This window comes from Pseudoduganella rivuli, from assembly GCF_009674485.1.
GTDB classification, from domain to species: domain Bacteria; phylum Pseudomonadota; class Gammaproteobacteria; order Burkholderiales; family Burkholderiaceae_D; genus Rugamonas; species Rugamonas rivuli_B.
Map to the genome: position 1 here is coordinate 114,348 of NZ_WKJJ01000017.1, position 103,651 is coordinate 217,998.

The following is a 103,651-nucleotide window of genomic DNA, read 5'->3' on the forward strand; positions in this document are numbered from 1 at the left end:
CTTGGCCGGCGCGATCGGGATGGCTTTCGCGGTGCGGAAAATCCAGCCCAGCAGCGGCATTTTGAAGATGCGGTGATCCATCACGAAGCGGATCGGGCGCGGGCTGGCGGCGCCGATCACGATCGCATCGACATAGCTGACGTGGTTGCACACCAATACCGCCGGGCCGCTTTCCGGAATGCGGTCGGCATCGACGGTCTTCACGCGGTGGATGGTGTGGATCAGCATCCACGCCAGGAAGCGCATCAGGAATTCCGGCACCAGCGAGAAAATGTAAATCGCCACCACGGCATTCATCAGCGCCGTGGCCAGGAACAGCTGGGGAATCGTGAAGCCCTGTCCCAGCAGCACGATTGCCACGCCGGTGGCGGCCACCATGAACAGCGCGTTCAGGATATTCATCCCGGCGATGGTGCGCGACAGGTGCTCGGGATCGCAGCGGGTCTGGATCAGCGCAAACAGGGGCACGATGAAGAAGCCGCCGAACACGCCGATCATCACCACGTCAAACAGGATGTGCAGCGCGCTGTCTTGCTGGATGAAGGTGTTCCACACGACGGCCGCCGCGTTGGTGTAGCCGACGCTGGAAAAATACAGGTCGGCGCCAAAGACCGTCATGCCGATCGCGCCGAACGGCACCAGGCCGATTTCCACCTTGTGGCCGGACAGGCGCTCGCACAGCAGCGAACCGGTGCCGACACCCAGCGAAAACACCGTCAGCAACAGCACGAAGACGCTGGAGTCGCCATGCAGGTAATCCTTGGCATACACGGGGAATTGCGCCAGCACCACCGCGCCGTAAAACCAGAACCACGAGTTGCCCAGCATCGACAGGAACACGGTGCGGTTGCCGGCCGAATGGCGGATGTTGCGCACCGACTCCGTGACGAAATTCCAGTTGATCTTCAGGCCCGGCGCCGGCGCCGGCGTGTTCGGCACGCCATAGCTGGCCAGCAGGCCGATCACGGCCGTCACCAGCGTGCCGGCCGCCACCAGTTGCAGGCCGATGCCGGGTGTCGCCACCAGCACCGCACCCAGCACCTGGCCCAGCAGGATGCCGACAAAAGTGCCCATCTCGATCATGCCATTGCCGCCCATCAGTTCTTCCGGCTTCAACTGCTGCGGCAGGTACGCATATTTGACGGGACCGAACAAGGTCGAATGCACGCCCATGCCGACCACGCCGAGGATCAGCAGCCACAAGGTATGCGTCATCCAGCCGATGCCGGTCATCGCCATGATCGCCACTTCCAGCCATTTGACGAGGCGCGACAGGCCGGCCTTTTCAAACTTGTCGGCGATCTGGCCTGCGGTGGCGGAAAACACCACGTATGGCAGGATGAACAGGCCGGGAATCAGGTTGGTGATGGTGGAGGCGGACATCGTGGTCCAGCTGGCGGCATCGAAACCCAGCGCCACGACCAGGGCCGTCTTGAACAGGTTGTCATTGAAAGCGCCGAAGAACTGCACCCAGAAAAACGGGGCGAAGCGCCGCTGGGACATCAATGCGAACTGGCTCGGTTTGCTCATAATCTCGTTGGTTTGATTAGGGTAATTGTCGAAATATACACCGCAGGATGTTCTACCGCATTAATGCTTTGAACGCTTCCGGCATCCACGGCCTGGCCGCCAGCAGGAACGTGATCGAGTGCCGCTGGTCATACGGCAGCCGCGCATCGTCCTGGTGCTGCTGCGAAAATTCATCGGCCACCTGCTTCAAGCGTTCCAGCAGCGCCCTGGTGGAACGGGGCGACAGCATGACGCTGACCAGGCGCATCAGCTCGTGGCTGCCGGCAAAGCGCGTATCGAGGTAGTCACCGGATGCCTCTTGCCGGAACCACGTCTGGATCGGGCCATTCGGTATCCAGCTGAACGTCCTCGACACCAGCAGCTTGACCCGGTTGTTCGGCAACAGGGTCAAGAAACCGATGCGGTCCAGCCGCAGCAAATACTTCACGGTCTCCGCCACGCTGATCCGGTACACCGCCGCGATTTCGTCGACGGGGATCTGGTTCAGCGCCGCCACCGCCACCACCAGCAATTTCGTGTCGCCGATGATTTCCTCTTCCTGCGCATAGGTCAACTGGGAAATCAGCTGGGGCGCGTCGGTGGCCGCCTGCGCCAGTTCCGCGAAATCCATGCCGACCACGTCCAGCACCTGCTCCAGCCGCTCCAGCGTAAAACTGCGCTGCGCAAACATGCGCTTGACGCTGGGTTCGGACAAACCAATGCGCTTGCCCAATTCGGCATACGTGATGGCCTTCGCCTTCAGTTGCCGTTTCAGTGCATCAATCATGAGGCTGGTATGGGACATGGTGCCAGTTTTCCCTAATCGGGTATCGAAATTTGATACCGATCATATCATCTGTGTAACCGGTAGCATATTCATTGCGGGGCATGTACTTTAAGACAATGATGCAGGCACTTTCACCACCGGAGATCGATGCCATGAAACGCTTGCCTGTCTTGATATCGTTGCTGTGCTGCACCGCTTTATCCACTTCGCCAGCCCACGCCGCCGCCATGCAAGCGGCGCCCAACAGCGGTTCGCAACTGTCGAACGCATCGGAAGCGCTGTCGGCCGCGGCCGGCATTGTCGTGCTGGGATCGATGTCCGCCATCGCCGCCTCCGGCTATGTGGTGGTGGCCAGCGTGGAAACCGTGGCCGAAGGCGTGGTGGTGGTGCTGAAAGGCGCTTCCACCGGCGTCGAGGCATCCGTCGAACTGAGCGGGGCGGCCGCCGCCGGCATGTCCGACGCAATCGGCAAAGCCGTGACGGTGACCGCCACGTCGACCGGCCATCTGCTGATCATGTCGGGCAAGGTGCTGGCGTTCATCCCGAACGAGACCGGCAAATCGCTGCTGCATCACAGCCGTGTCGGGGCGTAACGTGCGCGCCCGGAACCTGATAGCCGGCGCCGTGCTGGCCTGCATGCTGGCCGGCGCCATGGCCACGGCGCACGCAGGCGCCAGTTGCGAAGACCGTCCGCTGGAACCGCGCAACGTGGTGCAGGCGATGGACCTGGCGCTGCGCACGCGCGAAGCGCTCGACGCCAGCGGCGCGCAGGTGGCGCTGGTGGCGCGCGCCGGGCAGGATTTGTCGGCCTACGGCTTGCGCTATTCGCACATGGCGTTCGTCTGGCGCGACCATCCGAAGGGACGCTGGCTGGTCGTGCATGAATTGAATGGCTGCGGCACCGCCAGTTCCGGCCTGTACGACGAGGGACTGGGCAACTTCTTCCTCGACGACATGTTCCTGTACGAGGCGCAAATCGTCATCCCGTCCGACACCGTGCAGCAGCGCCTCGTGCGAGTGCTGGCCACCGGCACGCCGCGCCGCCTGCACCAGCCGCAGTACAACATGCTGGCGTATGCGTACGGCACGCGTTACCAGAATTCCAACCAGTGGGTGCTGGAAACCCTGGCGGCGGCGGGCGCCGAACCGGGCCAGGTGGAAAACCGCAATGAAGCGCAGGCATGGCTGAAGTCCGCGGGCTTCACGCCCATTACCGTGCATATTCCCGCCCTCACCCGCCTGGGCGCCCGCATGTTCCGCGCCAACGTGGCATTCGATGACCACCCGTTCGACCAGCGCATGGCGGGCCGCATCGATACCGTCACCGTCGATGCCGTGGTGCGCTTCGTGCGCCGCGCGGATCCCGGCGCCAGTCAATTCGTCGTTCGCTGAAGTTTTCCCCTCCTGGAAAGGACCCATCATGGAACAAGGCAATACGCAGCCCACTTTCAACAACGGCGCCGGCGGCGTTCATCCGCCGCCGGTGGATTTCAATGAACGGCTGCGCGAGTGGGTATTCGGCGGCAATGTGGTGGCCAAACTGGGCTTGCTGATCCTGTTCATGGGATTGTGCTTCCTGCTGAAATACCTGGCCGGAAATTATGTGGTCCGCATCGAATACCAGGCCGCCGGCGTGGCGGCCGGCGCCCTGGCGCTGCTGGCGTGGGGCTGGCGCATCCGCCTGGCGCGGCCCGGCATCAGCCTGCCCGTGCAAGGCACGGCATTGTCGCTGCTGATGCTGACCACCTTCGCCGCCTCGAAGAATTACCACTTGATCCCGGACGCCACGGCCATCGCGCTGCTGGCGATCTTCGTCGGCTTCACGTGCCTGCTGGCGGTGCTGCAAGACTCCGTGTGGCTGGCCGTGTTCGGCATCATCGGCGGCTTCGCCACGCCGGTGCTGATGTCGGACGGCAGCGGCAACCACGTGGCGCTGTTCACGTGGTGCGCGATACTCAACGCGGGCATCATCGTCATGGCCGCGCTGAAATCGTGGCGGGTACTCAATGTCCTGGGTTTCCTGTGCACGTTCGTGCTGGCCACGTCGTGGGGCGTGCTCAATTACCAGCCCGCGCATTACCTGACGTCGCAAGGCTTCCTGATCCTGTTCCTGCTGATGTACATTGCCGTCGCCATGTTTTACGCGCGGCAGCAGGCGCCGCGCCTGACGCACTATGTGGACGGCACGCTGGTGTTCGGCGCACCGCTGGCGGCCATGGGCTTGCAATACGGGCTGGTGCAGGACATGCCATTCGGCATGGCGTATTCCGCGCTGGCGCTCGGCGTACTGTACCTGTGCCTGGCCATTTTCGTCATGCGCCGCATGGGAGAACATTGCCGCCTGCTGGGCGAAGCATTCATGGCGCTGGGCATCGTGTCGGCCACGCTGGCGATACCGTATGGTGTGGACGACCGCTGGATGTCCGCCGCGTGGGCGCTGGAAGGCGCAGGCGTGATCTGGACCGGCCTGCGCCAGCGCCGCACGCTGGCATGGTGCTTCGGCTTGCTGGTGCAACTGGCATCGTGGGTATCGTTCCTGCGCGCCGTCAGCGTAATGACCGAGAAGACCATCGCGCAAAGCCACATGTCGATCGGCTTTGCCATCCTGGCCGTTGCGGCATTATTCACCGCGCTGCAATTCCGCACGGCGGACGAACAGACGCTGAAACCGTTCTCCGTGGAGACGGGCCGGAACCTGGCGGAATTGCTGTTGCCAATTGCCGCCGTATGGCTGCTGTCCGGGGCCTGGACGGAAGTGACGGTGCAGTTGGATGCCTACGCGGAATTGAATTGGCTGGTCGCCAGTACCATTGCTATCGCGGCGCTGCTGTACGGGATTTGCCTGCACTGGCAATGGCGTACCGCCGGCTGGCTGGCGCAGGTGGCGCTGGTGCTCGCCAGCGCGGCCTTTATCCTGCTGACCAACCTGGATTGGGCCCGCAACACCGGCTCGTTCGTCGACAGTGCGATCCCCGCCGCGCTGATGCTGGCCATCAGCCTGTCAGTGGTGTGCGAACGCCGCCATGCGGCTGATCCGGACGCGCCCGGCAATGGCGCGATGCTGGCTTTTTCCGGCGTCGCCTGGTTTGTCGTCGCCCTGCCCGCGCTGGCGGCATGGGGCAGCGGCGTGGCCGCTGTAAAGATCCCGTTTGAAACCTTGCCATTCAGCTGGTCGCTGTACCTGATGCTGGTGGCGGCGCTGGCGACCGTGGCCTTGCTGGTGGCGCAGCGCCGCGCGTGGCCCCAACTGGCGTGGCTGTCGGTGCCCGCGTTTGGCGCGCAACTGTTTGCCGGCGGCGCGGCGCTGCTCTGGCTATACCTGTTCGACGAATTGCCCGATGCGGCGCTGTGCGCCGCCGGCGTGATGGCGTGGGTGGCGGCAGGTAACGCACTGGCCTTGTGGCGCCGCAGCGGCTGGATCGCGCAAGGCACGATATCGACCATGCTGCACCTGCAACTGGTGGCCATGCCGCTGCTGATGATCTGGCCCGCGCTGCGGGTCTACCTGTCCGGCATGACCGGGCTGGGAGACGAATGGCGCCTTTATCTGCCCGCATGGGGCACGATGGCCGCCACGGCATGGCTGTTGCACCGCGCCGCGCGCGACGCCTGGCCGCTGCATCCGCTGACGCTGTGGCACCGCCGCATCACCTTGCGCATGGCGGTTGGCTGGTCGCTGCTGGTGGCCGTCGCGTGGAACTTCACTTCCGACGGCAGCATGGCGCCGCTGCCGTATGTGCCGGTGCTGAATCCGCTGGACCTGACCACCGGTTTTGCCGCGCTGCTGGCCATCGCTTACTGGCGCGCGGCGGATCCGGAAGTGAAAGCCCGCTGGGCCCGCCGCATGCAGCTGGCCGGGGCGGCCGGCGCGTGGCTGTGGCTGAACCTGATGCTGCTGCGCAGCGTGTCGCACTACCTGGGCGTCCCCTACACACTGGACGATCTGCTGGCATCCCAGGTCACGCAAGCCACGCTGTCGCTGGCGTGGAGCGGTACGGCGCTGGCGCTGATGCGGCATGCCGCCGTGCGCATCCGTCCCCGCCAGTGGGGTGTGGGCGCAGTCCTGCTGCTGGCCGTGGTGGCCAAGCTGTTCCTGGTGGACCTGCACAGCCGCACGGATTTTGCCACCATCATGGCGTTTATCGGCGTCGGCTTGCTGATGGTGGCGATCGGGTATGCGGCGCCGCTGCCACGGCGCGGCGGCATGGACAACGCCACTGGCAATGGTGCCGCATGAAGCGCAGCGTCATCCTTGCCTGCGCTTGCGCGGTGCTGTGCGCGCCATGGCCCGCATTGGCCGGCGGCGCGGCCGTGCCGGATACCCCGGCCGCCTACGCGTGGTCGCTCCCCGTCACGGCGGCGGACGACAATGGCGTCCACGCGTTGCGGCTGCCGCCGGCCGTGTACCTGCACGCGCAATCGGCCCGGCTGGCGGACATCCGCCTGTTCGACCGGCGCGGCCTGCCGGTGCCCTATGCGCTGCGCCATCCGCCCACCGACACGTACACGGATGCCCGTGAACTGCCGCTGCGCATCTTCCCGCTGTACCGTCAGCCGGGCGCGCCGCCATCGGTATCCACCTCGGCATTGCAGGGCGACTTCAAGCTGGAGCTGCGCACCGACAGCGACGGGCGGCTGCTGTCCGTCACCGGCGGCGGCCCGGCAACGCGCACACCGTCATCGGCGCAAGCGCCGGCGCTGGAGACACTGGTGCTGGACCTGGGCGTGTCCAGCCGCGCCACGCCGCCCACCGTGACGGCGCTGCGCTTTGCGCCACCCAAGGGCAACGCCACCTACACGGCGCAAGTGTGGCTGGAAGCCAGCGACGATCTGCGCGACTGGCGGCCGCTGGGCGCGGCGGACTTGCAATGGCTGTCCGCCACCGATGGCGCCATCCTCGCGTGCGACGTGCTGGCGTTCGAGCCGTCGCAATTCCGCTATGCGCGCCTGACGTGGCGCAACGGCACACCCGCCCTGTTTGCCGGCATCACGGCGCTGTCCGTCAGCCAGCGGCAAAGCGCGCCGGCCATGGACCATGCCGAGCTGACACCGGTGGCGGGCCGCGTGCCGGGCGACCTGGTATATGCGGCGGGCATCGGCATCCCGGCCGAGCGGGCCGGCATGCAATTCGCCACGCCCAATGCCGTGTATGCGGCCATGCTGGGCAGCTACCGCGATACCACACTCGCGCCCGCGGCGGCAGCCGAAGCTCCCGTGCCGCAGCGGCGGCATCATCACCATTTGCGCGGACATTTACACGGACATTTGCACCGCCATCAGCCCTACCGGTATGACGATCCCCCGGCGCAGCCAGCCGCGTTGCCTGCCGATCCGTTCGTGCCGGTCGCCAGCGCCACGTTTTACGACATCACGCAGGATGGCAGGCGCCGGCGCTCTGGCGGCCTGCCCATGCCGGCAACGCAACTGGCGCAATGGGTGGTGCGGCCATACAGCCCGCAATATGCGGCCCTGCCGCTGTCGCAGGCGCCCAAACTGCAACTGTCGTGGACTCCGGCGACGCTGCTGTTCCTCGCCAACGGCAATGGCCCGTACACGCTGGCGTTTGGGCGCGCCGGGGCGCCGATGATGGAACATGACCTGGGTCATGTCGCACCCGGCTACTCGGAGAGGGAATTGCGCGCGCTGCCGCAGGCGGAGGCCGGCGCGGCGCGGCAAACCGTGACCTCGGCCGTCGCCAGCCCGCCGGCCACGGTTGCCGCTGCGGGCCATGCGCCGTTGGCAAACACGACGCTGGCGCCCGGCAAGCCGATTGCGGCGCCGGGCAAATCCATCCCCGGCACCGTGGCCACGCTGTCCGACCACACGCTGCTGTGGGGCGTGCTGCTGGCCGGCGTGGCGGGGCTGGCTTACCTCACGGTGCGTCTGCTGAAACCGCCAGGGGAAAACGGATCGTAAATCAGAACACCCACAACCGGTCCGCCGGCATGTGCAGCCAGTACGTGCCCGCATCGAGCTTGTACTTCGAATATGCGCGCAAGTGCATCTGGCCGGACGCATCGCCAAAGATGCATTCCCAGCGGTCGCCCAGGTACATGCACGTGATCAGCGGCAGCGGCACCGCGTTCGGCGTACTTTCCGCGCGCACCACGACTTCCTCCACGCGGATCACGGTGGCCGGTTCCGCTTCGCCCTTGCCGCGCGCCGTCGCCTGCAGAAGCACACCGTTGACGTCCAGGGTGACGGCGCTGCCGTCGCGGCCCACCACCTTGGCCGGCAAGCGGTTGTTACTGCCCATGAATTCCGCCGTGAACAGCGTGTTCGGCGTTTCATACATGCTTTGCGGATTGCCCTGCTGTTCGATCTTGCCGTTATTGAGCAGCAGGATGCGGTCGGAAATCGCCATCGCTTCGCCCTGGTCGTGCGTCACCATCAGCGCCGACAAGCCCAGGCGCACGATCAGTTCACGCAGGAACGAACGGGCTTCTTCACGCAGCTTGGCGTCCAGGTTGGACAGCGGCTCGTCCAGCAGGATCACTGGCGGGTTGTACACCAGCGCGCGGGCGATCGCCACGCGCTGCTGCTGGCCGCCGGACATCTGGTGGGGGAAGCGCTCGGCCAGGTGTCCCAGGCCCAGTTGCTTCAACACTTCCATCACGCGTTCCTTGATTTCCGTGGCGCCCATCTTGCGCAGCTTCAGGCCATAGGCCACGTTGTCGAACACCGTCTTGTGGGGCCACAGCGCGTACGACTGGAACACCAGGCCCAGGCTGCGCTGTTCGGCCGGCATTTCATAGTTGCGGGAGCCGTCGAACACTACGCGGTCGCCAATGGCGATGGTGCCCAGCTTCGGACTTTCCAGGCCCGCCACGGCGCGCAGCAAGGTGGTCTTGCCGCTGCCCGAAGGGCCCAGCAGGGCCACCACTTCGCCCTTTTGCAGGTGCATCGACACGCCCTTCAGGATCGGGTTGGCGGTCGCGCCGCTGCCATATTCCAGGTGCAGGTCGTTGACAGTCAATTCATTGGTCGTGTTCATGATGTCTCGTTTCATGATGTAGTTGTTCCTTAGTTATGCAGCTTGACGCCAAAGCGCAGCGCGACACCCAGGCCGATGGCCACCAGCGTGATATTGATGAACGACAGCGCCGCCACCAGGTCGGTCGAACCGCCCGCCCACAGCGACACCAGCATGGCGCCGATCACTTCCGTACCGGGCGACAGCAGGTACACGCCGGTCGAGTATTCGCGCTCGAAGATCAGGAACACCATCAGCCACGCGCCCATCAGGCCGAATTTGATCAGCGGCAGCGTGACGTCGCGCGTGACCTGGCCCCGCTTGGCGCCGACCGCGCGCGCCGCTTCTTCCAGTTCCGGGCCCACCTGCAGCAGCGCGGTGGAAATCAGGCGCATGCCGTAGGCCAGCCACACCACCGAATACGCCAGCCACACGGCGAAGATGGTCGAACGCACGGAACGCAGCGCGGGAATGAAGTGTTCGGACATCCACATTGCAATCGCGTTGTCGGAACCCTTGAAGAAACCGTCCAGCCACGAAGGCACGAACAGGAACACCCACAGGAACGCCAGGCCGGCCAGCAGGCCCGGCACGGCGCGCGGCACCAGCACGCTGTAGTCCAGCAGGCGGGTGATGCCATCCGGCTTGCGGTGCATGGCCAGCGCGATGGCGCTGTAGCAGGCCACCGCCATGCCGCCGCCGATCACGCCGATCAGCACCGTGTTGAGGATGGCGCGCATCAGGCCGTGGTTCTCGAAAATATCGCGGAAATGCTGCAACGTCAGCACGTCGGCCAGCTTCACGCCCTCGCCCCAGTACTGCACGAACGAGCGCAGCACGATGCCCGACAGCGGCACGACGATGGTGAACAGCAGCCAGGCGAACAGCACGCCGAAAGCCAGCCATTTCCATTTACCCAGTGGCATGGCCTTGGTGCGTGCGCCCTTGCCCTTGATCGACACGTATTTGTTGGCCGACTTCAGCAGGTGGCGCTGCAGCATCACCAGCGGCAGGGTCACCATCACCAGGCACACGGCGACAGCGGCCATCAGGTGGTACGACGGCGTGCCCAGCTTGTTGGTCAGCTTGTACAGGTAAGTGGCCAGCACCAGGTGGCCTTCCGGGTCGCCCAGCACCAGCACCAGGCCGAAGACTTCAAAGCCGAGGAAGAACACCAGCACGCCGGCATACGACAGCGCCGGCATGATCATCGGCAGCGACACGTTCATCATCACCTGCAGCGGCGAAGCGCCGGCGACGCGGGCCGCCTCCTCCACGTCGGAGCCCAGGCTTTTCAGCGCGGACGAGGCGTACAGGTAGACGTGCGGCACGTGGGTCAGGCCGGCGATGATGACGATGCTGGTGAACGAATAGATGTTCCACGGGATGAAGCCGAGCAAATCCTTGGCCCACGTCGAATAGAAGCCGACCGGGCCCATCGCCACCACGTAACCAAAGCCCATCACCATCGGCGACACGAAAATCGGCACCAGCAGCATCGGCGCGATCCAGCCGCGGCCCGGCAAATCCGTGCGCACCATCAGGAACGCCAGCGCGCCGCCCAGCGGCACGGCAATGACGGTCAGGCCGGTGGCCAGCAGCGCGCCATTCTTGAACGCCATCGTGAAATCGGTGTCTTCAAAGATGAAGCGGTAAGCATCCAGGCTGATTTCCTTGTCCGGCATGAAGAAGGGCGCGGACAGGAAGCTCTGGTAAAAAATCAGGTACAGCGGCAGGAAAATCGCGACGGCGGTCAGCACGACCACCAGTCCGCGCGGCCAGTTCAGTGCGCGGCGGCCATTGCCTGGCAGGGTTAAAGTTTGCATGTTCGGGTCCTCACACGTTAGACGGGCCGGGGAGGCCCGCCATGCGAATTACTTCTTGCCAGCCGTTTCTTTCCACTGCTTCAGGAAAGCCATGCGCTTCTGTGGTCCCAGGAATTGCAGCAGGATCGGATGCACGGGCACCGGACGCACATTGTCCTTGCCGACTTGCTTGATCAGGTCGGCCGACGTGGTCTCGCCCGTCACGTCCTGGCGGATCGCATACAGCTTGGATTCGTTGGCGATCACGGTCTGGCCGCGGTGCGACAGCATGTAGTCCAGCCACAGCTTGGCCGCGTTGACGTTTTTCGCGGCCTTGTTGATGAACACCACGCGCGACATCACCAGCGTGTAATCCTTCGGCAGCATTACGCCGATCGACGGGTCGGTCTTGGCGCGCACCAGCGCGTACGAGCCCAGCACGTTGTAGCCGATCAGGTTTTCACCGGACGAGATCCGTTCCATCATGGTGCCGGTCGACGACTGCACGCGCACGCGCGCGGCGCCGAACGCGTTTTCCAGCTCCAGGAATTTCGGATATTCCTTGGCGTCCTGCGTCATGAACATGAAGCCCACGCCGGATTTTTCGATGTCGTAGGTGGTGACCTTGTCGGCGAACTTCGGCTGCTTGATCAGGTTGACGAAGTCGGCGTGGGTCTGCGGCACTTCCTTGGCATCGACCAGGCGCTTGTTGTAGACGAAGGCGGCCGGCTCGAACGTGGTGCCATACGCCTTGTCATCCCAGATCGCCCACGATGGCAGCTTGGCGCTTTCCGCCGACTTGTATTGCAGCGCATGGCCGTCGGAGGCGAGGCGCATCTGCAAGTCCATGGCGGACGACCACATGACGTCGGCCGTGTTGCCGCCGGCGGCAGCTTCCGAGATGAAGCGGTTGTACACTTCGGTGGAATTCATGTCGTTGTATTCGACCGTGATGCCGGGGAATTGCGCGGAAAAGTCCTTCACCAGCGGCTGCGTGGCCTTGCTGTCGGTGGCGCCATAGATCACCAGCTTGCCTTCTTTTTTCGCGCCATCGATGATTTTTTGATAATCGGCCGGATAGCCGGCAGGCACCTGTGCAAAAGCTACAGACGTGCAGAGGGCGGCCGCAACGGCCAGGGTCGTTTTCAACATGGTGATCTCCGATTATTGGATGTTTGGTTACTTGTGTGTTTCTCAGCGCACCAGGCCGAATTCCCTGGCGCGTTTGCCGTAGTCGTCCACGGCTTTCCTGACATAAACGGTGAGTGCATCGCCTGTCAGGGCAAAGGGGTAAAGTCCGGACGCCGCGCGCAATTGCGCGAATTCCTTGCTGGCCAACATACGTTCGAAGCGCTGGACCCAGGCGTTGTAATCGGCGTCGGCCACCTGCGGTCCCATCCAGACCCCGCGGATCACCGGCCATACCACGTCGATACCCTGCTCTTTCGCCGTCGGCACGCCGGCCAGCGCGCCGGGCAAGCGTTCGTTCGACAGCACGGCCAGCACGCGGGTCTTGTCCGGCGTGGCGTTGAGCGAGGCTTCCGATGCATCGCCCGACACCACTTGCACATAGTTGGCGTGCATCGCGGTGAAGGCTTCGCCGCCGCCTTCCAGCGCCACGAACCGCAGCGCTTTCGGGTCGATGCCGGCCGCGCGCGCCACCAGCGCCATCTTCAGCCAGTCCTGGCTGCCGATGGTGCCGGACACCCCGATCAGCACTTGTTCGGGGTGCTTTTTCAACGCCGTCAGCAAATCGGCCAGCGTCTTGAACGGCGAATCGGCCCGCACCGCGATCATGCCGTAGTCGGCGCCCAGCGCGGCCACCCAGCGCACGTCGGCAGCGGTCGCCTTGCCGAACTTGCCCTGCGCGATGTTGAGCAGCGAACCGCCGGAAAACACCACCAGCGTGTCCGGCTCCGCACGGCGCTGCGACACCAGCTGGTGCCAGGCGACGGCGCCGATGCCGCCCGGTACGTAGCTGATGTGCATGTCCTGCTTGCTGTGCTGGTCGCCATGCGGCATCGCCTGCAAGCCCTTCAGCGCCAGCTTGCACGTCACGTCCATCGCACCGCCCGGCTTGGACGGTACGATGCACTCGGTGCGCTGGCCGGCCCCGCCCTTGGCGCCCGCGCCGGCGCCGGCCAGCGCCCTGGCCGGGGCGGCTGCGGTGGCGGCAAGTGCGATCAGGGCGGTGCGGCGTTGCATGGCTGGGCTCTTTTACTATTGGAAGCTTAGAAGCGGTGCTGGATGCCGCCGATTACGCCGCGCTGGTTGGTGCCGAAACCGGCGTCGTCACGCGACAGGCCCGTCAGCTGGCCATTCTTGGCCTTGGCATACGCGGTGGCCACATACAGGTCAGTGCGCTTGGACAGCGCGTAGCGCACGCGCGCCACGTACATGGTCGGATCGGCATCCTTGCCTGCCGCCACGTTTTTCACGTCGATGTGGTAAATCGCGCCCGTCAGGGTCACGTTCGGCTGCACCTTGTAGGCGACGCCGCCCCACACGGTGGTGGCTTCCACGTCCGCCGTGGCGGCCTTGCCAGCCACGGTCTTGAAGTCGCGCACCACGCCGAACAATTTCCATGCGCCCGTTTCATAGCTGGCGCCCACGTGCCATACCGTGTTTTCATCGCGGTTGCCGGTGGCCGGGACCACGTTGCCGTTGATACGTTCCCACGTCGCCATCAGTCCCAGGCCATTGGCATTATAGGCAACATTGCCGGCGACCTTGCGGCTGTCGGCCGCGCCGGTGGTTTGTTCGCCCAGGCCCACGGTGGCGCCGTATTTCAGGTTGCCGGTGCTGCCCGAGTATTTAATCAGGTTATCGAAACCGGTGGTGAAGCCGTATTTCGAAGGACCGGTGGCCGGGCCGCTGGTGGCCCAGGAATACGATGGCGCGAAGCCCATCGGGTCATAGGAAATCACGGTGTCGTACACGGTCGTGAAGGAGCGGCCCAGCACCAGCTTGCCCCAGCTGCCTTCCAGGCCCACGTTGGCCTGGCGGCGGAACAGCGCCGTATCCATGTTGCCGGTATCGAGCAGGATACCGCCTTCCAGCTGGAAAACGGCTTTCAGGCCGCCACCCAGGTCTTCCGACCCGCGGAAACCCCAGCGCGACGTATTCATGCCGCCGGACACCACTTTCGTCACGCCGCTGCCATTGGCCGCCGCGTGGGATACGTTTTCAACGCCGGCGTCGATCAAACCATACACCTGGACATTGCTTTCTGCGTGGGCCGCACCTGCTGCGAGGGCGAGGATGGCGAGGGACATTGCGGACTTCTTCATGGACGTCTCCTATAGATATAATTGTTTGAAATAATGCTGATAACTAAATATCAGGACTCCACTATAGGTCGCGCTTCCTTTCAATTGCCTTTCAGTGAATCTTTCACTGCAGGCTTTTGCAACAGTCCCAGAAAAAAGTTTTACTTTTCCCTTCCGCGCAACGATGATGCACGCGTGGAGACATCCGGAACAACATCATATGCGTATCCTGCTGGTCGAAGACCATATTGAATTACAGCGATCCCTGGCCAAAGCGCTGCGCGACGCCCACTTGACCGTCGAGTGCGCGGACAATGGCGCCGACGCGGACGCCCTGCTGCATACCCAGGATTATGCGCTAGTGATCCTCGACTTGACGCTGCCGAAAATGGACGGCCTCGAAGTCTTGAAACGCTTGCGCGCACGGGGCGGCGCGCGGGGCAAGACGCCGGTCTTGATCCTGACGGCGCGCGGCGGCCTGGAAGAACGGGTACAGGGACTGAACCTGGGCGCCGACGATTACCTGGCAAAACCGTTCGAACTGGCGGAACTGGAAGCCCGCGTGAAAGCGCAACTGCGGCGCAGCGTCGGCAATGAGGCGGTGGTGCACACCTGCGGCGCATTGCATTTCGACACCGTGAGCCGCATGTTCAGCTACCACGGCAATGCGCTGGCGCTGACGCCGCGCGAACACGCGGTGCTGGAAGCGCTGATTTCCCGCAGCGGCCGCGCCGTGTCGAAGGAAAAGCTGTTCGATGAAGTGTTTGCGCTGGAAGACGACGCCAACCTGGACGCGATCGACCTGTACATCCACCGCGTGCGCAAGAAGCTGGAAAGCACGCAGCCGGGCGCCGCCGCCATTACCACCCTGCGCGGCATCGGCTACCTGCTGCAACCGCGCGACGGCGGCTGATGGACGCCGCGGCGGACAGCGCCGGCTCCGCCCCGCTGGGCAGCCTGCGCACGCAACTGCTGCGCTGGCTGCTGATTCCGCTGATCGTGCTGATGGCGATTAACGCAGTCTCGGTCTACCGCAATGCGCTCGACGCGGCCGACATGGCGTATGACCGCTCGCTGCTGGCGTCCACCCGCGCCCTGGCCGAACGGGTTTCCATCTCCGATGGCAACGTGGTGGTCGACGTGCCCTACGTGGCGCTCGACAGTTTCGAGACCGATACGCTGGGCCGCATCTATTACAAGGTTACCGGGCTGAAAGGCGAAACCGTATCCGGTTTCGGCGACCTGCCGCCTGTGCCGCCCAACGTGCCCCGCTCGGAAGCCTATCCGGCGCTGGTGCGCTTTTACCATGCCGACTACAACGGCCAGCCGGTGCGCATTGCCGCGCTGGTGCAGCCCGTCTATGACGATTCCATGCGCGGCATGGCGCTGATCCAGGTGGCGGAAACCACGGACGCGCGGCGCGGCCTGTCGATCCAGATCCTGCGCGATACGCTGGCATGGCAGGCATGGGTGGTGCTGGCGGCGACGTTGCTGGTGTGGTTCGCCGTGCGGCTGGTGCTGCGCCCCCTGATGCGCCTGCGGGCAGAGGTGGAAATGCGCAGCGCGTCGGACTTGCACGACGTCGATCCGGCGCTGGTGCACCGCGAAGTGCGGCCGCTGGTGGAAGCCATGAATGGTTCGATGTCGCGCATCCGCAGCCTGATCGCGTCGCAGCGGCGCTTCATTGCCGACGCGTCGCACCAGTTGCGCACGCCGCTGACGGTCTTGAAAACGCAGTCGGAAATGGCGCTGCGTGAAATTAACCGCAACGAAGCGCCGCCCGACAAGGAAGCGTTGCGCGCGATGGTGTCCGGCATCGCCGCCACCACGGATGCCGCCGTGCACCTGGCCAACCGCTTGCTGATGCTGGCCCGCATCGAGCACAGCGGCGACGTGGCGCCGGTACCGGTGGGCTTGCGCGAACTGGCGCAAAATGTGGCGCTGCAACTGGCCGTGGCGGCGGTGGGCAAGCAGATCGACCTGGCGCTGGAAGCGGAGCACGAAGCCGTCGTGCGCGGTCAGCCCTTGCTGTTGCAGGAAATGGTCTCCAACCTGGTCGACAATGCGCTGCGCTATACGCCGCCCGGCGGCAGCGTCACCGTGCGCGTGCTGCCTGGCGGCGGCAAGCTGGTGCTGGAAGTGGAAGACAGCGGCGCGGGCATCCCGGAAAGCGAACGGGAACGGGTGTTTTCGCCGTTTTACCGGGCCGCCGCGTCGATGCAGGTGAATCCGGGCGGCGCGGGGCTGGGATTGGCCATCGTGCGCGATATCGCCGTGCTGCATGGCGGCACGGTCTCCTTATCGGAGGGCGCGGGCGGCAAGGGCCTGAAGGTCACCGTCACCTTCCCCGGCTGACCTCCCCTTCCCCACGGGGCCTGGCCCTTTCTCCATGGGGCCTGGCCCCTTTTGTACTATCGTTCGCACGGGGACCGATAGCCGGTATGCCGGTATGCCAACCGGACGCCGTCTTTCCGGGCGTTGCACTATCATCACGCCACCCTGTAATCCGCCCTGCCCACAACGCCCATGTTCCCGAAACTTTCGTTTCGACAATTATCGCTGGGCGTTTTTGTACTGATTGCGGCGCTGCTGGGCGCCACATCCGTGCACGCCCTGCTGACCCTGGACCGCCTTGCCGCACACAGCCGCGAAGCGGGCCGGCACGCGGTCGCGCTGGCGGAACAGGCGCAGCGCCTCAGTGAGCGGGGTGTCGCGATGGAGCGCAGCGCGCGCCAGTTCCTGGTGCTGGACGACCCCGCCTTCCGCGACCGCTACGCCGACGCATGGCGCGACGCGCAGGCGGCGCTGGCGGCCATTGCTGCCGGCATGCCCGGCGCGCAACACGGTGCGCTGGCGGACTGGCGCGCGCGGGGCGAAGCGGTGGCTGCCGTGCTGCAATCCGCGCCCGAACTGCGCAACGGCAAGCGGATCCAGGGCCGCCGTGCCCTGAGCCAGTCGCTGGACCAGGCGCTGTCCGGCCTGCCCGCGCTGAGCCAGTTGCTGGAAGACTCCGTGCGGCACGAAGTCGAACGGCGTAACCAGGCGCTGCTCGATGAACTGGACCAGCGCCGCCGTTTGCTGACCAGCCAGGTCATTATCTCCGTGGCGCTGGCGGCGCTGCTGGCGCTGGGTTTTGGCGCCTGGCTGTCGCGGCCGCTGAAACAGATTGAACAGGCCATCGACCGCCTGGGCGGCAACCGTTATGACGAAGCCATCGCCGTGCAGGGGCCGGGCGACTTGCGCCGGCTCGGCATGCAGCTGGACTGGCTGCGCGTGCGGCTGGCCGAAGTGGAAGCGGACAAGGCGCGCTTTGTCCGCCACGTGTCGCATGAATTGAAAACCCCGCTGGCCGCGCTGGTGGAAGGCGTGTCGCTGCTGGAAGATGAAGTGCCCGGTGCGCTGTCGCCGCAGCAGCGGGAAATTGCCGCCATTCTGCGCCAGAACACGGTGTCGTTGCAGGCGCAAATCGAGGATTTGTTGCGCTTTAACGAAGCGGGTTTCGCCGCGCAGCGGTTGCGGCGCACGATGACGGAGCCGCGCGTGCTGCTGGACAGCGTGCTGGCGGCCCAGCGCCTGCAAAGCCAGGCGCGCGGCGTGCACTGCGTGGTGGAAGGCGATGCGCGCCCGCTGCCATTGGACCGCGAACTGATGTCCGCCGCGCTGGGCAACCTGCTGTCGAACGCATTGCGCTTTTCGCCGCCGGGCGGCGCCGTGCACTTCACACTGTCGGAAGCGCCCGGCATGCTGGCCATCGATTGCCGCGACCAGGGTCCCGGCGTCGCGCCGCAGGATGCCGAACGCATTTTCGAACCGTTTTACCAGGGCGAACGCCAGCCCGCCAGCGCCCGCCGCGGCAACGGCATCGGCCTGTCCATCGTGCGTGAATACGTGCAGGCGCATGGCGGCGCATTGCACCTGATGCCGTCTGCCGGCGGCGCCCATTTTCGAATCGAGTTGCCTTATGACGAATGACTACTTATCTCGCGGCACACCGCCGGCGTTGCCGACGTTGCTACCGTTGTTGCTGCCCTTGCTGCTGTCCGCGCTGCTGGCCGGCTGCGGCATGCCGCTGATGCCGGCGCCCGCCTCCATCGTGCTGCCGCAACCGCCCGCCGACGCGCCGCCGTCCGCCACCTTGATGTTGCCCGACGAAACCGCGCCGCTGCTGGCCTATCACCAGCAGGTACGCCGCATGACGCAGGGTGAATTGCTGCAGGAACTGGCCGCACTGGGCATGCGCCAGCCGACGCCGCGCGTGGCGCTGCAAATGGGCATGTTGCTGCTGTGGACGCGCGGCGCGGGCGACCTGACGCGGGCACAGGCGCAATTCGATACCGTGGCGTCGACGCCGCACCCGCTGGCGCCGCTGGCGTCGCTGCTGTCGGCCCAGTGCCAGGAGCTGCGCCGCCTGGCCGAACATGGCGATAAACTGGCTGCGCAACTGAAGGAAAACCAGCGCAAGACCGATCAATTGACGGAAACGCTGGAAAGCCTGAAAGCCATCGAGCGCAACTTGCCGGCACGGGGAGCAAGCAATGAACGGCAACGATAACAACGACATCAACGCCGGCCCCGGCGCCCCCATCCTGCTGGTCGACGACGACGCCGACTTGCTGCGCCTGCTGTCATTGCGGCTGTCCGCCAATGGCTATGCGGTGACGGCCGTGGCCAGCGCGGAAGCGGCGCTGGCGCAATTGGACATTGCCCTGCCATCGCTGGTGATCAGCGATATCCGCCTGCCCGGCAAGGATGGCATGGCGCTGTTCCAGCACATCCGCACACGCCATCCGGCGCTGCCCGTGATCCTGCTGACGGCGCACGGCACCATCCCCGACGCGGTGGAAGCCACGCGGCTGGGCGCCTTTGCCTATCTCACCAAGCCGTTCGACGCCAAGGTCTTGCTGGAGCGCATCGCGCAAGCCTTGCAACTGAGTGCGCCGCCTCAGCAACAGGGGACGGACAACCAGCAGTGGCGCGAAGAAATCGTCAGCCGCAGCCACACGATGGCGGAACTGCTGGCCGAAGCGCGGCTGGTGGCGGCCTCCGACGCCAGCATCCTGATCAAGGGTGAAAGCGGCACCGGCAAGGAATTGCTGGCGCGCGCCATCCACCGCGCCAGCCGCCGCGCGAAAGCGCCCTTCATCGCCGTCAATTGCGGCGCGATCCCCGAACCCCTGCTGGAATCGGAATTGTTCGGCCACGTGAAAGGCGCGTTCACGGGCGCCGTGGCCGCCCGCGAAGGCCTGGTACAGGCGGCCGACGGCGGCACCCTGTTCCTCGATGAAATCGGCGACATGCCGCTGCTGCTGCAAGTGAAATTGCTGCGCGTGCTGCAGGAACGGGTGGTGCGGCAACTGGGGTCGGACACGGGCAAACCGGTCGACGTGCGCATCCTGTCCGCCACGCACCGCGACCTGGACGCGGCCATGCGGGAAGGCCAGTTCCGCGAAGACTTGTATTACCGCCTGAACGTCATCACGCTGACGTTGCCGCCGCTGTCCGAACGGCGCGAAGACATTGCGTTGCTGGCCACGCGCTTCCTGCAATCGCTGGCGGCCAAATACGGCAAGCAGGTGACGGGCTTCGCACCGGATGCGCTGGAGGCGCTGACGCGCGCGCCGTGGCCCGGCAATGTGCGGCAACTGGTCAACGTGGTGGAACACGTGTGTGCGCTGGCCACGTCGCCGCTGGCGCCGCTGTCGCTGGTGCAGCGCGCGCTGAAAGTGCCTTCGCTGGAAGTGCTCAGCTATACGGAAGCCAAGCAGCGTTTCGAGCGGCAATACCTGGTGCAATTGCTAAAGCTGACCGATGGCAATGTGGCCGACGCGGCCCGCCTGGCCGAGCGCAACCGCACGGAGTTTTACCGGCTGTTGCAGCGCCACGAACTGGATGCGGCGCTGTTCCGGACCGAATCCTGACGGTTGTCGCCCCCGGGCGACAAGCCTAAGTCATTGATTTTCAAAGCATTGCAGGGCTAGCAGCAATAGCCTGTCGCCGCAGCCCGACAAATCCCCGCCCGCCATTCATTCCTCGCATCAACTAAATTAGCTAACCCATTGATTTGTAAAGAAATCAATGAGCTGGCACGCCGTTTGCTGTAAGGAGATCAACGTCACAAGGCGTTCTTGAACAACCTTCTTAATGGAGTAGCGAATATGACGAATACCATTTCCCGCCTGCTGGCCGCCGCCGCCTTCACCGCATTCTCCGCCGCCGCCCTGTCTCCTGCTTACGCCGCCGGCCAGCAGGAAGGCGCCATGGCTGGCGCCGCTGTCGCCACGGCCGACAGCGCACTGAATGCCAAAGTCAAAGCCGCGCTGGCTGACTTCAAAGGCGTTTCGGCCACCACCAGCCAAGGCGTGGTGACCTTGTCGGGCCAGGTCGCCAACACCGATACCGGCACCAAGGCAATCCAGGCTGCCTCCAGCGTGGACGGTGTGAAGGAAGTGAAGAGTGAGTTGACGGTCGCTAAGTGACCTGGTTGGACCGAGTTGTAGATGTACCTCGTAGTAGTAGTGGTATCCCCGCAGTAGCTGTATCCCCGTAGTAAACCTGCTACCCGCAGGTGCAGCACCGTAGTTGAAGTGGCTTTACCCAGCGTAATTTTTTCCGGGCCGCGAGCGATCGCCGCCCGGTTTTTTTTTGCCAATCCATGCCATTCATGCCACGATGGCGTTTTTACAATCAGGAAATATCCATGAAGATCGGCATGCAGACCTGGGGCAGCCACGGCGACATCCGGCCATTCCTCGCTTTGGCGGAAGGATTACAAACCGCAGGGCATGACGTCACACTGGTCATCACCTGCGTCGACAGCGCCGCGTATGCCGGTATCACGTCCGCCGCCGGGGTCCAACTGCGCATTATCGCGTCGCCCGTCATCGCGCCTGACGAGGCCGAACGCATCGGCGCGGCCGCCGTCCGCATGCGCAATCCGATGACGCAGGTGGCGTCGTTGATGGATCACTGCTACTTGCCGGCGGAAGAACCCATGTTTGTCGCAGCCCGGCAATTGAGTACGGAATGCGATGTGCTGATCGGCCATTACTTCCTGCACCCGCTCCATGTCGCGGCCGAACACGCGGGCAAACCTTATGTCAGCATCGTGCTGTCGCATGCCGCCGTGCCCAGCGCCTGCAATTGTCCCGTCAACCATCCATTCGGCCGGGCCGGCAACCGTTTCCTGTGGTGGCTGACGCGCACGGCAATGCAACGCGCGCTGAGCCGCTATTCCAACCGGCTGCGCAAACGCATGAATTTGCCACTGGTGCGCGATGTGGTGAACGAAGTGTGGCTGTCGCGGCGCCTGACCCTGGTCGGCGTCAGCCCGGCCATCTGCGCGCGGCAGCCGGACTGGCCGCAGGCGGTGCAAGTCACCGGCTTCCTCGATATGCCGAACATGCCGCTCGAAGGCGACATCGGCGCTGAACTGGCCGCCTTCCTGGCGGCAGGAGAAGCGCCCGTGTATATGACGACGGGCAGCTGGATGCCGCGCGATATCGCATTGCAAAGCAACACCTTGCAACTGTTCACGCAAGCGGCGCGGCTGGCCGGCTGCCGCGCCATCATCCAGAGCCGCGACGCGCAGGCGTGTGGTTTTACCTCGGACAACAACATCCTGTATATCGGCGCCGCCCCGCACCATGCCGTGTTTCCCCGCTGCCGCGCCGTGGTCCACCATGGCGGCGCGGGCACGACGCAATCGGTCACCTTGGCGGGCATGCCGTCAGTGGTGCTTGCCCATATCAGCGAGCAGGAACACTGGGGCCGCGAATTGCAGCGTCTGGGTTGCGCGGGGAAACCACTGCACGTACGCAGCGTGACGCCCCGAAAGCTGGCGGCGCGCATCACGGAAGTACTGCAATCGCCCTCCATGGCGCAGCAGGCGCAGGCGGTTGCGCGCGCGATGGCGCAGGAAAACGGCGTCGCGGCGGCGGTGCGGATCATCGGTGAAACGTTCGGGCGCGAGGGGCGGCGGATCGCCGCCTGATAAAAAAAGCGGGCCGCAGCCCGCTTTTCATTGGCGCCAACCGCAGGTCAGCTCAGGTTTTCCAGGCGGATCTTGGTGACTTCGCCCAGCACCGTGGACAGCGCTTCCATCTTGGCGATGGCCGCCACGACATTTTTTTCCTGGGTCTGGTGCGTCAGGATCACGATGTCGGTGCGGGTTTCGTTGTCGGCCGGTTCTTTTTGCATCATGGCGTCGATGGAAATCGTCGCATCGGCCAGGATGCGGGTCAGGTCGGCCAGCACGCCAGGCTGGTCCACCACGTTCAGGCGCAGGTAGTAGCTGGTGGTGATTTCCGACATCGGCAGGATCTGGATGTCGGTCAGCGCGTTCGGCTGGAACGCCAGGTGCGGCACGCGGTGTTCCGGATCGGCCGTCGCCAGGCGGGTGATGTCGACCAGGTCGGCAATCACGGCCGAAGCGGTCGGCTCGGCGCCCGCGCCTTTGCCGTAGTACAGCGTGGCGCCGACGGCGTCGCCCTGCACCAGCACCGCGTTCATCGCGCCTTCCACGTTGGCGATCAGGCGTTTGGCCGGAATCAGGGTCGGGTGCACGCGCAACTCGATGCCTTCCACGCCGTTCACGACGGCGCGCTTGGCGATGCCCAGCAGCTTGATGCGGTAGCCCAGTTGCTCGGCATACTGGATGTCCACGGCTTGCAGCTTGGTGATGCCTTCCACGTGCGCCTTGTCGAACTGCACGGGGATACCGAACGCGATCGCCGACATGATGGTGGCTTTGTGGGCGGCGTCGACACCTTCGATGTCGAAGGTCGGATCGGCTTCCGCATAGCCCAGGCGCTGCGCTTCTTTCAGCACGGTGTCGAAGTCCAGGCCCTTGTCGCGCATCTCGGACAGGATGAAGTTGGTGGTGCCGTTGATGATGCCGGCCAGCCACTGGATGCGGTTGGCGGTCAAGCCTTCGCGCAGCGATTTGATGATCGGGATGCCGCCGGCCACGGCCGCTTCGAACGCCACCATCACGCCCTTGGCTTGCGCGGCAGCGAAGATTTCATTGCCGTGCGTGGCCAGCAGCGCCTTGTTGGCCGTCACCACATGCTTGCCATTGGCGATCGCCTGCAAAACCAGCTCGCGCGCAATGCCATAGCCGCCGATCAGTTCGATGACGATATCGATTTCCGGATCGTTGACGATTTCACGCGCGTCGGCCACGACTTTGCATTTGCCGCCGGTCAGCTCGTTGGCGCGTGCAGTGTTCAGGTCGGCAACGGCAATAATTTCAATACCACGGCCTGCGCGGCGGGTAATCTCTTCCTGGTTGCGTGCCAATACGTTGAACGTGCCGGCACCAACGGTGCCAATGCCTAACAAGCCTACTTTGATGGGTTTCATAATGGTGGGTTTCCTTGCAGCGCCGGCCCGGAAGGACAGGCGCTGTGTTAATCAGATTGGGCTGCCGTGGCGCTTGCGGTAGCTTTCCATGAAGCGCGCGATACGTCCGAACGCTTCCGTCATGTCGTCGGTATTCGGCAAGAATACGACGCGGAAGTGGTCGGGCGCAATCCAGTTGAATCCGGTGCCCTGGACGATAAGTACTTTGGTTTCTGCCAGCAGGTCATACGCGAACTGCTGGTCATCCGCGATCGGGTAGATCTTCGGATCAAGACGCGGGAACATGTACAGCGCGGCTTTCGGCTTGACGCAAGTGACGCCCGGGATATCGGTCAGCAGCTGGTAAGCCAGATCGCGTTGCTTCAACAGGCGCCCGCCCGGCCCCACCAGATCCTGTATGCTCTGGTAGCCTCCGAGCGCAGTCTGGATGGCAAACTGGCCCGGCGCGTTGGCGCACAAACGCATCGAAGCCAGCATGTTCAGGCCTTCGATGTAATCCTTGGCGTGGCGTTTCTCGCCCGACACCACCATCCAGCCGGCGCGGTAGCCGCACGAACGGTAGTTTTTCGACAAGCCGTTGAACGTCACGAACAGGATGTCGTCCGCCAGCGAGGCGATCGACGTGTGCTCGTTGCCGTCATACAGCACCTTGTCATAGATTTCATCCGCATAGATGATCAACTGGTGCTGGCGCGCCAGTTCGATAATCTGCAGCAGGATTTCGTCCGGATACAGCGCGCCCGTCGGGTTGTTCGGGTTGATCACGACGATCGCCTTGGTATTCGGCGTGATCTTCTTGCGCATGTCGTCGATGTCCGGATACCAGTCCTGCTGCTCGTCGCACACGTAGTGCACGGGCGTGCCGCCGGACAGGCTGACGGCGGCGGTCCACAACGGGTAATCCGGCGCCGGCACCAGCACTTCATCGCCGGTATTGAGCAGCGCATTCATCGACATCACGATCAATTCGGATGCGCCGTTACCCAGGTAGATATCGTCGATGGCGACACCGGCGATTTTTTTGCCCTGCGTGTAATGCATGACGGCCTTGCGCGGCGCGAACATGCCTTTGGAATCCGTGTAGCCCGCCGCGTTCGGCAGGTTGACCATCATGTCGTGGACGATTTCGTCCGGCGGATCGAAGCCGAATACGGCAAGGTTGCCGATATTGAGCTTCGTGATCTTGTGGCCCTCTTCCTCCATCTGGCGCGCCTTTTCCGGCACGGGACCGCGGATTTCATAGCAAACTTCCGCCAGCTTGTTCGATTTTTGAACCGGTCGCAAAATCTGATCCTAACTTTCTTGGTGGCTTTTGGTGCATCCCGCGCTAGAAAATTCGGTCAGGAGACCGATAAAATTCGCCCGATTGCGATTTCCGTGCGCGTCAATATCACCTGAATGGTGCATTGCGAAAATACCCATTCTGCCGAAAGCGCCCCATTAAATCAACTGCCGGGGGCCCCGGATCACGTGAAAACGTTACAATAGCTATAGAAATCGCGTCCCTTTACGCAAAATTACGCTAATTTACGCTCAGATACACGCTATGAAGCTCCATCCAAGCAGCACCCAGCAATACCAGACCGTGACCGGTTACTTTATTGGCGGGGTCGAAATCAATGCCCAGCCCTTCAATTACAACCTGTATATGTTGCCGGAAGTGGCGCCCCGCCCATGGCCGGTGGAATCGTTCGAGGCGCTGGCCGTCGAGCACTTCGAGTTGCTGGCGGCGGACCAGCCGGACGTCGTGATCCTCGGCACAGGCGAACGCCAGCGCTTCGTGCATCCGCGCCTGACCAATCCGCTGCTGAGCAAGCGCATCGGTGTCGAATGCATGGACACCAACGCCGCTTGCCGTACCTACAATATTTTGATGGGCGAAGGCCGCAGGGTGACCCTGGCGCTGCTGTTCGATAAGAAATAACAACATTTCCAGTGTTGAAATTCAACAATCCGCCCCCACGTGGATAACTGCTGGGTACGCTGCCAGCACAGAAAACAGCGCCATCCCGTTCCAGGAGAACCTCCGTGGCTGACAGCCAAACTGTTGCACCCCTCGCCGACTTTTCCGCCGCGATGACCAGCGGCCAGACCTTCCAGCTGTCGGGCCGCCCCGCGAAATATACGGTGCTGTTCTTTTACCCGAAGGACAATACCCCTGGCTGCACCACCGAGAACATGGCGTTCCGCGATGCGTACGGCCAGTTCCAGGCAGCCGGGGTGGAAATTTATGGCATCAGCCGCGATTCGCTGCGCTCGCACGAAAATTTCAAGGCCAAACTGGGACTGCCGTTTGAACTGATTTCCGACCCCGATGAAACCGTCTGCAATCTCTTCAATGTCATGAAGATGAAGCAAATGTACGGTAAGACTGTCAGGGGCGTTGAGCGCAGCACGTTTATCGTTGACGCTCAAGGCCGATTGGTGAAAGAATGGAGAGGCGTGAAGGTTGCTACTCACGTTGATGAAGTACTGGATTTCGTCAAAAACTAAGCGCTTTGAGTCAAACTAGTTCACCCACCAACTGTACCTCGGTGGCGTATGCCACCTCCCGGTACCCACATCGGGCGTTCCCCGCCCGCGGCAGTCTTGTTTTAACTTTCCGTCAGCATCCACCCCATGCGCCGCTACTTGCGCGGCGTGTCCAATGGGCGGACCCATCAAGTTTATTTTTAGATCGAGATACTGATGCCACTGCCAAAAATGCCAAGCAAGCCAGCTACCCTGTTGCTCGCGAAAGATTATCCGAAGGCCAGCGGCGCCCGTCCCGTGCCTTTGCCCGTGGAAGAAGAGGCGCCACCCGCGCCTAAAAAAGCATCCGTGAAGGCGGTGCCCGTAGCAAAAATTGTTCAGGAAGTACCCGCAGTCAAACCCGTGCGCAAGGCTGCCGCCAAGACGGCCGCCAAGGCCGAGCCGCACGTGCACGTGCCATTAACCGAGGAAATTTCGCCGACGCCGAAAACCAAGGTGAAGTCGCCGCGCGGCAAAACACCGCCGGTCGCGGTGGAGGGCCCGCATCCGGTCAAGCACAAGGAACATGAAGTCGCCATCAAGTCGTCCTCCAGCCGCCACGCGGACCAGGCCGGCCTGACCAAGCTGTTCGTGCTCGACACCAATGTGCTGATGCACGATCCGTCGTCGCTGTTCCGCTTCGAGGAACACGATGTCTACCTGCCAATGATGACATTGGAGGAACTGGACAACCACAAGAAGGGGATGTCCGAGGTGGCCCGCAACGCCCGCCAGGTCTCGCGCACGCTGGACGCGCTGATGGCGGACACGGACGATGACGCCATCGAATCCGGCATCCAGTTGTCCAAACTGGGCAACAAGGATGCGAAAGGCCGCCTGTACTTCCAGACCAAGCTGCACATGGCGGACTTGCCGGAGGGCCTGCCGCAAGGCAAAGCCGACAACCAGATCCTGGCCGTCGTGCGTTCGCTGGAAGCGGACCAGCCGGGCCGCGCGGTGGTGCTGGTGTCGAAAGACATCAACATGCGCATCAAGGCGCGTGCGCTGGCGCTGCCTGCCGAAGATTACTTCAACGACCACGTGCTGGAAGATTCGGACTTGCTGTATTCCGGCATCGTGCAATTGCCGAACGACTTCTGGGAAAAACATGGCAAGGACATGGAATCCTGGCAGGAAAACAAGAATGGCCAGAGCGCGACGTTCTATCGCGTGACCGGTCCGTTCATTCCTTCGCTGCTGGTCAACCAGTTCGTGTTCCTGGAGCCGAACAATGGCGAAGCGCCGTTCTATGGCCAGGTCAAGCAGATCAACGGCAAGACCGCCGTACTGCAAACCCTGCGCGACTACTCGCACAACAAGAACAACGTGTGGGGCGTCACGGCGCGCAACCGCGAACAGAACTTCGCGCTGAACTTGCTGATGAACCCGGAGTGCGACTTCGTCACCCTGCTGGGCCAGGCTGGTACCGGTAAAACCCTGCTGGCATTGGCGGCAGGCCTGGCGCAGGTGCTGGAGACCAAACTGTACAACGAGATCATCGTGACCCGCGTGACGGTGCCGGTCGGCGAAGACATCGGCTTCCTGCCCGGCACGGAGGAAGAAAAAATGTCGCCGTGGATGGGCGCGTTCGACGACAACCTGGAAGTGCTGAACAAGTCCGACGGCGAAGGCGGCGAATGGGGCCGCGCGGCGACGCAGGACTTGATCCGCTCGCGCATCAAGATCAAGTCACTGAACTTCATGCGTGGCCGTACCTTCGTCAACAAGTTCCTCATCATCGACGAGGCGCAAAACCTGACGCCGAAGCAAATGAAGACGCTGGTGACGCGCGCCGGTCCGGGCACCAAGATCCTTTGCCTGGGCAACATCGCGCAGATCGATACGCCATACCTGACGGAAGGTTCCAGCGGCCTGACCTACGTGGTGGACCGCTTCAAGGGCTGGTCGCACAGCGGCCACGTGACCCTGGCGCGCGGCGAACGCTCGCGCCTGGCGGATCACGCATCCGACGTGCTGTAAGTCTTTACCGCTTCACGAAAGCCCCGCGCATCGCAAGGTGCGCGGGGCTTTTTATTTACGCCGGCGCCACAACCTGCGGCCCAACGCCAGCGCAATCGCACCGACCAGCAGCCACGGCAACAGGTAAGCGGCGCCGGTGACGACACTGGAGATGCCGCGCGACAGGTCGCTGCCAAAGTCATCCAGCGCATCGCGCACCGGGGCCCAGAACGACCGCTGGCGGCGCGCGCTGATTTGCACGTCGAGCAAATCCAGGTTCACGCGCTGCAGCAGGTGCGCATTCTGCCCCATCGCTTGCTCCAGTTCCGCCTGCACCTGCGCCAGTTCCTTCGACACCTTCATCAGCGTTTCCAGGTTGTTGCCGGCCCGGTTTTCCAACTCGGACAACTTGCGCTGGTATTGACGCAGCATGTCGAGCTGCTTGTCGCTGTCGCTGATGGCCTTGGCCAAGTCATCGACACGGGTTTCCTGGTGCGCCACATCGCCGCCGCCGGCAGCCATCTTCATCAGCGCGTCGATGCCGGCGGGCCGGGCCCGCACGCGCAGGTGGGCCGACACATCGCGTCCGCTGCTTTGACTCGATTGCAGCAAGGTGCACGTGTTGGCGGTATCGGCCGCGCAGGCGGCCACCAGCCTGGCGGCCAGCGGGCGCACGTTGTTTTCATCGGTGTCGATACTGATCGCGTGTTCGTACGCAAGGAATTTGGCGCGCGCAGCCGCAGCGACTTTCTGCTCCGCGTAAGCCGGCGCTCCCGGCGCCCGCTCCGGCTTGCTGCAGGCCGCCAACGTGAGCGCCAGCGCCAGCAATGGCGCCGTCTGTTTTGTCATGGGCAATTCCGGCAATAAAGATTTGCCAAAATAACACGAACCTGCCTCGGCAGGTAGCCTTTCAATAACCGCCGGCCTGCCATATGAACCATGAACTCCCCAGTGATCGATCGCCCATGTTCTCCAGCCCGGCCGGATGCCGGCATACCAGCCTGTCACACTCCGCAATAAACCTCAATATAACGAAAAACCATACGATAGCGATTGACCTTCCCATGCCAGGAAGGATTACATTGATGCTTTCCCCATTCAAAGGAGCACTACCATGTATGAATTCGACGTACAGGACATGACATGCGGCGGCTGCGCAGCCAGCGTGACGCGCGCCGTGCAACGGATCGATGCGGCGGCCAGGGTCGACGTCGACCTCGCGGCAAAAAAAATCAAAGTCGAATCCAGCCGCACGCTGGACGAAGTGCGCGGCGCGATTGCCGGCGCGGGATTCCCCGTTACCGGTGCGCGCTGACGCCGGCGGCGCCATGCGCCGCTCCAGCACCGCCCACCAGGCTGAGCACACCGAGCGTGCCGATCCGCGCGCCCTGCCAGCCGTCATTCGGTGGCCATGACGGCAAACCCTGGTCCAGTTGTTCTATTAGGGCTATGTTTTACCGGGAGAACGAAGAAACTGCCAGATTGTGCGTGCCACCGTTTCGTCGATTGGTATGCGCGGCTGATTGTACTGCTTCAGGCGCCCCTCCAGCGACTCGGGGGCAGCCTTCATCAAATGATCCATTCTGGGGACAACCAGTTTTTTCGCAATTGGATTAGCGGACGCCAACTCATTTGCATCTGAAACTGGAATCTGGATATCGAACTCGCCGTGTATGACAAGAACCGGAATAGTTAACTTGCCCAGTTCAGTCCGTGGATCAAATGGAAACTGGGAAATCAAATAGTTTTGGACGGCGGGTCGATAAAGCGGATACAGCTCTGTCGACACCGTTGGAACGCGTCGGCCTTGTTCAAGACTCTGCAGGATGGAATCGCTTTCGGCTGCCAACGCGGAAGGAAGTCTATTGGCAAGTTGTCTCCGCAACAGGTTGGAAAAGCGCTGGGAAGTACCCGAAATTGAAACGAATGCCGTTGCATTTGTTCCCATCACAGCCAGCATCCCTACCAAGCTACCTTCACTGTGACCAATGACGATCACTTCGGAAAAGCGCGTATCGTTCTGAAGTTTCGTTATCCAGGCTTTTGCATCACTGACGTAGTCCTCGAAACGCAATTCTTCGAGTCTGGTCATTGGTATGGCACTTTGCCCTACGCCTCGTTTGTCATATCGCAGGCTCGCTATTCCCAGTTTTTCCAGATCTTGAGCGAGAAAGAGAAGTGCATTATTAGTCGCGCCCGGGCTATTACCGTCACGGTCTGTGGGTCCGGAACCGGCAATAATAAGGGCCACCGGCCCCGGCTTTGCCCATCCGGACGGGACAAGGAGCGTGCCAACAAGCTCACCATCGGTGATAGGGATTGTTGCGACCTGCCCAAGTTGGGCGTTTGCACGGAACGATACGAAAAAAAGTACGAGTACTAAGAAAATTAATTTCAGATTCATTGTCCGCTCAAAGGTCTGCCATTCAGTGCATAAATCCGGTGACTTGATGATACAACCCTTCGGCTGCATCAAGAAGTCACCGGAATAACGTCCAGACATCGTTCAGGACGCGGCCCATGCTTCGATCTTGCGTGCCAATTCGGAATCAGCGCTTAGCGCCAGGTGCCTGCATTTGACATCACCTTCGAACGAGATTAACTGGACAGGCCACTTTGACATGGCGCAAAACATGATGTCACCGTGCAGCCCCCAAAACCAACCAGAAAAATAGCCGAATGCCGCGATGCCATTTTTTCGTGTAGAGAGGCCGAGTTGATCCATAGAGGTGATTTGCCGAATTCTGATGCCCGCGATCTCGCGACGCTCGACCACAAGTGTATAAACGCTGTGTTTCACAACAAGCGAGTCCTGAGTCATCTCAACAACATGCCGCCGTATCGTGCTTACTAACACACCGATCAGCCCGAGCACAACAGTACCAACAATTGCCATGGCCACGAGTTTGCTGGCAGCCGTTGCGTCGGGTTTTGTGGGTGCAAAGGAAACGAGAGCAACAGTAAAGAGCAACGGGACGAACATCGTTAATGCCAAGTAAAGCACTTGACGCAATGAAACCGGTATATCACTCCTGCTCACATTAAACCTCCGTTATCAGGCCTGAACGCCAATAGACTCCAAGCAAAGTTGCTTCAGTTCAAACATAATCTCGCGGCGCTGCTTGCGAGGGAATTTAATTAACTTCGCCCGCTCGGCGGCCCCTACCATTGCTTCAAGGTCATCGCCGAGGGAACGCTTCAAGGCTTCAATTGCCAAGTCGCGTCGACCGCTCAGATTCGCTGCCAACGATGCACGCTGGAGGTTTCCGATGCGATCCGTAATAACTTTATCACCTTCACTCATCGTTTCGAGTCCGGCGTAGGTGGTCGAATCCGTAACGCCCCAGATGGCCAGTTGCGAGTATACGCTGACGTATGCCGCAACATTGACCGCAGCGGCGACGTTGACCGCTGCAACGACATAAGTTGCAGCAACAACATAAACAACCGCCAGTGCTACTGCGCCAACGACAAGTTCTCCACCGCCGCCACCGCCCCAATCGCCACCGCCGCCGCCCCAGTCGCCACCACCGCCCCCCCAATCACCACCGCCACCACCGCCACCATCACAGCCCGAGCAATCCTCTTCGTCCGTTGACGGTGGGACAAACGCCTTCTGCGCAGTACCATCCTGCATCAAATCAATAATGCGGTTGATGCGTTGAGAACGCGCGTGAGAGCTTGTGACACCATTCGGGCTGGCATCAAAAATCTTTTTAAATGCCTTGTCAAAGTTCTCTTTGTCCTTCTGGAAGAACTCATAATAATAATTACTGAGTTTGGATTTCGATAACCGCTTCAAAAGCTTTTTAGTCTTCAGCACAGCCATGAAGGAATCGTAATCCGCATTCTTTACGAGCTCGCTGAGGCCGGGATCCACGGTAATCTTGAGTGCGTCCACCAAGGGATCATTGACATTAACGTACTTATCCAAGCCATAGTCGTTCAATACCTTGGCAGGGTCCCGCACCAGTGCTTGGGTAAGCTCCTTTTCCGAACCGAGGCGAGCGAAGAGCGTGGTCAAGGACTGGGTCAAGGCGCGCAGTGGAGGCGGGAATGCTTCGCCGATAGGAAGTGTCAATAACCCGTCTTTAGGGAGGGTCATTGCTCCATTGCTTAAACTTGCTGGCGTGCCAAATGCCTGCGCACTTGTTGACGTGGTGACTACTACAGGAATACCTGCGAGTGCAGCCTTGCCAAGAAACTTCCTACGATCCATCTTGCCTCCGAGTCTTAGTTTGGTTGGGAAATGCGGTCTAACAGATTCTTCATTTCATAGCGGAACATCACGTCCGGATAGAACTCCTGATAGCGTTCGCGAACAAGGCTGCGCGTCTGATCGCATTTATGCAGTCGGGCGCAGGTATCGCACATATGGTCATTTGAGATTAATTCTGGCGGCGGGTTACCACCGTACACTTTCTTAATGATTCCATCCGGACCATCCACGTGGATCCAGATTTTCATGAAATCTTTGGTTTGCGCCTCATAGGCTGCAGCCAAGCCGTTGGTGTCAAGACTTCCAATTCGCATCTCGGGAATGTGTTCATGGGTCAGTCCGCAACACGCAGAAATATTTTTATGCGGAGTAACGACCAGATTGCTGAACAGCTGGCTACATGGACTATTGGGTTTCGTGGAGGCGGATGTTCCACGATCCTTATGCTGCTCGTTGAATTTCATCCACGTGTTGATCTGGTATCGGAATCTTGACTCTCCCAGGGCGTTGAGTGCCGCAAAACGAGGATCAGCAGTGATTTCATTGAAAACCGCACTATCCTCGGCATCTTTTTCCACGGTCAGGAAGCCAAATATTCCTTGGCTCACAGCATCAGTCATTGCATTCAAGACTGCATCAATGCTGACAAACTTTGCATGGTCGCGGCCGGTACTAATATTAATTTCCTTGAGCCCACTCTCACGCAATCGTTTAGCTGTGATCGCCGACTTATTCTTGGATGCGCCCCAATAGCCGTTGGAGACAATCCGCGTACCAAGTCCAAGCTCTGTGGCAACGCGTATGGATTCAAAAAGATCGTCGCCAATCATGACGCATTCGCCGCCGCTAAACACCACGTGTCGCAGCGAACTGAAATTCCGGTGAGCAGTTTTTATGGAGTCAACAATTTCTTCGAGGGTCAGCCGTTCGCGGATATCGGGATTCGAACCAAAGCAACACTGTTCACAAGCGGCGGTACAGCGGTACGTAGGCAGGATGGTGAGTGTTGCAGGCCCTTGCTTTTCAATGCTGATTTGGGTGGAATTTGCCATTGGTATATGTTTTCCAAAAGAAATATTTGCAAAAATTATAAATTTCTCCTTTGACAAAAAAACTATCCAAATGTCACAATTGTCAAATCTATATACTTTCTTAATAACCTTTCTGCACGCGGCGGACCGCGTACTTCACTTGCACTTGAGATGAGAATCGAAGTTTGATGTACCAGACATTGAAACGACCGCCTGCCCTGACGCTCTTTCCGGGCATCACCAGGAACGTTGTGATTCCGTTGGCTGCAAGTGCCGCCGTGACGCTCGTTGCCGACATTACGCGGGGGAAGGTACTACCCGAGAACCTGGTGCTGCTTTATCTGCTGCTGGTTCTATCCATCACCGTGAAAATGGGGCGGGTAGCGGGATTTATTTCTGCATTTGTTTCAGTGCTCTTGTACGATATCGTCCTGGTGCCCCCATACCACTCACTCAGCGTGCACAACAGCCAGCATTTGCTGACATTTATGCTGATTCTGGCCGTATCACTAATTACTAGCCACTTTGTGGAAGGTATCCGCACTCAGCATCGTCTGGCGATGGAACGTGAACAGCAGGCCAACGTCTTGCGCGAAATGTCGTTGGCGCTTGCGGCGGCAACGGACCTCGAGGCCGTTTGCGCCGTCGGCGCCGCCTATGCCGGGCTTATGTTTGCCGGCGTGTCTTCAGTTTACGTAGAAGATGCCTGCGGGCGACTTAAACCTGTATGCCAGTCAAACGGCGATGGCGATCAGCTGGCGGGCACGGTAACCATTGCTGAAACACTGATGGGGGATGGCTCCGCCAGGCATCACCGCCCACTTTACTGCGCTGGAGTTTACTATTTCATGCTTCGCATGCCGGCAGGCACGCGCGGCGTTTTAGTGCTGCTGCCCACTGGGCGCTGCCGTCCCTTGTCGCTTGCTGAAGAACGCTTGGGGCAAATTGCAGCCGAACAGCTGGCCATGGCAATCGAACGTGTCCGTATTTCCGATATGGCCACTAAGAGCAAGTTGGATGCCAAGGTCCAGCGATTCAGAAATTCCTTGTTAAATAGCGTATCGCACGATTTGCGCACCCCGTTGGCGGCCCTCTGTGGCTTGAGCGGCCAGTTGCAGGCGCATGGCGAAACGGCTGGCGGCTTGGCGGAAGCGATTCATCGGGTTGCCCTGCGGCTGGATGGCATGGTCAGTAACCTTCTGGATTTCGCACGTTTCAATCAGGGGCGCATCGAACTTCGGCTTGAATGGCAACTGATCGATGAGGTCTTCGGCAGCGCGATCGCACAGCATCGCGAACATGGCGGCAGGCTACCTATCGATTCAGCGGTGCACGGTAGCACCGCGCTTGTACGATTCGATGCCGTGTTAATCGAGCGGGTCTTATGCAATCTGCTGGAAAATGCGGAGCGCCATGCGAAAGGCGCGACGCGTATCGAGCTTAAGGCGGTCTACCGATGGCGCAAGTTGATTATCCTCTTAAGCGATGACGGCGCCGGGATTGCACCGGATGTAATCGCCATACTCGAGCAGTCGGCAGGCATTCGCAGCGATGCGCAAACCGGCTTAGGGCTGTCTATTTGCAAATCCATTATCGACGCCCATGGCGGCATCTTGCGGATCACGCGCCGGCACGCCGGAGGTACGCGGGTTGCATGCATCATCCGCATCAATGAAACCCCAACATTGGATTTTGATGTGTAATTCTCAAGTTCTGATCATTGAAGATGATCTGGATGTGCGACAGGCTCTGAGTTCGGCATTAGCCGGAGCCGGCTTAACCATTAGCGCTGCAGAAACCGGGACAATGGGGCTGGCTTTACTCCGGGAATGTAGTCCTGACGTCATCTTGGCCGATTTGGGGCTGCCTGACATGGAAGGCAGTGACCTGATTACAGACTTGCGGGCCCGCAGTGCGGCGACGATCATCGTCGTTTCGGCTCGACACCATGAGACCGAAAAGATCGCAGCACTGGATCACGGTGCGGACGATTATCTGACGAAGCCGTTTGGCGTCGGCGAACTGCTCGCGCGCGTACGCGCCCATCTTCGTCGGAAGCAGACCGCGAGGACAAACACGGCAAATGAAGTGACGTTTGGTGAAATCACCGTAGATTTCGCAACGCGGAACGTGTTTCGTTCCGGCCGCCCGGTGCATTTGACGCCGATTGAGCTGAAGTTGCTCTCCATCTTGACAGCAAATGAGGGGCGCGTCCTTACCCACGCTGAAATGCTCAGGCAGGCCTGGGGGCCGGCCTATGAAGAGCGTCCGCAATACCTGCGGATCCATATGGCACATCTGCGACAAAAGCTGGAAGAATCGTCCACGCAGCCCCGCCACTTCCTGACTGAGACAGGTGTCGGCTATCGCTTCAGGCGATAATTCGGGAGCTCAGCCGGGGGTAATGCGTCACTCGCCTTCCGCCAGCGAGCCCAGGATCGGGCAATCGGGCCGCTGGTCGCCGCTGCAACAGGCAGCCAGCGACGCCAGCGTATCGCGCATTTCAGTCAATTCGCGGATGCGGGCATTGAGTTCGTCCACGTGGGCGCCGGCGATGCGTTTGACGTCCGCGCTGGCGCGCTCGCGGTCTTGCCACAGCGCCAGCAAATCCCGTATCTGTTCCAGTGCAAAGCCCAGCTTGCGCGCGCGGCGGATGAAGCGCAGCGTGTGCACGTCATCCGGCCCGTACTTGCGGTAGCCCGCGTCGGAGCGCGACGCCGCCTTCAGCAAGGCGATGCTTTCGTAATAGCGGATCATCTTGGCGCTGACGCCGGACGCCTGTGCCGCCTGGCCGATGTTCATGGCTTTTCCTTGGGAAGGGTGGGTTTCCAGCGCCGCAGCAACAGCGCATTGGCCACCACGCTGACGGAACTGGCCGCCATGGCGGCGCCTGCCACCATCGGGTTCAGCAAGCCGGCCGCCGCCAGCGGGATGCCGGCCAGGTTGTAGACGAACGCCCAGAACAGATTCTGGCGGATCTTGCGCACGGTGCGGCGCGAGATATCGATGGCGCCCGCCACCAGCGCCGGATCGGCGCGCATCAGCGTGATGCCGGCCGCGTGCATGGCGGCGTCGGCGCCGCCGGACATGGCGATGCCGACATCGGCCGCCGCCAGCGCGGGCGCATCGTTGATGCCGTCCCCCACCATCGCCACCACGGCGCCGCCTTCCTTCAGTTCGCCGATGCGGCGCGTCTTGTCGGCGGGCAGCAGCCCCGCTTCCACCACCTGCACCGGCGCCTCCTGCGCCACCAGGGCGGCCGCCCCCGCGTTATCGCCGGTCAGCATGACCGTGGCGATGCCTTGCGCATGCAGCGCGCGGATCGCGCCGGCCGCCGTCGGCTTGACGGGATCGGCAAAGGCCAGCAATCCCAGCAACTCGTGGCGGGCGCTGTCGGCCAGCCACGACACGGTATGCCCGCCCTGCTCCAGCTCGGCGGCGCGCGCGGCCAGCGGCGCCAGCGCAATATGATGTTCCTGCATCAGGCGCGCGCTGCCCAGCAACAGCGGCATGCCTTCCACGCTGGCCGACAGGCCGCGCCCCGGCATCGCCGTCACGCCAACGGCGGCCGGCACGGCGATGCCGCGCTGCGCGGCCGCCTGCACCACGGCGCGCCCCAGCGCATGTTCGCTGCCGCGCTGCATGGCGGCCGCCAGTTGCAGCAGACGCTGGCGCTCGGCGCCATGCGGTTCCAGCGCGGCCAGCACCGGCTTGCCTTCGGTCAGCGTACCGGTCTTGTCGAACACCACGGTGGAAATGCGCTGCGCCAGTTCCAGCGCCTGCATGTCCTTGACCAGGATGCCATGGCGCGCCGCCGCGCCGGTGCCGGCCATGATGGCGGCCGGCGTGGCCAGCCCCAGTGCGCACGGACAGGCAATCACCAGCACCGCCACCGCGTGCATCAGCGCCAGTTCCGGCTCCGCGCCTGTGTACCACCAGCCGCCATAGGTCAGCCCCGCCAGCACCAGCACCACCGGCACGAAGATGGCGCTGACCTTGTCGACCAGCCGCTGCACGGGCGCCTTGGCGCCCTGCGCGTCTTCCACCAGGCGGATAATCCGGGCCAGCACGGTTTCCGCACCGATCGCCGTGGTGCGCACCAGCAGCAAGCCTTCGCCATTGATGGCGCCGCCCGTCACCCGTTCGCCGGGGCCGCGCGGCACCGGCAAGCTCTCGCCCGTGATCAGCGCCTCATCCACGTGACTGTCGCCTTCGAGCACCACGCCGTCGACGGCAATGCGCTCGCCCGGCCGCACCACCACCACGTCGCCCACCGCCACCTGCGCCACCGGCACATCCGTTTCCACGCCGGCGTTGCGCACCCGCGCCATGTCCGGCCGCAGCGCCTGCAGGGCGTGGATGGCGGACAGCGCCTGCCGCTTGGCGCGCGCTTCCAGCCATTTGCCCAGCAAGACCAGCGTGATGACCATCGCGGACGCCTCGAAATACAAGTGGGCATGCGCGTGCGCATAGCCCAGCGCGGTTTCGGCCCGCCATATGTGATAAACGCTGGTGCCGTAGGCGGCGCTGGTGCCCAGCGCCACCAGCAAATCCATGTTGCCGCCGCCGGCCAGCAGCGCGCGAATGCCGGCCTTGTAAAAGCGCGCGCCAAGGATGAATTGCACCGGCGTGGCCAGCAGCAATTGAAGCAACGCCAACGTTTGCGGCGACACCAGCAGGCGATAACCGAACCAGTCCGCCACCATCGGCGCCATCAGCGGCAGCGACAGCAACGCGGACCACAGTACGGCGCCGCCGCCCGCGCCGCGGCGGGCCAGGGAGGCATCCGGCGCGGCGGTTGCCGGGGAAGCTTCCTGCGCGGCCACGCCAAAGCCGGCCTTGTCGAGCGCCGTGCGCATGGCGTCCAGCGCCAGCGGCGCGGTCGATACGACCCGCGCCTGTTCCGTGGCCAGGTTGACGCTGGCGCTGGCCACGCCGGGTACGGCGGCCAGCGCGCGCTCCACCCGCGCCACGCACGACGCGCACGTCATGCCTTCGACGCCGAAGGTCAGCACGTGCGGTGGCGACGCTTGCAATGGATGTTCTGCTTTCAAGGCTTGCTCCTGTGATGCCTGTATCTTTAACCATCCCATGATGGGAAGGTCAAGCGACTTTGTACCACAGTTTCGAGGAGGAAAGCACCGGTGCGCCAGGACGGCGCACCGGGATGTTGCTATGGGGAGTCAGGCGGGGGCAGCCGAGGTCGGCCGATCAGCGGACTTCACAATCCACGGCGTTCGATTTCGCCGGCTTGTTGGCGTCGCTCGACTGCGTGGACGAATTGAACACCGGCGGCGGCGTGAACTTCAGGCCGGGATTTTGCGGCACGATGACCGGTGGCGCCTTGAAGTTTGGGGTGAAGCCGAACTGGCCCGCATTGAAGGTCTGGGAACCTGCCGTGTTGGTCACATTGATCAGGCCGTCCAGCACGTGCACGTACAGCCCGGGCGCCAGGCTCGGCGCCTTGGGCACGTTCAGTTGCGCCATTTGCAGCGGCGCGATCGGCGGGGTGTCACCCAGGCCGGCCGTGCTGGCGTTCAGGTACGCCTGCAACGAAGCCAGCGCCGTATCGTCGCCAGGAATATAGTCGACGATGAAGGTGGTGCCGCGGATACCGATGGTGGCGGCCGGCGTCTTCAACGCAAACTTTTCCTTGTTGCGCTTGCCCAGCAAGCCGCTGACCGAGCGCATGCCGCCCTTCAACAAGTTGAAGCTGGCGCTGTCGCCATCGGGCTTGGCGTTATCGAACGCAAAGTTGTCGATGGTGAGCTGGGACGCCGGCTTCAGCGTGATTTCACTGTTGTCGATGAATTTCACCATGGCATAGGTGTTTTTCTCCGTCACCAGCGTATCACCGCTCTCGACTTCCGATTTCAGCGACAGGATCTTCACCGCGCCGCTGGCCTTCTTGGCCAACAGCGGCCCGCTCAACTGGGTCACCGTGCCGGCCACCTGGGCCGCCATTGCAAACGAGCAGCTGAGCCAGAACGCGATCAGCAGCAGGGCTTTAGTTGCAATACAGTTTTTTGACAGGTTGTTCATTTTTTGTCGTTCCCTTGTCGGCTGATTTGGATTCCTTTGTTTCTTCCTTCGCCGATTTGTCATCCGGCGAGGTCGATGCTGCTGCCGGTCCTTCCGTCGGTGCGGCGGTAGGGACCGGATCCTTCTTGACGACTTCTGTTTGCGCCACCTGCGGCAATACGTCGTTGACCACCGTGATCACCTGCGTGGTTGCCACTGTCACCGGCTTGTTCGGCTCCGAGACGGTTGGCGGCGACAGCACGGCGCACAGGGCTGAATTCGGACTGATGACGCAGATGTCCGTCGCCGGCGGCACCGTCGGGGCCTGCGTCGGCGCCTGGGTAGGCGCTTGCGTCGGGGCCTGGGTCGGTGCTTGCGTCGGCGCCTGGGTAGGGGCTTGCGTCGGCGCCTGGGTAGGCGCTTGCGTTGGCGGTTCCGTCGGCGGCGCTTGCGTCGGCGCCTGGGTCGGCGCTTCGGTTGGTGCTACCGTCGGCGCTACCGTCGGCGCAACAGTCGGCGCTTGCGTCGGTGCGACAGTCGGCGCTACCGTTGGCGCCACGGTCGGCGCCACGGTAGGTGCCTCCGTCGGTGCAACGGTTGGTGCGACAGTCGGCGCAACCGTTGGCGCAACCGTTGGCGCCACGGTCGGCGCTACCGTCGGTGCGACGGTAGGAGCCACTGTCGGGGCCACAGTCGGCGCTTCCGTCGGCGCAACGGTAGGTGCGACGGTTGGCGCAACCGTCGGCGCCACGGTCGGCGCAGTGGTCGGATTGGTATTCATGTCCGAGATCTGCGTCAGCTTGCCCGGCGCGGCCTGCACGGTGGCCGACGTGACGCCGGCAATCGTGGTGCCGGCTGCCAGCTTGATGAAGCCGGAAGTCGATTTCACTTGCGCCGATGCGGCAAAGGTCAGCGCGTCGCTGCCTGACGTGCTGGAACTGGCCGTCAGGTCGATATCGCCGCTGACGGTTTCCACCGTCCCGTCGATGGTCAGCGGGCTGTGCGCCGTAAGGGCAATCTTGCCGCTGTCGGTCTTCACGACACCGGTGCTGTCGACCACGGTGGCGCCATGGTTATTCAGGGTAATCCCGCCGCTATTGCCGTTGGCAACCCTCAGCTTGTAGACCGTCAACTGCCCCGCATGCGCGGTCACCGGATTGCTATCGTAATTGTGGTTGGTGATATTGATCGGGCTGTTGCCGGAAGCCGCCGTGCTTTCCGCGCTCAATTGCGAAACGTGGGTTTCCAGCGCCGTGCCGCTGGCGCCGATACTGCCGGTGGCAGTCATATCCAGCGCGTCGGCAATAATATTGCTGGCGCCCTGCAGGATATTCCCCGTCACCTTCAAGGTCACCTTCCCGCCGTCCGTATACAGGCCGCCGCTGGTCAGCGAGCGGGCATTGGTGAATTCCAGGTTGCCGCCCGACAGGACGCCGGTCAGCGTATCGACATTGTTCGCCTGATTCAGGATCACGTTGCCGCCGAAACCACTCAGTGACAGGTTTTGCACGGTGATCGGCGCAGTCTGCGTCATGCCGCCCGATGTCGGCATGAGGTGCAGGGTCGGCGTATTGGGCAGATTCACCGCCCCGGTCACACTGACACCATTGCCACCACTGATGACGAGGCTTTCGGACGGGCCGGCGCCGCTCAGGTTCAGGGCGCGGATTTCAACACTGCCGCCAGCATAGATGGTCAGGTCTGGCGTGGTGATGGTGCGCAGTTCCGTATCCGACAAACCTGTTACCGTGGCGGCATCCGTCGCGCCACTGCCCAGCACCAGCGAACCGGTGGCAAGCGACGTGATATTGGCGCCACCGGTAGCCTTGATCGAACTGCCGCTGGCCAGGTTGGCATTGGCGGCCAGCAGCGTCAATGTCCCGGTTTGGATCGCACCGCTGTTCTGGAACGCACCGTAAGCATTGATGCCCAGCGTATCAGGCACCGTCACGGCGCCGGTCACGGAGACGCTGTCCGCGAACACCGATACCTGGCTGCCGCTGTAGGAAGGCGTGCCGCTCAAGTCCAGTGCGCCGATCGTGATGCTGCCGCCGGCGTGGCTGTTGGAGATCGACAGGCTGTTGGTGGAAATTTTCTTGATGTCGGCATCGGTCAGCGCCATGCCGCCCTCGCCCGCCGCGGCGCCCGCGCCAATGGCAATGACGGAGGCATCCCGCGCATTGATCGACACGCCGTCAGGCGCAACGATCGCCCCGCCCGAGCCGATGGAAAAACGCCCGGTCTGGGTGATGACGGAGTCCGTGGTCAGTTTGGCATTCACCGCAATGTTGCTGCCGGTCAGGATATTGACCGACCCTGGTACGGTGACAACACCGGCGAAGGTCACGTTGCCGGTCGGCCGCATCACCAGGTCGCCGATGAGATGGCTGGCAGTGGACATGTTCATGTCGTTGAACGTCACGTTGCCGCCCTGCGTGTTCAGGTTCAGGCTGTCCCCCGTCAAGGTTCCCAGTTCCGCCGTATCGACGCCCAGCGTACCGGCGGCGTCGGACGCGCCGGCGCCGATCACCATCGAATTGCCGGACTTCGACGCGATGGTGACGTCGCCCGTTCCGGTATTCGTCGTGGAACCCGTGGCCAGCGCCAGGTTACCCGCCGTGTACGTCACCGCATCGCCTTTGACGGAAGCGCCCGATTGCAGCGTCACCTCATCGCCGTCCAGCGAGACAGAGCCCGCGTGGATGGCGGCCGTTGCCGGCGTATCGGAATTGCCGACCGTGATGGCGGACGTCGCGGTCACGGAAACCGAACCGGATACCGCCGTCAGTGGCTGGCGGATATTGACACCGGACGCACTGATCGTGATGGCATGGCCGTTGTCTGCTGCGAGGCTGACACCGTCGACACCCGCAATGGAGGTCACGTTCAGCGCCCCTGTATTATTGAAGAGGAACGTACCGCTGCTGGCCGAGCCGGCCAGGTTTTGCACGACGTTTTCGTTCGGCAGCGCCACGGTGCCACCGACTGCCAGGAGCCTTGGCGCTTCGATCAAGGCCACCTGCGAAATCATCCCGTCGGACATCAGCGCCAGGGTATCGCTGACTTTCACGCCCGCTTCCAGCGAAACGGACGACCCGGCCAGCAGCACTTTGCTGATGCCCGTCGATGCCAGGTCCAGCGCACTGGTGACGCGCAGTTTGCCGCCGGACTTGTCGCCGATATTGATTTCCGGCGCATTGATGGCGCGCACTTCGTCGGCCGACAGCGCCAGCGCAACGGACTCCGACGTGGGAACCGCGCCCAGCACGACAACCGTATCGGACGACTGCGCCGACAGCTTCACCGTGCTACTCGCCTGCACGGTATTGGCCGTGCTGCCCAGGTCCATGTTATCGGCACGCAGCAGCACATTGTTGGCCTGCACGCCGCCGCCGCTGCCAAACGCGATGTTCGCCGTGCCGCCATAGGCGCCCGCATACACGGTGCCGGCGGAGGTATCGGCTTTGACCTTGGCGTTGAAGCGGATGTCGCCCGCGTTTTCAAAGAACACGGCGCGCACGCTGGAGGACAAATCCACGTCCTGTCCCACCGTGATGCCGCCCGATGCGCCCGCGCTGCCGATATTGATGCCGTACGCCGATACGTGGCCCAGGTCCGAAGGCGTCAGGCCCAGGCTGGAACCGGAACGCGAGGCGCCAATGGCGATCGGACGGCTGGCGGTATAAGGCGTCAGCGACACGGTGGTGTCGCCGGCCGTGCCGCCGCCATCCACGCTGCCTTCGATCGCCATATTGTCGGCAATGAAGGAATACAGGCGGTCCGACGCCGTGGCCGATCCGGTAATCGAGCCCATGCTGCCGATGGCGATACGGCCGCCGGCAACGTCCGCACGCAAGTCGACCGCGCCGGCGCCGACGTTGACGCCGCCCTGGACGGTGATTTGGGCGCCGCTGGCCTTGAAGGCGCCGCCGTTGGTGGCCATCGCCGCATGGACATTGACGGCGCCACTGCCGGTCGCATATTCACCGTAGTTCGCTTGCAGCGTGATGTCGCCGCCCTGCGTGGTGACAGCCGCGCCCACGTTGATCGAGCCGCCAGCCTGCGCCGTCAGCTTGACGCCGGACTGCGCGACATCGATGGCGGAATTGATATCGATATTGCTGCGCGCCTGCAAGGCGATGTCGGACGTGGCCGTGTTCAGCTGCGTCGGATTGACGGTGGTGACGCCGGTCGCCGCGCCGGCATTGAAGGTCTTCACATCGTTCAGCGTATTCGGTCCGGTGTGCGCCGCATCGATGGCGATGCTTTCCGGGTCCAGCAGCCACAGGCCGTTCCTGCCGCCGGCCGCGCGGGTATCGATGCGCGCGCCCGCCACGTCCAGGTAATGGCCGGACGTTTCCACCAGGCCGCCCTGTCCCTGCGCCCCGCCCTGCGCGGAAATGGCGCCATGCACGCGCGTGGCGTCGTCGCCCCAGACGATGACTTTGCCGCCCTGCCCGGCCGCCGCGGTGGCGTCGGCATGGATCGCAGCATCGGCCGACACGAACGCCTGCAGCGCATTCGGCACGGCCGCCCCTTTACCCTGATAGTCGCCGCCAACCAGCACGGTCCCGCCGGCCGCGCCGCTGGCATCGACCCGGGCGTTGCCATTGAGCGCCACCTGCCGGCCCAGCAACTGGATGTCGCCGCCCTGGCCCGCGCTGTTGGTGGCGGACGTCGCGCTGCCCTGCTCCAGCAAGGTCGTGCCCGATGCTTTCAAAACAATCTTGCCGTTCTCGCCCCGTACCGCGCTGTTGGCGTTGACCACGCCGCGCTGGTTGACCAGCGCGCCATAAATGCCGACACGCCCGCCGGACGCCAGCACCTGCCCCAGGTTCAGCGCCTGGTTGGCCGGAGCCGACACCACCACCTGCACCGACGGATCGCCGGAATCGACCAGCTGCACCGAGTGGCCCGCCGCCAGCACGATCTCGCCCTGTGGCGACGTGATGACGCCGCTGTTTTCCACATCCGCCGCGATCAGGTACACATGGCCGCCGTTCGGCGTCACGATGGCGCCCTGGTTGACTACTTTGCCCCCGCCGGTCCCGCTGAAGTTCTTTTTACCCGCCAGGAAATCGCTGTCCTGGATCGACAGCGTGGACGCTACCAGGCCGTTTACGTCGACCCGCGCATCCTTGCCGAACAGGATGCCGTTCGGATTGACGAGATAGACCTTGCCGTTCGATTGCAGCGCGCCCAGGATCTGGCTGGGGTCCTGGCCGACAATGCGGTTCAGCACGCGGCTGTCGCTGCTTTGCTGGATGAAACGCGTGACCTCGTTCGGATTGATGGAAAACGCTTGCCAGTTGATGATGGTGTTCGGCGTGTTCGTAATCGTGAAAACGTTGCCCTGCTGGTTGAACAGGGCCTGGCCAGCCATCACCTGGGGCGCCATCGGATTGGCCTGGGCTGCGCCGTAACAGGCGGCGACCATGACGGCCAGCAGTTTGCGCTTGAGGGTCAGCGGCGGGAAAAACTCTTTCTTCATTCTGTCTCTTCAATCGGTAATGCTGTGCTGTCGGTTAGTTGCAGTACAGTTTCTTCACTGGCTCGTCTTTCTTCACGAGTTCACTGGTCTTCGCGGTGCCGTCTTTCTTGTCTTCCTTGCTGTCGCCGGCTTTCTCGTCCGCCTTGTCCTGCTGCGCGGACGACGACGTGGAAGAAGACGATGCCGTGGACGAGGAGGACGAGGACGACGTCGATGGCGTGGCGAGCGACGCCAGCCTGCGCGTGTCATCCTGGTCTTGCGCGGTATTGACGGTCGCCGCCACGGTATTGATGATGTTCACCGTGGAATTGATGGCCTGCGCCACCGGCTCATTCGGCTGGTTTTGCGATGCTTTCGCCGCCGCTTCTTCCGCCGCTTTCTTTGCCGCCGCTTCCGCCGCCGCCTTGGCTGCCGCCTCTGCCGCCGCCTTGGCCGCAGCCTCCGCTGCCGCCTTGGCGGCCGCTTCCGCCGCGGCCTTCGCCGCAGCTTCTTCCGCAGCCTTCTTCGCCGCCGCTTCGGCCGCCGCCCGTGCAGCGGCTTCCTCCGCAGCAGCCTTCGCGGCGGCTTCTTCTGCCGCGGCCTTGGCGGCTGCTTCCGCCGCGGCTTTCGCTGCCGCTTCCGCCGCCGCTTTCGCCGCGGCCTCTTCCGCGGCCTTGGCCGCCGCTTCCGCCGCCGCCTTGGCTGCCGCTTCCGCCGCCGCCTTGGCTGCCGCCTCTTCCGCCGCTTTCTTGGCTGCCGCTTCCGCCGCCGCCTTGGCCGCCGCTTCTTCCGCTGCCTTCTTGGCGGCCGCTTCCGCTGCCGCCTTGGCCGCGGCTTCCTCCGCCGCAGCTTTGGCCGCCGCGTCCGCCGCCGCTTTCGCCGCTGCTTCTTCCGCCGCTTTCTTCGCTGCAGCCTCCGCCGCCGCCTTGGCTGCCGCTTCCGCCGCCGCTTTGGCCGCCGCATCCGCCGCTGCCTTGGCTGCCGCGTCGGCCGCCGCCTTCGCTGCCGCGTCGGCCGCCGCCACAGTTGCCGGATCGTTAATCACCGGCGTCGCGCCGCCCGCGAACGTAATCGCGGATGATGACACAGTTCCGCTTACCGAGGTTAACGAGACGGGGGTGGTGGCGACGATACTGGTGCCCGGCAGCGCTGTGATGCCACCCGTCGTGGCTGTCGCGCTGATGCTGCCCGACGTGCTTTGCATCGTGCCGGCCAGCGTGATGTCCGTGCCGGCAGTCAGGCCGATATTATTGGCCGCCTGCAGCGACGAACCCGAGCTCATTTCAATCGCGGTGCCGGCCGTCAAGCCAATACTATTAGTCGCCTGCAGCGAGGAACCGGAGTTCAGTTCAATTTCCGTACTGGCCGACAAGGCAATGTTTTGCGCTGAAATCGGGTAATTGATGGCAATCGGGCTGTGCGCCGTCAGCGTCACTGTACCGGCCGGCGCGGACTGCGTGCCCGTGGTGGTGATGCCGCCGGTGTTGTCGACCGACAGGTTGCCGCCCGTTGTTGTCACATTACCCAGCGCCAGCTGGCTGGTATTGCCCGTGACGTTGACCAGCACGATGCCGCCGGTGCCGTTTACGCCGCTGTAGGCCAGCACGTGGTTGGCGCTGTTGGCCAGCGTGACGCCGGTTTGCGAGCTGGTGTCCAGCGCCGCCGTTTGCAGCGCGCCGGTCTGCGTAATGGCGCCGGCCGATGCGGTCAGGCTGATGCCGGTGGAAGCGGTCATCGGTCCCACCGCCAGGTTGCCCGTCATCTGGGTAATCGAGGCCGTGCCCGGAATCGAAATGGTGCCGCTGGTGTGGCTGTAGGGACCATGCACGCCCAGCGTGGACAGGCCGCCAATCGCGCCGCCGCTCATCGTGAATTGCTGCGCCGTCAGCGCGCCGCCACCCGCCACCGCGCCGCCCGTCTGCACATACTTGCCCGCCGCCAGCGTCCCTTCCACATTCAGGGTTCCCGTGGCGACGGTGACGGCGCCGGCCACCGCCGACACGTCGGTCAGTGCCGTACCCAGGGTCAGCGTGCCGCCCGTGACACTGAGCGACTGCCCGGCGGCCGCCGTCAGCGATTGCAGCGTCACGGCGCCGCTGCCGAACGTCACCGTGCCGGATGCGCCAAGCAGGTTGGCGGCCAGCACGTAGTCGTTGACGGGCGCCACACCGTTCAGCCAGTTGGCGGAATCGGTCCACAGGCCGCTGGCCGGTCCGGTCCAGGTTGCCAGCGGCGCTTGCGTGATGGTGCCGGTCAGGTTGGCCGGCAGCGCCGGCACCGCGTAATTGCCCGCATCCGTGCCGGTCAGGCCGACATTGGACACGGCCACCGGCTTGTTGGCGCCGGGAATGGCGGTCAGGTAAGCCGCCGTCACCGTCCCCAGCGCGACGCTGTCGCTGCCGATCACGCCCGAGAGCGTGCCGCCGGACGTGGTGGCCGTGGTTTGCGCGTTGTAGGCGCGGTCCGGCACCTGCAGGTTCGACACCGTCAACGGCGCCGCCGTGATATTGGCCGTCAGCCCGGTCGGCGTTGTCACCGCGTAGTTGGCGGCATCCGTGCCGGTCAGCGCAACGCTGGCGACTGTGACGGTTTTTGCCGTGCCCACGTTCTTATTGGCGAAGCTGGCAGCGACAGTGTCGATCGCCACGCTGTCCGAACCCAGCACGCCGGAAAGGGTACCGCCCGTGGTGGTGGCCACAGTGGTGGCGTCATAAACACGCGACACGCCGGTAATGCCGGTGACCGTCAGCGGCGCCGCCGTGATGTCGGCCGACAGGCCCGCCGGCACGGTCACCGAGTAATTGCCCGCATCGGCGCCGCTCAGCACGATATTGCTGACCGTGACGGTTTTTCCCGTGCCCACGTTCTTGTCCGCAAAGCTGGCCGTGACGGCGCCCTTGGTGACGGTATCGCCACTGAGGATGCCGGACAGCGTGCCGCCGCTGGTGGTGGCCGTGGTGGTGGCGTCATACACGCGGTTGACGCCCGCCATGCCCGTCACCGTCAACGGCGCGGCCGTGATATCGGCCGTCAGGCCGGTCGGTACGGTCACCGAATAATTGCCGCTGTCGGCGCCGGACAGGCCGACGCTGCCGACCGTGACGGTTTTTGCCGTGCCCACGTTTTTATTGGCGAAGCTGGCAGTCACCGTGCCCAGCGCCACGTCATCGGAGCCCAGCACGCCGGACAGCGCGCCGCCCGTCGTGGTGGCGGTGGTGGTCTTGTCATACACGCGCGACACGCCGCTGATGCCGCTGACGGTCAATGGCGCCGCCGTGATATTGGCGGTCAGGCCGGTCGGCACGGTCACCGTGTAATTGCCCGCGTCCGTGCCGCTCAAGCCGATGCCCGATACCGTGATGGATTTCGACGTGCCCACGTTCTTGTCGGCGAAGGCCGCCGTCACCGTTCCCTTGGTAACCGTATCGCCGCTGACGATGCCGGACAAGGCGCCGCCGGTGGTGGTCGCCGTGGTGGTCGCGTCATAGACGCGCGACACGCCCGTCATGCCCGTCACCGTCAGGGCCTTGGCCGTGATGTCGGCCGTCAGGTTCGATGGCTGCGCCAGCGTGTAATTGCCCGCATCCGCGCCGGACAGGCCGGAACTGCTGATGGTGATGGTCTTGCCGGTGCCGACGTTTTTATCGGCGAAGCTGGCTGTTATCGTGCCCACCGAGACCACGTCGTTGGACAGCACGCCCGACAGCGTGCCGCCGCTGACCGTGGCCGACGTGGTGCCGTCGTACGTGCGGCTGGTTGCCAGCAGGCCCGACACCGTCAGCGATGCAGCCGTGATATTGCCGGTCACGCTGGTCGGCAAGGTCAGCGAATAATTGCCGGCGTCGGCGCCCGACAGGGTGATGCCGCTGACCGTGATGGCCTTGGACGTGCCGACATTCTTGCTGGCGAAACTGGCCGTCACCGCGCCCAGCGACACGTCGTCGGAGCTGAGGATGCCGGACAGCGTACCGCCCGTGGTGGTGGCCGCCGTGGTGGCGTCATAGGTGCGCGACACGCCGGACATGCCGCTGACGGTCAGCGGCGCGGCCGTGATGCTGGCGGTCAGCCCGCTTGGCGCGGTCACCGTGTAATTGCCCGCATCCGCGCCGGACAAGCCCACGCTGCTGACCGTGATGGATTTCGACGTGCCGACATTCTTGTCGTCAAACGCAGCGGTGACCGTGCCCTTGGTCACCGTGTCGCCGCTGATGATGCCGGACAGCGTGCCGCCGCTGGTGGTGGCGCTGGTGCCGGCGTCGTAGACTCGGGACACGCCCGTCATCCCGGTCACGGTCAGCGGCGCGGCCGTGATGTCGGCCGTCAGGCCGCTTGGCGCCGTCACCGTGTAATTGCCCGCATCCGTGCCGGACAAGCCCACGCTGCTGACGGTGACGGTTTTCGACGTGCCCACGTTCTTGTCGGCGAACGCCGCCGTCACCGTGCCCACCGACACCACGTCGGAACCCAGTATGCCGGACAGCGTGCCGCCCGTGGTGGTGGCCGTGGTGGTGCGGTCGTAGGTGCGGGAGACGCCCGTCATGCCCGACACGGTCAGGGTCGCGGCAGTAATGGCGCCCGTCACGCCGGTTGGCAGGGTGACCGAGTAATTGCCGGCATCCGTCCCGGCCAGCGTGATGCCGCTGACCGTGACGGATTTCGACGTGCCGACATTTTTATCGGCATAGCTGGCCGTCACCGTGCCGATCGACACGCTGTCCGAACTCAGGATGCCGGACAGCGCCCCCCCGCTGGTGGTGGCGCTGGTCCCTGTGTCATAGGTGCGCGACACGCCCGTCATGCCCGTCACCGTCAGCGGCGCGGCCGTGATATTGGCCGTCAGGCCGGTCGGCGCGGTCACCGTGTAATTGCCCGCATCGGTGCCGGACAGCCCGACACTGGCGACCGTGATGGATTTCGACGTGCCGACATTCTTGTCGGCGAAGCTGGCGGTGGTGCTGCCCAGGGTGACGGTATCCCCGCTGATAATGCCGGACAAGGTGCCGCCCGTGGTGCTGGCGCTGGTGCCCGCATTGTAGGTGCGGGACACGCCCGTCATGCCGGTCACCGTCAACGGCGCGGCGGTAATCGTGCCGGTGGCGCCGGACGTGTTCAGCGTGTAGTTATTGGCGCTGCTGCCGAACAGGTTGGGTTCGACGATGTTCAGCGTCTTGCCGGTGCCGACGTTCTTGTCCGCGAATGAAATGGACGCGACCAGGCTCAGCGTATCGCCATCGACCATGTTGACGAAACTGACATTGGAAGACGATACGGACGTCAGGCGGTCATAAGTCTTGGTGGCGGTCGGCGTGACGGTGCGCCTGGTGATCGACAGCGACGAACCGGTACCGGTGTAACTGATGTCGTACTTGCTCGAATACAGACCAGTCAGGCTGTACGAACTTGCACTGTAGTTGACGGCCGTGCCCCAGCCAAGGGTGCCGGACAGGGACGCCGACGTGTCGCTGCCGGTAAAGCCGCTATACGTGGGCGAACCGGTGAACGATGGCGTGGTGCCGTCGTATACGTGGGTGGCCGTGCCGGACACGTCGACCGTCAGCGCCGTCAGCATGGACTTCAGCAGCGGCGTCGTATAGCCATCGTAATTGCGCCATACCGGGGCGGTGACGAAGGCAAACCCGGTGAAATTGGACGACTGCTTCATTTGCGCGTCCGTCAGTCCGGTGGCGTAGGTATCCGACGTGCCGGCCGCGGTGCTGTTGTAATAGCCGTACGTCACCGGCGAGACCGGGAACTGGCAATCGCAACTGGTGTAGTTGGAAAACGCGCCGACGTTGCTGAAGCCGCTGGCGGAAATCGTCCCGTTGCTGTAGGCGCGGCTGATCGTGCCACCGTTATTGATGCCGGCGAATCCGCCGATATACGCATGGACGCCCGCGCCGGACGTATTGCCCGTCACGTTGCCGGTGGCATAGGCATCGAGGATGTCGCTTTGATTGTCCCCCACCAGGCCGCCGCCATAGGCGCCCGCGCTGACATTGCCGGTAGCGTACACATACTGCAACGTGCCATAGGTATGGCTGCCGGCCAGGCCGCCGACATAGCTGCCGGTGCCGGTCACGGCCCCCGTCGCGTACGACGAGGTAATGTCGCCGGAATTGTCGCCGACCAGGCCGCCCACCAGGCTCGATCCGCTGACGTTGCCGGTGGCATACGCATTCGACAATGCGCCGCCATCGTTCAAGCCGATCAGGCCGCCGGCAGACCCATTGGTGGCCGTCACGGAACCCGTGGCATGCACATCCGAGATATCGACGTTGTTGACGCCGATCAGGCCACCGGCCGCCGCCGTCACATCGCCATACGCGGACACCGCGCCGGTCGCATAGGCATTGCTGATGACTTCCCAGTTCAGGCCCGCCAGGCCGCCCGCATAGGCGGTCTGCCCGATCGCGTAGACCGGGCCGCTGGCGTGCGAATCCGAGATTTCATTATTGTTGTAGCCGACCAGGCCACCCGCATAGGCCGTGCCGTTGTCGGAATCGGCGGTAATCGTGCCGCTGGCCGACGAATTGCTGATGGTGCCCCAGTTATAGCCGGCCAGGCCGCCGGCATAGGCATCGTACGAACTGGCGGAGCTGGTGACATTGACGCTGCTGGTGACATTGCTGACGGTGACGGACGAACCGATAAAGCCGGCCAGTCCGCCGACATAATCGCCCCCCGTCACGTTGCCGGACAACGTCAGGTCATGGACATGGGCCGAACCGCCCAGTTCGCCGAACAGGCCCACCGACGTGCGCGACGGGCGGTTGATGTACAGGCCGGTAATGGACTTGCTGTTGCCGTCAAAGTTGCCCTGGTATGGGTAATCGCTGTTGCCGATCGGGCTGAACCCCTCATACCAGCCCGACGTGCCGCTGGCGTCGATGTTGTTGGCCAGCTTGTAGTGGTACGTGGATTCCAGCAGGGTGCCGACGCCTTGCAGGCCGTACACGTCCGTCAGCAGGTAGGGCGTGCTGGTGGTGCCGTCGCCGCCCAGCACGCGCAGGAATGTCGCGCTGCCGATATCGAAGTCGCCCGCCGACAGCGACGGCAACGATGCGCTGTTCTGCACCCATGCGCCCCGCTCCAGGTACAAGGTGCCCGTCACGTCCAGGCCGGCGGTGACCGTCAGGTTGGTCGGCGCGGACAGCGACAGGCTGCCGCCCCACGTCAGCGCCTGGTTCAGCGTGATATCGCCCGCGTCGCTGTCGTTGTTGACGACAAAGCTCAGCGTATCGGCGGTCACCTTGGTCGTGATACTGGTGACGGGAACCACCATGGTACTGGACGTTTCCGTGCCGGTACCGAGGATCATGGAGTTTTCCGAACGCACTTCGAACGTCGACGCGGTCACCGGGCCGCTCAAGGTCAGCTGGCCGGCCTTGGCGGTCAGCGTGCCGTCGGCCGTGGTGCTGGAAGCACTGCCGAACGTGATGCGCTTGGTGCCCGCCTGCGACGTCGACAGCATGATGTCGCCCGGCACTTTCAGCGAGCCGCTGAGCGTGATGTCATCGTCGCTGTTCAATGTCAGCGTCGAAGGCTGCGCCGTGCCGGAGGTGTAATCGACCGTGCCGGACACGGTGACCGTGCCGCCCGAGCCGGACGTGGTGACCGCCAGTTCGCCCGTGGTGCGCAAGTTCGGTAACATCGACGAGGTCAGCGACAGCGACGTCGGGGTGGCCGTGGCGGCGCCGATTTCCACCGGGCGGCCGCTCGACAGCGCCTGGATATTCAACATGCCGCTGCCGGCATTGATGACGCCGCCAGCCGTCAGCGTGTCGGTGGAAATGCTGATCATGCCGCCGCTGCTGCTGACGGTCGCGCCGGCGTTGACGTCGACGGAATAGCCACTGTCCTGCGTGAACGTGATGTCGCCGCCACTGGTGGCGATGCTGCCCGCGCTGCTGACGACGATGCCCTGCAAGCTCTCGATGGCCACGCTGCCCACGGTGGTCGACACCGGCCCCGCGATGGTCATGACGCCGTCGCTCATCAGCGTAATATCGCCGTCGTCCGACTGGCTGGTGGTGGTGGACTGCGCCTTGGTGACGGACGTCTGGAAGTTGGCGGTAAAGGCGCTGATCGACTTCTTGGCTGTCAGCGACAGCGTGGAAATGTCATTCTGCGAACCCATCAGCGAAATGCTGCCGGTGGACGACGTGGCCGTCACGGTCGGCACCGTAATGGCCGTGCCGCTGTTTTGCGTGATGTCGCCGGTGGCCGACAAGACCAGCGCGGCGCTGGCGTTGCTGCCCGTCAGGTTGGCATTGATGGCCATGGCGCCGCCGCTGGCGGTCAGTGTCAAGGTCGAGGCGCCAGTCCATGACACGGGCGCTGACACCGTCAAGTTGCCGGTGCCGGTGCCCGCCGCATTCACGGTCGTCAGCTCCACGCTGGTGCCGGCGTTGAGCTGGCTGGTCAGCGTGCTGGCCAGGATACTGCTGCTGGTAAATGCGCCGGATTCGGCAAAGACGCCGCCGGACAACTGGACGCTGCCGCTGGCCGCGCTGGCGACGATGTCGATATTGGTCGGGTCCAGCAACAGCTTGCCCCCCTTGCCCCGGGGGGCGGCGGCATCGGCCTTGCCCTGCATGTCGAGGTAGTGGCCCGACGTTTCGATCAGGCCGCCATCGCCGCCCTGGGCGCCGCCGCGTGCCGACAGGCTGCCGTACACCCGCGTGGCGTTATCGCCCCACGCGATGACGCGCCCGCCATCGCCGCTGCCGTTCGCATCGGCGCGCACGGATGCCTGTGCGCCGATATAGGTTTGCTGCGCGTTGGGTACCGACGGGTCTTTACCCTGGGCGCCGCCGCCGACCAGCACCTGGCCGCCGCCGGTTGCACCGCTGGCGTCGACCTGCGCATCGTCCAGCAGGCCGACGCGCTCACCGAGCAAGCGGATGTCGCCACCCTGCCCCGCGCTGTTGACGGCGCTGGTGGTGGAGCCTTTTTCCAGCAAGGTGGTGCCGGAAGCCTTCAGCACGATCTTGCCGTTTTCACCGCGCACCGCGCTGTCCGCACTGACCTTGCCGCGCTGGTTGACCAGCGCGCCGTAGATGCCGACCCGCCCGCCCGAGGCCAGCACCTGCCCCAGGTTCAGCGCCTGGTCGGCGGGCGCTGACACCACCACGTGCACCGAGGGGTCGCTGGAATCGACCAGTTGTACCGTGTGGCCTGCCGCCAGCACCACGTCGCCCTGCGGCGACGTAATCACGCCACTGTTCTCGACGCTGGAACCGACCAGGAACACGCGGCCGCCGCCCGGCGTCGTGATCGCGCCTTCGTTCGACACCTTGCCGGCATTGACCCCGCTGAAGCGGTTGCGCCCTGCCAGGAAATCGGTATCGGACAGCGCCAGCGACGACGCCACCAGGCCATTCACGTCGACGCGCGCATCCTTGCCGAACATGACGCCGTTCGGATTGATCAGGTAGACGTGGCCATTCGATTGCAGCGCGCCGAGGATGCGGCTGGGATCCTGCCCCGTGATGCGGTTCAGGACCCGGCTGTCCGCGTTTTGCTGAATGAAGCGCGTGACTTCATCCGGCGCGATGGAAAAGCTTTGCCAGTTGATGATGGCGTTCGGTGTATTCGTGATGGAAAACACCTTGCCATTTTGCTGGAACGCCGCCTGGCCCGCGACTACTTGCGGCGCCAGGGGATTGGCATACGCCGCCCCATAACAGGCGGCAACCATGACAGCCAGCGCTTTGCGCTTGAGGTACAGCGGACGCCCGGGGGAATTCATCTGGAACCCTGACTAGTAAGCGAGGCCCAATCGCACGTGCAAGCGGTTGGCGCCATTGCGGCCCGTCGCGCCGGCCTGCACCACATGGCCGTAGTCGAGCTGCAGGTTGAAGGAACTGCCCATCAGCACGCGCAGGCCGAGGCCGGTGCTGCCGATCGTGGTGCTGGTCAATTCGCCAGCCAGGGCATGGTTGCGTTTTACGTATGCCATGTCGTAAAAGCCGAGCACACGGCACTGCCAGCGGTCCGAATTGCAGAAATCCGGTGTATAGGCTTCCAGGTTGGCGCCCACGCCGCTGTCGTTGGAAATTTCACGTTCGGCAAACCCGCGCACGGAACCCGCGCCGCCGCCGCCGAACTGTTCGCCGGGAATCAGCGCATCCGCCGTCAACTGCGCATTGACGATGGCGCGCAATTGCCAGTCGCTGGCCAGCGAACGGCCATAGCTGCCCGACAGGCGCAGCGCCGTATAGCGCGCCTTGGCGCCCGCCCGGGCGCGCTCGAAGTCGTCCGAACCGCCCTTGTCGCCGCCAGGAATGTTATGGATCAAGGTGACCGAGCCGCCCAGGTCGGTGCCGTTCTTGGCCCAGTTGGCCACATAGTTGACGGACAGCGGATGCACGGTCACGTCGTTGCCCAGCTGGGTGCCGAGGAACGTCACATTGTTCTTGAACGCCTTGTAATCGAGGCCGTAGATCAGCCGCGATTCCAGGTCGCCCCGCTTGGCCATGTTGTGCGTGTAGCGCGCGCCATAGACGGCGCCCTTGCCGCTGACCGCCAGGCTCAGCACGCCGGCCGTCACCGTGCCTGAATCCACGTTCGAATAGCTGGCGAACAAGTCGATCGCGTCGCCCAGGCTGTACAGCGGAATGTGGTAGCCCAGGCCATACACTTTGACCTGGCTCGGCTTCTCCGCCGTGGTGGTGTACTGCAGGCTGGCCACATGGTCCAGGCCCCACAGGTTGGCATGCTGCAGCACGACGCCGATGTGGGTTTTGCCGGTCGAATCGGTACCGGTATTGTCCACGTTGAGCATGGCTTTCCATGGATTTTCATCCGTCACGTCCAGCGCCGCGTCGACTTCGCCATCTTCTTCGCTGCTTTGCAGCTTCAATGCGATCTTGCGCGCAGGGCTGTCATTGGCCAGCCTCAGGCCCGCCGACACTTTCTTCAAGTCCGGCGTCTTGCCTTCCTGCAGATGGGGCAAGGCGCGCCGCACATTGGCTTCGTCAAAATACTGGTTGCCGCTGACCTTGATGCGGCCGATCTTCGTTTCCACCACTTTCAGCTGCACCACGCCCTTGTCCAGTTCCTGTTCCGGCAACTCGACGGTGACGATGTTGTAGCCGTGCGCGTGATACACGGCTTCCAGCGCTTCCAGCGCGCGCTGCACGTCGCCGAAATCGCGCCGCGGGCCGGCGAATGGCGCCAGCGCGCTGTCGACTTCCGCTTGCGGCAACAGGGTATTGCCGATGACGGTAAACCGCGTGATCTCAAAACGGATCACGCCGTCGTCCGGTTCTGCCGCCCAGGCGGTGCTGACGGCGGCAGCCAGGAGGGAACCTGCAAATAAGCGCGCTAGTTGTCGTTTCATGTATCGGCTCGTGGGGTTGTTCTTGTGCTGTATGGAATTATTACTCAGTAGCGGCCTGTTGCGTCCTGCAAAAGGAAATTTTGCAACTGTATGAGACAAATTCCGTGAAGGCGTAACTTGACGTAGCACAATGGAATGCTATCACAGAAACAACAAATAATGCCTTTTTGAAATAATTTCACGCCACCCGGCAAAGCGCAATCAGGGTTTGGCTTCCGGTAATCCGCTGGCGCCGAATGCGGGTGGTAAGTCAAACCGCATGCCCGGGTTGGCGAACATCTTCGCGGGCTTGGTCTTGTCATCCCTGATGTAGCCGTACTGGCCCGGGTCATATTGAAAGAAGCCCGCCTGGTTGGTCAGCGAAATGCCGCCCTCGCTGACATAGACGTGCAAGCCCGGGTCCAGCGGGCTGGCGGCGGCGCCGTCGGTACCTCCCGTCAGGTATTCAAGAAAAAAAGTTGTGCCACGGATGCCGATGGTCGCACTGGGGGTGTGCAGCGTGAATTTTTCCTTGTTGCGCTTGCCCAGCAAGCCTGTCACCGACCGCATGCCGCCCCGCAGCAGGCGCAAGCCCGCGCTGTCGTCAGCCGGCTTGCCATGCTCGAAGACAAAATGGTCGATCGCCAGCGTGGTAACCGGTTTCAGCACCACTTCGCTGTCGTCGATGAACTTCACCATCGCATAACTGTCCCGCGCGGTGGTCAGCACTTCGCCGCTGGCCACTTCCGATTTCAGCGCCAGTTGACGCACCACGCCATCGGGCCGGCTGGCCGTGGCCGCACCGCTCAGTTGCGTCACCGTGCCGGCCACGGTCGCGCCCTGCGCGGGGATGGCGGCCGCCAGCGCCAGCACCGCCATTGCAAGAGGCCCGCTTGCAATATACTCAGTTGCAATACATCTTGCGGGTTGGCTCTTCTTTCTTGGGTGCGCTGTCCTGCGGTGCCACGCCATCCTTTTTCTCCTCTTTCTTCGATTCGCCCTCCGACTTGCTGCTGTCGGAAGACGAGCTCGACGACGAACTGGCCGTGGCCGCGGCGCCGCCGCCCGTGCCGCCGCCGGTGGCGGTTTGCGCGGGCGTGGTGTCGGCCACGTTATTGACCGTGGTATTGATCAGGTTCACGGCGGTATTGATCGCTTCGCGGACCGGTTCCGCCTCCTTGGTCTGCTGCGCTTTTGCCGCCGCTTCCGCTGCTGCCTTGGCGGCTGCTTCCTCTGCCGCTTTCTTCGCCGCCGCATCGGCCGCCGCCTTGGCCGCCGCGTCAGCCGCTGCCTTGGCCGCCGCTTCTTCCGCCGCTTTCTTGGCCGCCGCTTCGGCTGCCGCCTTGGCCGCCGCTTCCGCCGCTGCCTTGGCCGCCGCTTCTTCCGCCGCCTTGGCCGCTGCTTCGGCTGCTGCCTTGGCTGCGGCCTCTTCCGCTGCCTTGGCTGCCGCTTCGGCCGCTGCTTTCGCCGCGGCTTCTTCAGCTGCCTTGGCCGCCGCTTCGGCTGCCGCTTTCGCCGCGGCTTCTTCGGCGGCTTTCTTCGCGGCCGCTTCCGCTGCCGCCTTCGCGGCGGCTTCCTCGGCGGCTTTCTTCGCGGCCGCTTCGGCTGCCGCTTTCGCGGCGGCTTCCTCGGCAGCTTTCTTCGCGGCGGCTTCCGCCGCGGCCTTGGCGGCAGCTTCTTCCGCAGCCTTTTGCGCCGCTGCATCCGCTGCAGCCTTGGCAGCCGCTTCTTCCGCGGCTTTTTTCGCTGCCGCATCGGCCGCTGCCTTGGCGGCGGCTTCTTCCGCCGCTTTCTTCGCCGCCGCATCGGCTGCCGCTTTCGCCGCGGCTTCGTCGGCGGCGGCTTTGGCCGCTGCCGCCGCCGCCGCATCGACAATGGTCGGACTGGTGCCGCTGGCGAAGATCGAGCTTGCCGCCGTCACGGAACCGGTGACAGTGGTAATAGTCACGCCACCGGGGCTGTTGATGCTGGCGCTGCCGCCCGCCACGATATCGCCGGTGTCGGCGGTCATCGCCACGGAACCCGACGTGCTGGAAATCGAACCATCAAGGGCGATGCCGGTGCCGGCATCCATCGAAATATTATGCACGGCGGACAGCGACGACCCCGACGCCAGCGAAATATTGGTGCTGGCGTCCAGCGCGATGCTGTCGGCATTGATGGCCGCCGACACATTGATCGGGCTGTGCGCCGTCAGGCTGATGGCGCCCGATGGCGCGCTCAGCGCGCCGGTGACGCTGATGCCGCCCGCCCCGGTATTGTCGACGGTGATGCCGCCATTGGTGCTGCTGACCGGGCCCAGCACCAACGCATTGCTGCCGGTGGTATTGACCAGCGAAATACCTCCTGAACTCGTGTTGGTACCGGTATAGGCCTTGATCTGGTTGCCCGTATCGGTCAGCGTGACGCCCGTTTGCGAACTGGTGTTCAGCGAATTGGTCACCAGCGGGCCATTCTGGAAGATGCCGCCGCCTTCCGTCACATCGAGCGTCATGCCGGTCTGCGCCGTCGTGGCTTTCATGACCAGGCTGCCCGTGTTCTGCGAAATCGACAGCGAACCGGGAATCGAGAACGTGCCGCCGCTTTGCGACCAGTTTGTCGTCACGGTCACCGAATTCAGGCCGCTGACCGTGCCGCCGCCCTGGGCGAAGCTGTTGAACGAGACATTGCCGCTGCCGCCCAGCGCACCGCCCACCTGGACGTAGGTCGTGCCATTGAGCGTCCCCACCACGTTGACGGTGCCGCTGCCCAGCGCAAGGCCGGCGATATTCGACGTGTGGCTGGCGCTCGTCCCCAGGGTCAGTGCGCCGCCGCTCATTTGCAGCTTCTGGCCGCCGGTGACGGTCAGCGTATCGAGCGTGACGGAACCGCTGGCCAGCACCACGTCGCCGCTTGCCAGCGGCAGGACGGCGGCGGCCACATTGGCGCCATCCGGCGCGACGCCGCCCGACCAGTTGTTGGCGGTGGTCCAGAGCAGGTCCACGCCGCCCACCCACGTCGACAGCGGCCGCTGCGTGATGTCGGCCGTGACGCCGGTTGGCTGCGTCAGCGTGTAATTCGCCGCATCCGTGCCCGACAGCGCGATGGTGGTCAGGGTCAGCGGCTTGGCCGTGCCGACATTCTTGTCCGCGTAGCTGGCCGTAAAGGCGCCGGCGCTGACCACGTCGCTGCCGATCACGCCTGTCAGCGTGCCGCCGGTGGTGGTGGCGGCCGTCGTGCCGTCGTATTGCCTGGCGACGCCGGTAATGCCCGGCATGGTCAGCGTGGCCGGCGTGATGGCGGCGGTCAAGCCGGTCGGCACCGTCACCGTGTAGTTGGTGGCATCCGTGCCGGTCAGGCTGACGGCACTCACCGTCACCGGCTTGAGCGTGCCGACGTTCTTGTCGGCAAACGAAGCGGTGACGGCGCCCAGCGCCACCGAGTCGCCGCCAAAGGCGCCCGACAAGGTGCCGCCGCTGGTATTGGCGCCGGTGGTGCCGTCGTAGACGCGGGTCAGGCCCGCGATGCCGGACACCGTCAGCGGCGCAGCCGTCACGTTGGCGGTCAGTCCCGTGGGTGGGACCACCGTATAGTTGCCCGCATCGGCTCCCGTCAGCGCCACTTGCGACACGGTGACCGGCTTGGCCGTGCCCACGTTTTTATCCGCGAAGGCGGCTGTCACCGTGCCCATGTTGACCAGTTCGCCTTCGATGACGCCCAGCAGCGAGCCACCCGACGTCGCTACGCTGGTGCCGGCGTTGTAAACGCGGTTGGTGGCCGTCAGGCCGGACACGGTCACCTGCGCCGCCGTGATATCGGCCGTGACATTGGTGGGAATGGTCAGCGTGTAATTGGCGGCATCCGTGCCCGTGATGCTCAGTGCACCGTTCGGGATGGTGATGGCTTTGGCGGTGCCAACGTTTTTATCGGCAAAATTGCCGGTGCCGATCGACGAATTCAGCGTCACGGTATCGCTGCCCAGCACGCCGGACAGCAGCGGTGTGCCGGCCAGCGTGACGGACGTGCCGCCGTTATAGGCGCGCGACGTGCCGGTGATCCCGGTCACCGTCAATCCGGCGGCCGTGATGGCGGCCGTCAGCCCGGTCGGCGGCGTGACCGAGTAATTGCCGGCGTCGGTTCCCGTCAGCGCCACCGACGACACCGTCACGGACTTGCCGGTACCGACGTTCTTGTCCGCGAAGTCGGCACTCACCGTCCCCATCAGCACATTTTCACTGCCCAGGATGCCCGCCAGCGTACCGCCCGTCGTGGTGGCGGCCGTCATGGCGTCATATACGCGGCTGTTGGCCGTCATGCCGCTGACCGTCAGGATGGCGGGCGTAATGTTGGCGGTGAGTCCGGTCGGCATCGTCACGCTGTAGTTGCCGGCATCGGCGCCGCTGGTCGCCACGCCGGACACGGTGACGGTCTTGCCGGTGCCGACATCCTTGCTGTCGAAGTTCGCCGTGACGGCGCCCATGGTCACCACGTCGCTGCCCAGGATGCCGGCCAGCGAACCGCCGCTGGTCGATGCCGACGTCAGCATGTTGTAGGTGCGGCTGCCGGCGGTCAGGCCCGACACCGTCAACGTTGCCTTGCTGATGTCGGCCGTCAGCCCGGTCAGCGCCGACACCGTGTAATTGCCGGCATCGGCGCCCAGCAGCGTGATCACGCTGCCCGGCGCGGTGACTGTCTTGCCGGTTCCGACGTTTTTGTCGGCAAACGACCCGTTGCCCAGCGTGGGGCTGGCGCTGACATCGTCCGTCGTGCTGCCGACCGTGATGATGCCCGACAGCACGGGGGTGCCGGACAGTGTCGCGGTGGTGGTGGTGTCGTAGGTGCGGCTGACGGCGGTCACGCCGCTGGCGGTCAGGGTGGCCGCCGTGACGTTGGCGGTCAGGCCGGTGGGCGCCGAGACACTGTAGTTGCCGCTGTCGGCGCCGGTCAGGGTGAAGGCCGAGCCTGGCAAGGTGATGCCCTTGCCCGTGCCGACATTTTTATCGGTAAAGGTGCCGGTGCCGACGCTGGCGACGCTGACGACGTCGGAGCCGATCTTGCCGGAAATGGATGGCGTGCCGCTCACGGCGGCCGTCGTGGTGGCGTCATACACGCGCGAGACGCCGGACAGGCCGCTGACCGTCAGCGCCGCCGGCGTGATGTCGGCGGTGATGGTCGGCAGGGTCAGCGAGTAATTGCCGGCGTCAGTACCGCCCAGCGAGAAGGCGGAATTGCCGATCGTGATGTTTTTCGCGGTCCCGACATTTTTATTGGCAAACGTGGTGAAGCCGGGCGTGTAGCTGACGGTGACATTGTCGCTGCCGGCCTTGCAGCACAGCGTGGCGGACGACGTGTTGAGGGTGGCGGCCGTGGTGCCGTCGTATACACGGTTCACGCCCAGCAAGCCGCTGACGGTCAGCGGTGCGGCCGTGATGGTGCCGGTGCCCGACGTGCTCGACAGCGTGTAATCGGATGCCGCGGAACCCGTCAGCGAGACACTGGCGCTGAGCGGCTTGGACGCGCCGACATTCTTGTCCGCAAACGACACGGAACCCGACATGGACAGGTTCGATGCGTCGGCCGTGATCACATTGTTGATGGTGAAGGTTGGCGACGCCAGCGACGTGGTCGCGTCATACACTTTGCTGCCGCTGAACACGGCCGTTACCGGACGCTGCGCAATCGTCAGCGACGACGACGCGCCCGTGTAGCTGATGTCGTACTTGGTCGACGACAGGCCGCCCGGCGAATACGTTCCCGCATGCAGCGCGCCGCTGGTGCCCCAGCCCAGCGTGCCGCTCAGGCTGGACGACGAGTCGCCGCTGGTGAAGCCGCTGTATGCCGGCGTCGGGTCAAACGCTTGCGCATTGCCGTCATAGGTTTTACTGATGGTGCCGCCCGTCAGCGTGATCGAGAGCGGCACCAGGAAGTCGCGCAGCATGGCCGTGGTGCTGCCGTCATACAGTTGCCACGTGGTGCTGAAATTGAAGCCAGTGTAATTCGACTGCTGTTTCAGCTGCGCCGTCGTGCGGCCCGTGGCGGCGGGATCGGTTCCCCCGGCGCCACTCTGCTCATTATTCCAGTACAGGCTGGTGGCTGTGCCACTGTTATTCCCGACCGAACCATGCACCTGGGTAAAGCTGCCGGCGCTCAGGGCGCCCGTACTGTACGACGTGCCCAGCGTGCCCGTCGACGTGCCGGCCAGCCCGCCCAGATTCGCATGGGTCGCGCCACTGTCCGTGGAGGAAGCGCTCACACTGCCATTGGCAAAGGTGTCCGTGACGGTGCCGGTGTTATAACCGACCAGTCCCCCCACGTACCCGCCGCCCGTGACACTGCCGGTGGCATACGATTTCGTGACCGAGCCGGCATTGTAGCCAACCAGCCCGCCCGCCACGTCCGCCGCGGTGGTGACAGCCCCGGTGGCAAACGACTTCGTGATGGCGCCGCCGGCGTTATACCCGACCAGCCCGCCGGCCTTGGCCAGGCTGGACGAGCCGGATGCCGTGACGGCGCCGGTCGCGGACGATCCCGTGATCGTGCCCTGGTCAGCCCTGCCGACCAGCCCGCCCACTGCAAAGACGCCGGAAACGGGCACGCTGCTGGTGACGCCGGAAATCACGCCGCCGCTGCTGCCTGTGATATTGCCCACCACGGCGCCGGTCTGCTGTCCGCCCGTGATGGAGCCGCCCGTCATCGCCAGGTTTTTCACGGTGCCGGCGCCCACGAGTCCGAACAGGCCGACCGCATCTTCGCTGGCGCGGCTGATGGTCAATCCCGAGATGGTTTTATTGTTGCCATCGAAAATGCCCGCATAGGCATTGGTGCTGCCGAGCGGTGCAAAACCCTTGCCGGCATTCCAGTTCGACGTGGACGAGGCATCGATGTTATTGGCCAGGATGAAATTGTCCGTGTAGCTGGCCGATCCCGCGCCCTGCAAGCCGTACACGTCCGTGATCTGGTACGGTGACCCGCTGGAACCGTCGCCACCCAGCACGCGGGTGAAACCCGCGCTATCGAGCTTCATCTGCCCCAGGCTCAGCGACGGCAGCGAAGCGGCATTTTGCACCCACTGGCCGTTACCCAGGTAGAGCTGGCCCGTCACCGAGACGGACGACGGCACGATGAACTGGTCTTCCGCCGTCAGGAATAAATGGGCGCCCCAGCTCAGCGGCTGGCTGATGGTGATGTCGCCCGACGCATTATTGCTGCTGACGGTGAAGCTGAGATTATTCGTGACGAAACGCGACATCGACGACGTGGGAATATTCAGCACGCCGGACGTTTCACTGGACGCGCCCAAATCGATGGAATTATTGGAAATAATGCCGACCACGTTGCCGGTGATGTTCTGGTTGATGGTCATCTTCCCGGCGGTCATGACCACGCTGGCGGCGGAGGTCAGCGTACCGTCCACGGTAATGCGGGCATCCGTGGTGTCGGTCGTCGCCAGCACCAGGTTGCCACTGGCCGCGACGCTGCCCAGCACCTTGATGTCGGCATCGCCGCTGGCCACGATGTTCAGCGCGCCGGTTGGATGCGACGTTGTGGTGTTCAGTGCATTGACTTCCACGTCCGGACTGCCGGTGGAGCCGGTATGGGTGAAGGTCAGCGCGCCGGTGGTCGACAGGCGCTGGATTTCCGCTTCGCTGAGCGCCAGCGTATTGGCGGAATCGGCTTCCGTGCCCCCCAGGTGCAGCGCCTGGCTGGTGCTGCGCGCGACGGCGGAAATGCCGCCCGCGCCGGCGCTGACCGTACCCTGCAAATTCATGTTATCGCCTTGCAGGATGATCAGGCCGCCGCCGCTGGAAATGGCCGTGCTGCTGCCCGTCACGATGCCGTTGCCGTAAGCGGACTGCAACGTGATGGCGCCGCCATTGCTGCTCATGTTGCCATTGATGTTCAGCGCGCCGGACGAGCTGCTGGCCTGGATGATGCCGCCGCCCGACGACGTCACCGCGCCCGTGCTGAGCGTCTGCGCGACCAGCAGGACATTGCCGGATGCCGAGGCCGCGACGTTGCCGCTGATGCTGTTCGATGTGTGGTTCAGCGAAATACTGCCGGCCGCGGCCGATGCCGTGACCGATGCGGCCGTGATGGCGGCCGATTGCGAAATCGAACCGCCGGTCGACGTCAGGTTCAACGCGGCATTGCTGCCGGAAACGGCGGCATTGATGGCGATATTGGAATCGGCCAGCAGGGTCAGGCTGTTCGAACTGCTCCACGAGAATGGATACGATACCGTCAGCGTACCGGTGCCGCTGGCGCTGCTGGTGGTCGTCACTGTGATGTTGTTGTTGGCCAGCGCCGCCGTCAGCCGCCCTACGTCCAGTCCACTGCTGGTGCTGGTGCCGCTCTCGGCAAACTGGTTGCTGTTCAATGTCACGTTGCCGAACGATTCATTGTCGATCGTAATACTGGTCGGATCCAGCAACAGCTGGCCGGTTTTACCGAGAGGCGCCCGGGTATCGGCGCTGCCCTGCATGTCGAGATAGTGGCCCGAGGTTTCGATCAGGCCGCCGTCGCCGCCCTGCGCGCCGCCGCGCGCCGACAGGCTGCCGTACACCCGCGTGGCGTTATCGCCCCACGCGATGATGCGCCCGCCGGCTCCCTTGCCCAGCGCGTCGGAACGGACCTGCGCCTGGTCGCCGATATACGTTTGCTGCGCGTTCGGCACCGACGCATCCTTGCCCTGATAACCGCCGCCGATCAAAACCTGGCCGCCGCCGGCGTCGCCGCTGGCGTCGACCTGCGCATCGTCCATCAAGCCGACCCGCTGGCCCAGCAAGCGGATGTCGCCGCCCTGCCCCGCGCTGTTGACGGCGCTGGTGGTGGAGCCTTTTTCCAGCAAGGTGGTGCCGGAAGCCTTCAGCACGATCTTGCCGTTTTCACCCCGCACCGCGCTGTCCGCACTGACCTTGCCGCGCTGGTTGACCAGCGCGCCGTAGATGCCGACCCGCCCGCCCGAGGCCAGCACCTGCCCCAGGTTCAACGCCTGGTCGGCGGGCGCCGACACCACCACGTGCACCGAGGGGTCGCTGGAATCGACCAGTTGTACCGTGTGGCCCGCCGCCAGCACCACGTCGCCCTGCGGCGACGTGATCACGCCACTGTTCTCGACGCTGGAACCGACCAGGAACACGCGGCCGCCGCCCGGCGTCGTGATCGCGCCTTCGTTCGACACCTTGCCGGCATTGACCCCGCTGAAGCGGTTGCGCCCTGCCAGGAAATCTGTATCGGACAGCGCCAGCGACGACGCCACCAGGCCATTCACGTCGACCCGGGCATCCTTGCCGAACATGATGCCATTCGGATTGATCAGGTAGACGTGGCCGTTCGATTGCAGCGCGCCGAGGATGCGGCTGGGATCCTGCCCCGTGATGCGGTTCAGGACCCGGCTGTCCGCGTTTTGCTGAATGAAGCGCGTGATTTCATTGGGCGCGATGGAAAAGCTTTGCCAATTGATGATGGCGTTCGGCGTGTTCGTAATGGAAAACAGGTTGCCACTTTGCTGGAAGCTGGCCTGTCCTGCGATCACTTGCGGGGCGGTGGGATTGGCGTCAGCGGAGGTATAGCAGGCGGCGATCAGGACAGCGAGCACTTTGCGGCGCAGTCCGTGATGGACGGGATGGAGGTTCATCTTGCCTTCCTTATTTGCTGTGGCGGGATCACCAGCGCATGCCGATGCGCACGTGCAGGCGGTTCTTGTCTTCTTGCGGAACGATGCTGGACTTGACCACGCGGCCATAGTCCACTTGCAGGTCGACGTTCTTGTAGATGTTCATGCGTACGCCGACGCCGATACTGCGCACGGTATTGCTGCGCAATTCGCCGGGCAAGTCGCGGTTGCTGCGGAAATAGCCTTTGTCGTAAAACACCAGCGCCCGGCAACGCCAGCGGACGTATTCGCCGCACAACTCCGGCGAATACAGCTCCACGTGCGCGGCCAGGCCACTGTCGCGCGCCAGCGCGCGGTCATTAAAGCCGCGCACCAGCAAACCGCCGCCGGCGCCGCCCGCGCCGAACTGCTCGCCCGGCAACAGCACGTCGCTCGTATATTGGCCCCGCACGCCGGCCCGTACCTGGAAATCGCTGGGGAGTTCGCGCGTCAATTGCGCGGCCAGCCGCAACACGCTGTAATTCGCGCTGGCGCCGGGGCGCAGGCGTGCAATGTCATCCTGGTGGCCGCGCGGTGCGCCGATATTGTGCAGCAAGGTGACAGATCCGCTCACGGTCCCCTCGTCCAAGGTCCAGTTGCCGCTGACATTCACGCTGAGCGGCGTGACCGTCACATCGTTGCCCGGTTCCACTTCCTGCAGCGGACCGTTGGCGCGGTAACCGCGCAGATCCGCGCCCAGGCTGAACCGCGATTCATAACCACCGCCGGACGCCAGCATCTGGTTCCAGCGCACGCCGACCGCCGCCCCTTTACCGGGATTGTCCAGCGGTCCGGGCCACAGGCCCACGTCGCCGCCGGCGGTATTGCCTGCCCCGCCCATGCCCGCCGTGGCGCCCGTCCGGCCTGCTCCGCCCACGCCGCTATAGCCGTCATGGCGCGCGCCGGCCTGCGACCAGCTGCCATACACATCGAGCGTATCGCCGCGCCGCGCCAGACCGGACAACGGGAATGAATAGCCCAGCTGGACGCCGGCCCGCACCTTGCTGTCGCTGTTGTCCAGCACCGCCTCGCCTTTGACATTCGCCTTGTCATCCTGCGGGTCCGCGTATGCCGTGCCCGCAGCAGCGGCAAGGGCCGTTGCAGCCAGCAAGTGCACAAAACGACATCTCATGATGCCTCCGGACAGCAGCGCCAACCACCGCCCATAGCCGTTTGATAATTTAGCTAATAAGAAATGGTTGTTACTTTAAGTTTAGTCCGATTTATCAGTGAAGTCCGCAACTTTCGGGCGCGCTGATGCAGGCGGGAGACACTTTGATAGCAGCCTGCTATTTGGTTTCAAACTTGGTCACGCCATCCCAGTCGTCGCCCGGCGGATGCTCGCGGTAGACCGCGATCCGCTCCAGGTACAGCGTGTACAGGCCCCGCGCATGGGCGGCATTGAGTTCTTCCAGCATGGCCTGGGCGGCGTCCCACTGCTGCTTGCGCACCAGCGCCAGCGCTTCATGCCAGCGGCCGATTTCAGTCCGGTCGGCTTCCGTTAAATCCTTGTCCAGGCAAACGGGCTCGAAAATCGCCACCGGTTCGTTCTTGCCCTTGACTTTCACCAGGTCCAGCTCGCGGTAGGCGAATTCCGTGGCGGCGTGGCGCGTCACTTCGCCCACGCAAATCCCGACCCCATAGACCTTGGTGATGCCTTCCAGGCGCGAACCCAGGTTGACCGCGTCGCCCATCACCGTGTACGCGCGGCGGATTTCCGAACCCATGTCGCCCACGTGCATCGGGCCGGAATTGAGGCCGATACCGATTTTCAGCTCCGGCCAGCCGCGCTTGATGAAATCGTCATTGAGTTTGTGGGCGCTTTCCTGCATTTTCAGCGCGGTGGCCACGCCACGGCTGGCGTGGTCCGGGAATGCGACGGGCGCGCCCCAGAACGCCATCACGGCGTCGCCGATGTACTTGTCCAGCGTGCCCCGGTAATAATCGCGGATGTCGGTCGACATCGCCGTCAGGTACAGGTTGATGTATTCACGCAGCTGTTTCGGCGTCAAGCCTTCGGAAATCGTCGTAAAACCCCGCACGTCGACGAACATCACCGTCAGTTCGCGGCTTTCGCCATCCATGTTGTATTTTTCCGGGTCTTCCGCCATCTCCGCCACCAGTTCCGGCGCCACGTATTCGCCGAAACGGGACACCAGCGCGCGGCCCCGGCGCACTTCGAAGAAGTAGCCCCAGGCCACGTTGAAGATGAACAGGGCGGCGGCCAGCAGCAGGATCACGGCCACCTTCAGGACCGTGTCGAGGTGGCTATATGCATAAAAGTTGGCCCCCGCCGCAGCGCCCATCACCGCCAGCGACAGCAATACCGACCAGACCGGCGACAGTGCGGGCAAGGCAAAGGTCAGGACCAGGCCGACCAGCAGCGCCAGGGCCAGCTCCATCGGTACGGCGTCCGCCGGGCGTACCTTGAACTGGTCGTCGAGGATGGATTTGACGACATTGGCGTGGATTTCCACCCCCGGATATTCCGCGTTGACGGGGGTTGCCCGCAAGTCGTTCAAGCCAGGCGCCGTGGTACCCACCAGCACGATGGCGCCCTCGAGGAATTCCTGCGGCACCCTGCCCTTGATCACATCGACTGCCGACACGTAACGGAAGGCGCCACCGTCCGGGCCACCCTTGCCGCGGAATTGCACCGTGGTCGTCAAGCCTTCGCCAACCGGAATCATGCGGTTGCCTTCCGGGCTGAACACAGCGATCCTGTCGACGCCGCCGGCAGCTTTCTGGCTGGCGGACAGCGTATCGACGGTGGTATCAAACAGCGGATTGATCGCCGTGGCGCCAATGGCCGTGGCCACCGTCGCCAGCGACAACGTCATGTAATAGCCCTTGTCGACCTTTTGCAGCAGCGCCGTACTGCGCACCACGCCGTCGCGGTCCGGGTTCACGGTAAAACTGCCGGCAGTGGCGGCGGCATCCTGCAAGCGCTCGATATTGGCTTCGTAGCCGGTGGTTTCAAATGCGGTCAGTTCGCGCCCGTTCAGGACTTCTTCGGTGAAGGCCGGCCCCGGCAGCACGCCTTTTTTTTCCGTGCCGGACAGGTTATAGCCCAGCACCACCGGCTGGTCTTTCATGGCGCCAGCCAGCAAGCCATCATAGTCCATGGCCGGTTGCAGGCGTTGCAACTGTTTGTCCAGTCCGGGCACCTGCTTCAATTCCCGCTGCGCCAGCTGTTGCAGCACATCGAAGCCGGAACTGGTGTCCGGTTCAGGGAAGGAAACGTCGAAGCCGATGGCGCCGACTTTGTACTTTTCCGTCAACTGGCGCACCAGGTCGGCGACGTGGTTGCGGCTCCACGGGAAACGCCCCACTTCCGTCAGGCTTTTACTGTCGATGTCGACAATGACGACCCGGGGATCGAACTCGGGCTTTTCCAGCCGCATGCGCAAGTCCGCCACGGACGTTTCCATGCGGTCCAGCGTCTCCGACGGCAAATCATTGGTGAGGTAGGCGCAGGCCAGGACTGTCAGCGCCAGCCCCAGCAACCAGCGCTGGTAGTATTTTTGCAGCGCCTTGGCTGCCTTGTCCGCGAATCCGGGAATTTTCAGGGGCACGCCAGCTCCTAGCAAGCAGCAAGATCAGGGGGTATAGCCGGGGATTTTCGATTCGTCGATATGATCGATCTGCCGCTCATCGACGTTCTTGTGGGCGAAGGCCAGATACACCTTTTGCCGCACGAAGATGTCGAACAAGTCCGGGTCGATATGGCCGTTGAGGCTGAAGTTGCCCAGGATGCGCATCGCTTCGGACATCATCTTGCCCTTCTTGTACGGGCGGTCGCGCGCCATCAGCGCTTCGAAGATGTCGGCAATCGCCATGATGCGCGCCTGCACCGACATCTGGTCTTTGGTCAGCCCGCGCGGATAGCCCTTGCCGTCCATGCGTTCGTGGTGGCCGCCCGCGTATTCCGGCACGTTCTGCAAATGCTTCGGCCACGGCAGCGACTCCAGCATGCGGATCGTCATCACGATGTGATTGTTGATTTCCTTGCGTTCCGGATCGGTCAGCGTACCGAAGCGGATGGTCAGGTTGTCGACTTCCTCCTGCGTCAGGAAATCCTGTTCCTCGCGCACGAACGGCGGCTCTTCGCCGCCCGGTTCCTTTTTCTGCACGATGGGGCCGAGCCAGCGCATTTTCGCCAGCTGGCGCACCCGTTCCTGGTCGTCCGGCTTCATCCCTTCGCCGCCGATGTTGGCCATGCGCAGGAACTGGCGGTCCGCTTCCAGTTGCGCCAGTTCTTCCGCCAGTTGCGCATCGATGGCGGCATGGTCGCCGCCGGCCAGCTTGGCTTTCAGCGCACGGATTTCCGCATCGCGCATCAGCACTTCGAAGCGCGCCGACACCATGTGGATGCGGTCGAAAATGGTTTCCAGCTTGGTGGCCTTGTCGACCACGTGCACCGGCGTGGTGATCTTGCCGCAATCGTGCAGCAGACCGGCCAGCCACAATTCCTTGCGGTCCGCGTCCGTCATGCGGAAATCGGCCAGCGGGCCGGTTTCGGCGTTGTGCACGGCCTCGGCCAGCATCATCGTCAATTCCGGCACAAACTGGCAGTGGCGGCCCGTGTACGGCGACTTTTCATCGATGCCGATGTTAATCAGGTTCACCAGCGATTCCAGCAATTCTTCCAGTTGCAGGATCAGGCGCTGGTTGGTGATGGCGACGGCCGCCTGCGCCGCCAGCGCTTCGATAAAGCGCTGGTCGGTGGGCGTGAACGCCAGGATGGCGCCCGTCACCGGGTCTTTCGCATTGATCAGTTGCAGCACGCCAACCAGCTCGCCTTCGTGGTCGGCCATCGGCACCGTCAGGAACGATTGCGAATGGTAGCCGCGCTGCTGGTCGAACATGCGCATGCCGGAAAAGTTGAAAACGTCCGCCTGATACACATCCTCGATATTGACGGACAACCGGAAGTTAGCCGAATATGCGGCTACGGAGGCCAGGTTCTTGTCGCCATGCTCGTCATACAGGGGTACGGCGGGGATGTCGATCTTGTCGCCGTGCGCGCCGCCCTGGCGGATGCCGAGCGTATCGTTGACGGAAATGTGGAAGCACAGGCTGCGCCCGTCATCGCTGGGGCGGTACAGCGTGCCGCCATCCGCATGCGTCATGCTTTTGGCCACCATCAGGATGCGCTCCAACAGCTCATCCGTGTTGTAGCTGGCGCCCAGCGCCACGCTCAACTCCGTCAGCTGGTCCAGCCTCTGCGCAATTTGGGTATGGTTCAGCTCTTGCATGGTTTGTTTTGATGCCCAGACGTAATTATTGACAGTTTAGCTCCCGTGCTGCCCACTGTACATTGGAATTGCACGGAAACGCCGTTTCTGGTGCGTCCGTAAGGGTTTCCACTTCAATTTCGCAACTTTTGGCCCAGATTTCATGAAAAAAAGGCTATCATCGATGCTGACCGTCACTTGCCTGTTCAACCATGAAGATGAAATCCGGCAAGTACGAAAGAATAAGAATGGTTAGGGGCTTAGAGCATGAAATTCAAATTTTGGGGGGTTCGGGGTTCCATTCCCTCTCCCGGACCACGCACCGCGCGCTACGGTGGCAATACCACCTGCATCGAGGTGCGCAGCGATGACGATACGCTGATCGTGATCGATGGCGGTACCGGCATCTTCGCGCTGGCGCAGTCGCTGATCGCCCAAAAGAAAGTGCCGGTCCAGGCCAATATCTTCATTACCCACAGCCATTGGGACCATATTCATGGCCTGCCCTTCTTTACGCCCCTGTTCATCAAGGGCAGCCGCGTGCGCCTGCATGGCACCACCGATCCGGACACCGGCAACGGCATCGAACACGTGATGGGCGTGCAGCTGCAAAACAGTTATTTCCCCGTCAGCGAAACGCAGATGGACGCCACCATTGAATACCGCACGCTGGCCCTGGACGAAGCCATCATGGTGGGCGATGCACAGGTATCGAACGTGGTGATGAACCATCCCGTCATCGACCTGGGCTACCGCATCGATTGCAACGGCAAGTCCGTGTTTTTCACGGGCGACCACGAGCCGCACTACAACATTTACCCGGAAGATCATCCGGACCACGCGTCGTACCAGCAGCACATCGAAGAGCGGGTGCGCGCGATTGAAGACAAGGTGCGCGGCGTCACCGCATTGATAGTAGACTGCTCTTACACGCGCGAAGAATATCCGGCCAAGCAAGGCTGGGGTCATGGCACGTTCGATTCGGCGCTGGCGATGGCCATCAAGGCCGGGGCCAAGCGGCTGTATTGCACGCACCACGAACCCACCCGCAGCGACGACGAGCTGGAAGCCGTGTTCGCGGAAGTGATGGCGCGCCATGCGTCCATGATTCCGCCAGGCCTGGAAGTATTCCTGGCCTACGAAGGCCTGGAAGTGGAACTATAACCGACAAGGACACATGAACGACGCCGGCCATCTCAGTCAAAAACCCAGCGAGGTCGACCTGCGGTTGGCGTTCTTCAGGAAGCTCCATGCGGTAACCACCAAAATCCACGCCACCAACAACCTCGATGAGATCATGCTCGACCTGGGCATGGAATTTTGCGACCTGTTCAATTGCGACCGCTTCACGCTGTACGCAATGGATCACGAGAAAGATTACATCGTCTCCAAGGTCAAGACCGGGCTGACCACCTTCCGCGACCTGAAGCTGGCCGTCACGCCGCATTCGATCGCCGGCTACGTGGCGCTGACGCACAAGACCGTCAACATTACCGACGTGTACGACGAGGGGGAGTTGAAACGGCTGTCGCCGGACTTGCGTTTCCAGCAGGGGGTCGACCAGCGCACAGGCTACCGCACGCGGGAAATGCTGGTGGCGCCGCTGATTTCGGTGCAGTCGAAAGAATTGCTGGGTGTGGTGCAGTTCATCAACAACCGCGAAGGCGGCCCGTTCTCGCAAATCGCGCTCGACGGCGTCAAGGAATTGTGCGACACCTTGTCGGTGGCGCTCAGCCAGCGCATGAAGCCGCCGCAATATGTGCGCACCAAGTATGACGGCCTGGTGTCCGACGCCGTGATTTCCACGGCGGACCTGGAAATGGCCACGCGCACGGCGCGCAAGAATGACGTGCCGGTGGAAGAAATCCTGCTCAAGGAAATGCACGTGAAATTGCCCGTGCTGGGCCAGGCGCTGTCGCGCCATTTCAACGTGCCGTACGAACCCTATAAGTCCGACCGCATCAGGCCGGTCGAATTGCTGCGCAACCTGAAGCGGCAATACGTGGAAGAGTGCCTGTGGCTGCCGCTGGAGGAAAACAAGGATGGCTTGCTGGTGCTCGCCACCGATCCCGAGCAGGTGGCCAATACCCGCATCGTCAACCAGATTTTCCCCCGCTCGAAAATCGTCTACCGCGTCACCACCAACCTGGAATTCGAGCAGACGGTCGACCAGTTTTATGGCGCCGCCAGCGACAGCAGTTCCGTCGGCGAACTATTGTCCGGCATGGACGATCACGACGAAGATGGCGGCGAACCGGAACAGGTGTCGGAAGCGGTTGAGAACGAGCTGGTCAAGCTGGTCAACAAGATCATTGTCGATGCTTTCCGCCAGGGCGTGTCGGACATCCACATCGAACCGCTGCCCGGCAAGGGCAAGACCGGTATCCGCTTCCGCAAGGATGGCACACTGGTACCGTACATTGAAATCCCGCACGCCTACCGAAGCGCGCTGGTGGCGCGCATCAAGATCATGTGCGACCTCGATATTTCCGAGCGCCGCAAGCCGCAGGACGGCAAGATCAAGTTCAAGAAATACGGTCCGCTCGACATCGAGTTGCGGGTCGCGACGATCCCATCCACCGGCGGCGTGGAAGATATCGTCATGCGTATCCTGGCGGCGGGCGAACCCATTCCGCTCGATAAACTGGGCGTGCTGCCGTTTAACCTGGACCGTTTGCGCTCGGCCGTGGAAAAGCCCTATGGCCTGTTCTTTGTCTGCGGCCCGACCGGTTCCGGCAAGACCACGACACTGCACTCGGTGCTGAATTACCTGAACACGCCGGACACGAAAATCTGGACGGCGGAAGATCCGGTGGAAATCACGCAAAAGGGCTTGCGCCAGGTGCAGGTCAACCGCAAGGCGGGACTGGATTTCGCCACCGTGATGCGCGCGTTCCTGCGGGCCGACCCGGACATCATCATGGTGGGCGAAATGCGCGACAAGGAAACCGTCGGCATGGGCATCGAAGCGTCGCTGACGGGCCACCTGGTGTTTGCCACCCTGCACACCAACAGCGCGCCGGAATCCATCGTGCGCCTGCTGGACATGGGCATGGACCCGTTCAACTTTGCCGATGCGCTGCTGGGCATCCTGGCGCAGCGCCTGGCCAAGCGCCTGTGCGGCACCTGCAAGCAGGCCTACCAGCCGTCCGAGGTCGAACTGGAATTGCTGCTGACGGAGTTTTGCGAAGAATTGCAGAACACGGAAACGTTCAAGAAAGACGCCAAGGCCGGCCGCGCCGCCGTATTGGCGGGCTGGCGCGACCGCTATGCCGACAAGGATGGCAAATTCACGCTGTACCGCGCCGTGGGCTGCGACGAATGCAACCGCGGCTACAAGGGCCGCGTGGGCTTGCACGAATTGATGCTGGGCACCGACAAGGTGAAAAAGCTGTTGCAGGAACACGCCCGCGTGGCCCAGTTGCTGGCCGCCGCGCTGGAAGACGGCATGCTGACCCTGAAAATGGACGGGATCGAGAAGGTATTGCTGGGGATTACCGACATCAAGATGGTGCGGGCGGTCTGCATCAAGTAAGCCCGCATTCCGCAGTCATTACAGCGGCAGTCGCAGCGCCACCAGCTTCCACGTCGCCAGGCCGTCGCGCTGCATCACCATGGCGACCGGCTCGCCGTCGTCGCCCTGCTTGCGCACCGAGACCACGAAACGGTTCACCCCTTCGTAACCCATATGGGTTTCCGCCTTGGCGGCGGGTTTGCCGTCGTTGCTATTGCCGGTGCCGGTCAAGGTGGGCTTTTGCCCCTTCATCATTTGCCCGATCGCCTCCGGCGTGACGAACAGGTCGACCATCGGGTTGATCAGCATGGCGCCCAGCGCGGATCCCATGGCCGCCAGCGGGTTATCGCTGGGGCGCACGTCGCCCGTGAGTTTCGCGTTCAGCGTCCCCTTCAGGTTTTCCTTGACGGCGGGGAAATCGATATAGCCGGACAGGCGGCCGGCGTCGCGCGCTTCGGCGGCGCTGCGCATGCCGTTGACGGCGAGGTAAGGCGTGGCGTACAGCCAGGCACCCGCCGCCAGCACGACGGCGGGGACGGCAATTTTAAATAGACGGCTCATTCGTGGCGCACCAGTGGTTTTTCAAAGCAGGCCGACTCGTCGCGGCCCTTGTAACGGCCGAAATTCGGGATCAGGCGGTAGCCATGCCGTTCATAGAACGAGACCGCGCGCGTATTGACGATGCGGGTCGACAGGCGGATCACATGGTAACCCAGCGCATCGGCTTCCCGCTCCAGCGCGGCCAGCAGTGCGGCGCCGACACCGGCTCCCCCCTGCACCGCATACATGCGCTTGATTTCCGCCGCGCCGCCGTCGAGCGGACGCAATGCGCCGCAGCCGACCGCCCTGCCCTTGTCGTCGCGCGCCACCAGGAAGCACGAACGCGGCGCGCGCACGTCGTCCGGGCCGAACGACGACAAACCATCGTCACCGGTAATGGCCGCCAGCACGGCCGACAATTCCGCCATCAGGCGCACCGCGTCGGGTGAGCCCGGATCTTCCGGCGCTATGGTCAAATTTGGCATTTATTCTCCTTCGGGACGGCTGCCGAAACGCTGTGCCAGCACGGCGCACACCATCAGCTGGATCTGGTGGAACAGCATCAGCGGCAGGATCACCATGCCCAGCGACGACGTGGCAAACAGCACCTTGGCCATCGGCACGCCGGAGGCCAGGCTTTTCTTGGAACCGCAAAACACAATCGTAATTTCATCTTCGCGTGAAAAACCCAGGCGGCGGCTGACGTACCCCGTCAGCCACAGCACCACGGCCAGCAACACGCAGCAGACGGCGACCAATGCCAGCAGCGACGGCACGCCCAGCTTGCTCCAGATGCCTTCACTGACGGCTTCGGAAAACGCCGTATACACCACCAGCAAGATCGAGCCCTGGTCCACATATTTCAAGACCGGCTTATGGCGGTCGACCCATGCGCCGATCCAGCCCCGCAGCAACTGGCCCGCGATAAACGGCAACAACAGCTGGATCACGATGGCCAGCACGGCGTCGCTGGCCGAGCGGCCCGATGCGCCCTGCATGACAAAGGCGGACACCAGCAGCGGCGTGATGAAGATGCCGATGAAATTCGATGCGGACGCGCTGCAAATGGCGGCCGGCACATTGCCCCGTCCCATGGCGGTAAAGGCGATCGACGATTGCACGGTGGACGGCAGCATGCACAGGAACAACATGCCGAGGTACAGCTCCGGCGTCAGCACCGCCAGCGCGAGCGGCTTCATCAGCAAGCCCAGCAGCGGGAACAGCACGAAGGTAAAGCACAGGACCGTCAGGTGCAGGCGCCAGTGCGTCATGCCGGCAATGATGGCTTCGCGGGGCAGTTTGGCGCCGTGCAGGAAAAACAGCGCGCCGATGGCGACCGTCGTGACGTTGCCAAAAGCGACGGCGACCTGGCCCGTGCACGGCAACACCGTGGCGATGGCGACCACGGCCAGCAGGGCCAGCGTGAAATTATCCGGCTTGATCCGGTTCAGGAAGGAAGTGAAGGCAGACATCCAGCCATTGTAGCAGGCAAGAAAAAAGGGAGCCTCAGCTCCCTTTGCTTTACCGAAATAATCGGCTTACATGATGTGCTTGCCAACCCACCATGCGATCGCCGCCACGAAGGCCGACGCGGGAATGGTGAAGATCCATGCCCATACGATGTTGCCCGCGACACCCCAACGCACGGCCGACATCTTTTGCGAGGAACCCACGCCGACAATCGCGCCCGTGATGGTGTGCGTGGTGGAAACCGGCACGCCCCAGAACGAGGCCATCAGCAAGGTGATGGCGCCGCCGGTCTCGGCGCAGAAGCCGCCGACAGGCTTCAGCTTGGTGATCTTCTGGCCCATGGTTTTCACGATACGCCAGCCACCGAACAGCGTGCCGAACGAAATCGCGCCATAGCAGGCGATGATGACCCAGTCCGGCGGTGCTTTCGCGTCGGCAGCCACGTGGCCCGAAGCGATCAGCAGCATCCAGATGATGCCCATGGTTTTTTGCGCGTCATTGCCGCCGTGGCCCAGGCTGTAACTGGCCGCCGAGAACAATTGCAGGCGGCGGAACCAGGTATCGACCTTGCGCGGCGTGGAGCGTACGCAGACCCACGACACGATCAGCATGATCAGCGAGCCCAGCACGAAGCCCAGCAGCGGCGCCACCACGATGAAGGTAACGGTCTTGATCAGGCCGCCGGAGATCAGCGCGCCGGTGCCGGACTTGGCGACGGCGGCGCCCACCAGGCCGCCGATCAGCGCGTGCGACGACGACGATGGAATGCCGTAATACCACGTGATCAGGTTCCACACGATAGCGCCCACCAGTGCCCCGAAGATCACATAGTGGTCAACCACATGGGGGTCGATGGTGCCTTTGCCGATGGTGGTCGCGACTTTCAGCCCGACGACGAAAATGGCGACAAAGTTGAAGAAGGCTGCCATGGCCACGGCCGACTGCGGCTTCAATACGCCGGTCGACACCACGGTCGCGATCGCATTGGCCGCGTCGTGGAAGCCATTCATGAAGTCAAACACCAGCGCCAGGAAGATCAGGATCGATAGCGCGTAGATGCTTATTTCCAGAGTTTGCATGAAATATTCTTTTGGGTTGGGCGCGCGTTACGCGTTTTCGACGATGATGCCTTCGATGATGTTGGCCACGTCTTCGCAGCGGTCCGTCACCGTTTCCAGGATTTCGTAAATGGCTTTCATCTTGATCAGGTTGCGCACGTCCGGTTCGTCGCGGAACAGCTTGGACATGGCGGCGCGCATCACGTGGTCGGCGTCCGATTCCAGGCGGTCGATCTCTTCGCAAATGCCGACGATCTGGCGCGAGTTATCCATGTTGTGCAGCAGGGCCACGGCGTCCTTGACCTTTTCCGTGCAGGTCAGCGCCAGTTCGGCCAGGCGCTTGGCTTCCGGCGTGACCGAATGCAGGTCGTACAGCGACACGGTCTGGCCCGCGTCTTCCATCAAGTCCAGGATGTCATCCATCTTGGTGATCAGCTTGTGGATGTCATCGCGGTCGATGGGGGTGATGAACGTTTTGTGCAGCAGGTCGACGACGGTGTAGGTGATTTTGTCAGCCTGTTTTTCGATGCCCTCGATCGCATGTACGCGGTTTTCCAGGTCGTCGAAGTTGGTCATCAGGCCAACCATTTCCTTGGCGCCTTTGACGCACAGTTCAGCGTGCTGGTTGAACAGGTCAAAAAACTTGCCCTCGGTGGGCATCAAGCGTCCAAACATTTCATTCTCCATTCAGAAACATCAGTACTACAGACAGCCGCCATGTAAGCGGCCGGCGGGGTATTGCGGGGTGGGTTCAGGTAAATCAGTCGCCCGGATCAGTCGCCCTGATAGGTCGTCAAGCTGCCGCTGTAATTGCCGAACTTGGTGTACATGCCGCGCCACGTCAGGCGAATCGCGCCGATCGGGCCGTTACGCTGCTTACCGATAATGATTTCAGCGGTGCCCTTCTCCGGCGAATCCGGGTTATACACTTCATCGCGGTACAGGAAGATAATCACGTCCGCATCCTGCTCAATAGCGCCCGATTCACGCAAGTCCGACATCACGGGACGCTTGTTGGGGCGTTGTTCCAGCGAGCGGTTCAGCTGCGACAGCGCGATCAGCGGGCAGTGCAATTCTTTGGCCAGGCCCTTCAGCGAACGCGAGATCTCGGAAATCTCGGACGCCCGGTTATCGCCCGGCTTGGAACCCTGCATCAGCTGCAGGTAGTCGACGATGATCAGGCCCAGCTTGCCGCACTGGCGCGACAGACGGCGCGCGCGGGCGCGCATTTCAATCGGATTCAGCGCCGGCGTTTCGTCGATGAACACTTGCGCATCGTTCATCTTCTGGATCGCCAGCGTCAGGCGCGGCCAGTCTTCATCGATCAGTTTGCCGGTCCGCAGGCGGTGCTGGTCCAGCTCGCCGACGGAACCCAGCATACGCATCGCCAGCTGGGCGCCGCCCATCTCCATCGAGAAGATCGCCACCGGCAAGCCGGCATCGATCGCCACGTTTTCACCGATGTTGACGGAGAACGCGGTTTTACCCATCGATGGACGGCCGGCGACGATCACCAGGTCGCCCGGCTGCAGGCCGGACGTCATCTTGTCGAGGTCGGCAAAGCCGGTCGGCACGCCGGTGATTTCACTGGAATTGTCGCGGCTGTACAGCTCGTCGATACGCTCGACCACCTGCGTCAGCAGCGGTTGCACGGGCAACCAGCCGGCGGCGCCGCGGGCGCCCTGTTCGGCAATGGCGAAAATCTTCGATTCCGCCTCGTCCAGCATTTGCTTGACTTCCTTGCCTTGCGGATTGAACGCATCGCCGGAAATTTCGTCGGCCACGGTGACGAGCTTGCGCAGGATGCCGCGGTCGCGCACGATTTCCGCATAGCGACGGATGTTGGCGGCGGACGGCGTGTTTTGCGCCATCGCGTTCAGGTACGCGAGGCCGCCAATGTCATCCTGCTTGCCCAGCATCGTCATCGCTTCGAACACGGTGATGACGTCGGCAGGCTTGGACGCGTTAATCAGGCGCACCACCTGCTCGTAAATGATGCGGTGGTCGTAGCGGTAGAAATCATCCGCGCTCAGCAAATCCGCAATACGGTCGAACGCGGCATTGTCGCGCAGCAGGCCGCCGATAACGGACTGTTCTGCTTCGATCGAATGCGGCGGAATGCGTAGCGAATCTACCTGTGGATCGGATGCGGGGGAGTTCATGGTCGCGAATTATACCTGCTAATAGTCAGGCTTTTAACGTTAAAAAACCACAACTTACCGTGGTTGGTTGCAATAAAAAAGCCGGGACAAGCCCGGCTTTTCTATTTGTACAACAAGTCTTGCTTTAATATTCCCTTGTGGAAATATTAGGCAGCTTCGCCCACGACAGCCACGGTCACGTCGACCACAACGTCGGTGTGCAGAGCGACGGACACAGCGTGCTCGCCGGTGACTTTCAGCGGGCCGTTCGGCATGCGAACAGCTGCTTTTTCAACAGCGAAACCTGCTTTGGTCAGGGCTTCAGCGATGTCGAAGTTGGTCACGGAACCGAACAGACGGCCGTCAACGCCGGCTTTCTGCGATACGGTCACGGTCATGCCGTTCAGCTTGTCGCCTTGGGCTTGCGCGGCAGCCAGCTTGGCGGCAGCAGCTTTTTCCAGTTCGGCGCGCTTGGCTTCGAATTCAGCCACAGCAGCGGTGGTCGCACGGCGAGCCAGCTTTTGTGGGATCAGGAAGTTACGTGCGTAGCCGTCTTTGACTTTCACCACGTCGCCCAGGTTGCCGACGTTAACAACTTTTTCCAACAGAATGATTTGCATAGTGTTCTCCAGATTCGATCGACTGCCGCAATTAAGCGTTGTGCAGGTCGGTGTACGGCAGCAGGGCCAGGTAGCGAGCGCGCTTGATCGCGGTGTCGACTTGACGCTGGTAGTGTGCTTTGGTGCCGGTCAGGCGTGCAGGCATGATTTTGCCGTTTTCCTGAACGAAATCTTTCAGAGTGTCTACGTCTTTGTAGTCCACTTGCTCAACGCCAGCGGCGGTGAAGCGGCAGAACTTCTTACGCTTGAACAGCGGGTTTTGCTGTTTGCGCTTTTCTTTCAGCTTGAGCTTGTTTTTGTCGAACTTTTTACCGAATGCCATTTTAGGCTCCTGTATCTAATAAACGAAAATCAATGATGTGAAATACCAGGCTTTTGCTATTGCGGTTTTTCTTGGCCAGGAACCCTGTGAACTGGTACAGCCCTCCCAGCGGCGCCTGGTTGAACCGGCCTGAAATCTCGCCCGCTGCGACAGCGGGGATTTCAAACTCGGCCAGGCGCTGTATGCCGGCTTCCGTTTGCTGCGAACTGTGCTGCAACGTGGCATTCACAATCGGCAGTCCTGCGGGGGTGTAACGGACCAGATCCCTTTCGGTGATCAGGGCGGTGACAACGAGCTGGTTATCCAGTGCGGTTCCTGATCAATACTTAGGCAGCAGCGGCAGCTTGGGCTTCAGCGCGATGGCTCTTGGCCGCGTCTTCACGTTGTACCGATTTCATCATCGGCGAAGGAGCGGTTTCCGCTTTCTTCATTTTCACGGTCAGGTGACGCAGGACGGCATCATTGAATTTGAAGGCGGTTTCCAACTCGACCAGGGTCTCGTTGTCGCATTCGATGTTCAGGCAGATGTAGTGTGCTTTAGCCAGTTTCTGGATCGAGTAAGCCATTTGACGGCGGCCCCAATCTTCCACGCGGTGTACGTTACCGCCGCGCGAGGTCACGCTGGCTTTGTAACGTTCGATCATCGCAGGAACTTGCTCGCTTTGGTCCGGGTGGACGATAAATACGATTTCATAGTGACGCATGAAAACTCCCTTAAGGACTGAAATAATGCCCACCCCGGCGTCAAGACGGGTGTGGGAAGAGGTAAGCCCATGACTATAGCGCGTTTTTCGTGTGAGAGCAACCTTGCATCACGGCATGTCCCGCCCTCCCCTATGAAAATAATTTGTTCCGCACAGCGAAAAAGCCTTGCAATACCGGTCACACTGTACAAAAATACAGACTGTCTATATCCACAGCCTTTGAGGCGCTCCGCATCATGATCAAGCTCACCGCACGCCAGGAACAAATTCTCAATCTGATCAAGGATGCCATCGACAACACCGGCTTCCCTCCCACCCGCGCGGAAATCGCGGCGGAACTGGGTTTCAAGTCCGCCAACGCGGCGGAAGAACATTTGCAGGCGCTGGCGCGCAAAGGCGCGATTGAAATCGCCGCCGGCACGTCACGCGGCATCCGCCTCTTGGGCGCCCACGCGGAATCGGCGCGCCAGGCGGCCACCGCGGCAGCTTCCGCGGCGGCCGCCGCCGTCAACAACCTGATTTCGCTGCCACTGATTGGCCGCGTGGCAGCCGGCTCGCCCATCCTCGCGCAGGAAAACCTGGAAACCAGCTACAACGTGGACCCCGCCCTGTTTTCCGCCAAGCCGGATTTCCTGTTGAAAGTGCGCGGCGAATCCATGCGCGACATCGGCATCATGGACGGCGATTTGCTGGCCGTGAAAAAAGTCGACAGCGCCAAGAATGGCCAGGTCGTGGTGGCGCGCATCGGCAGCGAAGTGACGGTCAAGCGCTACCGCAAAACCGGGTCCACCATCGAGTTGTTGCCGGAAAACCCGGACTTCAAGATCATCACGGTCAATCCCGAGGCGGATGAATTCGCGCTGGAAGGGCTGGCGGTGGGCTTGCTGCGCACCTGGCACTAAGCGGCACCAAGCATCACCATGTTCCAGCTCTACGGCAATTGCGAATCCGGCCACAGCTACAAGGTCAAGCTGGCCATGGAAGTGGCCGGGATTGCGCATACGTACGAAGAGATCGACTTGAAGCTGGACCGCAAGGACCGGCCCGAACCGTTCCGCAGCCTGGCCAAATATGGCGAAGTGCCGTTACTCGTACATGACGGCCAGGCCTACGTGCAGTCGAACGCGATCCTGCTGCACCTGGCCGAACATCTGCAAGCGTTCGGCGGCGAATCGCGGCAACGGCTGGACCGCGTGCGCGAGTGGCTGTTCTGGGAAGCCAACCGCATCGGCTTTTCCATGGCGCATTTGCGCTACGGGCAAAAGTTCGATCCGGTGGCGTATGCCGGCACCGTGCTGCCATGGTTCCGCAAGCGTTTTGATGCGGACATCGCGCGGCTGGACGAGGAATTATCGGATGGCCGCCTGTTCCTGCTGGACGACCAGGTGACCATGGCGGACTTTTCCATTTGCGGCTACATGTTTTGGCCGGAGCAGGCCCATGTCGGTTATCCGCAGCGGGTGCAGGCGTGGCTGGACCGGATTGCCGCGTTGCCGGGGTGGCGGCATCCCTACCAGATGGAAGGGGCGCGCCCCTGGTAAGCAAGTGCGGCTACCTCAATTGCCGCGCATTGACCCGCTACAAGGCAGCGCGCCACAGCCTGGCGCACAATATTAGTTTGGGCGCACAAAACTAATATTTGACTTATACTTTGATATGAACAGAGTTACCTGGTCATCCAAAGCGATTAAGCAGCTGCGCAAGCTGAACAAGCGGGATCAGTACACGATCTATGACGCGGTAGGCGAACTGGCAACCATGCCGGATAGCCGCAACGTCAAGGCGCTGACTGACCACACTTACCAATATCGGCTGCGGGTGGGGAATTACCGGGTGTTCTTTGACTTTGGACGTTACACATCGTCCAGATCGAGGAAGTGAAGAAGCGCGATGAACGCACCTACTAATATCCAAATCTTGAACGGGCCGGACGGCAAGCCCGCCTTTGTCGTCATTCCCTACGATGACTATATGCGCGACCACTTACGCGACGGAGATCATACTCCGCATGAGGTGGTCGGCATGATGGTCAAAAACGACTGGACGCCCGTGCGCGCCTGGCGCGAATATCTTGGCCTGACCCAGCAGCAGTTAGCTGAGCGTTTAGGCATTTCCCAGTCGGCATTTGCCCAGCAGGAAGGCAGCGACAAATTACGCAAAGCCACCCGGGAAAAAATTGCAGGCGCTTTGAATATCGCGCCTGCATTATTGAACGTTTAAATTACATCAAAACGCCGCCAGCGCATCCCTGAAGTCCGCCAGCAAATCCGCCGTATCCTCGATCCCCACCGACACGCGGATCAGCGATTCCGCGATCCCCATCGAGGCGCGGCGTTCCGCCCCCATTTCGTAAAAGATCGTATGCGACACCGGAATGATCAAGGTGCGCGTATCGCCCAGGTTCGAGGCCGGCACGGCCAGCTTCAATTTATTCAGGAAATCGAAGCAATCGATGCCGTCTTTCAGCTCAAAGCTCAGCAGCGAACCGGCCGCGCGGAACAGTTCGGTCGTGATGCCGTGCTGCGGGTGCGAAGCCAGGCCCGGGTAATACACGGCCGCCACGCGGTCGTCCGCTTCCAGCAATTCCGCCAGCGCCTTGGCATTGGCGCAGGTGCGCTCCATGCGCAGCGCCAGGGTTTCCGCGCCCAGCGCGATGTGGTGCGCCGCTTCCGGGCCCAGCGAGGCGCCGAAGTCGCGCAAGCCTTTGGCGCGGATTTGCGTGATGCCCCACTGGGCAGGCGCCGCTTTTTTATAGTTCTCGTAAATATTCGGGAACCTGGTCCAGTCGTATTCGCCGGTATCGGTCAGCGCGCCGCCCAGCGCCGCGCCGTGGCCGCCGATGGATTTCGTCAGCGAATTGACCACCAGGCCCGCGCCCACGGCTTTCGGCACGAACAGCCATGGCGTGGTCATCGTGTTATCGACGATGTACAGGATGCCGCGCGCCTTGCACAGCTCGCCGATGCGCTTCAAGTCCGCCACTTGCGTGCGGGGATTGGCGATGGTTTCCACGAACACGATGCGGGTGTCCGCGGTCAGAGCGGCTTCGACGTTCTTCACGTCGGTCGCGTCGACAAAGTCCACCGCCACGCCCTGGCTGGCCACGGTTTGCCACAGCGAGTTGGTGTTACCGAACAGGAAAGACGACGACACCACGTGGTCGCCCGCGCGCAACAAGCCCTGGAAGATGGCGCCGATGGCGCCCATGCCGGTGGCGAAGCACAGCGTCGCGATGCCCTGCTCCATCTTGCTGACCTTGTCTTCCAGCGCCGACACGGTCGGGTTGCCCTGGCGGCCATAGCGGAAGCCCGGCTCCTTGCCCTGGAATACCGACGCCAGCTGGCGCGCATCGGCATAGCCGAACGTCACCGACGTGTGCACCGGCTTGTGCAGCGAACCGTGTTCGATGTTTTTCTGCCTGTCGTTGTGCAGGATGGTGGTGGTAAAGCCGTAAGATTTCTTTTCTGTCATGATCGTCAAGATAAAAAAGCCCGGAACGCATCCGGGCTTAGGTCAGGTCTGCATCACGCTTCCGTGGTTGCCGCGTTCAGGTTCAACTGGGTGCGGGCCGCGTCTTCCACCACCGCCTTTTTAGGGTTGTGGCGGGCATGTTCCAGCTTGTCCAGGTAATCCGGCGACACGTCGCCGGTGATATACACGCCGTCGAAGCACGACGCTTCGAAACTGGTCAGGTTCGGGTTGACGTCGGAAATCGATTTTTTCAGCGCATCGATATCCTGGTACACCAGGTAATCGGCCGTGATTTCCTTGCACACTTCTTCCACCGTGCGGCCATGGGCGATCAACTCATCGCGGGTCGGCATGTCGATGCCATACACGTTCGGATACAGCACCGGTGGCGCGGCGGAAGCAAAGATGACTTTCTTGGCGCCGGAGTCGCGCGCCATCTGCACGATTTCACGGGACGTGGTGCCGCGCACGATGGAGTCATCCACCAGCAGCACGTTCTTGCCCTTGAATTCATCGCCGATGGCGTTCAGTTTCTGGCGCACGGATTTGCGGCGCGCCGCCTGGCCCGGCATGATGAAGGTACGGCCGATGTAGCGGTTCTTGATGAAACCTTCGCGGTATTCCACGCCCAGGCGCAGCGCCAGCTGGATCGCGGCGGGACGGGACGAATCCGGGATCGGCATCACCACGTCGATTTCGCCTTCGGGGATTTCGCGCTTGATCTTGTCGGCCAGGTATTCGCCCATTTTCAGGCGGGTGGCGTAGACGGACGCGCCATCGATGACGGAATCGGGACGGGCCAGGTAGACGAATTCAAACACGCATGGCTGCAATTTCGGATCGTCCGCGCACTGCTGCGCATGCAATTGCTTGTCGGCGTCGATGAACAGGGCTTCGCCCGGCGCCACGTCGCGCACGAAGCGGAAACCCATGCCTTCCAGCGCCACGGATTCGGACGCGATCATGTATTCGGCGCCCTGCTCCGTTTCATTGATGCCCAGGCACAGCGGACGGATACCGTTCGGATCGCGGAATGCCAGCAAGCCCACGCCGGCGATCTGCGCCACGGCCGCATAGCCGCCGCGCACGCGGCGCATCAGCACTTGCACGGCCTTGAAGATGGCTTCCGGGTCCAGCAGCAGGCCGGTGGTGGCTTTCTGGATTTCGTGCGCCAGCACGTTCAGCAACACTTCCGAGTCGGAATCCGTGTTGATGTGGCGGCGGTCGTTCTTGAACATTTCCTCTTTCAACTGTTCCCAGTTGGTCAGGTTGCCGTTGTGGGCCAGCGTGATGCCGAACGGCGCGTTCACGTAGAACGGTTGCGCTTCTTCTTCGCTGGACGAACCGGCGGTCGGGTAGCGGCAGTGGCCGATACCGGAATTGCCGGCCAGCGAACGCATGTTACGGGTACGGAAGACGTCACGCACCAGGCCATTGGCCTTGTGCATGGAAAACATGCTGCTGTGGTTGGTTGCGATGCCTGCCGCATCCTGGCCGCGGTGCTGCAACAGCAGCAGTGCGTCATACAGCAATTGATTGACGGGTTGGTGGGAAACGACGCCGACGATGCCACACATGGTAGTGCTCCTGGACTTGGTACTGCGGATTTAACGAATTCTAAAATTGCACGTGCTGCGCAAGCGCTGCGGGCAGGAAGGGTTTCACGGTGCGCACTCCGGTCTCCGCGTACGGACTCAACAGTGCCTTCTTCCAGAAATCCTGTTGCGGGATCGACGTCATCCCGCACAATATGACGGCAGCCAGCACAATCACAAGGCCCCGCCCCAGGCCAAACAGGCTGCCCAGGCCGCGGTCGGCCATGGTCAGGCCGCCCGCCTTGATCAATGCATCGATCGCCATGCCAAACAATCCCGTCAGTAATCGCACGCCGATAAACAAGGCGATAAAGGCCAGGATCAGCCGCACCACGTCGCCCGGTATCATTTCCGGCAACAGTAGCGCCAGTTGCGCGCTGTACGCATTGGCCACGACAAACGCGACCAGCCACCCTGCCAGCGACACCATTTCGCGCACCAGTCCGCGCAAGGTGCTGATGATGACGGACGACAGCAATACAAACATCACCAGGTAATCGAAGATCGTCAACTCACCAAACATCGCCAACATGACCGTTCCGTGCCAGCCGCGTTACGACGTGGCGAGGCTGCTGCTCAAGCCAATCTTGCTGAGCTTGGCGCGGACTTTTTCCGCTTCATCCTTGCTGGAAAACGGGCCAACGCGGATACGCGTCAGCGCCCCGCCGCCAGCCGTGTTGACCTTTTGCGTAAACGACTTGATTCCCGCTTCTTTCAACTTGGCTTGCAATTCGTCGACTTTTTCCTGCGACGCCACGGCAGCCACCTGCACCATGTAGCGGGTGTCCGATGGCTTGTCTTCCAGGATCGCCATCGCGCGCGCGCTGTCGTCGAATTTCGGATGCTTGGTTTCATCCGCCTTGGCCTTTGCTTCCGCGTCGGCCTTGGCTTTCGCCAGTTTTTGTTCCTGTTCCAGCCTGGCCTTGGCTTCGCGCGCTTTCGCGTCGGCATCCGCCTTGGCCTTGGCGTCGGCTTTCGCATCGGCCAGTTTTTGCTCGTGCTCCGCCTTGGCTTTGGCGTCCGCGCGCTCTTTGGCTTCTTTCTGTTCCTGCGCCTTGTGTTCCTTGGCCAGCTTGGCTTCCAGCGCCAGTTTGTCGGCGGTGGCCTTGGCGGCGGCTTCCTTGAGCGGGTCTTTGGCCAGTGCTGCCGGCGGTTCGGCGTGCACCGGTTTCACCGCCGGCGCTGCCGCGGGCGTCGCCGCCAGTGCGGCGGCAGGCGCCGGCGTTGCCGTCGCGGCAGGCTTGGCGGCAACGGGCGCCGCGGCTACCGGTGCGGGCACGGCGGCAGGTTTCGCCGGCACGGGCGCATCGACGATTTCTTCATTCTTGTCGAGCGCGGCCACGTCGGAGACACCCTGGCCGGTCGCGGAATGGGGCACCGATGCCGGTTCGGCAGGCTTGTCTTTCGAGGGGATCTGGATCGCGATATCGGAGGCCAGCGGTTTCGGCTCGGAATCGAGCAGCATCGGCAAGCCGATGGCCACGCCCAGCGCCAGCGCAACGGCGCCGACCAGGCGGCGGCGGGCGCGCTTCTTTTCCGGTAATGCCGGATCGTCGCCGGAACGGGAACGGCGGGCTGCAGGACCGTCCGCGCTGGCAGCGCGTTTGGACCTGGCCCGCTCCAGCACGGCCTGGTCGTCGGCCTTGCTATAGTAGCCACTGTCCTGGCCAGCGGCGTCCTGCTTGTTTTTGGAGAATTTCGAGAACAAGCCCATGCGTCAATTCGATATCAGACAATCAATCTTCAATGCAGAGCGTTTTTTCGTGCTGCCATGACGCCGGCAACCGTGTAAAACGATCCAAAGACCACAATTCTATCATTCTCGGTGGCCCGGCTCATTGCATTTGTGAACGCTTGGGCAGGATCCTCGAATATGTTGATGGTGCGTTCGTCGCGTTCCGGCTGGATCGCCTGCACTTTGGCGGCCAGTTCCGACGCCGTGGCGGCGCGCGGCGATGGCAGGTTGGTCAGGCACCAGTGGTCCACGTGCTCCGACATGGCCTGGATCACGCCGTCGATATCCTTGTCGTGCATGGAGCCAAACACGGCGTACGTGTACGCGTGGTAGCCCATGTTGCCGAGGTTCTGGTTCAGGCCCGCCGCCGCGTGCGGGTTGTGCGCCACGTCTAGGATCACGGTCGGGCGGCCCGGCAACACCTGGAAGCGGCCCGGCAATTCGACCGTCACCAGGCCGGTGCGCACATCTTGCGCGCCGGTCGGCAGCACGTGTTTCAGCGCTTCCAGCGCGGCCAGCGCGGCCGACGCGTTCAGTAACTGGTTGGCGCCGCGCAGGCTGGGGTAAGCCAGCGCATTGCGGCGCATCGAGCGGCCGCCATAATTCCACTGCTGCTTGTCGCCCGAGTAATTGAAATCGCGGCCCATCAGCCACAGGTCGGCGCCGATTTCCGTGGCGTAGTCGATCAGCGCTTGCGGCGGCACAGGGTCGCTGCAAATGGCCGGCTTGCCGGTGCGGAAAATGCCGGCTTTTTCAAAACCGATCTGTTCGCGCGTGCCGCCCAGGTAATCCACGTGGTCGATATCGACGCTGGTGACAATCGACACATCGGCATCAACCACATTGACCGCGTCCAGGCGGCCACCCAGCCCCACTTCGAGGATCACGACGTCCAGCCCCGCATGGGCCAGCAGATGCATGATGGCCAGGGTGGTGAATTCGAAATACGTCAGCATGGTGTCGCCACGGGCGGCTTCCACCACGTTGAAACTGGCCACCAGTTGTTCGTCGGTGGCCAGGTCGCCGTTGATGCGGGCCCGCTCGTTGAAGTCGAGGAAGTGCGGCTTGATGTACAGGCCCACCTTGTAGCCGGCGGTCAGCAGCATCGATTCCAGCATCGCGCAGGTGGAACCCTTGCCGTTGGTGCCCGCCACCATGATGACGGGGCACGGGAATTGCAACTGCATGCGCTCCTTGACGGCGCGCACGCGGTCCAGGCCCATGTTGATTTCAGTGACGGCGTGGCGGGATTCGATCAGCGCCAGCCAGGCCGGCAAGGTGGTGGGGAGTGTCGACATCGTGGAATTCCTGGGGGACTACGAAGAAGCAGCGGGGAAAAGCAAACGCGGCGGGCCGGAGCGCCGCCGCGCTGGTAACGCGTTACACGTTGGATCAGGCGATCACTTCGACAGCCTGGTTTTGCAGCAGGGCCAGCAGGCGGGCGATTTCTTCGCGCATCTGGCGGCGGTCGACGATCATGTCGACGGCGCCCTTTTGCACCAGGAACTCGGCGCGCTGGAAGCCTTCCGGCAGTTTTTCACGCACGGTGTTTTCAATCACGCGCGGGCCGGCAAAGCCGATCAGGGCTTTCGGTTCCGCCATCACGACGTCGCCCATGAAGGCGAACGAGGCGGACACGCCGCCCATGGTCGGGTCGGTCAGCACGCTGATGAACGGCAGTTTTTTCTCGGACAGCTTGGTCAGCATGGCCGTGGTTTTCGCCATCTGCATCAGCGACAGCAGGCCTTCCTGCATGCGGGCGCCGCCGGTGGCGGTAATGCAGATGAACGGCACTTTCTGTTCCAGCGCGATTTGCGCGGCGCGGGCAAAGCGCTCGCCCACCACGGAACCCATGGAACCACCCATGAATTCGAATTCGAAGCATGCCACCACCACTGGCAGGCTCATGATGGCGCCGCCCATGGCGATCAGCGCGTCGGTTTCACCGGTGGCTTCCATTGCCTGCTTCAGGCGGTCCGGGTACTTTTTGCTGTCCTTGAATTTCAGCGTATCGACCGGCAGGGCTTCCTGGCCGATTTCATAGCGGCCTTCCGCGTCCAGCAGCGCGTCCAGACGCTCGCGGGCGCGGATACGCATGTGGTGGTCGCATTTCGGGCACACGTGCAAGTTCGATTCCAGGTCGGTACGGTACAGCACCGCTTCGCAGGACGGGCATTTGACCCACAGGCCTTCCGGCATGGTCTTGCGTGCGGCGGCTTCGTTACGCTGAATGCGCGGCGGCAGCAGTTTTTCCAACCAGCTCATATATTTCTCCTATGGTCCTGAACGGACATGGCCCCGCCTGCGGAAAACCGCCCGGCCGGGGCTGTTATGCAGGGTTGGCAAGATTGCCAAAATACCCCTGCTTCATAACGTGTAAACAGCGTGCATCAACTTGAGTGGCGGAAGTGTAGCCGTTTTAGCTTGCCATGTCGAACATTCAAAACTTGCAATTTTCAGCACGGGCGTGAGATTTTATGCTCCGCCCGCGCGGAAAATTACGCGTCCAGCGCAGTGCGGATGCCTTGCGTGAACGCTTGCACGGCGGCCACCACACCCTCTTTCGGCGTGTTTTCAATTTCCTGGATGATGCGGCTGCCAATCACGACCGCGTCCGCCACTTCCGCCACGGCACGGGCCGTGGCGCCGTCACGGATGCCGAAGCCGACGCCGATCGGCAGCTTGACGTGCTTGCGGATGCTTTCCAGGCGGGCCGCAACGTCGGCCGTATCGATGTTGCCGGCGCCGGTGACGCCTTTCAGCGAGACATAATAGCTGAAGCCGCCGCCGACTTTGGCCACTTGCTGCACGCGTTCCTCGGTGGACGTGGGCGCCAGCAGGAAAATCACGTCGAGCTCGGCCGCACGCATTTTCGCGGCGAATTCTTCGCACTCTTCCGGCGGGTAATCCACCACGATGGCGCCGTCGGCGCCCGCTTCCTTCGACGCGGCGACAAAGGCATCCCAGCCCATGCGTTCGATCGGATTCGCGTAACCCATCAGCACCACGGGCGTGGCCTGGTTGGTCTTGCGGAATTCGCGCACGTAGCCGAACACGTCGCGCATGGTGACGCCCAGCGCCAGCGCGCGTTCGCAGGCGCGCTGGATCACCGGGCCTTCGGCCATCGGGTCGGAAAACGGCACACCCAATTCCAGCACGTCGGCGCCGCCGGCGACCAGTGCGTGCATCAGGGGGACAGTCAGTTCAGGCGCGGGGTCGCCACCGGTGATGAAGGTGACCAGCGCGGTTTTGTTTTGCTCTTTCAGTGCTGCAAAAGTAGGGGCGATACGGGACATGATAGCTCTCTGTATATAAGCGTTATGGGGTACGTGTGGAAACAAACCTCGGCATCAGCCGAATTTCATCCCCATCCGCTCCGCCACCGTATGCATGTCCTTGTCGCCACGGCCCGACAGGTTGGCCAGCACGATTTTATCTTTCGGCAAAGTCGCCGCCAGCTTGGCCGCGTAGGCCAGCGCGTGCGACGATTCCAGCGCCGGAATGATGCCTTCGATATGGCAACTGTCGTGGAACGCTTGCAGCGCCTCGTCATCCGTGATCGACACGTATTGCGCGCGGCCGCTGTCTTTCAGGTACGAGTGTTCCGGGCCTACGCCCGGATAGTCGAGGCCGGCCGACACCGAGTGGGTTTCGATGATCTGGCCGTTTTCATCCTGCAGCAGATACGTGCGGTTACCGTGCAGCACGCCCGGGTAGCCTTTGGTCAGCGATGCCGCGTGCTTGCCCGTGTCCAGGCCCTCGCCTGCCGCTTCGACGCCGATCAGTTGCACCTGTTTCTGGTCGATGTACGGGTAGAAAATACCCATGGCGTTGGAACCGCCGCCGATGCACGCCACCACGTAGTCGGGCTGGCGGCCCGCCAGTTCCGGCATCTGCACCAGGCATTCCTCGCCGATCACGGACTGGAAGTCGCGCACCAGCATCGGGTACGGGTGCGGGCCGGCCACGGTGCCGATGATGTAGAACGTGTTTTCAATGTTGGTGACCCAGTCGCGCATGGCTTCGTTCAGCGCATCCTTCAGGGTCTTGGAACCGGACTCGACCGGCACAACGGTGGCGCCCAGCAGCTTCATGCGGTACACGTTCTGCGCCTGGCGCTTCACGTCTTCGCTGCCCATGTACACCACGCATTCCAGGCCGAAGCGGGCGCAAATGGTGGCGGTGGCGACGCCGTGCTGGCCCGCGCCGGTTTCCGCGATGATGCGCGGCTTGCCCATGCGCTTGGCCAGCAAGGCCTGGCCGATCACGTTGTTGATCTTGTGGGCGCCGGTGTGGTTCAAGTCTTCGCGCTTGAAGTAAATCTGCGCGCCGCCCATCTGTTCGGACCAGCGCTTGGCGTGGTAAATCGGCGACGGACGGCCGACGAAGTGCTTCAGTTCGTAGCGGAACTCTTCCAGGAAGGCGGGATCCTGGCTGTATTTCGCATACGCGTCCTTCAGTTCGGACAGCGCATAGGTCAGGGTTTCGGCGACGAAGGAACCGCCGTAAGTGCCGAAGTGGCCGGTGGGATCGGGCAGTTCGTAGTCAGTCGCGTGAAACAGCGGGGCTGCTGGCTTGTTCATGTGGGTCTCTCTTTGCTGGCATGGTGCCTGATACCACAGGTGTCAGGTACCACTGATTAAAGCGTCTGCTGCGCGGACCGCGCGCACAAAGGCGGCGATCCGCTCGGGATCTTTGATGCCCTTGGACGCTTCGACACCGCTGGAGATGTCAACCGCGTACGGGCGTAGCTGCGCTACCGCGCCAGTCGCGTTGTGTACGCTCAAGCCACCACTTAAAACGGCCCGATGCGCGAGATCTTTTGGGACGAGGGACCAATCGAAAACCTTTCCTGCTCCGCCGTACGCATCCACCCAGGTATCGAGCAGCAAACCCGCAAACAGCGGGCTGGAGGCACGGCAAATCCGCTCATATTCTAGCAGTTCGTCTTGATGCGTGTCAGGTTTGACCCGGAACACGCTCAAATAGCGGGTATTGGCGGCTTCCGCCGCGGCCGCGCACTGCGCGGCGGTTTCATCGCCATGAAATTGCAGCAACGTCACGCGGGACGCCTTGACGGTGGCGGCCACCTCATCCGGGCTGGCATTGACGAACAAGCCGGTGGCCGTCACGAACGGCGGCAAACCGGCGATCAGTTCGCCGGCGCGCTCGGGCGTTACGTAACGGGGGCTTTTCGGATAAAACACGAAACCGGCCGCGTCGGCGCCGGCTGTCGCCACGGCGGCCACATCTTCCGGCCGGGTCAGGCCGCAAATCTTGATACGGGTGCGTTGCATTATCGATATCCTCGTCAAAACCACGGCAGCGGACGGCCCGCTTCGCGCGGCACGCCCCACTTGTCGTCATATTCAATGTCGGCCAGGTACAGGCCGTCCGGCATGAAAGTGGGCGCGGCCAGCGTACGGTCCTTCGCTTGCAGCAATTCGCCCAGCCATTCCGGCCTTTCCCTGCCCTGCCCGATGTACACCAGCGAACCGACCAGGTTGCGCACCATGTGGTGCAGGAAGGCGCTGGCGCGCAATGTGAACACAATTAAGTCGCCATGCCGTTCAATATTAATTTCATGCATGAACTTCACGGGCGTTTTAGCCTGGCAATACGCGGCGCGGAATGTCGTAAAGTCGTGTTCGCCGATCAGCGCGGGCACGGCGGCGCGCATGCGCTCCACGTCGAGCGGGCGGTGGCAAAAGCCGGCGCGGCCGGCCAGCAGTGGCGAACGGACCTGGTGGTTGTGCAGCAGGTAATGATAGGTGCGGGAACGGGCGGAAAAACGCGCGTGGAAGTCGCCTTCGATATGGCGTTCGCCCGGCACGACATCATGAATTTCCCTGGCCCAGCGCACGCCGACCGACGATGGCAGGAAAGCGTTGATGCCCCTGACCCATGCATGCATTTCCCGCTTGATATCGGTATCGAAGTGCACCACCTGGCCCAGCGCATGCACGCCCGCATCCGTGCGGCCCGCGCACGTGGTGCCCAGGTGCACGGTGGCAAAACGCTCGATCGCCGCCTCCAGCTGGTCTTGCACGGTATTCCCACTGGGTTGGGTTTGATAGCCTTGCCAGGCCTGGCCGTCATACTGGACGCCGAGTGCGATGCGTTTCAATTGCTGCTCTTGGTGAATGGGGATCGCCGCATTATACCCGCAGGGGCAAAGAAAACGCCGGCGCTGAGGCCGGCGTTCGGGTGCATCGGGAAAGGAAATCAGCCCAGCGCGGCGCGCATGGCATTGGCGCGGTTGACCTGATCGCCGGTGCCGCCGCGGATCACTTCGTCCAGCAATTCGCGGGCGCCTTCCTTGTCGCCGATTTCCTGGTAAGCGATGGCCAGGTCCAGCTTGGTGTCCATTTCCATTTGCAGCGCGGACATTTCCTCGCCGCCTTCGGCCGGCGTCGCCAGCTTGGCATTGCTGCCGATCAGGTCCAGGTCGATGCCGGACAAGTCGAAGTCCGCCGCGGTTGGCGGGGCCGACGGCGCCTGCGTGGCGGCCACGTCCAGTTCGGGGAAATCCGGGATGGCGAAGTCGTCGGCCGCCAACGCTGGTTCCGCCGCTTCCGCCACCGCCACGTCCGACGATTCCGGCGCCGCGGTTTCCGCCGCCGTCGTGCCCGGCAAATTGAAGTCCATCATGTCCAGTTCCGCCAGCGGGTCGGCCGCCGCTGCCGGCGCTTCCGTCGGCAAATCCACCGCCGGCGCGGTGGTGGGCAAGTCCAGGCCGAAGTCCATCGCGAAGTCGTCGGCCGTCAGTGGCGCGACCGCCGGTTCCGCCGATGGCGCTTCGGTGGCGGCGGCAGGCGGCGGCTCCATGTCGAAGGCCAGGTCGAACGGTTCGGCGGATGCCGCTTCAACCGGCGCCACGGACGGCGCCTGCGTGGTATCCATGCTCAGGCCGCCCAGGTCGAAGTCCAGGAAGTGTTCGGCATCGGCGGCCGGGATCGGCGCTTGCGTGGCGGGCGGCGTGTCATCCAGCGATGGCAGCGCCGTCAAGTCGTCCAGCGAAAAGTCCATCGCGTGCACCGGCGGTTCGGTCGGCGCGGACGCCGTGGCATCCGAGCTCAAGTCCAGGTCCAGGCCGGAGAAATCGTGGGCTTCGGCGGCCGGCGCGACGCTTGGGACCGGCGCGGGTTCCGCGAACATGTTGGCGAAGTCGTCGGCCGACAGTGGCGCGTCGGTGGCGGCAGCCAGCGGCGCGTCGGTCGCTGCCATCGAGGCCGCCACGGCGGCGCCGGAACCGGCATACAGCGGATTGTTGGGATCCAGCGCCAGGCCCATGGCCGCCGCTTGCGCCCATTCATCACCCTGGCCCTTGGTCAGCGAATACAGTTCCGTCGCCTGTGCTTCGTACGAGCGGGCATCCTTGCGGTTCGAGAAGATTTCCATCAGCTTCAGGCGCACCGGATGGCGTTCCGGATGGGTACGCAGCGCTTCCTTGAGGATTTCTTCCGCCTGCGCGTCGCGGCCGTAGGCAATGTACACATCGGCTTCCGCCACCGGATCGACTTCATTGGTGTCCAGCTGGCTGGCCGACGGCGCGAAGTTCGAATTGAACACGCTGTTATTGGTGTCGACGCTCTGGCCGCCCGTTTCCGCGATCAGTGGCTGCGCTTGCGGGCCGGGATCGCCCAGCACGCTCACTTCCGCTTTTGGCGCTTCGGTTTTCGGGGCTTCCTGCGCGGCGCGGCGGCGGCGCATCGCGGCCAGGCCGGCAACGCCCAGCAGCGCCACCAGGCCGGCGCCGATCAGCTGGATATTGTCCATCACCGTATCCATCAGCGACGGCTCGGTAATCACGGGCTTGGCTGGTTTTTTCGGCGCCGGCGGCGCTTCCACCGGAACCGGCGCCACGACCGGCGCCGAAGCAACCGGCGCGGAGGCAGGCGCCGACGCGGCCTTCTGCTTGTCCGCCATGGCCTTGCTCTTCACGGCCATCAGCTTTTCCAGGTCCGTGACGTTCTTTTCCAGTTCCTTGACACGCGCATTGGCTTCCGCCACCTGCTTTTCACGGGCAATGCGGTCTTCTTCGCTGGTCTTGGCAGTCTTGCCCGCGCCGCCCTCGCCACCCGTGGCTTTCGACAGCTTCAGCTGGTCCTTGGCTTCGTTGGCGGGCGTGGCGCGCTCTTCGACTTTGGCGGTAATCTTGCCGGCCGCGGACTGGCCGCTCTCGCCGCCCTGCGCCGGCGTGCTGGAGGCCACCTGGCCGGCCAGCTTGTTGCGGTACGCGTTGAAGTCGGCCGCATGGGCAATCACCACGCCATGCGCTTCGCCTTCCGATGCGCCGCCCTTGATGGCGTCCGAGTCCGGCACGTTCAGGATCTGCCCGGATTTCAGGCGGTTCATGTTATTGCCCGCGAAGGCTTCCGGATTGGCGCGGTACAGCGCCACCAGCATCATGTCCAGCGACACGTCCACCGGTTTCAGCTGGCGCGCAATCCTGCCCAGCGTATCGCCCGGTTTCACACGGTATTCACTGGCGTTCGTGCCTTCGCGCGGCGCGGCCGGCTCGCGCGAAGGTTCGCGTACGGGACGGGCAGGAGCAGCGGCACGGGCCGCTTGTGCCGCCGCTGCCGCCGGCGCGGCCGCAGCGGCGCGGCCCGGCACGTCGACCGGCGCCGCCACTTGCGGCGCCTGCGCGCTGCGCATTTCCGCAGGATCGAGCAGGAACGTGTATTCGCGCACCAGCCGTCCACCGGTCCAGCTCAGTTCCAGCAGCATGTCGACGAACGGTTCGTTGATCGGCTGCGACGACGAGACACGGATCAGCTGGCGGCCATTGCGGTTTTCCACTTCGAAACGCAGCGACAGCAGGGCGGGATTGAAATCGATATTGGCCAGGCGGAACGCTTCCGTCGGCGCCAGTTTGGCGGTCAGGTCGGACGATTCTTCCGCAGCCACAGCGGTCAATTCGATTTCCGCGCGCAGCGGCTGGCCCAGCGACGACAGCACGGTCAGCTTGCCCAGCCCGGCTGCGTTGGCGACGGGAGACAGCAATACTGCGCAAGCTACGGCGCTGGTAAGTGTTTTCAACGCAAACGACAGGGGTTTGGAGCGGTGGCTAACGTGCATAGTGGAGAATTGTAGTTGTTGAAATGGAAAAAGTTGCAATCCCGGATAGGGCCAACATAACACCATGCCATGGCGCATGCAAGCTTTGCGGGTGCATCTGTCACCTTGACGCTGAATTTGAAATTCAATCGAAAGAAAAAAGGCCGGTTTCACTGGGAAACCGGCCTTTAATTCACACCAACTTATTGCAGTGCTTATTTATCCAGCACGATGCGCAGCATGCGGCGCAGCGGTTCCGCCGCCCCCCACAGGAGCTGGTCGCCAACCGTGAACGCGGACAGATAATCGCCGCCCATCGACAGCTTGCGCACGCGGCCGACCGGGATGGTCAGGCTGCCCGTCACGGCGGCCGGGGTCAGGTCGCGCATCGACGCTTCACGCGTGTTCGGCACGAACTTCACCCACTGGTTGTCGTTGGCGATGATGTCGTTGATTTCGTCCAGCGGCACATCTTTTTTCAGCTTGATGGTCAGCGCCTGCGAGTGGCAGCGCATCGCGCCGATACGCACGCACAGGCCATCGACTGGAATTGCCGCGGTGCCAAAGTCCAGGCCGCGGCCCAGGATCTTGTTGGTTTCCGCGCCGCCCTTCCACTCTTCTTTCGACTGGCCGTTGCCCAGGTCCTTGTCGATCCAAGGAATCAGGTTGCCGCCGAGCGGCACGCCGAATTGCTTGGTTTCGTCCGCCGACAAGCCGTGCTGGGTGGCCAGCACCTGGCGGTCGATTTCCAGGATGGCGGAAGCCGGGTTGTCGAGCAGCGGCTTGACGGAAGCATTGATGGTGCCGAACTGGGTCAGCAGTTCGCGCATGTGCTGCGCGCCGCCGCCGGAAGCGGCCTGGTACGTCATCGACGTCATCCACTCCACCAGGTCTTGCTTGAACAGGCCGCCCAGGCCCATCAGCATGCACGACACGGTGCAGTTGCCGCCGACGAAGTTCTTCACGCCCTTGGCCATCGCGTCCTTGATGACGTTCAGGTTGATCGGGTCCAGCACGATGACGGCGTCTTTTTCCATGCGCAGCGTGGAAGCCGCGTCGATCCAGTAACCGTTCCAGCCGGCCGCGCGCAGTTTCGGGAACACGGCGGTGGTGTAGTCGCCGCCCTGGCACGAAATGATGATATCGCAGCGCTTCAGTTCGTCGATGTTGTTCGCGTCTTTCAGCGTGGTTTCATTCTTCGCCATCGAAGGAGCGGCGCCGCCCGTGTTCGACGTGGAGAAGAACACCGGTTCGATGTGAGCGAAGTCGCCCTCTTCCTGCATGCGCTGCATCAGGACCGAACCGACCATGCCACGCCAACCTACCAGACCTACGAGTTTCATTTTCTTTCCCTTGAATGAGTTTTAAAGGCATCCCGTATTGGATGCTTCTACCGGACAGCCTTGCGGGCTGTCCCATGGCACTTAGGATGCCAGCGCTTTCACCACCGCATCGCCCATCTGCGCGGTGCCCACCTTGGTGGTGCCCTCTTCGTAGATATCGGCGGTGCGCAAGCCTTGCGCCAGCACTTGTTTGACTGCTTTTTCGATGCGGTCGGCCTGCTCGGCGCGGTTCAGCGAGAAGCGCAGCATCATGGCCGCGGACAAAATCGTCGCCAGCGGATTGGCGATGCCTTTGCCGGCGATGTCCGGTGCGGAACCGTGCGACGGTTCGTACAGGCCCTTGTTGTTGGCGTCCAGCGAAGCCGATGGCAGCATGCCGATCGAGCCGGTCAGCATGGCGGCCGCGTCGGACAGGATGTCGCCGAACATGTTGCCAGTCACGATCACGTCGAATTTCTTCGGCGCGCGCACCAGTTGCATCGCCGCGTTATCGACGTACATATGGTCCAGCGCGACGTCCGGATATTCCTTCGAGACGTCGATCATGATGTCTTTCCAGAACTGGAAGGTTTCCAGCACGTTGGCCTTGTCGACCGACGTCAGGCGCTTGCCGCGCTTTTGCGCGGCCTGGAACGCCACGTGGGCGATGCGGCGGATTTCGCCTTCCGCATAGCGCATCGTGTCGAAACCTTCGCGCTGGCCCTTGAACGGACCGTCCGGGCATACCCTTACGCCGCGCGGCTGGCCAAAGTAAATGTCGCCCGTCAGCTCGCGCACGATCAGGATGTCCAGGCCCGACACGACTTCCGGCTTCAGGGTCGACGCGCCGGCCAGTTCCGGGTACAGGATCGCGGGACGCAGGTTGCCGAACAGACCCAGGTTCTTGCGCAAGCCCAAAATCGCCTGTTCCGGACGCAATGCGCGCTCCAGGTTGTCGTACTGATAGTCGCCGACGGCGCCGAACAGGACGGCGTCAGCGGCTTTCGCCAGCGCCAGCGTACCTTCCGGCAGCGGGTGGCCATGGGCGGCATAACCAGCGCCGCCCACCGGCGCGCTTTCCATCTCAAATTTTTCGTCCAGTGCGTTCAGCACCTTGACGGCTTGGTCGACGATTTCCGGGCCGATGCCGTCGCCCGGGAGGATTGCAATTTTCATGAGGATTTTTAAATGACGTTGGCCAGCCAGGGCTGGTTTGCCAGATGACGTTCCTCGTACGCGCGGATCTCGTCCGCGTGGCGCAGGGTCAGGCCGATATCGTCAAGTCCGTTCATCAGGCAATATTTGCGGAAGGCATCGATCTCGAAGGGGTAGGAGAGAGAGCCGTTGCTGGTGGAAATGCGCTGGTTTTCAAGGTCGACGACCAGGCGGTAACCCGGGAAAGCCTTGACTTCGTTGAACAGATGGTCGATCTGCTGCTCGGTCAGCACGATCGGCAACAGGCCGATCTTGAAGGAATTGTTAAAGAAGATGTCCGCGAAGCTGGGGGCCAGGATCACGCGGAAACCGTATTGGTCCAGCGCCCATGGCGCGTGTTCGCGCGACGAACCGCAGCCGAAATTCTTGCGGGCCATCAGGATCGACGCGCCCTGGTAGCGCGGCTCGTTCAGCACGAAGTCCGGGTTCAGCGGACGTTTGCTGTTGTCCATGCCGGGTTCGCCGTGGTCGAGGTAGCGCCACTCGTCGAACAGGTTCGGACCGAAGCCGGTGCGGTGGATGGATTTCAGGAATTGCTTGGGGATGATGGCGTCGGTATCGACATTGGCGCGGTCCAGGGGAGCCACGAGGCCTTCATGTATCGTAAATTTTTCCATGATTTATCTGCTGTGCGCCGGCAGGCGCGCGGCTTGAGCCGCGCCGCCCCGCCGAGCTGTTATTTCCCGCCCGCGCTGGTGACGACCTGCCCGACTTTTTGCACATCCTTGCCGATGCCGGAAATGGTGTTGCAGCCGGTCAGGGCGATGGTGGTGGCCAGGGTGATGATCAGGGCGATGACGGTTTTCATGTTGGTTCTCTTGCTAATGAAAGGAAATTAATGTGTTCAGCGCAGCGAGCGCACATCGACGAAGTGGCCGGCGATGCCGGCTGCCGCGGCCATGGCCGGCGACACCAGGTGGGTGCGGCCGCCCTGGCCCTGGCGGCCTTCGAAGTTGCGGTTCGACGTCGACGCGCAGCGTTCGCCCGGTTCCAGGCGGTCGGCATTCATGGCCAGGCACATCGAGCAGCCCGGTTCGCGCCATTCAAAGCCGGCGGCCTTGAAGATCGCGTCCAGCCCTTCGCGCTCGGCCTGTTCCTTGACCAGGCCCGAGCCCGGCACCACCAGCGCCAGCTTGACGTTCGATGCGCGCTGCTTGCCGCGCACCACGGCTGCCGCCGCGCGCAAGTCTTCGATGCGCGAGTTGGTGCAGGAACCGATGAACACCTTGTCGATGCGGATATCTTCGATCGGCGTGTTCGGCTTCAGGTTCATGTAGACCAGCGCCTTTTCCATGGCGTCGCGCTTGACCGGGTCTTTCTCGTTGTCCGGATCCGGCACGCGGGCATCGACCGACACCACTTGTTCCGGCGACGTGCCCCAGGTCACCTGCGGCTTGATCTCCGCCGCATCCAGCGTCACGACCAGGTCGAATTTGGCGCCGGCGTCGGTGTGCAGCGTGCGCCAGTATTCCACCGCGCGGTCCCAGTGCGGGCCCACCGGCGAGAATGGGCGGCCCTTGACGTAATTGATGGTGGTCTCGTCCACGCCGACCATGCCGGCGCGCGCGCCCGCTTCGATCGCCATGTTACAGACCGTCATGCGGCCTTCCATCGACAGCGCGCGGATGGCGGAGCCGCCGAATTCCATCGCGTAGCCAGTACCGCCGGCGGTGCCGATCTTGCCGATAATGGCCAGCACGATGTCCTTGGCCGTCACGCCCGCGCCCAGCTGGCCGTCGACCTGCACCAGCATCGACTTCGATTTCTTCTGCAGCAGCGTTTGCGTGGCCAGCACGTGTTCCACTTCGGACGTGCCGATGCCGTGCGCCAGCGCGCCGAAAGCGCCGTGGGTCGACGTGTGCGAGTCGCCGCAAACGACGGTCATGCCCGGCAGGGTGGCGCCCTGCTCAGGGCCGATCACGTGCACGATACCCTGGCGCTTGTCGTTCATGTTGAAATACGTGAGACCGTAGGACTTGGTGTTCTTGTCCAGGGTTTCGACCTGCAGGCGCGAGACAGGATCTGCGATGCCTTGCGAACGGTCGGTGGTCGGCACATTGTGGTCGGCCACGGCCAGGTTGGCCGAAACGCGCCATGGCTGGCGATTGGCGACGCGCAGGCCGTCAAATGCTTGCGGGCTGGTGACTTCGTGCACCAGGTGGCGATCGATATAGAGGATGGTGGTGCCATCTTCCTCGGTGCGCACCACGTGGGATTCCCAGAGTTTGTCGTAAAGCGTCTTCATGATTGCTGCTACTGCCTGGTTAGATATTCACTTTGATTATGCCATAGTTTGTGCAATGCAAAACCAAGCCCGAAATTCCGCCTCGTGAGCCGATGCGGCCTGGGGTTAGCACCACCATATGACGCCGAAAAAAAAAGCCTGCGGATCTCGCAGGCTTTGGTGTTTTTTGCCGCGGTCCTCTGTTTATCAGGCCGCCATGCGTACACTACTCCTGCACCCTTCCATCAGGAACGATAGGCCCACCACTAGCACCAGATCGCCCTCGGCCGAACGCGCCGTGCCGGTAATACCTTCGACCGAAATCGCGGTCATCGGTTTAATTACCAGGTCGGCCGTACCGTCGACCGCTTCCACGGCCAGGATGTATGGCTGCGGTGCGTTGACGACGATACCCACGCGCTCGGACACCGGGGCATAGCCCAGTGCACCGGCCAGCGTGCGTACCGGCAGCGGACGGCCCTGGTCTTTCAGCACCGGTGCGCCGCCCACTTCCATGAACTCTTCCGGCAATTCCACCACGCGCTGTACCACGGCCATCGGCAGCGCCAGTTGCGCGCCGGAGGTCGAGACCAGCATGGTCGGAACGATGGACAGTTCGATCGGCAAGCGGATGGCAAACTTGGTGCCACGGCCCAGCGCGGATTCGATGTGGATCGCGCCGCGGTTTTTTTCCACGGCGGTCTTCACCACGTCCATGCCGACACCGCGGCCGGACACGCTGGAGGCCACTTCCTTGGTCGAGAAACCCGGTAAGAATACCAGCTGATACGATTCGTCGTCGGTCATGTTCGCATTTGGCGAGATCAGGCCCTTTTCGGCGGCCTTGCGGCGCAGCGCCACCGGGTCCATGCCGCGCCCGTCATCTTGCAAAACAATCATCACACTGTTGGCTTCCTGCCATGCTTTCAGCGAGATGAAAGCGCGCGGCGACTTGCCGGCCGCCACGCGGGCATCCGGGCCTTCGACGCCGTGGTCCAGCGCGTTGCGCAGCATGTGCACCAGCGGATCGTACAGGCTGTCCACCACGACGCGGTCGACTTCGGTTTCCGCACCTTCAATGGTCAGTTCGACTTCCTTGCCCAGGTCCTTGGCCAGTTCGCGCACCAGGCGGGGGAATTTCTGGAACAGGCGGCCGACCGGCTGCATGCGGGTCGCCAGCGTGGCGCGCTGCAGTTCGCTGGAATAGCGCGATGCGCGCTCCAGGGTTTCCGTCAGCGCCGACATCAGCGTGGCGGCCTGGCCTTCGAATTTGAATTGCTGCAAGCGCTCCAGCAGCACGGCGGCCTGGTTGGCTGCCTGCACCGATTCGCCTGCCACTTCCAGCAGCGCATCGAGCTTGACGGCATCGATACGGATGCTTTCTTCCTTGGCGGGAGCCGCGTGCGGCTTTTCGTCGCCCTTGTCCGCACGGGCGCGCGACGCCGGCGCGGCGGCGGCCGCGGCTTGCGCTTCGGCCACGCCTTCCGCCACCGAGGAAGCGGCCGCCGGGGCCGCCGCAGCCACAGCCACCACCGGCGCCACGGCGGCA

General features: G+C 62.9%; 75 protein-coding genes and 1 pseudogene (1 of these 76 running past the window's edge). 23 read left to right on the forward strand and 53 right to left on the reverse strand.

The features are described from left to right. Positions 1-1,530, reverse strand: partial view of an MFS transporter gene (locus GJ700_RS24830; protein ID WP_154378997.1) — the 5' portion only. The gene continues 357 nt to the left of window position 1, outside the view; only the first 1,530 of its 1,887 coding nucleotides appear in the window; the start codon lies at positions 1,528-1,530; its stop codon lies beyond the left edge, outside the window. A 52-nt stretch (positions 1,531-1,582) separates the two neighbouring features. Next, a complete protein-coding gene (locus tag GJ700_RS24835; RefSeq protein ID WP_154378999.1) occupies positions 1,583-2,314 on the reverse strand; it encodes a helix-turn-helix domain-containing protein in 732 nt (243 codons plus the stop codon). Between the two features lie 134 nt (positions 2,315-2,448). On the opposite strand from GJ700_RS24835, the gene GJ700_RS24840 reads away from it, so the two are divergent. From GJ700_RS24840 to GJ700_RS24855, 4 genes are read left to right on the forward strand one after another with little or no spacing between them, the layout of a single operon-like run. Next, entirely contained in the window at positions 2,449-2,889 is a 441-nt protein-coding gene (locus tag GJ700_RS24840; RefSeq protein ID WP_154379001.1) for a hypothetical protein, read from the forward strand. Between the two features lie 43 nt (positions 2,890-2,932). Further along, positions 2,933-3,688 carry a DUF2145 domain-containing protein gene (locus tag GJ700_RS24845; RefSeq protein WP_229507238.1) on the forward strand — a complete coding sequence of 252 codons (756 nt, stop codon included), beginning with the start codon at positions 2,933-2,935 and terminating at the stop codon, positions 3,686-3,688. Positions 3,689-3,716: 28 nt separating this feature from the next. Next, positions 3,717-6,533, forward strand: coding sequence for a DUF2339 domain-containing protein (locus GJ700_RS24850; protein ID WP_195764009.1), 2,817 nt, complete (start codon positions 3,717-3,719; stop codon positions 6,531-6,533). Further along, entirely contained in the window at positions 6,530-8,212 is a 1,683-nt protein-coding gene (locus GJ700_RS24855) for a DUF3999 family protein (protein WP_154379005.1), read from the forward strand. Before GJ700_RS24850 ends, GJ700_RS24855 begins: the two co-directional genes overlap by 4 nt. 1 nt (position 8,213) lies before the next feature. On the opposite strand, the gene GJ700_RS24860 is transcribed toward GJ700_RS24855, so the two are convergent. From GJ700_RS24860 to GJ700_RS24880, 5 genes are read right to left on the reverse strand one after another with little or no spacing between them, the layout of a single operon-like run. Beyond that, positions 8,214-9,305, reverse strand: coding sequence for an ABC transporter ATP-binding protein (locus GJ700_RS24860; RefSeq protein WP_229507231.1), 1,092 nt, complete (start codon positions 9,303-9,305; stop codon positions 8,214-8,216). A gap of 14 nt (positions 9,306-9,319) precedes the next feature. After that, a complete protein-coding gene (locus GJ700_RS24865) occupies positions 9,320-11,095 on the reverse strand; it encodes an ABC transporter permease (RefSeq protein WP_154379008.1) in 1,776 nt (591 codons plus the stop codon). Positions 11,096-11,143: 48 nt separating this feature from the next. After that, complete coding sequence (locus GJ700_RS24870; protein ID WP_154379010.1) at positions 11,144-12,226, reverse strand: ABC transporter substrate-binding protein; 1,083 nt, start codon at positions 12,224-12,226, stop codon at positions 11,144-11,146. A gap of 42 nt (positions 12,227-12,268) precedes the next feature. Next, complete coding sequence (locus GJ700_RS24875) at positions 12,269-13,279, reverse strand: tripartite tricarboxylate transporter substrate binding protein (protein WP_154379012.1); 1,011 nt, start codon at positions 13,277-13,279, stop codon at positions 12,269-12,271. Between the two features lie 26 nt (positions 13,280-13,305). Further along, the gene (locus GJ700_RS24880) at positions 13,306-14,364 is read right to left on the reverse strand and encodes a porin (RefSeq protein ID WP_154379014.1); all 1,059 of its coding nucleotides are present in this window, start codon (positions 14,362-14,364) and stop codon (positions 13,306-13,308) included. A gap of 199 nt (positions 14,365-14,563) precedes the next feature. Between GJ700_RS24880 and GJ700_RS24885 the strand changes: the two genes are divergently transcribed. From GJ700_RS24885 to GJ700_RS24915, 7 genes are all read left to right on the forward strand, one after another. Beyond that, positions 14,564-15,256, forward strand: coding sequence for a response regulator (locus GJ700_RS24885; RefSeq protein WP_154379016.1), 693 nt, complete (start codon positions 14,564-14,566; stop codon positions 15,254-15,256). Further along, positions 15,256-16,698: a sensor histidine kinase gene (locus GJ700_RS24890; RefSeq protein ID WP_154379018.1), complete on the forward strand. Its 1,443-nt coding sequence runs from the start codon at positions 15,256-15,258 to the stop codon at positions 16,696-16,698. Before GJ700_RS24885 ends, GJ700_RS24890 begins: the two co-directional genes overlap by 1 nt. Positions 16,699-16,869: 171 nt before the next feature. Then, positions 16,870-18,315 carry a sensor histidine kinase gene (locus tag GJ700_RS24895; protein ID WP_154379020.1) on the forward strand — a complete coding sequence of 482 codons (1,446 nt, stop codon included), beginning with the start codon at positions 16,870-16,872 and terminating at the stop codon, positions 18,313-18,315. Further along, positions 18,305-18,895, forward strand: a complete 591-nt coding sequence (locus GJ700_RS24900; RefSeq protein ID WP_229507232.1) for a hypothetical protein — start codon at positions 18,305-18,307, stop codon at positions 18,893-18,895. Before GJ700_RS24895 ends, GJ700_RS24900 begins: the two co-directional genes overlap by 11 nt. Next, on the forward strand, positions 18,879-20,261 hold the full coding sequence (locus GJ700_RS24905; protein ID WP_154379022.1) for a sigma 54-interacting transcriptional regulator: 1,383 nt from the start codon (positions 18,879-18,881) through the stop codon (positions 20,259-20,261). Before GJ700_RS24900 ends, GJ700_RS24905 begins: the two co-directional genes overlap by 17 nt. Before the next feature lie 237 nt (positions 20,262-20,498). After that, positions 20,499-20,819 (forward strand): BON domain-containing protein, encoded by a 321-nt coding sequence (locus GJ700_RS24910; RefSeq protein WP_154379024.1) that lies wholly within the window; start codon positions 20,499-20,501, stop codon positions 20,817-20,819. A 221-nt stretch (positions 20,820-21,040) separates the two neighbouring features. Beyond that, on the forward strand, positions 21,041-22,333 hold the full coding sequence (locus tag GJ700_RS24915; protein ID WP_154379026.1) for a glycosyltransferase: 1,293 nt from the start codon (positions 21,041-21,043) through the stop codon (positions 22,331-22,333). Positions 22,334-22,380: 47 nt separating this feature from the next. On the opposite strand, the gene GJ700_RS24920 is transcribed toward GJ700_RS24915, so the two are convergent. Both GJ700_RS24920 and GJ700_RS24925 read right to left on the reverse strand, forming a co-directional pair. Then, the gene (locus tag GJ700_RS24920) at positions 22,381-23,703 is read right to left on the reverse strand and encodes a homoserine dehydrogenase (protein ID WP_154379028.1); all 1,323 of its coding nucleotides are present in this window, start codon (positions 23,701-23,703) and stop codon (positions 22,381-22,383) included. A gap of 51 nt (positions 23,704-23,754) precedes the next feature. Further along, a complete protein-coding gene (locus tag GJ700_RS24925; protein WP_154379029.1) occupies positions 23,755-24,987 on the reverse strand; it encodes a pyridoxal phosphate-dependent aminotransferase in 1,233 nt (410 codons plus the stop codon). A 262-nt stretch (positions 24,988-25,249) separates the two neighbouring features. On the opposite strand from GJ700_RS24925, the gene GJ700_RS24930 reads away from it, so the two are divergent. The 3 genes from GJ700_RS24930 (at position 25,250) to GJ700_RS24940 (ending at position 28,194) form a co-directional block, all read left to right on the forward strand. Continuing rightward, the gene (locus GJ700_RS24930; protein ID WP_154379031.1) at positions 25,250-25,627 is read left to right on the forward strand and encodes an Mth938-like domain-containing protein; all 378 of its coding nucleotides are present in this window, start codon (positions 25,250-25,252) and stop codon (positions 25,625-25,627) included. 104 nt (positions 25,628-25,731) lie between these two features. Next, positions 25,732-26,196 carry a peroxiredoxin gene (locus GJ700_RS24935; protein WP_371868116.1) on the forward strand — a complete coding sequence of 155 codons (465 nt, stop codon included), beginning with the start codon at positions 25,732-25,734 and terminating at the stop codon, positions 26,194-26,196. A 195-nt stretch (positions 26,197-26,391) separates the two neighbouring features. Beyond that, entirely contained in the window at positions 26,392-28,194 is a 1,803-nt protein-coding gene (locus GJ700_RS24940; protein ID WP_154379042.1) for a PhoH family protein, read from the forward strand. A gap of 51 nt (positions 28,195-28,245) precedes the next feature. On the opposite strand, the gene GJ700_RS24945 is transcribed toward GJ700_RS24940, so the two are convergent. Then, positions 28,246-29,022, reverse strand: coding sequence for a DUF4349 domain-containing protein (locus GJ700_RS24945; RefSeq protein ID WP_154379044.1), 777 nt, complete (start codon positions 29,020-29,022; stop codon positions 28,246-28,248). 265 nt (positions 29,023-29,287) lie between these two features. Between GJ700_RS24945 and GJ700_RS24950 the strand changes: the two genes are divergently transcribed. Continuing rightward, a complete protein-coding gene (locus GJ700_RS24950; RefSeq protein ID WP_154379046.1) occupies positions 29,288-29,488 on the forward strand; it encodes a heavy-metal-associated domain-containing protein in 201 nt (66 codons plus the stop codon). Here the strand turns inward: GJ700_RS24950 and GJ700_RS35915 are convergent. The 5 genes from GJ700_RS35915 to GJ700_RS24970 all read right to left on the reverse strand — a co-directional run bounded on the left by GJ700_RS35915 (position 29,472) and on the right by GJ700_RS24970 (position 33,444). Beyond that, complete coding sequence (locus GJ700_RS35915) at positions 29,472-29,594, reverse strand: hypothetical protein (RefSeq protein ID WP_260117385.1); 123 nt, start codon at positions 29,592-29,594, stop codon at positions 29,472-29,474. The genes GJ700_RS24950 and GJ700_RS35915 overlap by 17 nt on opposite strands. A 26-nt stretch (positions 29,595-29,620) precedes the next feature. Further along, the gene (locus GJ700_RS24955) at positions 29,621-30,577 is read right to left on the reverse strand and encodes an alpha/beta hydrolase (protein ID WP_195764010.1); all 957 of its coding nucleotides are present in this window, start codon (positions 30,575-30,577) and stop codon (positions 29,621-29,623) included. 102 nt (positions 30,578-30,679) lie between these two features. Next, positions 30,680-31,213 carry a hypothetical protein gene (locus tag GJ700_RS24960; RefSeq protein WP_154379049.1) on the reverse strand — a complete coding sequence of 178 codons (534 nt, stop codon included), beginning with the start codon at positions 31,211-31,213 and terminating at the stop codon, positions 30,680-30,682. A 15-nt stretch (positions 31,214-31,228) separates the two neighbouring features. Continuing rightward, a complete protein-coding gene (locus GJ700_RS24965) occupies positions 31,229-32,392 on the reverse strand; it encodes a hypothetical protein (RefSeq protein WP_154379051.1) in 1,164 nt (387 codons plus the stop codon). Positions 32,393-32,406: 14 nt separating this feature from the next. Further along, positions 32,407-33,444, reverse strand: coding sequence for a radical SAM protein (locus GJ700_RS24970; protein ID WP_154379053.1), 1,038 nt, complete (start codon positions 33,442-33,444; stop codon positions 32,407-32,409). 167 nt (positions 33,445-33,611) lie between these two features. Here GJ700_RS24970 and GJ700_RS24975 point away from each other — a divergent pair, with 167 nt between their 5' ends. Both GJ700_RS24975 and GJ700_RS24980 read left to right on the forward strand, forming a co-directional pair. After that, positions 33,612-35,126, forward strand: coding sequence for a DUF4118 domain-containing protein (locus GJ700_RS24975; protein ID WP_154379055.1), 1,515 nt, complete (start codon positions 33,612-33,614; stop codon positions 35,124-35,126). Further along, positions 35,095-35,805: a response regulator gene (locus GJ700_RS24980; protein ID WP_229507233.1), complete on the forward strand. Its 711-nt coding sequence runs from the start codon at positions 35,095-35,097 to the stop codon at positions 35,803-35,805. Before GJ700_RS24975 ends, GJ700_RS24980 begins: the two co-directional genes overlap by 32 nt. Before the next feature lie 27 nt (positions 35,806-35,832). On the opposite strand, the gene cueR is transcribed toward GJ700_RS24980, so the two are convergent. The 11 genes from cueR to GJ700_RS25040 form a co-directional block, all read right to left on the reverse strand. Then, a complete protein-coding gene (gene cueR / locus GJ700_RS24985) occupies positions 35,833-36,225 on the reverse strand; it encodes a Cu(I)-responsive transcriptional regulator (RefSeq protein ID WP_154379057.1) in 393 nt (130 codons plus the stop codon). Further along, entirely contained in the window at positions 36,222-38,516 is a 2,295-nt protein-coding gene (locus GJ700_RS24990) for a heavy metal translocating P-type ATPase (RefSeq protein WP_154379059.1), read from the reverse strand. The genes cueR and GJ700_RS24990 overlap by 4 nt, the downstream gene beginning before the upstream one ends. A 118-nt stretch (positions 38,517-38,634) precedes the next feature. After that, positions 38,635-39,465, reverse strand: a complete 831-nt coding sequence (locus tag GJ700_RS24995; RefSeq protein ID WP_154379061.1) for a FecR family protein — start codon at positions 39,463-39,465, stop codon at positions 38,635-38,637. Beyond that, a complete protein-coding gene (locus tag GJ700_RS35640) occupies positions 39,431-44,935 on the reverse strand; it encodes a two-partner secretion domain-containing protein (RefSeq protein ID WP_229507234.1) in 5,505 nt (1,834 codons plus the stop codon). The genes GJ700_RS24995 and GJ700_RS35640 overlap by 35 nt, the downstream gene beginning before the upstream one ends. A 34-nt stretch (positions 44,936-44,969) precedes the next feature. Further along, complete coding sequence (locus GJ700_RS25010; RefSeq protein WP_154379063.1) at positions 44,970-54,665, reverse strand: YDG domain-containing protein; 9,696 nt, start codon at positions 54,663-54,665, stop codon at positions 44,970-44,972. Positions 54,666-54,677: 12 nt separating this feature from the next. Then, entirely contained in the window at positions 54,678-56,258 is a 1,581-nt protein-coding gene (locus GJ700_RS25015; protein ID WP_154379065.1) for a ShlB/FhaC/HecB family hemolysin secretion/activation protein, read from the reverse strand. Positions 56,259-56,459: 201 nt separating this feature from the next. After that, positions 56,460-57,116 carry a FecR family protein gene (locus tag GJ700_RS25020; RefSeq protein WP_154379067.1) on the reverse strand — a complete coding sequence of 219 codons (657 nt, stop codon included), beginning with the start codon at positions 57,114-57,116 and terminating at the stop codon, positions 56,460-56,462. Positions 57,117-57,141: 25 nt separating this feature from the next. Beyond that, positions 57,142-65,853, reverse strand: a complete 8,712-nt coding sequence (locus GJ700_RS25025; RefSeq protein ID WP_195764011.1) for a beta strand repeat-containing protein — start codon at positions 65,851-65,853, stop codon at positions 57,142-57,144. Positions 65,854-65,881: 28 nt separating this feature from the next. Next, the gene (locus tag GJ700_RS25030; protein ID WP_154379071.1) at positions 65,882-67,003 is read right to left on the reverse strand and encodes a ShlB/FhaC/HecB family hemolysin secretion/activation protein; all 1,122 of its coding nucleotides are present in this window, start codon (positions 67,001-67,003) and stop codon (positions 65,882-65,884) included. 157 nt (positions 67,004-67,160) lie between these two features. Continuing rightward, entirely contained in the window at positions 67,161-69,446 is a 2,286-nt protein-coding gene (locus GJ700_RS25035) for a CHASE2 domain-containing protein (RefSeq protein WP_371868117.1), read from the reverse strand. Between the two features lie 24 nt (positions 69,447-69,470). After that, the gene (locus tag GJ700_RS25040) at positions 69,471-71,129 is read right to left on the reverse strand and encodes an HD domain-containing phosphohydrolase (protein ID WP_154379073.1); all 1,659 of its coding nucleotides are present in this window, start codon (positions 71,127-71,129) and stop codon (positions 69,471-69,473) included. A 246-nt stretch (positions 71,130-71,375) separates the two neighbouring features. On the opposite strand from GJ700_RS25040, the gene GJ700_RS25045 reads away from it, so the two are divergent. Then, a complete protein-coding gene (locus GJ700_RS25045; protein ID WP_154379075.1) occupies positions 71,376-72,272 on the forward strand; it encodes an MBL fold metallo-hydrolase in 897 nt (298 codons plus the stop codon). A gap of 13 nt (positions 72,273-72,285) precedes the next feature. Further along, positions 72,286-74,643 carry a GspE/PulE family protein gene (locus tag GJ700_RS25050; protein WP_154379077.1) on the forward strand — a complete coding sequence of 786 codons (2,358 nt, stop codon included), beginning with the start codon at positions 72,286-72,288 and terminating at the stop codon, positions 74,641-74,643. Positions 74,644-74,661: 18 nt separating this feature from the next. Here the strand turns inward: GJ700_RS25050 and GJ700_RS25055 are convergent, their stop codons facing one another. The 10 genes from GJ700_RS25055 to rpsF all read right to left on the reverse strand — a co-directional run bounded on the left by GJ700_RS25055 (position 74,662) and on the right by rpsF (position 81,477). Next, the gene (locus tag GJ700_RS25055; RefSeq protein WP_154379079.1) at positions 74,662-75,183 is read right to left on the reverse strand and encodes a DUF2939 domain-containing protein; all 522 of its coding nucleotides are present in this window, start codon (positions 75,181-75,183) and stop codon (positions 74,662-74,664) included. Further along, a complete protein-coding gene (locus GJ700_RS25060) occupies positions 75,180-75,647 on the reverse strand; it encodes a GNAT family N-acetyltransferase (protein WP_154379081.1) in 468 nt (155 codons plus the stop codon). Before GJ700_RS25060 ends, GJ700_RS25055 begins: the two co-directional genes overlap by 4 nt. Continuing rightward, positions 75,648-76,634, reverse strand: a complete 987-nt coding sequence (locus GJ700_RS25065; RefSeq protein WP_154379083.1) for a bile acid:sodium symporter family protein — start codon at positions 76,632-76,634, stop codon at positions 75,648-75,650. A 66-nt stretch (positions 76,635-76,700) separates the two neighbouring features. Beyond that, a complete protein-coding gene (locus GJ700_RS25070; protein ID WP_154379085.1) occupies positions 76,701-77,711 on the reverse strand; it encodes an inorganic phosphate transporter in 1,011 nt (336 codons plus the stop codon). Positions 77,712-77,738: 27 nt separating this feature from the next. Beyond that, positions 77,739-78,365, reverse strand: coding sequence for a DUF47 domain-containing protein (locus tag GJ700_RS25075; protein ID WP_154379087.1), 627 nt, complete (start codon positions 78,363-78,365; stop codon positions 77,739-77,741). Positions 78,366-78,463: 98 nt separating this feature from the next. Further along, positions 78,464-79,852, reverse strand: coding sequence for a replicative DNA helicase (locus GJ700_RS25080; protein WP_154379089.1), 1,389 nt, complete (start codon positions 79,850-79,852; stop codon positions 78,464-78,466). A gap of 146 nt (positions 79,853-79,998) precedes the next feature. After that, positions 79,999-80,451 carry a 50S ribosomal protein L9 gene (rplI, locus tag GJ700_RS25085; protein WP_154379091.1) on the reverse strand — a complete coding sequence of 151 codons (453 nt, stop codon included), beginning with the start codon at positions 80,449-80,451 and terminating at the stop codon, positions 79,999-80,001. A 31-nt stretch (positions 80,452-80,482) separates the two neighbouring features. Next, positions 80,483-80,773 carry a 30S ribosomal protein S18 gene (gene rpsR, locus GJ700_RS25090; RefSeq protein WP_090176193.1) on the reverse strand — a complete coding sequence of 97 codons (291 nt, stop codon included), beginning with the start codon at positions 80,771-80,773 and terminating at the stop codon, positions 80,483-80,485. Between the two features lies 1 nt (position 80,774). After that, positions 80,775-81,080 carry a primosomal replication protein N gene (gene priB, locus GJ700_RS25095; RefSeq protein WP_154379093.1) on the reverse strand — a complete coding sequence of 102 codons (306 nt, stop codon included), beginning with the start codon at positions 81,078-81,080 and terminating at the stop codon, positions 80,775-80,777. Between the two features lie 19 nt (positions 81,081-81,099). Continuing rightward, positions 81,100-81,477, reverse strand: coding sequence for a 30S ribosomal protein S6 (rpsF, locus tag GJ700_RS25100; RefSeq protein WP_154379095.1), 378 nt, complete (start codon positions 81,475-81,477; stop codon positions 81,100-81,102). 236 nt (positions 81,478-81,713) lie between these two features. Here rpsF and lexA point away from each other — a divergent pair, with 236 nt between their 5' ends. From lexA to GJ700_RS25120, 4 genes and pseudogenes are all read left to right on the forward strand, one after another. Next, the gene (gene lexA, locus GJ700_RS25105; protein ID WP_154379097.1) at positions 81,714-82,379 is read left to right on the forward strand and encodes a transcriptional repressor LexA; all 666 of its coding nucleotides are present in this window, start codon (positions 81,714-81,716) and stop codon (positions 82,377-82,379) included. An 18-nt stretch (positions 82,380-82,397) separates the two neighbouring features. Next, the gene (locus tag GJ700_RS25110) at positions 82,398-83,018 is read left to right on the forward strand and encodes a glutathione S-transferase family protein (RefSeq protein ID WP_154379099.1); all 621 of its coding nucleotides are present in this window, start codon (positions 82,398-82,400) and stop codon (positions 83,016-83,018) included. A 115-nt stretch (positions 83,019-83,133) separates the two neighbouring features. Then, positions 83,134-83,384 (forward strand): annotated as a pseudogene (locus GJ700_RS35645) (type II toxin-antitoxin system RelE family toxin). Then, positions 83,368-83,697: a helix-turn-helix domain-containing protein gene (locus tag GJ700_RS25120; RefSeq protein WP_154379101.1), complete on the forward strand. Its 330-nt coding sequence runs from the start codon at positions 83,368-83,370 to the stop codon at positions 83,695-83,697. Before GJ700_RS35645 ends, GJ700_RS25120 begins: the two are co-directional and overlap by 17 nt. Before the next feature lie 6 nt (positions 83,698-83,703). Here GJ700_RS25120 and GJ700_RS25125 read toward each other — a convergent pair whose 3' ends face one another. The 17 genes from GJ700_RS25125 to GJ700_RS25205 form a co-directional block, all read right to left on the reverse strand. Further along, a complete protein-coding gene (locus GJ700_RS25125) occupies positions 83,704-84,948 on the reverse strand; it encodes a cystathionine gamma-synthase family protein (RefSeq protein ID WP_154379103.1) in 1,245 nt (414 codons plus the stop codon). Between the two features lie 53 nt (positions 84,949-85,001). Beyond that, on the reverse strand, positions 85,002-86,525 hold the full coding sequence (gene purF, locus GJ700_RS25130; protein WP_154379105.1) for an amidophosphoribosyltransferase: 1,524 nt from the start codon (positions 86,523-86,525) through the stop codon (positions 85,002-85,004). Positions 86,526-86,565: 40 nt separating this feature from the next. Further along, positions 86,566-87,054 (reverse strand): CvpA family protein, encoded by a 489-nt coding sequence (locus tag GJ700_RS25135; RefSeq protein ID WP_154379177.1) that lies wholly within the window; start codon positions 87,052-87,054, stop codon positions 86,566-86,568. A gap of 42 nt (positions 87,055-87,096) precedes the next feature. Further along, entirely contained in the window at positions 87,097-88,257 is a 1,161-nt protein-coding gene (locus tag GJ700_RS25140; protein ID WP_154379107.1) for an SPOR domain-containing protein, read from the reverse strand. A gap of 29 nt (positions 88,258-88,286) precedes the next feature. Then, entirely contained in the window at positions 88,287-89,576 is a 1,290-nt protein-coding gene (gene folC / locus GJ700_RS25145; protein ID WP_154379109.1) for a bifunctional tetrahydrofolate synthase/dihydrofolate synthase, read from the reverse strand. A gap of 94 nt (positions 89,577-89,670) precedes the next feature. Further along, positions 89,671-90,543, reverse strand: a complete 873-nt coding sequence (gene accD, locus GJ700_RS25150; protein ID WP_154379111.1) for an acetyl-CoA carboxylase, carboxyltransferase subunit beta — start codon at positions 90,541-90,543, stop codon at positions 89,671-89,673. Positions 90,544-90,776: 233 nt separating this feature from the next. After that, complete coding sequence (trpA, locus tag GJ700_RS25155; protein WP_154379113.1) at positions 90,777-91,574, reverse strand: tryptophan synthase subunit alpha; 798 nt, start codon at positions 91,572-91,574, stop codon at positions 90,777-90,779. 54 nt (positions 91,575-91,628) lie between these two features. Next, on the reverse strand, positions 91,629-92,861 hold the full coding sequence (gene trpB, locus GJ700_RS25160) for a tryptophan synthase subunit beta (RefSeq protein ID WP_154379115.1): 1,233 nt from the start codon (positions 92,859-92,861) through the stop codon (positions 91,629-91,631). A 42-nt stretch (positions 92,862-92,903) separates the two neighbouring features. Next, positions 92,904-93,575 carry a phosphoribosylanthranilate isomerase gene (locus tag GJ700_RS25165; RefSeq protein WP_154379117.1) on the reverse strand — a complete coding sequence of 224 codons (672 nt, stop codon included), beginning with the start codon at positions 93,573-93,575 and terminating at the stop codon, positions 92,904-92,906. Positions 93,576-93,589: 14 nt separating this feature from the next. Next, positions 93,590-94,405, reverse strand: coding sequence for a tRNA pseudouridine(38-40) synthase TruA (gene truA, locus GJ700_RS25170; RefSeq protein ID WP_154379119.1), 816 nt, complete (start codon positions 94,403-94,405; stop codon positions 93,590-93,592). 98 nt (positions 94,406-94,503) lie between these two features. After that, entirely contained in the window at positions 94,504-97,287 is a 2,784-nt protein-coding gene (locus GJ700_RS25175) for a motility hub landmark protein FimV (protein ID WP_308700717.1), read from the reverse strand. Between the two features lie 269 nt (positions 97,288-97,556). Next, positions 97,557-98,684: an aspartate-semialdehyde dehydrogenase gene (gene asd / locus GJ700_RS25180; protein ID WP_154379123.1), complete on the reverse strand. Its 1,128-nt coding sequence runs from the start codon at positions 98,682-98,684 to the stop codon at positions 97,557-97,559. A gap of 81 nt (positions 98,685-98,765) precedes the next feature. Next, positions 98,766-99,839: a 3-isopropylmalate dehydrogenase gene (gene leuB, locus GJ700_RS25185; protein WP_154379125.1), complete on the reverse strand. Its 1,074-nt coding sequence runs from the start codon at positions 99,837-99,839 to the stop codon at positions 98,766-98,768. Between the two features lie 8 nt (positions 99,840-99,847). Further along, on the reverse strand, positions 99,848-100,495 hold the full coding sequence (gene leuD, locus GJ700_RS25190) for a 3-isopropylmalate dehydratase small subunit (RefSeq protein WP_154379127.1): 648 nt from the start codon (positions 100,493-100,495) through the stop codon (positions 99,848-99,850). A 59-nt stretch (positions 100,496-100,554) separates the two neighbouring features. Further along, positions 100,555-100,686: an entericidin A/B family lipoprotein gene (locus GJ700_RS25195; RefSeq protein WP_154379129.1), complete on the reverse strand. Its 132-nt coding sequence runs from the start codon at positions 100,684-100,686 to the stop codon at positions 100,555-100,557. Between the two features lie 36 nt (positions 100,687-100,722). Beyond that, on the reverse strand, positions 100,723-102,126 hold the full coding sequence (gene leuC, locus GJ700_RS25200; protein ID WP_371868120.1) for a 3-isopropylmalate dehydratase large subunit: 1,404 nt from the start codon (positions 102,124-102,126) through the stop codon (positions 100,723-100,725). A 183-nt stretch (positions 102,127-102,309) separates the two neighbouring features. Next, positions 102,310-103,651 (reverse strand): chemotaxis protein CheA (locus tag GJ700_RS25205; protein ID WP_154379133.1); only part of this gene is annotated, 1,342 nt, incomplete at its 5' end.

Bases quoted from the DNA above. Each gene is read 5' to 3' on its own strand.
- GJ700_RS24835 (WP_154378999.1), bottom strand. From the start codon at position 2,314: ATGTCCCATACCAGCCTCATGATTGATGCACTGAAACGGCAACTGAAG.
- GJ700_RS24840 (WP_154379001.1), top strand. From the start codon at position 2,449: ATGAAACGCTTGCCTGTCTTGATATCGTTGCTGTGCTGCACCGCTTTA.
- GJ700_RS24845 (WP_229507238.1), top strand. From the start codon at position 2,933: ATGCTGGCCGGCGCCATGGCCACGGCGCACGCAGGCGCCAGTTGCGAA.
- GJ700_RS24850 (WP_195764009.1), top strand. From the start codon at position 3,717: ATGGAACAAGGCAATACGCAGCCCACTTTCAACAACGGCGCCGGCGGC.
- GJ700_RS24855 (WP_154379005.1), top strand. From the start codon at position 6,530: ATGAAGCGCAGCGTCATCCTTGCCTGCGCTTGCGCGGTGCTGTGCGCG.
- GJ700_RS24860 (WP_229507231.1), bottom strand. From the start codon at position 9,305: ATGAAACGAGACATCATGAACACGACCAATGAATTGACTGTCAACGAC.
- GJ700_RS24865 (WP_154379008.1), bottom strand. From the start codon at position 11,095: ATGCAAACTTTAACCCTGCCAGGCAATGGCCGCCGCGCACTGAACTGG.
- GJ700_RS24870 (WP_154379010.1), bottom strand. From the start codon at position 12,226: ATGTTGAAAACGACCCTGGCCGTTGCGGCCGCCCTCTGCACGTCTGTA.
- GJ700_RS24875 (WP_154379012.1), bottom strand. From the start codon at position 13,279: ATGCAACGCCGCACCGCCCTGATCGCACTTGCCGCCACCGCAGCCGCC.
- GJ700_RS24880 (WP_154379014.1), bottom strand. From the start codon at position 14,364: ATGAAGAAGTCCGCAATGTCCCTCGCCATCCTCGCCCTCGCAGCAGGT.
- GJ700_RS24885 (WP_154379016.1), top strand. From the start codon at position 14,564: ATGCGTATCCTGCTGGTCGAAGACCATATTGAATTACAGCGATCCCTG.
- GJ700_RS24890 (WP_154379018.1), top strand. From the start codon at position 15,256: ATGGACGCCGCGGCGGACAGCGCCGGCTCCGCCCCGCTGGGCAGCCTG.
- GJ700_RS24895 (WP_154379020.1), top strand. From the start codon at position 16,870: ATGTTCCCGAAACTTTCGTTTCGACAATTATCGCTGGGCGTTTTTGTA.
- GJ700_RS24900 (WP_229507232.1), top strand. From the start codon at position 18,305: ATGACGAATGACTACTTATCTCGCGGCACACCGCCGGCGTTGCCGACG.
- GJ700_RS24905 (WP_154379022.1), top strand. From the start codon at position 18,879: ATGAACGGCAACGATAACAACGACATCAACGCCGGCCCCGGCGCCCCC.
- GJ700_RS24910 (WP_154379024.1), top strand. From the start codon at position 20,499: ATGACGAATACCATTTCCCGCCTGCTGGCCGCCGCCGCCTTCACCGCA.
- GJ700_RS24915 (WP_154379026.1), top strand. From the start codon at position 21,041: ATGAAGATCGGCATGCAGACCTGGGGCAGCCACGGCGACATCCGGCCA.
- GJ700_RS24920 (WP_154379028.1), bottom strand. From the start codon at position 23,703: ATGAAACCCATCAAAGTAGGCTTGTTAGGCATTGGCACCGTTGGTGCC.
- GJ700_RS24930 (WP_154379031.1), top strand. From the start codon at position 25,250: ATGAAGCTCCATCCAAGCAGCACCCAGCAATACCAGACCGTGACCGGT.
- GJ700_RS24940 (WP_154379042.1), top strand. From the start codon at position 26,392: ATGCCACTGCCAAAAATGCCAAGCAAGCCAGCTACCCTGTTGCTCGCG.
- GJ700_RS24945 (WP_154379044.1), bottom strand. From the start codon at position 29,022: ATGACAAAACAGACGGCGCCATTGCTGGCGCTGGCGCTCACGTTGGCG.
- GJ700_RS24950 (WP_154379046.1), top strand. From the start codon at position 29,288: ATGTATGAATTCGACGTACAGGACATGACATGCGGCGGCTGCGCAGCC.
- GJ700_RS24955 (WP_195764010.1), bottom strand. From the start codon at position 30,577: ATGAATCTGAAATTAATTTTCTTAGTACTCGTACTTTTTTTCGTATCG.
- GJ700_RS24965 (WP_154379051.1), bottom strand. From the start codon at position 32,392: ATGGATCGTAGGAAGTTTCTTGGCAAGGCTGCACTCGCAGGTATTCCT.
- GJ700_RS24970 (WP_154379053.1), bottom strand. From the start codon at position 33,444: ATGGCAAATTCCACCCAAATCAGCATTGAAAAGCAAGGGCCTGCAACA.
- GJ700_RS24975 (WP_154379055.1), top strand. From the start codon at position 33,612: ATGTACCAGACATTGAAACGACCGCCTGCCCTGACGCTCTTTCCGGGC.
- GJ700_RS24980 (WP_229507233.1), top strand. From the start codon at position 35,095: ATGAAACCCCAACATTGGATTTTGATGTGTAATTCTCAAGTTCTGATC.
- cueR (WP_154379057.1), bottom strand. From the start codon at position 36,225: ATGAACATCGGCCAGGCGGCACAGGCGTCCGGCGTCAGCGCCAAGATG.
- GJ700_RS24990 (WP_154379059.1), bottom strand. From the start codon at position 38,516: ATGGGATGGTTAAAGATACAGGCATCACAGGAGCAAGCCTTGAAAGCA.
- GJ700_RS24995 (WP_154379061.1), bottom strand. From the start codon at position 39,465: ATGAACAACCTGTCAAAAAACTGTATTGCAACTAAAGCCCTGCTGCTG.
- GJ700_RS35640 (WP_229507234.1), bottom strand. From the start codon at position 44,935: ATGAAGAAAGAGTTTTTCCCGCCGCTGACCCTCAAGCGCAAACTGCTG.
- GJ700_RS25010 (WP_154379063.1), bottom strand. From the start codon at position 54,665: ATGAATTCCCCCGGGCGTCCGCTGTACCTCAAGCGCAAAGCGCTGGCT.
- GJ700_RS25015 (WP_154379065.1), bottom strand. From the start codon at position 56,258: ATGAAACGACAACTAGCGCGCTTATTTGCAGGTTCCCTCCTGGCTGCC.
- GJ700_RS25020 (WP_154379067.1), bottom strand. From the start codon at position 57,116: ATGGCGGTGCTGGCGCTGGCGGCCGCCATCCCCGCGCAGGGCGCGACC.
- GJ700_RS25025 (WP_195764011.1), bottom strand. From the start codon at position 65,853: ATGAACCTCCATCCCGTCCATCACGGACTGCGCCGCAAAGTGCTCGCT.
- GJ700_RS25030 (WP_154379071.1), bottom strand. From the start codon at position 67,003: ATGAGATGTCGTTTTGTGCACTTGCTGGCTGCAACGGCCCTTGCCGCT.
- GJ700_RS25040 (WP_154379073.1), bottom strand. From the start codon at position 71,129: ATGCAAGAGCTGAACCATACCCAAATTGCGCAGAGGCTGGACCAGCTG.
- GJ700_RS25045 (WP_154379075.1), top strand. From the start codon at position 71,376: ATGAAATTCAAATTTTGGGGGGTTCGGGGTTCCATTCCCTCTCCCGGA.
- GJ700_RS25050 (WP_154379077.1), top strand. From the start codon at position 72,286: ATGAACGACGCCGGCCATCTCAGTCAAAAACCCAGCGAGGTCGACCTG.
- GJ700_RS25055 (WP_154379079.1), bottom strand. From the start codon at position 75,183: ATGAGCCGTCTATTTAAAATTGCCGTCCCCGCCGTCGTGCTGGCGGCG.
- GJ700_RS25060 (WP_154379081.1), bottom strand. From the start codon at position 75,647: ATGCCAAATTTGACCATAGCGCCGGAAGATCCGGGCTCACCCGACGCG.
- GJ700_RS25065 (WP_154379083.1), bottom strand. From the start codon at position 76,634: ATGTCTGCCTTCACTTCCTTCCTGAACCGGATCAAGCCGGATAATTTC.
- GJ700_RS25070 (WP_154379085.1), bottom strand. From the start codon at position 77,711: ATGCAAACTCTGGAAATAAGCATCTACGCGCTATCGATCCTGATCTTC.
- GJ700_RS25075 (WP_154379087.1), bottom strand. From the start codon at position 78,365: ATGTTTGGACGCTTGATGCCCACCGAGGGCAAGTTTTTTGACCTGTTC.
- GJ700_RS25080 (WP_154379089.1), bottom strand. From the start codon at position 79,852: ATGAACTCCCCCGCATCCGATCCACAGGTAGATTCGCTACGCATTCCG.
- rplI (WP_154379091.1), bottom strand. From the start codon at position 80,451: ATGCAAATCATTCTGTTGGAAAAAGTTGTTAACGTCGGCAACCTGGGC.
- rpsR (WP_090176193.1), bottom strand. From the start codon at position 80,773: ATGGCATTCGGTAAAAAGTTCGACAAAAACAAGCTCAAGCTGAAAGAA.
- rpsF (WP_154379095.1), bottom strand. From the start codon at position 81,477: ATGCGTCACTATGAAATCGTATTTATCGTCCACCCGGACCAAAGCGAG.
- lexA (WP_154379097.1), top strand. From the start codon at position 81,714: ATGATCAAGCTCACCGCACGCCAGGAACAAATTCTCAATCTGATCAAG.
- GJ700_RS25110 (WP_154379099.1), top strand. From the start codon at position 82,398: ATGTTCCAGCTCTACGGCAATTGCGAATCCGGCCACAGCTACAAGGTC.
- GJ700_RS25120 (WP_154379101.1), top strand. From the start codon at position 83,368: ATGAACGCACCTACTAATATCCAAATCTTGAACGGGCCGGACGGCAAG.
- GJ700_RS25125 (WP_154379103.1), bottom strand. From the start codon at position 84,948: ATGACAGAAAAGAAATCTTACGGCTTTACCACCACCATCCTGCACAAC.
- purF (WP_154379105.1), bottom strand. From the start codon at position 86,525: ATGTGTGGCATCGTCGGCGTCGTTTCCCACCAACCCGTCAATCAATTG.
- GJ700_RS25140 (WP_154379107.1), bottom strand. From the start codon at position 88,257: ATGGGCTTGTTCTCGAAATTCTCCAAAAACAAGCAGGACGCCGCTGGC.
- folC (WP_154379109.1), bottom strand. From the start codon at position 89,576: ATGTCGACACTCCCCACCACCTTGCCGGCCTGGCTGGCGCTGATCGAA.
- accD (WP_154379111.1), bottom strand. From the start codon at position 90,543: ATGAGCTGGTTGGAAAAACTGCTGCCGCCGCGCATTCAGCGTAACGAA.
- trpA (WP_154379113.1), bottom strand. From the start codon at position 91,574: ATGTCCCGTATCGCCCCTACTTTTGCAGCACTGAAAGAGCAAAACAAA.
- trpB (WP_154379115.1), bottom strand. From the start codon at position 92,861: ATGAACAAGCCAGCAGCCCCGCTGTTTCACGCGACTGACTACGAACTG.
- GJ700_RS25165 (WP_154379117.1), bottom strand. From the start codon at position 93,575: ATGCAACGCACCCGTATCAAGATTTGCGGCCTGACCCGGCCGGAAGAT.
- asd (WP_154379123.1), bottom strand. From the start codon at position 98,684: ATGAAACTCGTAGGTCTGGTAGGTTGGCGTGGCATGGTCGGTTCGGTC.
- leuB (WP_154379125.1), bottom strand. From the start codon at position 99,839: ATGAAAATTGCAATCCTCCCGGGCGACGGCATCGGCCCGGAAATCGTC.
- leuD (WP_154379127.1), bottom strand. From the start codon at position 100,495: ATGGAAAAATTTACGATACATGAAGGCCTCGTGGCTCCCCTGGACCGC.
- GJ700_RS25195 (WP_154379129.1), bottom strand. From the start codon at position 100,686: ATGAAAACCGTCATCGCCCTGATCATCACCCTGGCCACCACCATCGCC.